This is a genomic window from Agarivorans sp. TSD2052, assembly GCF_023238625.1.
GTDB lineage: Bacteria > Pseudomonadota > Gammaproteobacteria > Enterobacterales > Celerinatantimonadaceae > Agarivorans.
In genome coordinates this window covers 2,046,959-2,162,301 of record NZ_CP096670.1, presented here as the reverse complement: position 1 = coordinate 2,162,301, position 115,343 = coordinate 2,046,959, and the positions used below count along the sequence as shown (strand labels likewise).

The window sequence follows — 115,343 nt, the reverse complement described above, 5'->3', positions numbered from 1 at the left end:
CTTCAATAGCTTAAGTTTTTTTGGCGCTAACACTCGTGGTAGCGAGCAAATTGAACCATAATTAATGGGTGGGCATATTGGAGTAGTTGTTATGAAAAGTTATGTCGAAAAAATGATCTCATGCCCTAGCTGTGGTCACCACACACCATTAATTATTGACGCGAGTAATGGCGACCAAGACTATTACGAAGATTGCCGCGTTTGCTGCAACCCTATTCATTGCCGTTTAAAGGTAGACGAAGCCAACGACAAAGTGTCAGCCTTTGTCGATGCCGACGACGAGCAGTATTTTTAGCTTAACCAGCGTTTAAGATCACCCGTTTTTGCCAAGTTTTTAATGGTATCAATGGCGGTTTGAGTCGCACTGTCTATCTCTATATTGACAAGGTCGTTGACTTGCTTGTCACCCAAGGTAGTGACTCTGAGGGTTTCTGGGATGATATGTAACCAAAATCCAGATTCACTAAGCTCGCCCACCGTTAAACTCGCTCCATCTACACAAATAAAACCTTTATAAACCACATATTCTAGCCACTGACTTGGCAACGATAGATGGATAGCTAAATTGTTTTCACTGCTGCAAAATTCAACGATTGTTGCAGTGCAATGAATATGCCCTGAGACTAGATGACCGCCAATCTCATCACCCACCTTAGCCGCGCGTTCAATATTTACAAAATCACCTTCATTAATCAGGTCTAAGTTTGTTAAACTCAAGGTCTCTTGTATCAAGTCGAATTGAACACCTTGCTCGCTAATGTCTACCGCGGTTAAACACGTCCCGTTTATCGCAACACTAGCACCTATGTTTAAGCCTTCGGTATCCGTTAAATAAACCCAGAGCTGCATTAAGCCTGGTGCCCTTTTGACTTTGATAACTTTACTTTTACTTTGAACTATTCCGGTGAACATGAAGTCTTTTTTCCTGGGTTTTAAACAACGTTTTTCAAAAGAATGCTTTGCCATACTGAGATTGGCAGGCCCGATTGTAGTGGCACAACTTACCATTACCGGCATGAGTTTTGTCGATACCATAATGGCGGGTTCGGTTAGCCCAACCGATTTAGCCGCAGTGGCCGTAGCGGCTAGTTTTTTTAACCCAATAATCTTGTTACTTCAAGGTATTTTGATGGCAGTAACACCTTTGGTGGCGTTTCAAATAGGTGCGCGCCAAGCCCACAAGGGTGGCATTATCTTCCGCCAAGCGTTGATCATATCCATGGTTTTAGCCGCCTTAGCGTGGGTGATCTTATGGTTTGCACCTAAGGTTTTTAATCTAATGGATGTTGAACCGCAACTGGTGGGATTAACCAAACAATACTTGTATTTTGTTAGTTTTGGCTTGCCCGCCTTTGCGTTGTACCAGGTACTGCGCGGGGTCAACGAGGCCTGTTCGAACATTAAAGCCATCATGATCATTGGGATCATCGGTTTAGCGATAAATATACCGGTTAACTATATTTTCATTAATGGTTTATTCGGCTTGCCCAAACTAGGCGGTGCTGGTTGTGGCGTAGCCACTGCCATGGTGAACTGGTTTATGGCGATTGCTATGTTAGTGTATGCGCTAAGAAGCAATACCCTTAAACCACTAAACTTGTTTGAAAGGCACAACGGTATCGACTGGTCGATTGTATCGCGCATTTTTAAATTGGGTTTGCCGATTGGTGGCGCAATATTTTTCGAAGTCACCTTGTTTTCGATGATAGCACTATTGCTGTCACCCTTGGGCGCAGACATTGTAGCCGCGCACCAAATCGCCCTTAACTTTACCTCAATGGTATTTATGTTGCCCTTGAGTATTGGGATAGCACTGACTATTCGAGTAGGTAACTACATGGGAGAGAAATCACATGATAAAGCGCAAATTAGTGCCTATAGCGGCTTAATATTGTCGATCATCGCCACCTTGTTTATCGCAAGTGCCACCATCTTGTTCCGTCACAACATTATTGCTTGGTATACCGAAAATGCCACTGTAGCCGCCATTGCCGCGCCGTTGTTTTTGCTCGCGGCCACCTATCAGCTGTCTGATTCTTTGCAGGTGTGTTGTGCCGGTGCTTTACGTGGTTACCAAGACACTCGGTTTATTCTAATCGTTACCTTGATTAGTTTTTGGCCTATTGGCTTAGGGGTTGGGTCGCTGCTTACGTTTACAGACACTCTCACAGCTGAACCCATGGGGGTTCAAGGCTTTTGGATTGCTATTGTATTAGCTTTAAGCGCCTGTGCAGTTGGTTTATTTTGGCGCTTAGTATGGGCAAGCAATAACCCAGATAAGCTGCATTTAATTAATAAGCAAGCATGAAGCTGCCGAACCTTACTAGCCTGCTAGTTGCCGGTTTAACGCTGGCTGCTAGCATTTACTTTGTCATCAATTGGTCTACTCCTCGCAGTGATAAGCTGTTTAACACCTACGTTGCACGACTTAACCGCGTGCTTGCCATAAATATTACGCCGCCCTCCCGTTTAGATGCCCTAGTAAACTTTGCTTGGCGAGATTACCAATTAGCTGAGCCAGCGGTAAGCTTATCGCTCATCGACACCATGGGCTTACGCCAATGTGGCTTAGACCAGCTGGTTTTTGAGAAAAATTCCAGCTTAGGTAAACATGCCAGTGCCGATAGGCAACTGCTTTGGCATAACCAAATAATCCTAAGCTTGCAGCACTGCTTGCAAAACCAAGCAATCAGCCCCGCATTAACAAACAGCCTAAACGCGATTCTCAGTGCAAAAACCCAAGCCATACATACCTACTGGAACAACTATTTGGTTAACGAGCCAAGCTTGCGCCATTTATGGACCACGCCACATACGCTTAACGCACACCCGGTGGGGGCTTACCGAAGCATGGCGGGTTACTTAAGCAGTTTACAAAACATCCACCAGCAATTTGTAAATCAGCAAGCGCTTGATAGTGCTATGTTGCTGGCTATAAGCCAACAATTGGCTAAAGGACCTAGCATATTGGCGCTCCTACAAGAGCTGCATAACGCCACGTTGTGGCTAAACACGGTAAGCAAAGCCTTAAAACAGCGTGCGTTTAGTTGCCGCAACAACCAACAAACCTTTACTATTTTGTCTAATGTTTTACACAAGGTGTATATGCCCAGCGTGCAGGAGTATTTAGCCCAGTTAGACCAAAGTGCCAATGTACTCATTGTTCAATTAGCGCCCTTACTTGAGGGGAAAACGGTGCAAACTTTGCTTGAGCAAACTCAACATGCACACCACGCCTTTCAGCAAGCGAACAAAGACCATGTGAAACAATGGCAGCGAATATTAAACAGCTGCCAAGGCTAAACCCATTACCTAACAGCAATATCGAAAAAAACACGCCTTTGGCAAACTGGTTATGCCAACGCTGATTAATCATTGAGCATACAGTTCGAATATGAGAGAACAGCGATTGACGCAAGCAAACACATACAGTATCTTTCACGCCGTAGGTTTATTCCTCGATAATACAACCGTAGCTCAGTTGGTTAGAGCACCACCTTGACATGGTGGGGGTCGGTGGTTCGAATCCACTCGGTTGTACCAAAATTTAAAACAATATTCGCGTAGCTCAGTTGGTTAGAGCACTACCTTGACATGGTAGGGGTCGGTGGTTCAAATCCACTCGCGAATACCAAATTTTTCAACAAAGCCCGCTACTTAGCGGGTTTTGTTGTTTTTAGGGTTTGATAAACATCGGCTTTATGCCTCTGTTGTTGCCTCGTTATCTCAAAACACGGGCCGTGTCGTTATTTCGACCGACAGTAAAAAAACACATTATTTTATTAATTTTTGTTACCGTTCGGTGACCATCAATTTGCGACCACGGTTTATTTTACTCTCTTTTAGCTTATGGTATTCGTTTGGCTGATTAGTGCGCTGCTTTATCTTAGGCTTATATTATTTTTAAGCACCCTTTCTCAAACATTTAGCCTTTTATTCTAATCAATAGCTTAGCTAGGCTAACCCTCTCTGACACTTAATCAGTCAAACAGAACCAAGCTTGTAGGCGATGTTTTGAGCCTAGCGGTTTACCCGCTGATAACACTTGGCTAAACGTTGCTTTAATTGGTTTAGCATAGTGGTTTCGATTTCTTACTCAATCTGATCGTTGTAGTTGTATACCAATAGGCTGTCGATTTGTTCGATTAGTGGGAGTATTAAGTGACCATTGTCGTTATCCCATTACCATTGATCGGCATTTTGCATTAAGCCAATTGAATGCTGCCGCTCACTAAGTTGTTGAGCTAACTTAAGTTGGCAACGGGTGTGGTAAGAGGCGCTGTTCTCTAGTTGCTCGGCCACATTTAACAACCAAGTCGCTGGCTGCTGTTGAAACATCTTAAAACAAGCATCCCAGAGGTCTTTGCTGTCTATAGCGGCTAATAAACACTGTAATGAAAAGGGCTGAGTGTTTTCTAAAATTTGTACTTGCACATGGCCAGCACCATCACTGTGATAAATAGCGTGTAAACACTGATACTGCTTTAGCAGCGATATAGGATCGTTTATGTCACTGTCATCGCTAAAAGGCGAGCTTATCGCTAGGCGATGTGCTTGCTTTAGTTGATCAACTAGCTGATTAATGCGTTGAAATAAGGGCGAACTTTGGTCAGTGCCAGCAAAACATATCTCGGCCTTAAGTGTGGGTAATAGCGTTATCAACGCTGCCATTTTCTCATCGATGCTAATTAGCTGAGGCGCTTGATCACTCATACATTTTTACCCTTAAAGTATATTCAGCAAAGGGATGAGCCGAGACCGCTATGCCGATCCAGGTGCGTTGCTGTTCTACCACCACAGCATTGGCGCTAACTTGATGGCCAATGTCGTTTATTGAATTTAACGCTTGATGTAGATACCCTTCACCAGTTAGTGAATAACTTGCTTCACCATCTATTGATTCGATGCTTACTACAAATTGATCTCCTTGAAAGCCGAGAATGAAATAGTGGTTTTCGTGCTCGCCTCCCACTATATCCGTACGTTCAAAAGGCTGGTTTGCTTGGTCAATGTTAAGGTAGTAGTAATCACGGCTTAACCCTTCAATATGGCGAATCAATTGAAGGCTAGCAGCCCTCACTGGGCTGGCTAGAATACTAACCAGTGCCACCAGCAAAACATTAATAACGGTGAATTTCATCACTTAACTCCCAAACAGTACATATTCGCTTAGTGTTTCAAAAAAAAGTAGAGGGCGTTCATTTTCGAGCTGCAGCTGAAGGGCATCCACAATCCACGCATCTATTGGCGGTAAGTAATCAGGCTTAATCGTCAGCTTTTGACCGTTTAACCAAATTCCTACATTGGGATCACTGCGATGTTTTAAGATATCGTCCAGTGCCACTGTTGTTTGCCGATGGGTTTCATCCTTTACGATGACATCGCTTATGGCTGTGTGACTATGCTCAGCTAAGACTGGAATAAACACATCAAGCATCAGCTGCTTTAGCGTATTGGGCTGTATCTGATGCCAATCTAGTTGTTCGCTATCTCGAAGATGGTGGCAAAATAGCAGTACAAAAGCGGCCAAGGGCTTCTTAGCTAAGACGGTGTTCAACAAGGCACTATTTGACACCAAGTTTGGCGCAAAGGTTTTATCAACGATATAGAAAAAAGGCTTAGCCGCTTCGCCGTATAAGGGGCGATAATCGAGCGTTTGGCTCTGAGCACTGGCCAAATTTAGTAAGATATTTTCACACAATTCGGGATTATCTTTTACTTGCTGCAAAGGTGAAAACCACCGTTTTCTGGCGTCAGGTTGTTCATCAATACCAAATAGTTGGTCGCTACTACCAAACAGATCGTCGGTATCGCTTAAGGTAGGCAGAGACTCACCAAAAGCCTGCAAGCTTGCTTCCTCTTCGCCGTTTATTAGCCATTTTAGCAAATGGCTAATCTCGGCCAGTTTTGAAGAATGCGGCGCAAGACCATGCAGCTCTGTTTTAATATCCTTGAGAAGATATTCTGCTTCTTTGAGAAGGCCTTGCTGGCTTGCTGTCAATGTAACTGCTCCCTGCGGGTGATACATCCTTACACAATGCTTGAGGAACATTGATGCCTCAATGGCTTATCATAAGAGGAGTTAACCAGCACTGCATTGACTTGAGCACATAGGCAGTAGGATTTTAACTAAGAGCATAACTGGAGGCGGCGTGGGTTGATACCTTAATCAAACAGCCTAGTACGAACTATGTGTTACAAAACCCTTTTAGGTTGAACAGACAAGGATTACTCGGCCCTAGCGTCAGCCCCATGCTCTGACAACTGAGCACCAAACCAGCGGTGGATAGCAGTTATCAGTGTAAGGTCAGTGGTTTTAAACTCAATGTTAGCGCCTTCAGGGGTAGCAGTGTACAAAACCCTTAGTTCGCTGGCTCGCTGTTGCAAGGTTTTCAGCCCGGGCATGGTATCGCCATGTAAGCTTGCAGGTGCTGAGTAGTCTCCCTGACTAAACAGCTTGGCTTGATGTGTTAGATGCCGCTGGATTAACGACACTTGATCACTAGCGCTAGCATCTTTTGCAATAACACTCATGACACCGCCTTGTTCTGTCATCGTAAAGACATGGGTAGTTTCAGACATGGCAAAGGGCATTACATGATGTGACATTTCATGAATATGTTGCTGGGTAGTTTCGGCAAATACTGAAGGTGATGCTAAGGCTACCAGTAGGCACAGCCATTTAGAAACCTTAGCAATAGGCGATATTGTTATTCTCATGGTCAGCCCTTAGATTGTCGTTCAATTAAAAAAGTACTCGCCATAGCTAATACTCATGGCGTTTATTGGGTCTTAGCTTTTTCTATTGCCGTTTTTTCTCGCTATTTTTGTTCTAAAAAAGCGAAGCGCAGACGCCCCCAATTCATACAGTAACACCAATACCCATAGCCCTGTGATTAGCAGCACAAATACGGTGAAATGTGATAGCAGGTTGCCCGTTTTACCTTGGTACTTGGGGTTGGGACTATTGAGCATGTCCTCACCAAATAAGCCTGAACAACATGGCTTACAGTAATTTTTAGTTTTAACCACATAAAGCTGATTACTGGCTACTTGGTTATCGCAGCAAAAACACTTCATTTAACTCTCTCTAGCTATGGGTGACACAGGCTCATCAATACTTACAAACTGTAATCGAACACAATTATATCTGCTAATAGCGGCCTAAATAGGTCTTTTAGTATCTCATGTTCAGGGTGAGGCAAATAGCGCTGTCGTGCATCTTCGTCCGCAAAGCTCATCAACACCGCATGGGTATAGCCTTGGTTTTTTTGTTCGGGGCTGTTGTTAAGCCCCCACTCTACGGAAACAACGCCTGCTATCTTGTCTGGCATTGATTCAAATAGCCGTTTGAGTTCTTCTATTTGTGATTCATTGGCTGAGGGCATTAACTGTATAAGTAGTATGTGTCTAATCATTGTCATCCCTGCGCTAGGCTGTTAATTAAGTGTTGGCTAATAGAGGGTGTATAGTATTTTAATGTCCAACCAGCCGCCTTACGAGCAGGTCTTAAGCAACGCCGAGGCCTGCAGTGTTCACCTCTGAACCATTCACATTGTATCAGCTGTTAGCGAGTAGCGTTGCTTAATAATTTTATAGCGGATTCGCTTTCTTATGGGCGCCAAAGCGGTCAGCATCGAGGCCTCGTTTCCAATAACCCACCGCCGAGACGTTTAGCCTATTGAAACCGATGTCTTGTTGAAGCTTTGGCCTAAGCGCACGGATGATGGTCGCTTCTAAGCCTAAAAATACTTGGGTATCCTTTGCCATGGTTTGCGCTGTTTGTAACACAATCTGCTCTAAGCTTAGCTTGTTTTCATCTTCAATAAACCATTGTGTATTTAAGGCGTCGTCATAATCCATGTCGATGATATCGTTACGGCTGGGTACGGATATGATGGCTTTTACACTGGCGCCGGGCTTAAACCTTGGTATGTAGCCGTTGATGGCATTAACAGATGTAAGATCACCGACTAACAAATAGCTGTGGTGGCTATAGTTGGTCAATTTTAAAGGGCCAGGACCTGCGATAGTCACATGGTCACCCACTGTTGCGCTTTTCGCCCAGTTGGTGGCTGGTCCCTTATGGCGATTAATTACAAAATCTAACGCAAGCTCTAGGGTATTGGGATTAAACGCGCGAATAGTATACGAACGCATAGTTTTTTCAGATTTGCCCGGTTCTTGAAAAACCACTTTTACATAGGACCCTTCAAGGCCTACCGGAAAGTCAGATAAACTGTCACCAGATAGAACAAAGCGGCGTAAATGAGGTGACAACTCGATGATCGAAGATATCTTTGTTAAACGCATAATGGGCTTTTTCGGCTTCACTGAGTCACTCCTATTGATCTTGATTAACGACACTTATGTTGATAAAGTCTACTATAATTCAACGTGGTTGACATTGTCAACCAACAAACATTGGTAAATTTATGGAACAAGATGATATTTCAGACATTGTTTTTGGTGTTGTGCATTCATACCGCTTAGCAATGCGCGCTACTCTAAAAGCCAGTGAACTTGGCTTAAATTCGATGCATGTTAGGTGTTTATCTTTCATCGAACGCAACCAACGTTGTACAGCCAACGACATCGTTCAGTTTCTTGCTAGAGATAAAGCACAAGTAGCCCGTTTAATTAAAGAGATGATAGATAAGGAGTGGTTAACTAAGAGCGCAAACCCAGAGGACCGACGAAGTCAGTTTCTCGCACTGACCACCGACGGAATTAAACTGGCCAGCCTTATCCGCGATACACAACTAGACATTCACAATACGATGCTAGAAAACCTTTCCACCGAACGGGTAAAAGCCTTTAAAACAGTCGCTGGCACCATGGCCGCTAACCTGCGCTCATACGGTAAAGATATTTGAGCTTAGTTAAGGCTTAGCGCCGTGATAATCGGGTTTATTTATGTGAAAAATTGCTGTATAAGCATGCGCTGTATTTCGTTTAATGAGGATCCGCATGTCTAAGTTTTTTTATAAAGGCCGTATTGAGAAAAAGCCTAAGCATGAGAGTTTCGGTTTTAACACTAAACGTGCTGTGAAACCTGGTTCAGCTGAACTGCCTCTGAAATTAACTGTAACCTCAGAGCAACGTAAACAAGAATTAGCATCGGTGGCGGCTGAGCATCAGCTAGTGGTTAACATTACCGTAGATGACACTGCTGAAGAAAATATTCAAGAGTTAGACGTCGTCATAAGCAAGCCAATCACGGCCACCTTTGACAAAAAACCGAACCGTAATGACCCCTGTAGTTGCGGTAGCGGTAAAAAATATAAAAAGTGTTGCGCATAGTAAAAGGAAGCGAAAGCTTCCCTTCTTGTTTCTACTTTAAGCTACGCCAATGCATCTCAACTTCATTGTCGCCTAAGGTCACATAGGCTGACTCTTCGGTAATGGTGACTGATAAGTCCATAGTACGCGTCACAAACGACGCTAAGGTGCTAATTTCTTGCCAGTCAAATTGCCAAACCTGGACATCTAACTGACTAATTTTGTTCGCTGTTTGCTGCCACCAAGTATCTGATTTGGCATTAAAGGTATATACCTTGGCCACTTTAGCCGACCGAGTCGCTTTTTTTATCCGCTCTGGAGTAGGCTCACCAACATCTATCCACAACTGGGTTTCGTTTGCCAAAGATTTAAGCCAGATATCGGGCTCTTCTATTTCACTAAGGCCTTTGGTAAATTCTAGATCTTGCTCGGCACTCAGGCAAAATGCCATGGTTCTGGCCATCATTCGCTCTAGGGTTTCAGAGGGGTGCTGGGCAATGGTTAAGCTTAAAGTGTCGTAGTAATTGCGATTGAGATCAGACAAAGAAATACGTAACTTATAGATGGTTGGTTTTAGCGCCACAAAAATGCCTTAAAAAAGAGTAAGCCCCGCACTTTACAATTTGGCGGGGAATAATGGCACAGAGCATGCGCTTTTTTTTATTGAAACTCAATACGACACTTCGCTAAGTGGCGTATTTTATCTAAGCATAATTAATCAGGGTAAGTGTCTCTAATTGCGAGAAATTCATCAAAATCGTTAACCAGCAAGTCAACCAAACTAGGATCGAAATGTTTGCCCTTTTGCTCAATGATAAATTCTTTAATTTGTTGGTTTGACCATGGCTCTTTGTAAGATCGCTTAGAGCCTAGTGCATCAAATACATCAGTAATAGCCATGATACGTCCCACTAGAGGGATATCTTCTCCAGCTAGTTGCCTTGGGTAGCCTGAACCGTCCCATTTTTCATGGTGACATAAGGATATTTCGGCCCCTAAACGCGCGATAATTTTGTTAGAGTCAGCCAACAAGTCATAACCTATTTGCGCATGGGTTTTCATTACTTCCCACTCTTCTGCGTCTAACTTGCCAGGTTTATGTAGTATTGATTCGGGGATCGCTATTTTACCTAAATCGTGTAAAGGCGCTGCGTGCTTGAAGACTTCAACAAACTCAGCATCAAAACCTAGTTTTTGGGCCATCAACTCACAAATTAAAGAAACCCGCTTAACATGCGATCCCGTTTCTTTGCTACGTTGTTCAATGGCATCGCCAATAATAAATATTAGCTCTTTTTGAGTATCTTGAATTTCTTCTTTGATGGTCAAATTTTCAAAGGTTAACGCGATGTTGGTAGCAAAAACTTCTAACAAGCCTTTCTCAATATCATCCAGTGGTTTTTCATGTTGAACATACAACAAACTGACGCTGCGATTATCGGTCGGGTAAAAACCGACATAACAGCTTTCGGTAACCAATGTTTTTCGTTCGTCTAATGCTCTCTTGAGTAAAGACTTAACGTTTTCTGGAATTTTACTTTGGTCAAAATTGTATTCGTTGTGTTCGTTGGTGACAAAATCACCGGTTGCTGCCAACACATTAAAAGACTGATGATGAAGTACGTCTTCGGTCAAAGTGGTGATATACATCGCTGATGTTTCTAACTGAAATAGCTCAACCAGTTGTTTAAGTACCGCTGAGCCGAAGTGATAAAGGGTTTTACTCTTGAGTACTAAAGAGGTTGATTCAATCACCTGCAACAAACCGGAGCGATGGCGTTCGATGAATTGAATATCGCGAAAAGAACGAATCGCGGAATAGGTAATGGTTTTTAACTTGGTCGCGGTAAGCTCTGTTTTACTTTTGTAGTCATTAATATCATAGTCTTTGATAACCGACTCTTCGGGCGCCTGCCCGGGCTGACCAGTACGCAAAATTAAGCGAGTGGCATGATTTTCTTTAGTTTCTCTGATCCATTTAACCAACTCTAGTCCGGCGTGATCAGTTTCCATCACCACATCAACCAAAGCTATTGCTATGTCGTTATGCTCGTCAAAAATCTTTTGTGCTTCTTCGGCACTATAAGCGGATAAAAATTCTAACTTGTAACCATCAATTTCTACGTCAGATAGAACCAAACGGGTGACCGAGTGAATCTCTGCCTCGTCATCAATCACCAATAGCTTCCAAGTTCCCTTAGAAGTTTCTTCTACTGGCTCTGCGAAATCATCGATGAAAAGAAAGTCGCTCATGCCCTGCTCCATATGTTTTTAGATACATTAAACCTAGATCAGCAACTGCATAATATCAAAGACTATTATCCACTAACTTTCAAAAATTTAGAGTTAACCCCCGCTATTGGGTAGTAAATCATTTAAAAGTAGCCGGGATTTAGCTAAAATCAACTGAAACTCAATAACTTGAAACTTATGGAAAGTCGCTTAACAAGCTATAACATACTGCCTTCTTTAGTTATCTTAGCAATGGCTGCCGGTATGTTAATGTGGTATTCCAGCTTATCCTCGAATACCCGAGATATTATTTATTGGCTGCCCTATGGCTTAGCGGCTATTACAGCGATACTCGCTTTACAGTTTAACCGTCGTCAATTAGTGGTTGTGGTTTTTGTTAACGCTTTCAGTTATTGGCTAATTTTTAGTTACCTACAACAACCGCTCGATGTAGCGCAAGCCCGAGTTGCCTACGCACTGGTGTGTGTATTTATTCCCATTAATTTGGTGGCTAACCAATTTATAAGAGAAAACGGCAGCAGGACTCGCAGAGCATGGATTTGCTATTGTATCTTGCTAATACAGGTGATCGCGATTGCAATTACCGTAGATTTTTTAAGCGATTCTATAGTTGCTCACATTGACAATTGGTTTACGCCCAGGCCCATCGATGGCTTTGTCATAAGCTTAAATGCCTTGGGCTTGTTAACGCTTTGCTCGGTATTGGCCTTTGTTCGTTTTATTAATCAACCAACCAGTATTTCTATCGGCTTATTTTTTAGCTTTGTTGCTAGCACCTTTCCGATAATCTTTTTAGATAGAGAAGCTATTTCGTCAGTTTTTTTTACCGCCTCTTTACTGATTATGTTATTTAGCGGATTTAGTGCCTCTCACGAATTGGCCTATCGTGATGAGCTAACCGGCTTATTAGGCAGGCGCATGTTATTTGAAAAACTAGCAGGCTTGTCCAAAAACTATACCTTGGCCATGGTAGATATAGACCACTTCAAGAAGTTTAACGACACCTATGGACACGATGTCGGCGACGACGTGTTAGCGATGGTGGCGGCTAAGTTAGACCAAATTGAAGGCGGTGGACAAGTGTTTCGCTACGGCGGTGAAGAATTCACGGTACTTTTTAAGGGGAAGAAGCTGAATCACGCTATTGCCTTTTTAGATGACACTCGAGAGATTATCTCGGAAACCCCCTTTGTCATACGAGACAAAAACAGCCGCGAAAAAAGTGATAAGTCTCGTCGTGATAACGAGGCTAAGCCTAAAGAGACGGTACAAATCACCGTGAGCATTGGGGTTGCTGAGAAATCCAGCCAACATTACGATGCCCAAGAAGTCATTAAAGACGCCGATAACGCCTTATACAAAGCCAAGAATAAGGGCAGAAATGTGGTGGTTGGTTAATGTAAATTAATCAGGGCATAAAAAAAGGGTTAAGCCTTAAAGCGCTTAACCCTTTTTGTTGATAGACATTAAACGACTGCAGCAATCGCCGTACACAGTGCTTGCATGTTGTTTTTAGTCATACCCGCTACGCTAATACGGCCAGAACCAACAATATAAACCCCATGTTGTTCTTTTAAGATAGTGACTTGCTCTTTGCTTAATCCAGAGAACGAGAACATGCCATTTTGGCGTTGAATGAAGCTGTAATCACCTGTGGCCCCTTTCTCGGCTAGAGTGGCAACAAATAAATCGCGCATTTCTTTAATACGAACACGCATTTCTGCCACTTCTGCATGCCACTGAGCTTTTAGCTCTGGGTTTTGCAAAATGGTCGTTACCACCGCAGCACCATGTGAAGGCGGGTTAGAGTAATTAGCACGAATGCCTGCTTTAACTTGACTGAATGCGACGGCACCCTGCTCTTTGTCTTCAGCAACTAAAGTGAATGCGCCAACACGTTCGTTATACAAACCGAAGTTTTTAGAGAACGAACTTGCGACTAACAGCTCTTTAATTTCTTTAGCAAAAATACGTAGGCCTGCTGCGTCTTCTTCTACGCCTTTAGCGAAACCTTGGTAGGCAAAGTCAAACAGTGGCAGAATTTTCTTAGTCGCTGACAATGCGGCTAATTGTTGCCATTGTTCAACCGTGGGATCAATGCCGGTAGGGTTGTGACAACACCCGTGGAACAACACTAAGTCGCCTTCTGATACTTGCTCTAAAGAGCTAAGCATGGCATCAAAATCTAAATCTTTGGTTTCAGCGTTGTAATAGTCATAAGCTTTAACTTCTAAGCCAAGCGCTTTGAAAATATTGCCGTGGTTAGCCCACGTTGGATTGCTTACCCAAACAGTACGAATACCTAAATGGTTGTAGGCAAATTCTGCAGCATTATGTAATGCGCCTGTACCACCAGGAGATTGAGCCGTAAATCCGCGTTGGCTATTAACTATTTCACTGTCTTCGCCAAACAATAACTTTTGAACTTCGGTGCCGTAAGCGGGATTACCTTCAATACTAAGGTAAGACTTGGTGGCTTCGTTTTCTAAAAGGTATTTTTCTGCAATTTTAACGGTGTCTAACACTGGCGTTTGGCCAGCTTCGTTTTTGTAGATACCTACACCGAGATTGATTTTGCTGGGACTTGGGTCAGCTTTAAAAGCTTCAGTTAATCCTAAGATAGGATCCGCTGGGGCTGCGGTTACGCGCTCAAACATATTTTCCTCACTGCTAGTTACTTACCTGTATTCTGCGAAAGATTACCCTAAGTTATTATGGCTGTCTTTAGGTGGACAAAAAAATATCGGGTAAATGTTGATTTAACGCATTAATTTGGATTAAGCAGCTATTTTTGTTAATTTTAAACCACAATTATGACACCATGTCATCGCTTACTATAAAAGTGTCTGTAGCGTTAACAAGAGACCCAGCTATATGGATTTAAGTTTAGGTTTTATCGTAAAAAAATGGTTAGGCTCTTTGTTGATGCCACTTAATATCGCCCTATTTTTTTTACTGCTATCTTTTTACTTTGGCTTAACCAAGCGCCCCTACCGAGCGGCAGCCACATTACTCCCGGCGCTGTTGATTTTAATTGTCACGAGTAACCCTTGGTGGGTAAACCAACAATTATTAACCAACGAGCGACAAGTAGACGTGCCAAGCAATGTCGTCGATAGCTTCGATTTTGTCGTGGTGTTAGGTGGCGGCCATATTAGTGACCCTTTATTATCCCCCACTGAGCAGTTAAGCCGCTCTTCACTGGCTAGGATTTTGAAAGGCATCGAACTTAGTCTAGTTAACCCACAAAGTCGCTTAATTGTTTCAGGGTATGGCGGTAGCGATCCTAATAGCAACGCTGAGTTAATGGAAAAGGTAGCAACACAAGCTAATATTCCCCCAGCCAATATAATTACTATTCCTAAAGCCAGAGATACCGAACAAGAAGCGGCGGTCATTTCTACCTACATAGGACAACGCCCCACGGCGTTAGTCACCAGTGCTACTCATATGCAGCGCGCTTTACAGCATTTTCAAAAATACTCTAGCAACATTAGCCCCGTTCCTACCGATTATTTAGGAAAAGAAGTTCAAGCAGAACAAAGACTTTACGAATATTTGCCTGATGCACGCTTTATGTACCGCTATGATGCACTGTGGCATGAGAAGTTAGGTGTGTGGTGGCAAAAAATTCGTGCTTATTTTTCTTAATCGTTTGTTTTAGATCAGCAATTTTCAGTTTTAGCTAAGTAATTTTCGCTAAACACTACGTTTTTGTAATTTATTCACTATAATCGAGCCAATTTATTTAAAGGAGAGAAACGCAATGAGAACACCTCTAGTAATGGGTAACTGGAAACTAAACGGTACTAAAGATTCGGTTACTGCATTAGTAAATGGTTTAATCGAGCCAGCTAAAGCTGCTACCAACGTGCAAGCAGCAATTTGCCCACCAGTAGTATTCTTGGGTCAAGTTGAAGCTTTAGTCGGTGATGCTCCAATCGCTTACGGTGCACAAGATGCAAGTGTTAACACTTCTGGTGCATTCACTGGTGAAAACTCTCCAGTTATGTTGAAAGAATTTGGTTGTACTTACAGCCTTGTAGGCCACAGTGAGCGTCGTCAGTACCACAACGAAACTGATGCGGTTGTTGCAGCAAAATTTAAAGCGATTCAAGAAAACCAATTAGTACCTGTACTATGTATTGGCGAAACTGACGAAGAAAACGAAGCCGGTAAAACTGAAGTTGTTGTTGAAACTCAACTTAAAGCGGTTATCGACCTTTGTGGTATCGATGCGTTAGCAAATGCAGTTATCGCATACGAGCCTGTTTGGGCTATCGGTACTGGTAAATCAGCGACTTCTGAGCAAGCTCAAGCTATTCACGCTCACATTCGTGGTTGGTTGGCTGCACAAAGTGCTACCGTTGCTGAAAAAGTACAAATCTTATACGGCGGCAGCGTTAAAGCAGCCACAGCTAAAGAATTGTTCTCTCAAGCAGACATCGACGGCGCTCTTGTTGGCGGCGCATCGCTAATGGCTGAAGAGTTTGGCGCAATTATTACTGCTGCAAACTAATTTAGTTATTACATTGAAAAAGCCGCTGTTATTACAGCGGCTTTTTTTTAGCTTAATTTTACTAATTGTTGCTGCATTTCGGCTATTTCATCCCGCACAGCGGCGGCTTGTTCAAACTCTAATTCTTTAGCATGGTTAATCATTTGTTTTTCAAGCTGTGCAATGCTCTTTAGCAAGGACTCTGGTGATAAAGCAATATATTTTGATTTAGGCTCGGCAGCCATAAGTGTTTTGCTTTTACCAAAGTTACTTATATCCACCACTTTTTTATTGAGTTTTTGTGGAACGATGCCATTTTCCAGATTGTAACTATGCTGAATTTCACGACGCCGCTTGGTTTCACTGATGGCTTTTTCCATAGAACCAGTGATTTTATCCCCGTACAAAATAGCTTTACCTTGCGGGTGGCGAGCAGCCCTACCAATAGTTTGTATTAATGAGCGTTCTGATCTCAAGAAACCCTCTTTGTCTGCATCAAGTATTGCCACTAAGGACACTTCTGGCATGTCTAAGCCTTCACGCAATAAGTTAATACCTACCAATACATCAAATACACCTAGGCGTAAGTCTCGGATAATTTCAACCCGCTCTACGGTGTCAATATCGGAATGTAAGTACCTTACTTTCACCTGATGCTCAGTGAGGTATTCACTCAAATCTTCAGCCATACGTTTGGTGAGTGTAGTGACCAGCACCCGCTCATTAATTGCAGTGCGAATACCAATTTCTGATAGCAAGTCATCCACTTGCGTATTCACTGGACGAACTTCAATTTCAGGATCCAATAGTCCGGTGGGCCTAACCACTTGCTCTACGAACTCTTGGTTGGTTTTATCTAGTTCAAATTTACTGGGTGTTGCCGACACAAATATAGTTTGTGGAGCAATAGCTTCAAACTCTTCAAATTTGAGGGGGCGATTATCCAAGGCCGAGGGCAACCTAAAACCGTAGTTAACTAAGTTTTCTTTACGTGATCGGTCACCTTTATACATCGCGCCTATCTGCGGAACAGTAACGTGAGACTCGTCTATCACCATCAGACCATCATTGGGTAGATAATCTAACAACGTTGGAGGTGGCTCGCCTGGTGCACGATTTGATAGGTATCTGGAGTAGTTTTCGATCCCCGAACAATAACCTAACTCGTTCATCATCTCGATATCAAATAATGTGCGTTGCGAGATCCTCTGTTCTTCTACCAATTTGTTGGCCGATAACAGCTGACTTTTTCGCTCGTTCAACTCTTCTTTGATAAACGAAATAGCATTAAGGATGGTTTCTCGCGGGGTAACGTAGTGAGTTTTAGGAAAGATAGTCGTTCTGGCCATTACGGCTTCTTCGGCACCAGTTAAGGGGTCAAAACTGGTTAAGCGTTCTACTTCACCGTCAAATAATTCAATCCTTACTGCATTTTTATCAGACTCAGCGGGAAATACATCAATCACATCCCCTCTTACTCTAAAAGTAGAGCGCTGAAAAGCAGCGTCATTTCGGGAGTATTGTAACTCGGCAAGTCGACGTAAAATTGCGCGCTGATCAATCAGATCGCCAACGCTAAGGTGAAGCATCATTTTCAAATATGATTGAGGATCACCCAAACCATAAATGGCAGACACAGACGCCACTAATATTACGTCTCTTCTCTCTAATAAGGCCTTGGTGGCGGATAGGCGCATTTGCTCGATATGAGAGTTTACTGATGCGTCTTTTTCTATAAAAGTATCGGTGGTTGGTACATAAGCTTCTGGCTGATAGTAATCGTAATATGAAACAAAAAACTCTACGGCGTTATTTGGGAAAAATTCTTTCATTTCACCATACAATTGCGCAGCCAAAGTTTTGTTCGGCGCTAACAAAATTGTTGGGCGATTTTGTTCAGCAATAACATTGGCAATAGTGAAGGTTTTACCAGAGCCTGTTACACCAAGTAAAGTCTGGTGAGCGAGGCCATCAACCAAACCTTCATTTAAACTGTCAATCGCTTTTGGCTGGTCTCCGGCGGGCTTGTAATCAGACACTAATTCAAAAGATTTTTTCATTGCATAGTAACCAGTCATCAAAAATCAATAAGTTTACATTCTACTTTAATAGACGCCAGATTAAACATCAGTATTGTATCTCACAATCATTTCCTAATGACTCAGAATACTATAGTGGCATTTGGCTTTTTGTAGCAGAAACGGCTATTTTGGGGACAGTAACGTTACTGTAATGAAAAGTAATGCACACTTTTTTTTACATGTACATAAAAAATTTTAGTCGCGTCTATTTTTTGAGCTTTTACTCCAAATATAATGTAAGCCATTGTTTTTAATAAGTAATCACAATAAACAGATTTAGATCAATTTTACGCTGATAGCCTATATTCATTGGGCTACAGAGAGATTGTTTAATTTGATGCACATAGTTATCCACAAAATCAGTGGATAACTATCGCAAAGGGGCAGCATCAAAGGCTTTTAGAAGTTGTGTATAAAAAAACTCAGTGTAAGCTGACTGAATGTTGCTTATGTTTTATCTTCATTTACACTGCTGACCAATTTTTGTACCAACAGATCGAGTTTTGATCAGCATTTGCTCATAACTGCATGTAGTTTGAGCAAACAGACACAAAATCTCATTTTTGATGTAGAAGTAGTTGACAGCTATAGGGGCAATTATTACTATGCGCCCCGCACTTAAGCAAAGCGATTCCCCAGTAGCTCAGTTGGTAGAGCGGTGGACTGTTAATCCATGTGTCGTTGGTTCAAACCCAACCTGGGGAGCCAAATCCTAGTTTAAGTACAAATCAAGATTCCCCAATAGCTCAGTTGGTAGAGCGGTGGACTGTTAATCCATGTGTCGTTGGTTCAAGCCCAACTTGGGGAGCCAATCTTGATTACAATAGGTTAGACCTTATATGATTCCCCAATAGCTCAGTTGGTAGAGCGGTGGACTGTTAATCCATGTGTCGTTGGTTCAAGCCCAACTTGGGGAGCCAATCATATAATTAGATAGATTTTAAGAATTCCCCAATAGCTCAGTTGGTAGAGCGGTGGACTGTTAATCCATGTGTCGTTGGTTCAAGCCCAACTTGGGGAGCCACTTAACTATCTAGATATACCTTATAATTCCCCAGTAGCTCAGTTGGTAGAGCGGTGGACTGTTAATCCATGTGTCGTTGGTTCAAACCCAACCTGGGGAGCCAAATTCCAGAAAAAGACGTCTTATGACGTCTTTTTTTGAATCTCCTCCTCGCCATTTCCTATTGATAAATGTGCTAACTTTAGACCTTTGAGCCTATAGATAAACAGCGACACTATCTCTGTGGTTTATCGAACAGTATCTCCATCGTGGCAAGCAACTACATCATCTACAGCCAAACCCAATCTGTTAGGCTAACTAAAAGAAAAGAGTTCGCGCTAACCGTAGACTTGAACCCTACCCGCCCCTTTGTTCATTAGGCAAATCCCACTACCCCCTCCCATTATACTCACATTATTTTCTGTCTTTCTTTTGCGGTTTTCGTAACCAATCAAGGAAGACTTAAGTCGAGAGGTCATCAAGTCACACACCAAGCGCGCTATAATATTTTGTTAAGGGGAATCAAACCATGAAACCAAAGCGATTCACTCAGCTATTTATTACACTTATTATAATTAGCAGTAGTACTTTCGCACTGGCCAAATCCATCGAAGAACGGCCTACCTTCCAACATGGCGAATATCGATTGCTGCTTGTTACAAAACATCAGCCAATACGGAATAGATAAAAGGTGTCGTTTTTTATAACGGGCGATGGCGAAATGCCCTATGACACTTATGGATACTAACGACGTTACTAGCAAGTGATACTCGACGCTGGCTTTGCTGTTTTTAGTTGGGATAAGCCCGGCCTTGGAGATGAAAGTGCTTATTCTCCTGCATTTTTGGCCACACTGCTGGAATGGCTAAAAGCACGTACAAATTAAACAATTAGTGTACTAATTCTCGTCTTTTCTTGCATTTCTTTAGCAAACCAACCATCTTAATATTATATTTAACTGCTAAACAGCTAACCATCTGATAGATAAGTCTATTGTTTGCATGTATCATAGGCGGTTACGGATGATGCTTTATTGTACAGGATGTATATGAAAGGTCTTAGAACATTCTTTGTTGTAAATGCTTTCTTATTTATCGCATTGTGGGTTGCGCTGGTTGGGGTACACGTACAGCTTTTTAAATTAGATTTAGCACGAGAAAACCAGCAAATAAACGCCCTACTCAGCTTACAGTTAAGCGAGGCAAGTCAACTTAATCAAGATTATCTATCAGAGCTTCGAGACCATCATAAGCTTAGCTTTATTTCTACTCAGTTAGCGATAGATAATACTTTGGCGCTGGTGGGACCAACTCAACACTGGCTAGTAGAGCTTGCCGAGCCCGCTAAAACACGCTTGCAGACCATTCAGGTTGGTAAATACCAAGTCAACTTCAAACCTTCCTTTGAGTTTGTTAGTGACGGGTATTTAAAGCTGTATTTAACCATCGCTAGTTTATGTGTTTTGGGTTACTTTTTGACAAGTATGCTGTATTTGCGTGCCATTTCTCGGGTCAAATCAAAACTCAAAAAATTAATTAGTGCCGAGCGTTTAGTTGATGAGAAACCTGTTTTGGGCGCTGTTGGTGAATTGATAAAAGAACAAAAGCTAGAATTAACTCAGCAGATTCGTCAACAAAAGCACGCCATAAAACAATTAGAAAAGCAGGTAGCTTTAGATCCTTTAACCGGCCAACTAAATCGACACGCTTTTCGCCAGCAGATGCAAGGGCTATTAAAAGAAAACGCTAAAGATACCGTTTTGTTTCTAGTGAGGGCCTCACAGCTTCAAGATATAAACAAAGCCCGCGGCCATCAAGCAGGTGATGACTACATAAAAGATGTGGCAAAGATCGTTGATTACTGCCGCAAAGAATACCACAGCAGCCTGTTATATCGCCTGCTCGGAGCAGAGTTTGCGCTAATTATACCTCACTTTCCTGCTAGCCGCGTGAGTCAAGTTGCCCAAGGTATTAAATCATCTCTCAACGACTACACCAACAATAAGCAAATGCAAAGTGCGGCATATACCGGTATCACCGAGATAAAACCTGGCGATAGTATTGAGAAGGTCATTGCCCGTGCAGACGCCGCTGTAGCGATAGCTCAGAGCTTATCGCCTAATGGGTGGGAGATAGTACTAGAAGACAGCCAAACGCTAGAGAACAGTGAATTACAATGGCACAGTACTATTAGTTCGCTAATTGCCAAGAAAAACTTCCGCTTAGCAGCTCAGCCGATACAATCCTTACACAGAACCATGCCCGCTTATCATGAAGTGTTCATCCGCTTCTTGTCTGATAGAGATCAACAGTTACCTACTGAAACCACTTTAGTCATGGCTCAGCGCCTAGATATGATAGTGGCATTAGAAAAAGCCACGATAGCCTTCATATTAAAAACCATTGCTAACCAAAAAGCAGAGTACCGTTGGGGTATTAACCTAAGCAAACTTATTTTGATCGACCCAGAGTTTTGCGAATGGCTAACGCAAACACTGCTGACCTACCCCACGTTAAAATCTCGAATCGTGTTTGAACTTGAAGAAGAAGTGTTAGACATGTATTTAAACAATGCCAAGAAGCTATTTGAAGTATTGCGCCGTAATAGTTGCCACACCGCAATCGCAGATTTCGGAAATGGCATTGGCTCATTTAAGTTATTTAAAGAGCTAAAACCCAATTACGTGAAAATTAGTAGCGATTTAGTTCATCAACTTGAACAAGATAAAACCAACCAACAGTTTGTCAGTATGCTGGTTGAAGTATCACATCGCTTAGGCTGTCAGGTTATCGCTCAGGGCGTTGAAACCCTTGAACAAAAGCAATTATTAGAATCTATGTATGTTGATAGCTTACAAGGCTACTTAATCGCTCGACCTGAGCTAATTAGCTAGTTGTGCAGAGGTTGTTGGTAAATGACTTGGTTACTACTTCCACGCCACTGCAATTTAGGATCGGCTAAGGCTTGCTCATATTTTCCGTCTATTAAGGTATCAACAAGCTTAACTACTGCTTGTTGTTTGGCGGTTAGATCTGCCAATAGATAACCCGTCCACAACCAAATATCTTTGCCTACACACTCGGTTTTTACCCGTTGAACTAAACGATGCACCGCTGCTACGTTGTTCGGATGTAAAGGGTCTCCGCCACTAAGGCTTAAACCTTTACGCCGAATACGAGGATCGTTTAGGTCATCAATAATTTGTTGTTCAAGTTGTTCGGTGTACAAGTGGCCTGAATTGCAACTCCAAGATTTTTGGTTGTAGCAGCCACGACACTGATGCTCGCATCCAGCAACGAACAAGGTACAACGGGTACCTTGTCCATTTACCACATCAACCGAATGATAACTTAGATAATTCATTTACAGGTGTTTGACTCGTCGTTTAACTTCTTCTTGCTTACCGTAGTTAAACGGGCGCGCATCGGGGCTGCCTAAATAGCCGCATACTCGTCGTGTCACTGACACCTTGCTAGCTTCTGAATTACCACATGATGGGCACTCAAAACCTTTACTGGTGCAGTTAAATTCGCCGGTATAGTCGCACTCATAACACTCATCAATTGGGGTGTTAGTGCCGTAATACGGCACTCGACTGTAGCTATAGTCCCATACGTCTTCCAGTGCTTCAGTATTATTTTGCATATTCGGGTATTCACCGTAGCAAATAAAGCCACCACTGGTTACCGACGGATATGGCAATTCGAAGTCAATTTTATCGAATGGGTTTACCTTTTTCTCTACGTCTAAATGAAAGCTATTGGTGTAGTAGCCTTTATCGGTAACATCTTGAATTACGCCAAACTTTTTGGCATCTAAACGACAAAAACGGTCACACAAGTTTTCACTTGGTGTACTGTAAAGGCTAAATGCATAGCCACTTTCTTTTTCCCAACGTAACGTGGCTTGTTTTAGAGCCGTAACAATACCTAAGGCTTTTTGTTGCAGCTGTTTGTTGTCATAAACGTGGTGGTCGTTACCATATAAGGCGTTAACCGTCTCATGAAGACCAATATACCCCAAGGAAATTGAAGCTCGACCATTTTCAAAGATTTTAGAGACGTCATCTTCAGCTTTTAGCCTCACACCACATGCCCCTTCCATGTAGAGAATTGGTGCAACTTTGGCTTTCACCCCTTTTAATCTCTCTATGCGAGTATCTAAGCCCATTTTGGCCACACTTAAACGCTGTTCTAATAGTTCAAAAAAGCGCTGTTCATCGCCCTTTGCTTCAATCGCTATACGAGGCAGGTTTAAACTAACCACGCCTAAGTTGTTACGCCCGTCATGTATGTCCTTGCCATCTTCTTGGTAGGGACCTAAGAAACTACGACAACCCATAGGGGTTTTAAATGAACCCGTTACTTCCACTACCTTTTCGTAATTAAGAATATCGGGATACATACGCTTAGACGCACATTCAAGGGCCAGTTGCTTAATATCGTAACTTGGATCGCCCTTCTTGTGATTTAAGCCATCTTTAATGGCAAACACCAGTTTAGGGAATACCGCTGTTTTGGCATTTTTGCCAAGCCCTGCAATACGGTTTTCTAGAATAGACCGTTGAATAAGGCGTGAAGCCCAACACGAACCTAAGCCAAATCCGAAGGTAACGAACGGTGTTTGACCGTTAGCGGTATGTAAGGTATTTACTTCATATTCTAGCGATTGGAATGCGTCGTGACATTCTTTTTCTGTTTGCGCCTTAGCGTAAGCATCTGCGTCAGCAATATTCCACTGTTTAGCTGTGGCTAAATGTTTTTCGTGACTCTTTAATACGTAAGGAGACAAAATTTCGTCAATACGATTGATGGTAGTGCCGCCATAGATATGGCTAGCTACCTGGGCAATAATTTGTGCCGTAACCGCGGTAGCCGTCGAAATCGACTTTGGCGTCTCGATTTCGGCATTGCCCATCTTAAATCCACCGGTGAGCATTCCTTCAAGATCGATCAACATACAATTGAACATAGGAAAGAATGGGGCGTAATCTAAATCGTGAAAATGAATTTCACCCGCTTCATGGGCTTTAACTACGTCTCTTGGAAGCAAGTGAGTTTTAGCATAGTGCTTAGCCACAATACCTGCTAACAGGTCGCGTTGAGTAGGAATGACCTTGCTGTCTTTATTGGCGTTTTCATTTAACAAAGCAGCATTGCTTTGTTCAACTAAACCTCTAATTTCACTATTAAGCACACTACGTTTGTCGCGAGCCACGTCTCTATCGTGGCGATATTCGATGTAAGCACGAGCCAAAGTTTTATTGTCGCTCTCCATCAAACAGTTTTCTACCGACGATTGAATATCGTTAATATCAACTTCTGTTTGAGTTAAAAACTGCTCGGTGACCTGTTGGGCAATTTGTAGTGCAACTAAGTTATCTTTGACACCTAGAGCTTCAGCAGCTTTCAGTACTGCGTCTACAATCCGCTTTGCGTCGTAAGGTACACGGCTTCCATCACGTTTTATCACGACTGTTTTCACGATTTATGCTCCAATTTATCTCACTCATTTAACTAAAAAAACACTGGACATCACGCTACTAAAGGGCTGGAAAGACAAAAGGTCTGAAAAAAGCCAAGCGGAGCGCTTATCCACATATTGTGGTGCTAAATTGTAGATCCCACTAGATATGGTAGTCGAGTGATTTAATCGTTAAAGCAAATTCAAATGATCAAGATCAATCGAAGCTAAATAACTTAATTTGTTTGCTCAGAAATGTATCATTTATCACGGCAAATTATTGGTTCCTTTCCCACATTGAACTGACGGTTGTTATACGGTGATTAAACGAGGATAATAGCCGCTGGTTTCGCTGCATCTTACTTAAATGACTGAATATTTGTTGTTATTGATTAGTACTGTACTGGTCAATAATTTTGTACTCGTTAAATTTTTGGGCTTATGCCCCTTCATGGGCGTTTCTAGTAAAGTAGAGACGGCTATTGGTATGGCCTTGGCTACAACCTTTGTACTGACTTTAGCCTCAATGAGCTCTTATTTAGTGGAGCAATATATATTAGCACCACTAGATATTATCTACCTGCGCACTATGAGCTTTATTCTGGTGATTGCGGTAGTCGTGCAATTCACCGAGATGTTTGTGCAAAAAGCCAGCCCTGCTTTACATAGAGTATTAGGTATCTATTTGCCATTAATAACCTCAAATTGTGCGGTTTTAGGGGTGGCCTTATTAAACATCAACGAACAGCATGATTTGTTTGAATCAATCATCTATGGTTTTGGTGCAGCTGCAGGCTTTTCTCTAGTGTTGATTCTTTTTTCCGCGATGCGAGAGCGCTTAGTTGTTGCAGATATCCCGGTTCCGTTTAAGGGTGCTGCGATCGCCATGATCACAGCCGGATTAATGTCTTTAGCCTTCGTCGGGTTTGCCGGCTTAATTAAGTAGTATTGGAATATGTTAGAAGCCCTAGTAGCAATCACCCTATTAGCTTTGATATTTGGCGCCATTTTAGGCTACGCCGCGATCAAATATAAAGTCGAAGGCAATCCGATTGCCGATCAAGTAGAAGCCTTACTACCACAAACTCAATGTGGGCAGTGTGGTCACCCCGGCTGCAAACCCTACGCTGAAGCCATTGCCAATGGCGAAGCCATCAATAAGTGTCCTCCTGGCGGAGAAGAAACAGTCGCTAAAATAGCCGAGTTATTAGGTGTTGAAGCCATTCCACTGGATGAATCAGCGGTTAAAGATGATGACCGAAAAAAAGTGGCCTTTATTATTGAAGATGCTTGCATAGGTTGTACAAAATGTATCCAAGCCTGTCCAGTAGACGCGATAATGGGCGCGAATAAACATATGCATACGGTAATTACTAAAGAGTGTACCGGTTGTGAGTTGTGTGTTGCTCCCTGCCCTACAGATTGTATTGAAATGCGTGCCTTGCCTACGACGACTAAAAACTGGGATTGGCAACTAAACCAAATTGACGTAGCAATCATTGAGGAACAAAAATAGATGGTTGCTTGGATAGAAAAAATTAAACAAGGTTTCACTTGGGGCTACCAAGGTGGTGTGCATCCTGAAACCAATAAGCAAAACATTAACTGTGATATACCAGAACGCATCGCTGACCCCGAAATATTGAGTATTCCTGTACAGCAGCATATTGGTAGTGCCGGAAAATTATTAGTGTCGATTGGCGAAAAAGTTTTGCGTGGTCAAGCATTGACACAATCGCAATTTTTCCAAGCTCCGCCAGTTCATGCTTCGTGCGCTGGCGAAGTGATTGCTATCGAACCAAGAGTGAGCGCTCATGCATCGGCAATACCAGAGCTGAGCGTAGTGATTAAGGTGGATTCAGAGCAACAAGATGCACAATGGCCGGCCCCTTTAACTGAAGAACAACAAACACCAGAGTTAATCTGCCAACGGGTTCACCAATCTGGCATTTCAGGCATGGGTGGAGCAGGTTTTCCTACTGCATTAAAGATCACTCCACATAAGCCACTAGACGTATTGATTATCAATGGCGCAGAGTGTGAACCTTATATCTCGGCCGATGATTGTTTAATGCAAAATTATGCTGAAGAGATTATCAAAGGTGTTCGATTACTACAGAAAGTACTTAAACCTCAACTCACTATAATCGCGGTTGAAGACGATAAGCCCGCGGCTATTCATGCGCTAGAGGCGAATACCGATGAAAGCATTGTTATTCGAAGTATACCGACTAAGTATCCCTCTGGTGGAGAAAAACAGTTAATCCAAGTGCTCACAGGTAAAGAAGTTGCTGCTCAGCAATTACCGCTAGACCTAGGAATGCTGGTTCAAAACGTAGGTACCGCTTATGCAATACATCGCGCGGTTGCACTTGGGGAGCCTCTGATATCTCGAGTTGTTACCTTAGCCGGTGATTTAGTTACCTCTCCGAGCAATTATTGGGTACCTATTGGCACCTCGGTGGCTGACGTGATAGCGAACAAATTACAAGCAGCCAGTACCACTCCAACAATTATGGGCGGCTCAATGATGGGCTTTATGCTACCAAGTAACTCGGCTCCGGTAGTAAAAACCACTAACTGCTTAATCGTTAATGACCCTCAAGCAGCCGCTAAAGAATCCCCATGCATTCGCTGTGGCGAATGCGCGCAAGCCTGTCCTATGGGTTTATTACCCCAGCAACTATATTGGTTCGCTCAAGGTAACGACTTATCAAAAGCACGTGATTTCAACATGATGGACTGTATCGAATGCGGTGCTTGCGCCTTCGTATGCCCTAGCCAAATTTCTTTAGTGCAACACTACCGAACATCTAAAGCCAAGATTAAAGCCGAAGACGTCGCTCAACAAGAGGCTGATATAGCCAAGCAACGCTTTGATGCTCGCCAAGCTCGTTTAGAGAAAGCCAAGCAAGAACGTAAAGCTAAACACCAACAAGCAGCATTGCGTAGACAGAGCCAAACAACTAGCGACACCAGTAGCTCGAAACCCGATCCGGTCGCTGCGGCTCTCGCTCGCGTTAAACAAAAAGGCACTGAAGCGCCAAACGCAATACAAACAGAAACTGGCGAATGGATCCCCGACAACCAAGATGCCATTGCTCAGCGAGAAGCCCGCAAGGCTAAACGCCGAGCAGAAAAACAAAATAATGCGGGCTCGTCTAACCCTGCAGTGGCGGCCGCGATTGCTCGTGCAAAGGCTAAAAAGAGTATTAACCAGACTGACGCTGACAGTACGACAGAAGATACCAACAGCCAATCGTCTAATCCCGCCGTTGCAGCGGCTATTGCGCGTGCCAAAGCTAAAAAGGCAGCGGGTAAACCGGTTGCGGAAGAAGCTAAGGAAGAGACCAGCGCTAAAGCGACAAACCCCGCTGTAGACGCTGCTATTGCAAGAGCTAAAGCGAAAAAACTCGACGCCAAGCATCTCTCTGAGCCTGCAGAAGCCAACCAACAAGCAGAGAAAAAGGTTAACCCTGCCGTAGCGGCTGCTGTCGCTCGAGCCAAAGCCAAAAAGTTAGCTGAAACAGCAGAGACTGCTGACGTATCTCAACAAGCAGAGAAAAAGGTTAACCCTGCCGTAGCGGCTGCTGTCGCTCGAGCCAAAGCCAAAAAGTCAGCTGAAACAGCAGAAACTGCAGACGTATCTCAACAAGCAGAGAAAAAAGTTAACCCTGCCGTAGCGGCTGCTGTCGCTCGAGCCAAAGCCAAAAAGTCAGCTGAAACAGCAGAAACCGCAGACGTATCTCAACAAGCAGAGAAAAAAGTTAACCCTGCCGTAGCGGCTGCTGTCGCTCGAGCCAAAGCCAAAAAGTCAGCTAAAACAGCAGAAACTGCAGCCGTATCTCAACAAGCAGAGAAAAAAGTTAACCCTGCCGTAGCGGCTGCTGTCGCTCGAGCCAAAGCCAAAAAACTCGCCAATCAACAAAACGAAGAGAAACTAAACGATGAGTAATAACAAAATTCAAAGCTCTCCGTTTGTCCGAACACCACTTAAAACCAACACCTTAATGTTTTGGGTTATTTTATGCTTGGTGCCGGGTTTATTGGTGCAAAGCTATTTTTTTGGCATAGGTACCTTAGTTCAAGTTTTATTGGCTAGCCTCATGGCAATATTCAGTGAAGCGCTTGTTATGATACTGCGTAAACGCCCTGTGTGGGCAACGCTCAGTGACAATAGCGCCCTAGTAACCGGTGTACTTATAGGTTTAGCCATGCCGGCTTACGCGCCTTGGTGGATAACCATTATAGGGAGTAGTTTTGCCATTTTAGTGGTTAAGCACCTATACGGCGGGTTAGGCCATAATATCTTTAACCCCGCCATGGCCGCCTACGTATTGTTATTAGTTTCTTTCCCAGTCACGATGACCAGCTGGATGCCTCCGCAAAGCTTACTGACGGAAAGCTTGAGTAGTGTAGATGGTATCTCACTTATTTTTAGTAGCTTTACACTAGATGGTTTTAGCATTAAACAAATCGCAAGCATTGATGGCCACACTATCGCAACACCTTTAGATGAAATGAAAACTCAGTTAACGTTGGGCTTTACTTCAACCGAAATTGCGAGTCATGCGGTATTTGGTCGCTTAGCTGGAATAGGTTGGCAATGGATTAACTTAGCCTATTTGTTAGGCGGTTTAGCGCTGGTTTATTTAAAAGTGATTCGTTGGCATATACCGGTAGGCTTTCTGGGCACTTTACTGCTACTCAGTTTATTATCGAGTGCGATAAATCCTGATCATTCGATCCCGACACTTATTCAGCTATTCTCGGGTGCAACTATGATTGGCGCATTCTTCATTCTTACCGATCCCGTCAGCGCTGCAACCAGTAATCGAGGACGCTTAATTTACGCCTCGCTGGTGGCATTACTGGTATTTGTCATCCGTAACTATGGTGGTTATCCCGATGCTATTGCCTTCGCGGTGTTACTCAGCAACATGGCGGTACCAATGATAGATCATTTCACCAAACCGAGGGTTTATGGTTACGGCGAAGGAAGTAAAAAATGACGACTAAACGTCAATCTGTAACGAAGAATGCTGGCATGTTGGCCCTGTTTGCTTTCGCTTGTACCCTGTTGGTTGTAATCGTCAATTACTTTACTGAACCGCGCATCGAAGAGCAGGTACAAAAGCAATTACTGAGGTCCACCAACGAAGTGCTATCAGCCTCATTAGCAGCGAGCCTCTATACTCAACGTTGTTACCAAGATATTAACCAGCAATATTTGGGCACTGATAAACCTCACTCAATTCGCTTAATCACCATGGATGATCAAACCAAGGCCTATGTTTATCAGGTTACCGCACCCGATGGCTATAGTGGAGCCATTCGACTATTGGTCGGAATCAATGTAAACGGAACGGTTAGCGGCGTAAGAGTAGTACAGCATAACGAGACGCCAGGTTTAGGTGATAAAATTGAAACCCGTAAATCGGATTGGATCTACCAGTTCGAGCAACAGCAGCTGTTAAGCGAAACGGATACACGATGGGCGGTGAAAAAAGATGGCGGACAATATGATGCATTTACCGGCGCAACCATTACGCCTAGAGCGGTGGTTAAAGCGGTGAAGAATGTGTTGGTTTACCATTCACGTAATCAACAAAAAATAGAACAGCTAGCCGAAGGGTGTTAAGGACTGCAATGACTGAATATAAAAAATTAGCGTGGCAAGGCCTTTGGAAAAACAATCCCGGCTTAGTGCAACTGCTTGGTTTATGCCCACTGCTTGCAGTCACCTCTACGTTAACCAACGCCCTGGGCTTAGGCCTAGCAACCATGTTGGTGTTGGTTGCCTCTAATACTACCGTTTCCCTGATTAGAAAATGGGTTGCTAAAGAAATTCGAATTCCTGTGTTTGTCATGGTGATAGCTTCATTTGTTACCTGTATTCAGTTACTCATGAATGCCTATACTTACGGCTTGTATCAAAACCTAGGAATTTTTATACCCTTAATCGTCACCAACTGCATAATTATTGGTCGGGCTGAAGCCTTTGCAGCGCGAAACCAAGTAAAAGCAGCCGCTTTTGACGGATTAATGATGGGTCTTGGTTTTGGTTTGGTTTTAGCGCTTGTAGGGGCAATAAGAGAGTTATTAGGCAATGGCAGTCTATTCTACGGGATTGAGTTACTACTAGGAGACTGGGCTTCATTTCTCTATGTTCAATTGATTGATTTTAATGAACACTTTTTAGTCGCAGTCTTACCACCCGGCGCATTTCTAGTGATGGGGTTCATCATTGCGCTTAAAAACATTATTGATAACCGTGTACAAGCCAAACAACAAACCGCAGTAACCACCACGGAAAGTACTCAGCAACTATGAACAAACAAAAGCGCTTAGAAATCCTCACTCGGCTTCGTGATAACAATCCTCACCCCACCACAGAGCTAAACTTTAGTAGCCCTTTTGAATTATTGGCTGCGGTACTATTATCAGCCCAGGCTACCGACGTGTCGGTAAACAAAGCTACCGACAAGCTTTACCCCGTAGCGAATACCCCTCAAGCTATTTATGATTTAGGCGTAGAGCAACTGAAGGGTTACATCAAAACCATTGGGCTATTTAACTCAAAAGCTGAAAACCTCATTAAGACCTGCAAAATTCTGCTTGAACAGCATAACGGCATCGTACCCGAGAATAGAGAAGCCCTAGAAGCCTTACCTGGCGTTGGTAGAAAAACCGCTAATGTTGTCCTTAACACTGCTTTTGGATGGCCAACAATAGCCGTAGACACCCATATCGACCGCGTGTCTAATCGTACAAAATTTGCTATGGGTAAAAACGTTAAAGAGGTTGAAGAGAAACTGATTAAAGTTGTTCCTGCCGAGTTTAAGGTTGATGTGCATCATTGGCTTATCTTACACGGGCGTTATACCTGCATAGCCCGCAAACCCCGTTGTGGTAGTTGTATTATTGAAGATTTGTGTGAGTTTAAAGATAAGGTGGAGCTGTAAGCTCCACAACATTATAGTAGGTCTTTTCCTAAAGATATCACTACCCTGCGGTTTCGATCCCGACCACGAATATTGCTATTAGTAGCAACGTGGCGTCGTTCACCATGGGCGGAAACTTCGATCACGCTTTCATCTAAACCACTCGACTTAAAGTAACTTTTCACCCAGTTAGCTCGTTTCTCGGAGAGTTCCTGATTGAGCCATTTTCCACCATAACTATCGGTGTAAGCATCAACCAATACCACGTCTATCTCAGGGTCATGTTTTACATAATTACCTATCAATTGAAGCCGTTTCTGAGAACGAGGAGTCAGTTCATCACTATTACTTTTATAGGTTAATACCGTGAAGGCGATGTCATCAAAGGAATACGGTAATAAGCGCCCTACGCACTTAAGGAAATCATTATATTGTTGTTTGAAGTTAATTGACGAAATACCGACAGCGGTTGTTTTATTATTCGCGTACCAATCGTCAAAGTAAAAAGTAGGCACGTTTCCATCTTCAAGTTCACTTAACATCTGCCAAGCCGGTTGTGCCGCGACATAACCGTCGAACTGCTGGTAAAAGGACAACTCACTAATTTGTCTTGAACTTGCACCTGGCTTCCACAATGGAGGAACACTACGGAGAGAGACTTGATGGGTTTCAGCCGAAATTTTGTACATGTCTAAATAGAAATCTAGATTAACGTCTTTAGAGGCTTTACTGACGAAGCTAGCGACACCAAAAGATGGAATAAAATGGTCCATACGGCATTCTATTGGCGTTTTATTTGAGATCACCCAAGTAGAATCATCCAGTGACGCAGAATAGTTGCGCACATAAGCATGTGACGAGGCCGCGTGTAGTGCCAGAGTTAACAACAAATAACGTTTCATTAGCAGAAATCCTCTCTTCTAGATAAATTATCGGCATTCAGCCAATTATCTTTAAAGCAAATTCGCGATTCTTTTCAGCTTTTGTAATAATGCGCGCCTATATGCACAGTTAGCCACATTATGACCATAACAGAACGTACTACCCAGCTTATGTCTAGCCGTTTTAGAGGCTATTACCCTGTCGTTATCGACATCGAAACCGCCGGCTTTAACGCAAACACCGATGCATTGTTAGAAATAGCAGCCTGTTTGCTCAGTTTTAATGATGCCGGAGAGCTTTATGTGGCTGAAAGCGTTCAGTTTAACGTTGAGCCTTTTGTTGGCGCTAATCTTGAGAAAGCAGCCTTAGAATTCACCGGGATCGATCCTGAAAACCCCTTACGGGGTGCGGTAACTGAAGATACCGCGCTAAAAGAAATGTTTAAACCCATCCGCAAGGCCTTAAAAGCCCATGGCTGTAACCGAGCGGTCATGGTGGCACATAACGCTGCGTTTGATATGGGCTTTTTTAATGCGGCAGTAGAACGCTGTAAAATAAAACGTAATCCTTTTCACCCATTTGTCAGTTTTGATACCACCAGTATTAGCGCTTTGGCGCTAGGACAAACAGTGTTAGCCAAAGCATCGCGTGCAGCTGGTTTAGAGTTTAATAACGATGAAGCGCATTCTGCCTTATATGACGCACAAAAAACGGCTGAGCTGTTTTGTTTAATCGTAAACAAATGGCAAGCTCTGGGGGGGTGGCCATTACCTGCTACAGACGCCAATAGTGACCTAGGAACAGACAATGTTTAACCCCGTTGTTTTATCCGTTTGTTTAATGTTGGTGTTAAGCCTTTTAAGGGTAAACGTTGTTTTAGCGTTATCTATTAGTGCCATCGTTGGAGGCTTAGTATCAGGTATGCCCTTGGCTGATACCATAGCCAGCTTTGAAGGTGGCCTAGGTGATGGCGCCAATATCGCCCTAAGCTATGCTTTGCTTGGGGCGTTTGCTGTGGCGATATCCCGTAGCGGCTTAACTGATTTAATCGCCCACAAAATTGTTAGTGCCGTGGATCAACATCGCGACAAACGCTTGGCCTTGGTTAAGTGGCTGATGCTATTGGCGATCATTCTGATGGCGGTATCTTCTCAAAACTTAGTGCCCGTACATATTGCTTTTATACCAATATTGATCCCACCTTTGTTAGCAGCATTTAACCAGCTCAATATTGACCGCCGTATCATTGCTTGTTGTATCACTTTTGGTCTCGTCACCACTTATATGTGGTTGCCCTATGGCTTCGGTAGTATTTTCTTAAATCAGTTGTTACACACCAATATCGAAAGTGCCGGCTTAGCCATAGATAAAGCGCAATTACCCATCGCCATGACAATTCCTGCTCTCGGTATGATTTGTGGGTTGTTTATCGCTGTGTTTGTATCCTACCGTAAACCGCGTGTTTATCAGTCCGTAGCGCTAAGCAAACATTCTCAAGGCTCAACAGAAGTCATCATCAGTGCTCCCCGTTTATGGCTTAACCTTGCCATCATCCTGATTGCTCTTGCTGTCAATGTGTACACCAGCTCGATTATTATGGGCGCTTTGTGCGGATTTTTATTGCTTACTACAGCCGCCGGTTTACGGCCGCAGAATAGCCAAGACCTATTTGTCGAAGGCGTAAAACTGATGGCGCTTATCGGCTTCATTATGATTGCAGCAAATGGTTTTGCCGGAGTGATGAAAGCAACGGGCGGCGTACCCGACCTAGTCGACAGCGTGGGGCAGATTTTGGGTAGCAACAAAATGTTTGCGGCCGCTGTATTACTAATAATGGGTTTACTGATTACGATGGGTATAGGGTCGTCATTTTCAACCATTCCGATCATAGCCGCTATCTACGTGCCACTGGCTTTGTCCTTAGGTTTCTCTGAATTAGCCACAGTAGCGCTTGTTGGTACGGCTGCAGCACTAGGGGATGCCGGTTCGCCAGCTTCCGACTCCACTTTAGGTCCAACTGCGGGCTTGAATAGTGACGGGCAACACGATCATATATGGGATACTGTGGTACCCACTTTTTTACACTTCAACCTCCCCTTATTGGTTTTTGGTTGGATTGCAGCTATTGTCTTATAAACAAGCGTTAACAAACTGTTTTAATGCGTTATTCAGGCATTCTGTTTAGCCCTACATATTTACTGGAAATCTAATTTGACTGACTTTTCGATACCAACTGAGCAACTAAGCCCTCACTTTGAATGTGATAATCTTGACGTGAACACTCAAGTGCAATGGGCAAACTTATTACCGGTGGCAAAAGCTAGCTTCGACTATTTTGCCTCGCAGAACTTTGTTCAGCCTTTTTTGGTATGCCAAGCTCCCAGTTTTTTACAACAAAAATCTATCATTAGCGCCTTAACGGCCAATCTGCCAGAGACTAAACCAGCTACCTACACAATGCTTTTTGATCCCAATCAGCCGACTCAGCCGTTGTTTTTCGAGCTGAAGGAGGATTGTTTATCACCATTTAATACGGCAATGTCTAAGCTAGCAGCCACCATTAGCAACGACAAGCTATCAGTAGAATTACTCGCTAACGAATTCATTGATGATGAAGCACTATTGAATGCTGCACATGTTCAAAATTTTAACGCGATGCTTGAACAAATCATCCTTTATCAAAAAGATCCAGGTTTAAGCGATGCGGTACATAATCTTTGCCAATACCTCGCCGCCGACACTAGCCAAAGTAAGGTGTGTATCGCTAAGTATTATAAAGCTTGGCAAGATTGCCCAGGGCTAAACGTATGCCAAGATTTTTCTAGAACCTCGTTGTTTGGGTCGCTTTTACCTTTCTCTAAACAGGGCTTTGATTTCGCCAGCATTAAGTTGGGTCTTTTACACCATTCAGTTGGCAGCATCTTAATGTTGAGTTGCGAAGATGTATTAGCAGATCCTCAACTTTGGTTTGACCTAAAGGCCTCTATCAACACACAACATTTGTCTTGGTCTAAGGCTACCAGCACTAAACAAGCAACCATGCCAAACCCAATGCCTTATCAGCAAAAAGTGATTTTTGTTGGTAACGGCAATGCAGTAGCAGACCTGTATGAGTTAGATCCAGACATCGTTCAGATGAGTTTAATCGAAACAGAATTGCCTCACGAAGTCGTTGCCAATAAAGAAAACCTAGGCTACTACTTAGGGCAACTGCACTGTCTTTCAACACAGCAAGCGCTAGGTTTTGGACCCAGCTTGTACCAAAGTGTATTAAAGCTCGCCACCAAGTTTTGTGAACACAACCAATTATTGAGTTTAGACTTTAACGCTGTTTTAAAACCATTACGTTTACTCGCACATTTAGGGCTTAACAGTGATAGCGCAGGCTTTAACCAAGCGTGTTATGCACTAGAACAAAACATAAACGCTCACCAAAAGTTTAGTGACCTTGCTTACAAAGACAAGCAAACAAAAATTGAAGTATCAGGTAAACAAGTAGGTCAAATTAACGGTTTATCGGTGATTGATTTCAGTGGCTTGGGCTTATCGTTCGGTGAACCGATCAGAATTACCGCCAGCGCCCACCAAGGGGATGGTGATTTTACCGATGTAGAACGTAAAGCTGAGTTAGCAGGCAACATCCACGCCAAATCAATGATGATTATTCAAGGTTACCTTACTAGCCTATTTGCACGTGATCATCACTTCCCTCTTTCCGGCAGCATCGTCTTTGAACAGTCTTACCAAGATATAGACGGTGACAGTGCCTCGCTAGCGAGTACCTTATGTATGTTAAGTGCCTTAAGCAATGAACCACTTCATCAACATATCGCCGTGACAGGCGCAATGGATCAAAAAGGAAACGTGCTAGCAGTCGGCGGTATTAATGAAAAAATCGAAGGATTCTACAGAATCGCAACCTTAGATGGCAACACCGAGAAACACGCGGTGTTATTACCTAAAGCCAACGTTAGCCAACTCAATTTAAGTGAACAGGTAATACAAGCTTGTGAAAAAGGGTTGTTTACTGTCTATGGGGTTGAACACATCGATCAAGCTATTGAAATCATGTTCGGGCTAAAAGCAGGCTCACTGTTTGAAGAACAGACTGTTTACGGCAAAATTAATAAGCTCGTTGGTGCGAATGAAGCAGAACCTAGTGCATTAACATGGTTACTAAAAAAATTGTTCGGCTAAATCAAACTCTGGCAAATAAATCGCTGATCGGACTTGTTTAGCGCACACGTGTTCGCTAAAGTATCGGCAAATTTTCTAAAGGTAAAATTCATGACTCAGGTTTCACAAAAAGAACTCGGTAAAACTAGCTACGATCGCCAAGAACTGCTTGATTGCAGCCAAGGTCTTTTATTTGGTGAAGGAAATAGCAAGCTTCCAGCACCAAATATGTTAATGATGGACCGCATCCTAAAAATTACCCACGAAGGTGGTGAATTTGGTAACGGCGAAATTATTGCTGAGTTAGATATCACACCTGATCTATGGTTTTTTGATTGTCACTTCCCTGGCGACCCAGTGATGCCTGGCTGTCTTGGACTAGACGCAATGTGGCAATTAGTTGGATTCTTCTTAGGTTGGAGTGGTGGCCCCGGTAAAGGTCGTGCATTAGGCGTAGGCGAAGTTAAGTTTACCGGGCAAGTTTTACCTACCGCTAAGAAAGTCACTTACAAAATACAAATGAAGCGTGTAATCATGCGTAAGCTAGTGATGGGCATAGCCAATGGTGTTGTAGAAGTCGACGGAAGAGAAATTTACTCTGCGAATGATTTGAAAGTGGGTTTATTTACTGATACTTCAACTTTTTAAATTTCGATTCTATTTAGCATTAAAAAGCCCTGTCATCAGGGCTTTTTTGTATCTTCTTTTAATTTGCATCTAATCCTGAAACGCGTTCTTCAACAGCCTCTCGCCACCCACCGTACCAATAACCTCTTGCGTCTGCTCCACCATACGGACAGGTTTCTTTCGACCTACCTGACAAACCTGCTTGATAACCTTTGGCATGCGCTCTTTCTAAACGATCGCGTTTTTGTCTTTTCATAGACTATTCCTCATCAAGATCAGAAAAAAAATCAGAAGCCACTAAGGACTCCTGATCTACTATCGCTTATCGTTTTACAAAGATCAAAAACTATATTTTTTAGTTCTCGCTAACTAATTGATCTTTTTGTTGCATAAAAAAGACAATTTAGCTTTTTTTGAAGCGCCTCACAAAAACCAGAGGGAGCAATAACAGCAACCACAGTGAACTACTGGCGCCTTTGCGCTCATATTTAACTTCTTCTACATTAGGACATGCCGCAACGTCATCAATATCGGTAACATTAGGGTTACGTGTTAGCTTAAGTAATACCGCTCGAGGGTTAATCCCATAAATAAAATCATTGGCAGACTCATAATGAAAGCCACTAGCAAAAATATCGCCTTCTTCAGTAATATGAGTCGCATGTTCAATTCGATAATAAGGTATCTCTGCTTCACCATCTTGTTCATAACAAGTTAAGTAATTTAAACGCCAAAAATAAGAACTATCACCTTCCTTATAACGATTAATATCTAGCAAGATAGCTGACTGCCGCCTAGTTGTGCCGTTGTATGAAGGTTGATCTTCACCAAGACCATCCACCCAACCGACGAGTAAACCGTCATTATTTATACTGCTAAATTCACTGTTTGCGCCAGAAAACGGTTTATTTCTTAAGGGCCAAACTACACTTTCGTAGTCATCGGAATTTTCATCATTATCGTAAATAAAACCTTCGACTGCCCTATTTCTAGACTTAACTTCAACAAAACGTAAGTTTCCGATAACTAACGAAGAATCATTAATATCGTTAGCCCATGTATGGGATACAGCATCTTCGAAGTTACTATTATCGCCATCAATTTTTATATTAGGAATTTTGTTGACGGTATAAGTGCCGTCTTCATTCTCAGTATAAAAGGCAGCACGACCGCGAGAGCCGTTGGTGCTGTTGTATACATCGTCTGATGATGTACCTACAAAAACACTGCCATTACCATTTTTCAATAAGTTGTAACTCGCCGCTTCTCCATAACGAGAGCGCACATACCCGTCCACCAACTGAGTACCTTCGACTTGAGCACCATCATCAGCATCTGTAATATCCCACACCCAAGCTTGGGTATGAAAACCTGAACAACGGTAGTAATTTTCTCTGTTGCCAGTTTGGCATTCATTAAAGCTGTCGGTACTCCCCCCCGCATAACCAGTACTCGCCATACCTATAACTAGAGTTTTCCCATCTTTTTCAATAACTTGCAATCCTGATGACACGCCACCATTTTCATCGCTTAACTCGCCGCTAGTACTAAAGGCTGTGGGCAGCAGTGTCACTTTTGCTTGGTCACTTAATCTATACGCAAAGCCGCGCTGGATAAAATCTCTAGTATAACTGGTGCCTGAATCGTCAATAAAAGGGGCTGAATCATAACCTACCGCCCAGCCAAGGGTATTATTGATACTATTAACTCGAGTGTCAGTGGTATAAATCTCATTACTAATGTCATCGAAAACATACAATTTTTCTTTTACCGTATCCCAAGTGGGTAAAGGCTGGATGTTTTTACCGTCGGTGTGGTTGCCACTAACACTATTTTCGGCGACAAAAGACAAAACATTAGACAGATACTGAACCGACTTCTGTTCTCTTAGCCTGTCGCGGTAAGTTTCATAAAAGCTATTATCACCATATAAAAATAAACGACATACTTCGCTGGCATACTGACAGCCATAGTCATAAGTGGTGCGGTCAGAAAAGTCGTAAAAACGAAATGACGTGCGAAAGGTAAGTACATTACCTGCTACATACTCACCTTCTTCGCTGACGGCGGTAATACTAAGGTTACTATTAGCTTCTGCCAGCCCTGTTTCTGAGTCAGCAGAAAGTGGGATTTCTTCAATAAGGTAATAAGATTCGGTTTGTGCAGCATGCGCTAAACTGGCTGACAAAACTAAAGGCGCGAATACTAAGCTCATAGAGCAATTTAAAATAGACTTCTTCATGAATTTTTAAGTTCTTCCAATTCTTCCCAGCGTGAGTAGAGGTTTTCTAATTCCTCTTCTGCTTGAGCTAGATTACTTAATGCCGTTTGAACCAAGTTCTGTTCTAAATTAAAAAACTCGGGTTCATTTACTTGTAATTGTAGTTGCTCTACTAAATTTTCTGCAGCTTCCAATTTTTGTGGTAACTGGTCAAGCTCAAGCTTCAATTTATATGACAACTTCTTAGTTTGTTTTGTTGAACGTGGCGCGGCATCTACTTTTTCAGCCACTTTAACCGCATCAAATTGAGATTGCTTAGCAAGATAGCTTTCTACTTCTGAATACCCGCCAACGTGAGTACTAATGTTACCTTGGCCATCAAAATGCCAAACGTGGCTAGCCGTATTATCGATAAAACTTCGATCATGACTCACCAACAACACGGTACCTGGATATTGGCTTACTAACTCTTCAAGCAACTCCAGCGTTTCGACATCCAAATCGTTGGTTGGTTCATCAAGTACTAACAAATTTGCCGGTTTTAAGAAAAGCTTGGCGAGCATCAAGCGATTTTTTTCACCTCCAGACAAGGCTTTTACCGGTGTAAATGCGCGTTTAGGATGGAATAAAAAGTCCTGTAAGTAGCCCATAACATGCCGTTTATTGCCGTTTATTTCTACTTCTTGTTTACCGCCGGCGAGGTTATCTAACAAGGTTTTCTCTGGGTCAATATCTTGTCGATACTGATCGAAATAGGCAACGTTGAGTTTGGTACCTATTTTTAGGCTACCGCCACTGGCTTTCAGTTGCTCAAGCAAAATTTTAATTAGCGTTGATTTACCGCAACCGTTTGCCCCGACTAAGGCAATTTTATCGCCACGTAACACCAATAAATCAACTGGCGAGATGATAGGATGTTGGTCATTCGCGTAACTGAAACTAAGGTTTTCTGCTTCAAAAACAATTTTCCCAGAGCGTAAACCATCATCAATCTTCATATTGGTGGTGCCCTGACGATTGACGCGTTCGCTTCGCTCATTTCGCATCGCTTTAAGGGCCCTGACTCTGCCTTCATTGCGGGTGCGACGAGCTTTGATGCCTTGGCGAATCCATGTTTCTTCTTCAGCTAGGCGTTTATCGAAAAGCGCGTTTTGCTCTTCTTCAACACGTAACCATTCGGCTTTACCCTCTAGATAGGTGTCATAATTACCTGGCCAAGAGGTTAGTACTCCACGATCAATATCTACAATACGGGTAGCTATTTTTCGAATGAATTCTCTGTCGTGGCTGATAAAGACGATAGTGCCTTTAAAGTTAAGCAAAAATTCTTCTAACCATTGTATGGTTTTAATATCCAAGTGGTTAGTAGGTTCATCAAGTAACAATATATCGGGCTCGCCAGCTAAGGCTTTGGCTAAAGCGACTTTCCGCAGCCAGCCACCAGACAAGCCCTTCAGCGTTGCGTTGCCATCGAGCTTAATGGTGGTGAGTACTTTTTGAATATCACTATCAAACTTCCAGCCATCGACGACGTCGAGCTCGTGTTGAATATGCTGTAAACGCTTCAACTCGTTATCACTGGTGTCTTCAGTAATATCTGCGGTGAGTTGATAGAACTCCGTTAATAGCTTACCTATATGTGGCTTACCTTCAGCTACATAATCAAAGATACGTTGTTCACTGGCTTCTGGTGGGTCTTGTTGAAGTCTGGTGATTACGACATCGTTAACCAGCTGACGCTGCCCAGAATCGAGTAATACAGCACCTTCTATAACTTGTAACAAGGTACTTTTACCGGCCCCATTACGCCCCACTAAACACACCCTTTCAGCTTTATTAATTTGTAGGTTGGCTTTATTAAGGAGTGGTGTATCTCCATAAGCCAATAATGCATCTTGTAAATTAACTAACACGTACAACTCTCTATAAACTGTTCTAGTTGGCTAGAATCAAAAGGCCAATTTAATCGTTGTTGACTAGGTATATGGCAAAGTACTGGAATGCTATACCGATATTGTTCAACCAAAGACTCGTCGTCGATGATATCTTGCTCGCTTAACTCAATAATATTAGGGCTAGCCAAAATGAGTGCTTTTGCATCTTCACATAAATGGCAACCATCGGTACTGTATAACACCCAAGTCATAACACTAATCCTTGTGAATCATCCAACAATTATGGATTTGTTTATTTCTTTCAAAATCTGGAGACAACGACTGGCTAGAGACATTTTCTATTCTTAAACCGTGGCGTGCTAAAGCTTCTGCATCGATCTTAAATTGTCGCTTATTATTGGAAAATATCAGCTGCCCACCCGGATTCAACAGGCGTGAAACTGACAACAATAAATCTACGTGATCTTTTTGAACATCAAACACTTCATCCATTTTCTTTGAATTAGAAAAAGTAGGTGGATCAAGGAAAATCAAATCCCAACGTTGCGAGATTTGAGTTTTCAACCAGGCCATACAGTCAGCACGAATAAATTCATGTTTGTTCAAAGACAATTGATTCAATCTAAAATTGTCTTTTGCCCAATTTAAGTAAGTATTAGACATATCTACCGTGGTGACTTTTGAAGCCCCCCCTATGGCAGCATGAACACTGGCAGACCCCGTGTATGCAAATAGATTCAACACCGATTTTTTGTCACTATGCTGTTGAATATAATGGCGCATATTACGATGATCTAAAAACAATCCCGTATCGAGATAGTCGGTCAAATTGACATAAAATTGAGCGCCGTATTCCTTAACAACAAAGCGTTCTTTCTCGTCGCTGTTTCGCTCGTACTGTTGTTTGCCCTTCTGTTGAGCACGCTGCTTGATCACCAGTTTATCGTTATCAACCAAACCGCTTTGCAGTAAACCGGTTAATAAATCTAATAAACGGCGTCTTGCTTTGTTAGGGTCAATGGTTTTAGGTGCGCGATACTCCTGAACAATCACGTAGTCTTCATAGCAATCTACCGCAACGTTATACTCGGGCAAATCTGCGTCATACAGCCGGTAGCAAGTGATGTTGTCACGTTTGATCCACTTCTGTAATTTCTTTTTGTTTTTCAACAAGCGATTTACAAAATCTTGAGCATATTGGCGTTGTTCCGAGTTACCGGCTTCACCAATTTGGTAAATTTTGAGCACACAAGCTAATGCGCCGTTAAAAAATTTATATTGTTTATCACTACGCAGGCGTAAATAGTCGAGTAGTTCAGGCGCCGCGGTGAATAGTGATAAACGCCACCCCGCATAATTTTCTCTAACACTCGCCCCAAATGATAGAAAGAGCCCTATCAGTTTAGTTAACTCACCTAACCGCTCACCGTAAGGCGGATTAGATAGAATTAAACCCGGTTCGTTGGGCGCACTGGGTAAGTTAGCGGCATCGTGGACATGCACTGATATCAAATCGCTTAAACCCGCTCTCTCAATATTGGCCTTGGCAATGGAGACCATTCGTTTATCTACATCATATCCGATTAAACGTTGAGTACATTCTGCCTTGCCTTTTATAGCTCGTGCTTCTGCTTCTGCTTGAATTTCTTGCCAAGCACTAGCGGCAAAGTTGCTTAATCGTTCAAAGCCGAAACGACGTTGTATACCTGGGGCAATATCAGCGGCTTGCATGGCGGCTTCAATCAGTATGGTTCCCGAGCCACACATCGGGTCTACGAGGTATTTTTCTTGCCAAGCACTTCTGGTAACTAATGCTGCAGCTAAGTTTTCTCGGACTGGTGCTTCCCCCTGCTCGGTTCTGTATCCTCTTCTATGTAATGAGGTTCCCGATAAGTCGAGAGATATCGCTAAGTGCTTACCGGCAATACGCACAACTATACGTGCATCTTCATCCGTTTTAGCTACGTTTGGTCTAGAGCCAACATTGTTTTTAAATTGATCAACAATTGCATCTTTTACTTTTAAAGCACCAAATTGGCTGTTGTCGATAAAGTGGTTAGTGCCAGTACAGTGAACCGAGAAAGTCTGGTCAACGTTGAAGTACTTACCCCAGTTAATGGTAAGGGCACTATTGTAGAGATCATCCACATTGTCAGCCTGCGTCTCAACAAGACGTAATAATATTCGGGATGCAAATCGGGTCCACAAACAAATTTTATAAGCCGTTGGCCAATCACAACTAAAACTAACACCTGCAATTGTTTGTTTGCACTCTTCAGCGCCCAATGCTTTCAATTCATCTAAACACAAGCTTTCTAAACCTTTAGCGGTCGAAGCGAAAAAATCAGCCATTTTTATACTCAATTAGTTTAACCCGTCGATTATACCTTTTTTGGTAAGGATCAGTAGTAAAAGCCTCATACGGACAAATAATCGGCAACCAATAACATTAAGCAAATAATCTCTTGTAATATTGGTGTTCTCTGCGTACTATCCGCTCCGCATTAAACGGACGCGGGATGGAGCAGTCTGGTAGCTCGTCGGGCTCATAACCCGAAGGTCGTTGGTTCAAATCCGGCTCCCGCAACCAATTCTTACTTTGGTATGAATTGCCTAGCTCGAATAACTAGGCCGAACAACTATTCAAATCACTTAACTGATTCAGTTAAGACCGGACGCGGGATGGAGCAGTCTGGTAGCTCGTCGGGCTCATAACCCGAAGGTCGTTGGTTCAAATCCGGCTCCCGCAACCAATTCTTACTTCGGTACGAATTTCCTAGCTCGAATAACTAGGCCGAATAACTATTCAAATCACTTAACTGATTCAGTTAAGACCGGACGCGGGATGGAGCAGTCTGGTAGCTCGTCGGGCTCATAACCCGAAGGTCGTTGGTTCAAATCCGGCTCCCGCAACCAATTCTTACTTCGGTATGAATTGCCTAGCTCGAATAACTAGGCCAAATAACTATTCAAATCACTTAGCTAAATCAGCTAAGACCGGACGCGGGATGGAGCAGTCTGGTAGCTCGTCGGGCTCATAACCCGAAGGTCGTTGGTTCAAATCCGGCTCCCGCAACCAATTCTTACTTCGGTATGAATTACCTAGCTCGAATAACTAGGCCAAATAACTATTCAAATCACTTAGCTAAATCAGCTAAGACCGGACGCGGGATGGAGCAGTCTGGTAGCTCGTCGGGCTCATAACCCGAAGGTCGTTGGTTCAAATCCGGCTCCCGCAACCAATTCTTACTTTAGTACGAATTACCTAGCTCGAATAACTAGGCCAAACAACTATTCAAATCACTTAGCTAAATCAGCTAAGACCGGACGCGGGATGGAGCAGTCTGGTAGCTCGTCGGGCTCATAACCCGAAGGTCGTTGGTTCAAATCCGGCTCCCGCAACCAATTCTTACTTTAGTATGAATTACCTAGCGCGAATAACTAGGCCAAACAACTATTCAATTCACTTAGCTAAATCAGCTAAGACCGGACGCGGGATGGAGCAGTCTGGTAGCTCGTCGGGCTCATAACCCGAAGGTCGTTGGTTCAAATCCGGCTCCCGCAACCAACTCTTAGTTTTTCTATACCTTCTTTCAGTTTATTATTCAAAACAGCCACCTTTTGCAGCTGCTTTTCATTGATAATCTCTAAAATCCATACAAACCGATATTTTCTAGCTGCACACGTTTAGGCTGTCTAAGCACAAACAACGCTGATTCAGCAAGATCTTCAACCTGCAACCAACCTGGTTTTATTTCACTTTCGCTCGTCGGCGCTGGTACTTGAACCAAGCCAGGACACAAACTATGTACCTTGATACCGTATTCTCTTACTTCTTCTTGTAGAGCTGCAGCTAAACCCAGTACCGCAAACTTTGCCGCGCAATATGGACCTGCATTGGCGTAACCATTTTTTGCTGCTTGCGATGCAATGTTTAGAATATGACCGCTTTTTTGCTCTCGCATAGGGGGTAATACAGCCTGGCTAGTTAAGAAGGTGCCTTTTGTGCACGTGTCTACCACCAAATCCCAATCATCTTCACTGCAGTTTTCAATGGTATCGCCAACACCCAAGCCACTATTGTTAACAAGTATGTCTATTTTTCCAAAGCGGCTTAAGGCGAAGTTTTTAAGATCGTGTACTTGTTGCTTACTGCGTATATCAGCAGCAAAAGGGAGTACCTTCGCTCCTGTCTGTTTACTTAGGCATTCCGCTGATTGTTTTAGCTTGGCAAAATCTCTTGAGCTAATCACTACACCTACGCCCTGCTCTGCCAAAGCTCTTGCTATTGCCAATCCAATACCACTTCCACCGCCGGTGACAATCGCGACTTTTCCACTCAAGTTTTCCATTTATTGCTCCTTATGGGTAAATTTACAGCTGGTATTTTGCTCCTTATAATCCTAGAATCAACACTATAAGGCTAATTACCTCGAACTATAGTACTACTATTCGAGTTTCAACCAATGAGTCACAATGAGTCAGTTTTCCGAAAGATTACAAGAGTTGATGGGTGAGCAAAGTGTCAGTGGTTTTGCCCGTAAAGTAGAGCTTAATGAAAGCCTAATTAGAAAATATTTAAAGGGTTCCGAACCTAGTTTATCTAAGGCAAACCAGATAGCACAGAAGGCTAACTGCTCGTTAGAATGGTTAGCGACTGGAGAAGGTTACCAATACCGAAAAGCTGAAGTTGTAGACATGGAAGCCCTTGAAAAAGCAGTCGAGCTCACTTTAGCTGCAGCCGAACAACATGACTTAAGTGTTGAGAACGAGAAAGTTATGAAGGTGATTGTCGCGACTTACCAGTATTTAAGAACTACCCGCAAAAAAGACGGATATTTTGATCTACAAGAAGCAAGACCTTTTGTTCGATATGTCATGGGGTTATGCGGCTAATAAAAAGGCCGAGTTTATACTCGGCCTTTGTTACTGACTATTATCCAATGCCTAGAACTGCTTGTAATCTCGATAGCTTATTTTAAAGAAAATCACGTACAACACAGGAACAATCAACAAGGTTAGTACCGTAGCGACACCTAAACCAAACATTACCACTGCAGCCATTGACTCAAAGAATACATCTGAAATTAGCGGCGCAACGCCAAGAATAGTAGTAACAGCAGCCATACAAACAGGGCGTACTCGGCTAACCGCAGAATCGAATACCGCTTGATACGTCTCTTTACCCGATGCAATGTCAGAATTTATTTGGTCTAGTAACACGATACCGTTTTTAAGTAGCATACCCGATAAACTGAGCATACCTAGTAAGGCCATAAAGCCAAACGGCTTACCTAAAAACAGTAAACCTGACGTGATACCTATCATAGCCAACGGTACGCAACACCATATAACCAAGGGTTTCTTTACCGAATTAAACAAGAACACCGTGATCATAAACATGATCAAATAGCCCATTGGCAACGAAGCAAATAGCGCTTCTTGTGCGTCCCCTGATGACTCATATTCCCCGCCCCACTGCAACTCGTAGCCTGACGGTAATTCTAAAGCATCAATTTGAGGTTTGATCTTTGCAAACAATTCAGCCGGCAATATATCATATTCAAAATCGGCATCTGCGAATACTGTTAAGGTTCGCTTCTTGTCGCGACGTTGAATAATGGGATCTTCAAATCTTACATTAAAGCCATTCACTACTTGTTGAATCGGAATGTAAGTTTTTAAACTTGGGCTCCAAATTCGTAACCCTTCTAGGGAGTCGATATCGATACGCTCGGCTTCCGGTAAACGGCCGACAATAGGCAGCAAAGTGGTGCCTTCGCGATACAAACCAAAACTTGTGCCGGCAAAAGCAAACTCAAATGTTTGGTCTATATCCGCCTTATTTATACCTAAACGCCTAGCTTGGGTTTCATTAAACTTTGGTTCGATGTATTTAACTCTATCACGCCAATCATGGCGCACGTTTACTGTTCCAGGAGTGTTATCAAATATAGCTTTGATATCACCAGCTATCGAGCGCAATACATCTGGATTAGAGCCTGAAATACGGGCTTCGATCTTGGCGTCAGTAGATGGACCAATTTCAAGGTTTTTAAATTTGAACTGTGCTTGAGGAAATTGCTGTTCGACCTGCTTACGCAGTGAGGACATCGCTGCCGCTGCAGTTTCAGCATCACTGGTTCTAACTGCAATTTGTGCATAAGAGCCATAACTCTTCTCCGGAGCATAAGTTAGCATAAAGCGCTGAAAACCTTTACCCACCGACGATGAAACAAATTCAACGGCATCTATCTGTCGGGCCATGTTTTCTATGCTAGATACTGACTGATGAGTCTCACGTATATCAGTACCTTCTGGCATCCATACGTCAACTAGAAATATCGGGGTTGATGAAGGTGGGAAGAAAGATTGCTTCACATAGCCAAAGCCGAACACAGACACTACAAACAAACTAACCACTACGATAAGGGTTGGCCATTTAAAACGTAAGCAGAAGTCTAACAGCGCTTTATAGGCATTAAAAAAGGCACCTTTATACGGGTCGTTATCATCTCCTTCGGTTTGCGCATCTCCTTCTTTGCCAAAAAACAACTGCGCAAAGAACGGCGTAATTGTGATAGCCGTAATCCAAGATAGAAACAGTGAAAACAACAGAACCCAAAATAACGAACCGGCAAATTCGCCGGTGGAATCAGGTGACAAGCCAATCGGAGCAAAAGCGGTAATGGCGATAATAGTCGCCGCTAATAAAGGCCACATCGTTTGGCCAACAATTTCTTGGGCCGCATCAAGGGTACTTAAGCCCTTTTTTCGTCCCATTAAAATCCCTTCTACGACGACAATGGCGTTATCGACTAGCATCCCGAGAGCAATAATGAGCGCCCCAAGTGATATGCGTTGCAGTTCAATCTCGGCTTGTTTCATCAGTATGAATGTACCTAAACATGTTAGGAACAAAATCAGACCGATCAAAATGCCACTTTTCAAGCCCATGAACACCAATAACACCACGATGACAATCACCACCGCTAAGATTAAATTCCAAACAAATGAGCTGACCGACTTATCAACTTCTTGCGGCTGGTTATACATAGACTCAATGGTCATACCCGCGGGTCTTGCGTGATCAATGTCGTTTAGTTTGGTTTCAATATTTTTACCTATTTCCACCACATTGACACCGCTGGTAAACGACACACCAATATTTATCGCTTGCTGCTGATTAAAACTTACCAAGTTGCTTGGGATCTCCTGATAACCTCGGCTTACTGTGGCGACGTCTTTGAGGTAAATCAGCTTATCACCGGTTGTGCCAGGAATAATCAGGTCACCGAGCTCCTCAACTGATTTAAAGATACCTGTGGGTCTAATAGTCAACTGATCGCCGGCTATCTTTATATTACCAGCTGATGTCACCATGTTTTGAGAGTTAAGCAAACTAGTAATAAGCGCTGGGTCAAGATTAAAGGTGGCGAGCTTTTGAATCGAAATTTCTATAAAAACTTGTTCAGTCTGTGCACCTGCTAAAGTTACCTTACCCACACCAGGTACTAATTCGATTTCACGTTTAACGTAATCTACATAATCTTGTAGATCTCTATAATCGTAGTTTTCCCCAGACACCATATACATGATGCCGTAAACATCCCCAAAGTCATCATTAACTAATGGTGTAGACACACCTGGCGGCAATTGAGAGGTCATATCACCGACTTTACGGCGTAGTTCATCCCAAATCTGCGGCAACTCGTCAGGACCGTAAGTGTTTTTCATGGTCACGGTAATTTGCGACATGCCGGGGGTACTAAGTGAGACTATATAGTCTACATAAGGCAGTGCTTGTATCGCTTTTTCAATAGGGTAAGTGACTTCTTCTTCAACTTCTGTAGAAGTGGCACCGGGGTACATGGTAACCACTACTGCATCTTTAATCGTAAAAGGGGGATCTTCCAATTGCCCTAAACCACTAAATGACAAGACCCCTCCTATCAATAAAATTAGGGTGAACATCCAACTTATGATTGAGTTTTTTACAAAATAGCCTGCGATGTTCATTGCTTATCCTTCTTTAAAACCACTTTTTGACCGTCAACCAGTCGATTACCGCCAAGTGACACAATAACGTCACCATTTTGAAGACCCTGATTAATTTCTACCATGTTGCCGGTAAGGGTTCCTAGCGCCACTTCTTGTTGCTCTACGGTGTGATCTTCTTTATAACGCCAAACGATGGGTCGTTGATTACCTATCGAAGACCCATCAGGCATAACCACCGAAGCAATAGGAACTAAAAAGTCTCGGTCATAGGTATAGGTCAAATCTGATAGGTCGATTGAGACTTTAGCCGGCATTCCTTCTAACACCCCAAACTCTTTATCAAAAGGCACTAAGAACGTAGCAATATAACTACGAGTACTTGGGTTTTTCTCTAGATTCAGTTCGTAAGGCACGGCTTTAAATACTTTGTCAGGAAAAGCTTCATAGACAACTTCAACCTCTAAGCTTCTAATTCTATCTGCTCCTAATTTAGCGACAGCGAGAATCATGTCGGGTAGTTGCACGTCAATTTCTACGTAATCCACTTTATGCATGCTCAATACCGCTAAACCAGGTTGAACATTGACAAAAGGATCGGCAAACACGTCTCCAATAATGCCATCAAAGGGGGCTCTCAGTTCGGTATAGTCAAACATTAACAAAGCATTCTTATACTCTGCAGAAGCGACTAAATACTCTGCACGCATTTTGTCATATTCGCTTTGTGATAATAGCGCTTTGTCGAGTAACGCTTTGGCACGTTTAAACTGCTGCTCAGTGAGGGTTAAACGGGCTTTTCGGTCATCGACTACAATTTGGTAATCGCGTTTATCAAGCGACGCTAGCAGCTCTCCCTTTTTAACTTTTTGGCCCTTATTGATGTTTATTGATTTAATTTCGCCTTCAACACGAAAAGAAAGTTCAGCTAAATCATGTGCTCGGGTAATACCATTAAAGTCTCTTTCTACCGCATTGGTGGTGTCGGGTAAGCTGTATACCTCGACTGTTTGAATGGGTAAATCAATATCTTGTTCACCACCACAGGCAGTTAACAGAGTGGCAAATGCGCAGCTAGCTATTATAAGTTTATTTTGCATGTTAAAGCCCTCTCTCTTTAATCCACTGCACGGCGGCTTGGCCGTCGCTAAGTTCTTGAGCCCCAGCTTGCACTAACCAATCACCATCATTTAGCCCACCAGTAACAATTCCCTTTTCTAGAGTAATCGCCTTTTTGTTTACAATGTTTTTTTCAGGATCCCAAATGAACACGAAGTTCTGTCCGGATTCTTCAACGAGCCCGCCAGCCGGCACTAGCAATTTATTTCCGCTAACTGCACTAGAGGATTCTATTTGCACTAAAGTAGCCATTCCCGGAAATATGTTAAGTTCTTCAGGTATTGGCATAGTTAAAACAATGGTGTAACTAGCAGTAGATGGATCTGCGACGGTACTCAATTCTTTAAGCGCAGCGGTGTACCATTGCTCTCTACCCTGAAACTGTACCGCCAAATTAGGCGCTAACTGTCCATTTCTTCGAGCATCTTGAAAGATACCAATTAAGCGTTCAGGCAATTGAAAGTTTACATCAATGGTTGATTCTGTTTGTAGGCTAAGCACTTGTTGTTTTTCGTACACAAATTCAAATTGCTCGGCATATTTACTGGCGATAAGCCCATCGTAAGGCGCCAGCAAAGTAGTATACGTTAAGTTGACTTCGGCTTTATCTAACGCGGCCTTGCTGATTGCATACTCGCTTTTTGATTTATCATAATCGCTACGAGAAATAACACCTTTATCAACTAACTGTTTCGAGCGGTCAAATAACACTTTGGCTAATTGATAATTTGCTTTGGCTACTTCATGCTCTTGGTTGTACATTGCTGGGTCCAAATTTGCCAGCGTTTGCCCTGCTTTTACAAATTGTCCGGGTTTCACTAAGATTTCGTCTAAGCGCCCCGCTACTTGAAAAGACAGAATAGCGGTATCAGAAGCAAATGTTTCACCGGGTAGGGTTCTTATGCGAGTCCCTTTACCAATCTCCACTTGTTCTACTTTAACCGGTCGTGGAAAGTTATTGACGGACTCTACGGAGTCGTTGTTACAAGCGAGCAGCAACAGGCTACTGGCAAAAACAGCTAGACCGCGATATGCACGAAATGTCATAGGGATCCCTAAGTTGATTGCAGAATACTTATTCAAAGTTAGTCGCTAAGTGCCTAATCTTCAAAATAATTGTGTGTATCTTAGACGCCGCATACAACAAAAGTTCAATAAATCGGAAAATATTGAATTGTTAGGGAAAAAGTTAGCGCTGTAACGGGTACAACGCTGAGTAGACAGCCGGATGCCTTAAGTTACTTTGGCTTCACCATCACCGTTAATCGTGAACTACACACTAAATCATTGGCTTGATGAATATCGATTTGCCAAACTTGCATGGTTTTAGCGATTTTAATGGGTTTTGCAGTAGCCACCACTTCACCACTACGTACCGCTTTTAGATGATTAGCATTGACCTCTACGCCTACGACAAAAGCACTGCTACCGGCAACACAATAAGCCGCGCAACTGCCTAAGCTTTCAGCTAGCACTACACTAGCGCCCCCGTGCAACAAGCCCATTGGTTGCTTAACCCGATCTGTAACGGGCATAGTAGCGACTAAATAATTGTCGCCCACCTCGGTAAACTTAATATCCAGAAAAGCGAGCATATTGCCCTCGCCCATCTGGTTTAAGCTCGCCAAGTTCATTGGCAAATTCCAAATACTCAAGGCAGTAAGCTCAACAATATTTGTAGTGGATGTTTAGGCTTTGTCCCCTCTAGCCGTTTTACCTGGCTACGGCACGAGTAACCAGTCACCATGCAACGCTCTGGCGGTAAGCTGGCCATTTTCTGCTTCCAACTCAAGTCGTAGATAGCCTTAGACGTTTCATATTGTTTTGCGTCATGCCCGTAAGTTCCAGCCATACCACAACACCCCACGGCGACATCTTCGAGTTTAGCTCCAAAGCGGCTGAAAACATGTTGCCATTGTTTGAAGGCGTCTGCTTTTAAGGCTTTCTCAGTACAGTGACCAAATAAATACCAGGCCTCTGTATCACTCACTTGTTGTGATTCAACATGCTGAGGGGTGAGTGAATCTAGCCACTCTTGAACTACTTGTACTTCGAAGTCACCACGTTTATCACCTAAGGCATGGTTGTACTCGTCGCGGTAACACAGCACTAAGGCGGGCTCAACCCCAACCATTTTTATCCCTAGTTCTGCGACTTGATTTAAAAATGCGGCACTGGTTTGTGCAGACTTATTAAATTTACTCAGGAAGCCTTTAATGTGTTGTGGCTTGCCATTGGGCTTAAATGGCAACAGTACTGGTGTAATGCCCAATTTCTTCGCTAAATCAATGAAGTCTGCGACTAACTCAGCTTCGTAAAATGTTGTGAAAGGGTCTTGAACGATGAGTACCGTATTTTGTTTCTGTTCATCGCTTAAAGCTTGTAAGGCTTTATAGTCATATTTAGAGCTTAAACTTTCAGGTACTCGTTGCGCTAAAGTAGGAAAACTCAAAGCTGGTATATCGACCATGCCAATGGTTTTTGTCACTAAACCATTTACCCATTGTGGGGCCATTAAGGTATTAAATAGGCGTGGTGCTTTTGCCATTAGTGGAGCGTAACTTTCAACATAAGCAACAAAATAGTCTTTTAAGGGACGCAAATATCTGCCGTGGTAAATATTTAGAAAGCGCGAGCGAAAAGTCGGGACATCCACTTTAATCGGACATCCTGTAGTACATGCCTTACAGGCCAAACAGGTCTGCATCGCATCGTAAACTTCATGGCTGTAATCGTACTCGCCTTTAGACTTAGCAATACTATTACGTATTTTTAGTAAGAAGCTTTCAGGAGAAATAAAGCTTGAATTGATTTTTTGCTCTTGAGCTAAGGGGTCTATTTTAAGCGCCGCCAATTGCCTCAGCCATTCGCGCATTAAGCCTGCACGACCTTTAGGAGAATAGCGTCGATCACCGGTTGCTTTAAAAGAAGGGCACATCGGACTGCTAGTATCGTAGTTAAAACATAAGCCGTTACCGTTACATTCCATTGCATTTTTGTAGCTATCTCGCACTTCAATGGCAATTGCTCGGTCATACTCACCACGTTTTGTACCGTCTACAGAGACTAATAATTCTTTACTATGTAACGGGGTACATATTTTTCCCGGATTAATTTGATTGTGAGGATCAAATGCCGCTTTAATTTTCCTTAGCTCGGCGAATAACTCATCGCCAAAAAACGCTGGGCTATATTCAGAGCGGAAGCCCTTACCGTGTTCACCCCACATAAGGCCTTTATATTTTGCTGTGAGTGCAACCACTTGGTCTGATATCTCACGCATCAGTATTTCTTGTTCAGGGTCGCACAAGTCAAGTGCCGGTCTTACATGTAGTACACCAGAATCAACATGGCCAAACATCCCATACTGCAGTGCATTTGAATCGAGTAATTCCCGGAATTCTACTATGTAGTCGGCTAAGTTCTCAGGTGGTACACAAGTATCTTCAGCAAAGGCCACCGGTTTTGCACTACCTTCGGTATTACCCAAAAGGCCAACCGCTTTTTTGCGCATGTTGTAAATAGCGTTGATACTCGCTAGGTCATCACAATGCTGAAAGCCGATGACGCCTAACTGCAAAATATTGCTATCAGACAATGTGTTTAATAAAGACGAGACTTTTTCATTCTGGAGGACTTCATCATTTTCAGCGAACTCGACAATATTAATCCCCTGTAAATCATGCTCAGCAACATCGCTTATTAGATTGCTGACACTATCCCAAACAACATCTTTGCGGGCTAAGTTAAGTACTTTAGAATCGATAGTTTCTACTGAAAGAGCGCGAGCGTTAACCAAACTGGGTGCATGACGTAAAGCCGAATTAAATGAATCGTACTTTACCGTTACTAAGGTTCGAAACTTAGGGATCTCTGTGAGGTCCAGCTTAGCTTCGGTGATGAAGGCAAGCGAACCTTCTGAGCCACACAAAATGCGGGTTAAATCAATACTGTCTTTGTCTGGGTTATAGGCATTTTTCAGGTCATAACCTGTCAAAAATCGATTCAATTTTGGAAATTTCTGTTCCACTAAATCACGTTGATTTACACAGGCATGTTTAACTGCTGCATAGATACCCCCTAAGGAATGGCGCTGCTGATCTATTTGATCAAGAGCCAACTCACCGGTATCCAATTCTTCGCCACTCGCCAACACCGCTTTTAAGGACAACACATGATCACTGGTTTTACCATAAACCAATGAGCCTTGTCCGGAAGCATCGGTATTAATCATACCACCCAATGTTGCTCGGTTACTGGTTGATAGTTCAGGTGAGAAAAATAGCCCATGTTGTTTAAGAGCGGCATTTAGCTGGTCTTTAACAATGCCTGTTTCAACTCGAACCCAACGCTCTTCTACATTAAGCTCTAATACTCTGTGCATAAACTTTGACAGATCTACGACAATACCTTCAGTTAAAGATTGTCCATTAGTACCCGTGCCGCCGCCGCGAGGAGTCAATTTAATAGACTCAAATGCTGAAGCTGATGCTAATCTACAAAGCTGTTTGATATCAGCGCTGCTTTTAGGAAAAACGACAGCTTGTGGTAAATATTGATATACCGAATTGTCTGTAGCTACCGCTAGGCGACTAGCGTAAGTGGTACTAATTTCACCGGTGAAAGGAGATTGCTCAAGCTTATTTAGGTAATCAACATACAGTGATTCTAGAGAATTCTGAGGGTTTAACTTCGGGATCATAAATCCATTGTCCCACTCTAAGGTGTTAAAATTGGGACGATTATATCACGTGAAATCCTGCTGCTACATGATTTTAATGCTAACGAATGGTTGTACTAGAATTTGGTGTTTTGACAGTATTTAGCCTTGAACAACAAGGATGAAGTTAACATTAATCGCTAAAGGGCTGTGATTAATAGCACAGCCCTTGTTGTACTTGCCTAGAGAATTTAAACGAGTTGTTGACTGCTTACTGCGAGTTCAATTTCCTTAGCCGTCATTTTTTTCACTAATAGCACCGCACGTTGCCCCAAGGCTACCTTTTCATTTGGGAAAACAATTGCTTTAGGCCCATCTTTAACGTAAATCTCGTTACAGCCATCTTGCGCTAATCGATAATTACTGGGGTATTCGCTAAAGTTGGCCTGTTGCTGGCTAAAACTAAATGAAAAGTCGGGATCTGTTTTGTTAATAACATCGCTGACTTGATACAACTTGGCCTGTTCGGCCTTAAAGGCAAACTCATGTAAATCCTTTTCCGCCAGCAAGGTGTCGAAAACCCTGTTTAGCTCACTAAATTTTGCCAGATTATTTTCACCAAATGGCTGTACTTTGCCCAATTCAACTGTAAATGCCACTGCATTATGATTAAAGCTAGAATGGTAACTAAAGGTGGGAGCGGGTTCGTTTGAAAATAACACACAGTCAACGCCACAAGCTTGTAACAAAGCTAAACTCGTACGTTTCCAAGGTTGGCCGTGCGTAAACGGATAAATAGCAAACTTTTCATGTTGAGAAGCACGAATAGCAGTATGTAAATCAAGATGGAAGGCTGGTAGGCCAAGATAACGCTGATAAAACAACAGCAGTATCTGTTCTAGCTCTTGGGCTCTTGCCACTTCGTAACAAGCTGCATATTTTTTATGCTGGCCGATAAACAAACGATTGAGGTTTAGCCTTAGCTCTCGGCTTCCTTTTATCATGGCTGGAGGGTTGCCAAGAATAATGAGTAATGGCTGACACAATCTTACTTGTTGCTTAAGTATTTTTGTAACCCATTGATCGAGTAATTCTATCGGACCCGTTTCATTGCCATGAATACCCGCTGAAAGCACAACCGCCCTGCTCGCTTCCTTTAAGGGTTCGAATAACATCACCCCTGTCGCCAATAAACTGACCTGAATATCCGTGCCAAGGCTAAAACTAAATGGCTTAGCGTGTTCGGGTGCATTTAGGGTGAATTGCAGAAGACCCTGTTGGATTAGCGTTGCTTGTGACACATCTTGCCCTTCGATGTATAAATTTTAAGGACTAGTATGCTGGTTTTTAAGCAATAAAAAAAGGGAGACAGAGTCTCCCTTTTTATCGCGAACTAATCGTTAAAAACGCTTAGTTTGGCACTACTTTTTCAAGATGCCAGATGCGCTCTACGTAATCTTCAATTGAGCGGTCAGAGTTAAATTTACCTACTGATGCTGAGTTGATGATAGCCATCTTAGCCCACTTCTTCTGATCACGGTAAGTCGCGTCAACTGCTGCGTACTCAGTAGTGAAAGATTCGAAGTCCGCCAATACTAGGTAAGGGTCACCGCCTTCTAGCAAGCTGTGCTTGATTGAAGCTAGCTCACCAGGAGCACCAGGCGTGAAGAAGTCTGTTTCTAACCAATCTAGAACAGCTTTAAGCTCTGGGTTACCGTAGTAGTAATCCCATGGGTTGTAACCAGCAGCTTTAAGCGCTTTAACTTCGTCACAGTTTAGACCGAAGATGAAGATGTTGTCGTCGCCAACTTCTTCTGCGATTTCAACGTTCGCACCATCAAGAGTACCAAGAGTTAGGGCACCGTTTAGGGCAAACTTCATGTTACCAGTACCTGATGCTTCGTAACCTGCGGTAGAAATTTGCAGAGATACATCACCTGCTGGGAATAGTTTCTCAGCAAGCGTTACACGGTAGTTAGGCATGAAAACAACTTTTAGCTTGTCTTTAATGCGTGGATCGTTGTTAACTTTATCTGCAACCTTGTTGATCGCGTAGATAATGTCTTTAGCTAGCTTGTAACCAGGCGCAGCTTTAGAACCGAAGATAAATACTTGTGGGCCCATATCATAATCTGGGTTTTCTAGTAGACGACGGTAAAGTGCAAGGATATGTAGCAATGCAAGGTGCTGACGCTTGTACTCGTGTAGACGCTTAATAAGAACATTGAACATTGCATCAGGGCTTACTTTGATGCCACATAGCTCTTCAATTTTGTCAGCTAGTTCTACTTTCTTCTCGCGTTTAATCGCCATGAAGTTTTTCTGGAACTCAGCGTCATCTGCAAACTTAGCAGCGCCTTTTAGCTCGTCTAATTTACGCGGCCAGTCAGTACCAACAGTATTGTCGTACATCTTAGCTAGCTGTTCGTTACATGCAAGCAACCAACGGCGAGGAGTTACACCGTTTGTTACATTTACGAAGCGCTCAGGCCATAGTTCGTAAAACTCTGGGAAAAGATCTTCTTTAACCAACTCTGAGTGCATTGCTGCAACACCGTTAGTTTTGAAACAAGTCACAACACATAGGTACGCCATGCGAACCATGCGAGTTTCACCTTCTTCAATGATAGAAAGGTGACGTTTCATTTTATCGTTGCCAGGCCATTTAGCTTCAACTTGGTCTTCTAAGAAGCGACGGTTGATTTCGTAAATGATTTCTAGGTGACGAGGAAGTACTTTTTCGAACAAGTACACAGCCCATTTCTCTAATGCTTCTGGCAATAGAGTGTGGTTAGTGTAGGCGAAAGTTTCTGTACAGATTTTCCAAGCGTCGTCCCAAACTAGACCTTCTTCGTCGATAAGAATACGCATCAACTCAGGAATAGCGACAGTTGGGTGAGTATCGTTCAACTGGATTACAGCTTGCTTAGAGAACTGAGAGAAATCGCTGTGGTTACGTTTGTAACGACGAATGATGTCTTTTAGTGAACAAGCACAGAAGAAGTACTGTTGGATAAGGCGAAGTTCTTTACCCTGTTCGCTTTCGTCGTTCGGGTAAAGTACTTTAGATACTGCTTCAGCTTGTGATTTCTCAGCTTGAGAATCAACATAACCACCGGCGTTAAATACGTCCCAGTCAAAGAAGTCAGCCGCTTTAGATTCCCACAAACGTAATACGTTTACCGTTTTGGCTTCGTAGCCTACTACTGGGATATCCCATGGCACACCTTTAATTTGGCGACCCGCGTGCCAAACTTTACGCATTTTGCCATCTTCACCAAATACAGTTTCTACATAACCGTAAAGTGGTACTTCTTGAATTGATTCTGGACGGCAAATTTCCCAAGGGTTGCCGTATTCGCGCCAGCTATCAGGGCGTTCGATTTGACGGCCGCCTTGAATTTCTTGACGGAATAAACCGTGCTCGTAGTGGATACCGTAACCTACCGCAGGGTAGTTAAGAGTGGCTAAAGAATCGATGAAACAAGCAGCTAGACGACCTAGACCACCGTTACCAAGAGCCATATCTGGTTCTTCGTCACAGATGTCGTTAATGTCTTTACCTAAATCGGTAAGTGCATCACGAGCGGCATCAAAAACACCAACGTTGTGAAGGTTGTTTATAGTTAAACGACCCATCAAGAACTCTAAAGAAAAGTAATGTACAGCACGAGAATCGTTTTCTGCATTTGCTTTAGAGGTTTCAGTTAAACGATCAAACACTAATTCGTTTACTGCAGAACACGTTGCTTTCCACCAAGCTTGGTTGTTAGCACGTCCTTCATCAGTACCGTGAGTACTGCGCAAGTGTTTAATAATTGAATCTTTAAACTCAACTTTCGATAACGCTAGTGCGTTTTTTGCTTTTGCCTTTTTAGCGGCCATGTCAATTTCCTTTGTATCTAACCTTTGTGGTGACATCTTCAAACGTAGTATTTGTTGGTTAACCGATCAGCAAATACTACTAAAGATCGTATGTGCTCAAAAATCCGAGCTCATGTTACCGATGCGGAACGACATTATATACGTTCTACATCACATTTAGGTAAAAAAGCCTCTCTCAAGACTAAATTTTTATGCATTTTCATAAGAAAATACAATTTCACTCAAAGAACTGAAACGAAGTGTAAAGAAAACCCATCAAAAGCCCAGCCCTTGAAAATGCTTTCATGGAAAAACCGCCACCATTATTGATCACAATCAATTAAAACGGGGCTTTTACGCCATTCGATACAAAAACTGAACAACTACCAAATTAAAGTCAATTTGTAACAAAATTATTACAGAACTTGCAATTTAAAGCAGTTGGCATACGTTTTCAGGAGTTATCTATGCACAAAAAAAGGGTATTTATTCAATACCCTTAACTTGTCCGTTTAAATTATAGTCCAGCTTTTGCTAAAGCTGCAGAAACAATTGTTTGCGCTTCTTGTTCTATCTGAACTAAATGCTCTTCACCCTTAAAGCTTTCCATATAAATTTTATAAATCGCTTCAGTACCTGAAGGCCTAGCGGCAAACCAGCCGTTTTCAGTCACCACTTTTAAGCCACCAATTGCAGCGCCATTGCCTGGCGCAGAAGTGAGTTTAGCGATGATCTTTTCACCCGCTAAGCTTTCAGCTTCAACCATCGCAGGATCTAAGGCGCTTAATACCGCTTTTTGTTCAATCGTTGCCGGAGCATCGATACGTTTATAGCAAGGCTCTCCAAATTGACTAACAAAACCTTGATAATGTTGGCCTGGATCTTTTCCGGTTACGGCAATAATCTCAGCGGCTAATAGCGCCAAAATGATCCCATCTTTATCGGTACTCCAAACACCACCATCTTTTCGTAAAAAAGAGGCTCCGGCACTTTCTTCACCACCAAAGGCGATGCTACCGTCAAACAGACCATCGACAAACCACTTGAAGCCAACTGGAACTTCTTTAAGTTCACGGCCTAAGCTACCCGCTACTCTGTCGATCATTGAGCTAGATACTAAGGTTTTGCCAATTGCGGCCTCTGCTGGCCAGCCCTTACGGTGAGAATACAAATAGTTAATAGCAACCGCTAAGTAGTGGTTTGGATTGAGTAATCCACTACTGCGAGTCACGATACCATGACGATCATAATCGGGGTCATTAGCGACAGCGACATCGAACTTGTCTTTCAACGCAATCAAACTCGCCATGGCATAAGGTGATGAACAATCCATGCGGATCTTGCCATCTTTATCTAGCGTCATGAATGAAAAAGTCGGGTCAACACGATCGTTGACAACTTCAATGTCTAAGCCATAGGTTTCAGCAATCACTGGCCAGTATGCAATACCGCTTCCGCCTAGTGGGTCAACGCCAATTTTGACTTTAGCTTTAGCGATCGCGTCCATATCCAATACGTTAGCTAAATCATCTACGTAAGGTTTAATGTAATCAATAGCTACAATAGAAGGCAGTTTAATCGCTTGGTCGTAACTTAAACGTTTAACCTCTTTTAACCCATTAGCAAGAATTTCGTTGGCACGGTCTTGTACAACTTTGGTGACATCACTGTCAGCTGGACCACCGTTTGGCGGGTTGTATTTAAAGCCACCATCTTCAGGTGGATTATGAGAAGGAGTAATCACTACACCATCGGCTTGTTCTTTACCTAAGCGGTTGTAAGCCAAAATAGCATGGGAAATAACCGGTGTAGGGGTATATCCCAAACCTTCTTGATAGCGAACTTCAACGCCATTTGCTGCAAATACTTCTATCGCAGAACAAAAAGCAGGTTCTGATAAGGCGTGAGTATCTTTACCAATATAAAGAGGACCAGTGGTACCTTGTGCTAAACGATACTCTGCAATTGCCTGACTCACTGCCAAAATATGGTTTTCGTTGAATGCACGTTGGCTTGAACTGCCGCGGTGGCCTGAAGTACCAAATGCTACCTGTTGCTCACGTATGCTTACGTCAGGGCTTAATAAATAATAGTCCGCGACTAAACGAGGAATATTGGCAAGTTGCTCAGCCTGAGCTGGCTTTCCTGCTAGGGGATGAATAGCCATTTATAGCTTCTCCGATGCTTAAGTTAAAGTTAAATAAAATTTATTACACTGCTTCACAAAGACGGTCTATGTGCGACTGTTCTAGACCCATTTCACTGGCTACGTGTTGAAGAATGTAGCGCTTACGGGCGGTATTAGTATTAGTGATAACCCAGAAAGGTGTTTCTGGAATAGCCTGGGGTTTAGTTGTTTTTCCGGACGCAAGTAAAGCCTCTTTGCTTTGAGAGAAATACTCTCGTTTGCTGCCTTTAATGACACACGCTTTGATAAACCGCTGACTGTCGACATGATAAAGTTGCGATAAGATAACTAAAAAACGTTTGGTCGAGCTTGATTCAACCGCTATTTTATCAAAATCAAATTTATTCAATAAATTAGCAAAATCAGTAGGTACTGAAGTCATGGTCGACTCCAGTTTAACCGTTTCGTCTTCTTGTTCTTGCTGTTCTATAAGCGGAGGAACTAAAGGCTCATCGAGTGTTTGTATACCATCAACGTTGAGCAAGCGGCGCAAAATGTCCGATGCATTTTCACCTATATGCTTAGTTTGTCCAGCAATGTATAAATACAAGTCTTCTTCAATCTCTATCGTTTTCATCGTCACTTTTCGTATTGCGCCCTAACTAATATAACCAAATATTATACATAGCAACGTTGATAACTCACCAACAATCATGAACAAGCTCACTAAAAGCTGCTTTTTTGCACGTAATTATTGCTTATCAAGCTTGTGAAACAGATTGATGAAATGCAAACTAGCCAACACATTTCACTCGGAGACCGAGCATTGAATCTGCATTTCAAACAACATGGTAACGGTTACCCTGTTTTGTTAATTCACGGCCTTTTCGGCAGCTTATCCAATTTAGGCCTGCTGGCTAAACATTTAGAACAACTTGGCTATCGGGTCATTAGTATAGATGCGTTAAATCATGGCCTATCCCCCCGCTCTAACTCTATGTCTTACCGAACGCAGGCCGCCGCCGTCAAAGCCGTATGTGAAGAATTAGCTATAGATCAATGCGCCGTGGTCGGTCACTCTATGGGGGGGAAAATTGCCATGGCTTTAGCCCAGCAATACCCCGGTTTAATCAGCACCTTAGTGGTGGCAGACATAGCACCAGTCAGTTACCAGCACAACCATACAGCCGTGTTCTCGGGGTTGATGAGCTTTCAGCCGAGCACTATTAGCAGTCGGCTTGAAGCGGACAAATGTTTGGCAAAACACATTGTAGAACCCGGCGTTCGCCAATTTTTATTAAAGTCGTTAACTAAAGTCGACGGGCAATGGCGCTGGCTTTTTGACGTAGAAAAACTTTACGCCTGTTATTCAAGTATCATTGACTGGTCTGCAGGAGAGTCTTTTAGCAAGCCTTGTTTGTTCATAAAAGGTGAACTGTCAGATTATATTGTGGCAGATTACCAAACCCAAGTTGCCCAGCAATTTCCGAATGCCAGCTTAAAAGTCATCGCTGGCACAGGACATTGGCTACATGCTGAAAAACCGGCACTTTTCAATCGTTTGACTGAGCAGTTTTTAGCCGCCCATATTTAACAACTGTCGATGCTTTATGGTATAGTGCGCGACGAATTTTTCTCTCAAGGATAGTGATGTTCGCTAAGCATATTGATTTAATAGAAAGCCTTGCCCTTAATATCGGCTTTGTGGTTCTGTTTTTCTTTATCGGCATGGCTATTCAAGACGTACTAAAAAAAGGCAATGTCCCCGCTTTTGGCCGAGCTATCGTTTGGCTAGTACTATTTTTGGGATGTGCAGGCTTTATTGCAAAAGGTCTAATTCAATTGTCTTGGGAAGGCAATGGTTTAGGCTAAACGGTTGTTTCAGAATTAATGGCAAAACAAAATACAGATCGAACTACTATTGATCTATTCGCAAGTGAAAAAAGAGTTGGTAGACCTAGAACCAATCCTTTGGAGCGTAAAGATCAACTAAAAGCCAATAAACGAAATCAACTTAAACGAGATCGTGCGAATGGGCTTAAAAGAATCGAGTTAAAAGTTGAACAGCAGCTTTTCGAAACACTCAATCAGTTAGCAACAGCATCGGGCATCAGCCGAAGTGAGCTGATTGAAAAGATGTTACATGAACAAGTTACTCAATTTTCAACAAATCAATAGTTTGTAATACAGGTGAATTTTATGGCGAGCGTAGGAATATTTTTTGGTAGCGATACTGGCAACACAGAAGCCGTAGCCCAAATGATCCAGAAAGAACTGGGAAAAAAACTGGTAGAAGTGAAAGATATTGCCAAGTCATCAAAAGAAGATATTGATGAATTTTCATTGATATTGTTGGGTATTCCTACTTGGTATTACGGTGAAGCTCAATGTGATTGGGACGACTTTTTCCCAGATCTTGAGCAAATCGATTTCTCAGAAAAATTGGTAGCCATCTTTGGCTGTGGCGATCAAGAAGATTACGCTGAATACTTCTTAGATGCGATGGGTACGATAAATGACATAGTCGTTAATAAAGGCGCGACAGTGGTCGGTCACTGGCCAATCGAAGGTTACGACTTCGAAGAGTCAAAGGCCTTAGCTGACGATGCGCACTTCGTTGGTCTAGGTATAGATGAAGACCGACAGCCAGAGTTAACCCAAGAGCGAGTAAAAGATTGGTGTAAGCAAGTTTATGAAGAAATGTGTTTAGCTGAACTGGCTGACTAAAAAATTGGGCGTGAGCCCAATTTTTTTGTCTACTGCTAGCGAAGTTGGCCGCGTATATGCTTAACTTAGCTTAGAGGTTACAAATATTGCATAAGTTTATATTGCTAGTTCTGTTAAGCATTGCAGGCAACAGTTACGCCGACGTATGGTTCTATCAGGATCAACACGGCGTAATGCATTTTGCTCAAGAAAAAAAAGGCGCTAAATGGAGCCTTTTGATGCGGACACCAAAATCTCTAAACGAACCTAAAGCGTCAAAAAAATCACAACGTTTGCCTAGCGACCGTCCCTACCACCAAATGATCAATGACATCGCTAAACGCCACAAGCTCGACCCCGCTCTTATCCATGCAGTTATTGCCACGGAATCAAACTATAAAAAAAATGCTGTATCCAAAGCTGGCGCTATGGGTTTAATGCAACTAATGCCAGCGACAGCAGAGCGCTTTTCTGTCAGCGACCCATTTATTCCTGAACAAAACATCGAAGCAGGAAGTCGCTATTTGAGATGGCTATTAGATGAATTTGAATCCTTACAGCTAGCCTTAGCGGCCTACAACTCTGGCGAAAATACCGTTAAGCGATACGGGTTTCAAATCCCCCCCTACCCCGAAACACAAAACTACGTGATTAAAGTCATCGAACGCTACAAGCAAAACTTGTCACTTATCCAGTAAGTTAAGCGACATTGTCTAAAACGGGTCGGTACTGCCTTTTTAGGCGAATATATAATGTTCGCTCAACGACAGCGATCAGTTTTCCATGTTCATCAACTACTTCTACCGATACTTTTGGTTGATATTTACTTCCTTGGGCGGTTTGAGCTTTAACATTTTCTACGAACTGCTTGCTTAGGGTAAACCTGCCATACACCTTACCCCTACCGGGGCTAATAAACTTAATAGCCGCTTCGCTATCCCATACATGATACTGCTTACCTAAAATCGCCATTAGTTGCAGCGGGTAAATAGGATCGGTCATCGAAAATATCGCCCCACCAAATTGAGAGCGATTAGCGTTTTTGTTCCACCATCTAAATGCCAGCCTTACCTCACAATAATCAAAGTTAGGCGATAATTTGGTCATCTTAATACCCGCCCCCCAAAATGGAGGCCAGAGATTAAGTACCGTTTTAGTGACTCTTGCGTGCTTTAGATAGAAATCCATAATACCAACTGGTCCGATTTGTTAAATATAGGTTAATAAAAAATCGCTTAAGCTACAAGTTTTCTGTTGAGGCTTTGAGTTTGCAAGCTAAGTCCGTATACTATCGGGCAGTTATGGAATCAATAACAGCAAGGGATAAATAGTCACCTATGTCTGATAATAATCAAGCACTAAAGAAAGCGGGTTTGAAAGTAACCTTACCTAGAATGAAAATTCTAGAGCTACTACAGACCCCAAATAATCAACACATCAGTGCTGAAGATTTGTATAAGCTTCTCATAGAACAAGGTGAAGAAATTGGTTTAGCGACAGTCTATCGAGTTCTGAACCAATTTGACGATGCTGGCATTGTTACTCGACACCACTTTGAAGGTGGGAAGTCGGTATTTGAATTAAATAGTCAGCACCATCATGATCATTTGGTGTGTCTGGATTGCGGTAAGGTGATCGAATTTAATGATGAGACCATCGAGCAGAAACAAAAAGATATTGCTGCTCGAAACAACATAAAACTCACCAACCATAGCTTATACCTCTATGGCACCTGCGTTAAAGAACAGTGCCCTAACAAAGAAGATTAGCCACAAAACAGGTGGGTATAAATCCACCTGTCTTTTAGTTTGCCGCGTAGCCCCACCGATTGACCAAATCATTTTCGACTCCGATATGATCTAGAATCCTCGAGGTCACATGCGAGACCAATTCATCTATAGTCGTAGGCTTGTGGTAAAAGCCAGGGCACGCAGGGAGAATATCTACCCCTAGCTTGGCTAATTTCAACATGTTTTCTAAATGAATCGCTGAAAATGGCATTTCTCGAGGAACGAGCACTAAGTGCCCTTTCTCTTTTATAACCACATCTGCAGCCCGTTCAATTAAATTATCAGACAAGCCCATGGCTATAGATGCCAGAGTTCCCATGCTACATGGGCATATCACCATAAATTTGGGAGCCGCTGAGCCAGAAGCAACCGGAGAAAACCAATCGTTCTTTCCTGGCACCAAGATTTGTCCAGCTTGAGCATTAAAACGCTCCTTCAGAAATGGTTCAGCCTGACTCCCCCCTGGCCACTGCTCTCCTAACTCCGTGGCAATGACAACTTTTGCCGCGCTAGAAATTAATAAATGTATTTTATAATTGGCTTTAACTAATTGCTCCAATAAACACACCGCGTAAGGCGCACCTGAAGCTCCTGTTATTGCTAAAGTAATCTCTCTATTTTTCATTTTTTGTGCGTTATATTTTTGAACACGCTAATGAGAGGCGCGTATTTAGTGATGTAGCTAAATTGTAACGCTAATAAGTGAGGTAAGCGACTTGTTCTAGAAAAAGAATATTGTATATAGACCAAGTAATTAACTACACTTATCAAAAGGAATTTACTAATTTGGCTTATGTCTAAAATCGAAATCCCCATCAATGCGCTAAAAGTAGGCCACTACATTTGTTTACCTATTGGCTGGACAGCTCATCCGTTCATGCGCAATAGCTTCAAGATAAAAAACACTGAACAACTCACCGTTATTAGATCTTTGGGCTTAGAGTCGATAACCGTTGTGCCGAATAAATCCAGTGTTGAGGTAGAACAGGTCGACACGACGAGCGTAGATAAAGCCCCCGAGATTGAAGTGCCGGTAGATAACGAGCAAGCTTGGTTAGATGAATTAAGACATAGCCAAAAACGCGCCAATAAAGGCTATTTACAAAGTGCCGACAAATTTAGAGAAGCCCTAGCCAAATTCACTAGTAAACCAGAAGAAGCTTACTATAGTATTTTTGAACAGGTAAATCACACGGTCCAATTAATGTTCAAATCTACCTCTGCTCACAGTGTCTTCCTCAGTCTTGAACCGAGTAGTAACGAAGATATTTTTTTCCACAGCATCAATGTAGCTGTACTGGCGGTGTTAGTGGCGAAAAGTAGTGGTTTTACAGAAAAGGAATGCCAATATCTATGTATAGCGGCAATGGTGCATGATATCGGTGAGCTTAAGGTTCCTCAGCAGATTAGAAGAAAGCCAAGCGCTTGGACCAAAGCAGAAGAAAACTTTTATCAAACACATCCAAACTTTAGTATCGATTTGATAAAAAAAGCGGGTTCTTTTCCAGATGAAATAATACCAATGGTAATGAACCACCATGAACGTTTAGATGGTAGTGGCTTCCCCAAAGGCTTGAAGGCCAACGCACTAGACAAATCAACGCAATTACTTTCTGTTGTAGACACTTTTGAACACCTTTGCTCCCCCTTACCCTCGCAAAAAAGTATGACGCCACAAGAAGCGTTCGCATTTTTGTATAAAAGCGCCACGACCAAATTTAATAAAATGTATTTGGAGCAACTAATGAAAACCCTTGGTATATACCCACCAGGATCATTAGTTAGCTTATCCAACAAAACGTACGGCATGGTGATGTCCAGCAACCCCAAAGAAAAACTAAAACCCAGAGTTTTACTGCTAGAAAACGGTAAAAGTTTTGATAATTCTAACTTGCTAGATCTGAGCAAGGTTGATACAAGCATAACTAAGACTGTCAGGTGGGAGGATATTCCTAGTTCCTTGACCAAAAACTTCGATGCTAAACTTCGTTGCTGTTACTTCTTTGACCCCGAGCAATAAACTAAAGGTTTGTTTGCCCATAAAAAAAGCCCGATAAATCGGGCTTTTTACATTTTATACCGATGGCAAATTACTTATCTTCAGCATCTTTAATGCCTTTAGCTTTTTCTCGTAAGCCCTGAAGCATGACATAAAATACCGGAACCAAACAGGTGCCCACAATGGTTGCAGCGATCATCCCGCCCATCACTGCGTAACCCAAGGATATGCGGCTCGCGGCACCAGCACCTGTAGCAATAACTAAAGGAATTACGCCTAAAATAAACGAAAATGCCGTCATTAATACCGCTCGGAAACGCAAACGAGCCGCTTTAACAGCAGCGTCACGAATACTCAATCCGCCTTCACGTAATTGTTTAGCGAACTCAACAATAAGAATCGCGTTTTTACAGGCTAAACCTATCAGTAACACCAGTCCAATTTGAGTATACAAATTGACATCTGAGCCCATTATCCAAATGTAGATAAATGCGCCTAATATCGCAATGGGTACGGCAAGCATAACCGAAATAGGCACTGTCCAGCTTTCATACTGGGCGACTAGGAATAGGTAAGTGAAGATAAGCGCTAAGCTAAAGATTAATGGCGCTAAGTTACCGGCTTTCAACTCTTGATAGGTTTGACCTGACCATTCATAGGTATACCCTGCTGGAAAAGTTGTTTCCGCTATGCGTTTTACCGCGTCAATCGCCTGCCCAGAACTAAAACCTGGTGCTGGGAACGCATTCATCTTAACCGCACCGTACAGGTTGAATTGGTTGATGTATTCAGGGCCCAGTTTAGGCTCTACCGTTACGAGGGTATTTAATGGCACCATCTCATCAAACTTATTACGAATATAGAAACGAGCAATATCTTGTTCTGAGTTTCTAAATTCAGTTTCAGCTTGCATATTCACACGGAACACTTTACCAAAACGGTTAAAGTCATTGACATACATTGACCCAAGCATGGTCTGCAAGGTCGTAAATATACTGCTAAGCTGTACCCCTTGTACTTTCGCTTTTTGGCGGTCTACATCAACGAATAACTGTGGTACATCAGCGCGGTAAGTACTAAACGCAGCGGCTAATTCAGGAGCTCCACCCGCTTCAACGGCAGTCGCTCTCATCACACCTGCCAAATCGGCTGGTGAGCGGCCTAAAGTATCTTGAATAAAGAACTCAACCCCAGACACTGTACCAACACCAGGTAAAGCCGGTAACGAGAAGCCTACTGCTTGGGCATCACCATAACTTGCTAACAAACCATTAGCGCGAAGTAATATCTGATCTTCTACCAGCGCTGGATCGGTACGTTCATCCCAATGAGACAAAATAACAACCATTAAGCCAGCATTAGATGAAACGGCTCCAGAAATAATCGAATAACCACTGGCCGAAATAACATTAGTTACCCCATCGAGTTTATTCAGATCATCTACCATTCGTGCGACAACATCTTTGGTACGGTTAATCGAAGCACCATTGGGAAGTTGAACATCGATGAAAAAGGCTTTTTTGTCTTCGGTAGGTACAAAGCCAGATGGCAATGAGGTTGCCAAGTAACCGGTCGCGCCAATCAATAAGACATAAACAACCCCAACTATCGACAGTTTTCTCACCATACCGGAAACGAAACCAGTGTATTTATTCGTTACCTTATCGAAGTTTTTATTGAAAAGTGCATGAAAACCTTTTTCATGCACTTTTGGAGTCTTAAGTAATGACGCACACAAGGCTGGGCTTAGAGTTAAGGCGTTTACCGACGAAATTAGTACCGAGATACAAATGGTAATTGAAAACTGCGCGTACATTTGGCCGGTAATACCGGGCATTACCGCGGTGGGTGCAAACACAGCTAACAATACCAACGTAGTAGCAACTACGGGTCCAGTAACCTCTTGCATTGATTTGGTGGTAGCGTCTACGGCATTCAAACCTTCGTCTTGCATTAATCGTGTGGTGTTTTCAACCACCACAATGGCGTCATCAACCACAATACCGATCGCAAGGATCAAGGCGAATAACGACACCGTATTAATGCTCATGCCAGTAGCAAGTAAGAATGCAAAGGTACCAATTAGAGAAACCGGTATAGCAATTGCTGGCACCAGAGTTTGTCTAAAATCTTGTAAAAAGATATAAACAACAAAAATAACCAGAGCTACTGCTATCAATAAAGTTTCAAGCATTTCGTCGATTGAAGTTTCTACAAATTCCGTAGTATCGTAGAGAATTTTGTAGTCCATATCTTCGGGAAACTGCTCACCTAAGCGGGTTATTTCATCACGAACCCCTTTCGCTACTTCGAGTGCATTTGCTCCACTAGCTTGATATATGAACAATAAAGCAGACGCTTTGTTGTCTAACATCGCTTCTGCATCGTAACTTGCAGCGCCTAACTCTACTCTTGATATATCCTTAAGGTAAACCGCGCTACCATCTGGGTTAGAGCGAATAATTATCTCTTCAAACTCTTCGGGATGACTCAATCGACCTTTAGTTGATAAGGTATATTGAAATTGTTGATCTCTCGGTACCGGCGCGGCACCAATACGACCAGCAGCTACTTGAATGTTTTGTTCCTGAATAGCCCCAATAGCATCATCAACAGTCACCCCTAAACTGGTCATTCGATCGGGATTTAGCCAGATCCGCATAGAGTAATCCATGCCACCAATAATACTCACTTTAGAGACGCCATTAACGCGCGCTAAGTTATCCTTAATGTTAATCCCCATGTAGTTATTGAGGAATAAGTTATCTAAGCTTTCATTAGGTGATACGAGGTTAAGCATCATCAAGATATTAGGATCTTGTTTTTCGACCTTGACCCCATTACGTTGTACTTCTGTAGGTAAACGCGGCATAGCCTGTTGCACACGGTTTTGCACGTTTACCTGAGCCATATCTACATTACTTCCCACTTCAAAAGTCACGTTGAGGGTATAACTACCATCGTTCGCGCCCTTTGACTCCATGTAGATCATGTTTTCAACGCCGTTTACTTCGGCTTCAATCACCTTTGCAACAGTATCGGCAACCACTTCAGCGCTAGCGCCGGGGTAGCTTGTCGTTACTGAAACCATTGGTGGAGATATATTGGGAAACTCCGCGACCGGCAGCACCGGGATCGACAAAAAACCAGCCAGTGTTATTACTATTGCAATAACAAAGGCAAACTTAGGTCGATGAATAAAAAACTTACTAATCATCACCGACTCCTTAAGATTGCGTATCAGAGAATGGTTGTATCGTATCCATTTCGTGTTCTACTTCAGCCCCTAAACGGGCTTTTTGTAGACCTTCAGTAATGATCAAGTCGCCTTTTTCAAGCCCTTTCTTCACTTCCCAGTCAATGCCATAGCGTTGGCCTAGTTCAACATTTTTACGTTTAACCATGTCGTCTTCCACAGTTAACACATAGCGACCTTGTTGGTCTTCTTGAACGGCTCGCTGAGGAATGAGCATTACTTCTTGTTTGTCTGGCGATTCAATAATCACTGTGACATATAAGCCCGGTACAATAATATGTTCTTTATTTGGAAACTCTGCTCGAATAGCTAAGGTACCAGTGGTGGCATCAACTCGGTTATCTACAAAGTCCATTCTCCCCGTTTCATCAAATATACTGCCATCAGGGAAGCGAATTTTGACCGGAAAATCGGCTAATTTAAATGGTGTAGTCACTGATTTATGCGCTCGCTGAGCTTCAATGATCACTTTTTCTGGTAGTTGGAAGTTAATCCACACTGGTTCCATTTGGACCAAGTTAGCTAATACTGTTTGTTCTGGCGTAATCAGGTCGCCAGTAAACACTGAAGCTCGGCTAATACGTCCGGTGAAAGGAGCGTAAATTTTTGTATAACCTAACTCTAATTTTGCATTGTCTAATTCAGCATTAGCGCTCTGCAAAGCAGCTTTAGTTTGCAACTGTTTTGACAGTAAATTGTCGTAGTCTGATTGACTAATAAAGTTGTCTTTAATGAGGCCTTCACCTCGTTTAAAGTTAAGAACTGCAGTGTCGTAGGCTGCTTTAGCTTGTGCAACAAAAGCCTGAGAAGAACGCACTGCTGCCTTGTATTGCTCAGGGTCCACTTCAAAGAGAAGATCGCCTTTTTCTACAATGCTACCCTCTTCTGCATTCATTGTAGACAGATTGCCTCTAATTCGAGATTTTAAAGCAATATCTTGGGTGGCTTGGCTACGGCCGACAAATTCGTTACTTGGAGTAACTTCTTCCATCGCCACTTCAAGTACTTTAACTTTAGCTTTAACTTCGGGAGCGGGAGGTGGTGCATTATCACAACCGCTTAACAACAATAGTGGAAGCAGTGTTATCCCTAATACTTTTGTTACGCGACTAACTGCTAATGTGCGTCTCATATACGATCCTTGTGTAAATTTTGAATACAGCAACTGTTGATAAGCATAGACGGTAACGCCCTACATGAAAACAGAAGGTTTCATTTTTGACTTTAATTTTTTGTATTTTTATGAAGACTAAACAATAGCTTACTCTTAACAAATATAGCATACAGAACAGTCACCAAATTTGGTACAATTAAGGCTTGTTTTTCAGGTTAAATACTATGCAGATTAAAACGATTGATAAACAGATTTACCAGACACGTTCTAGAAAAAGTTATCTAGGGATATCCGCAATATTGATTATTTCAAGCTTATTGTGGTCAACTATATTTATTGCACTGTTTTCGACTTCAGATGATAACTTTCGTTACAACTTATTGGGTGTAGTCACTGCGGTGATATGTTTAATTCCAATCATTACTTACTGTAAATCTAAGACGTGGTTTGCTGAAGTGATGTATGTTTGGCACTTAAAGCAAGAGCTCAACAAAATAAACAGAAAAATGGTTAAACTGCAAAAGGCTGCAAGCAAGGGTGAGGTTGAAGCACTAACAGCTATCAAGTTTAGTTATATCGGTAGCCGCCAAATATGGGAGCTAGACGACAACACATTGATGTTAAGTGAATTAAGCCTCGCAGAGCAAAAACTAGATGTCCTCATTGACAAGTTCAATGTCAGTATTGAACCCGCTCAATACCAATCAAACGACTTAATGAAATACTAAACGTTTAAATGTAAGCAAGTATGACCATCAATAAGAATCGGTGAAATAAGTCGGTCGTCAGAAAATGCTTTTTTTAATGCCCCCTCAACGACCAGTTTATCGCCTAACTCCGCCTGCTTAGCGACCAACTCAGCGGGATAAGCCCACAAATTACAGTTAACCAAATGCTGAGCATCGTTACTATCGGTGATTAACTGCAACTTTAGGTAGCTCTGATTATTAACGCTTTTTCTAAGCGAAGATTTGTTCGCTATTTCACCCACTAAGGTCACCTTATTCCAATACAAGACTGAAGGTGCCCCAACAAAGCTGAGTTGCTCTGCTTCTATAGCGCTGACTATTTTCCCGTTTGAGTCTTTTTGATTTTTCAAACGCCCCTTAAGCACAACACCATCACCTGCTTTTGCATAAGATTTTAAGCGTTCAGCTTGCTCACCACGAGCTGTAATCTGAAAGACTTCCACTTGCTCTTTACCGGTTGATTTAGTTTTCTTTTTAACCAACATTTCAAATTGAGTAATCGCTGTACCATCACTAAAATAGCGTAGGGTAATGTCTTTGGTCACTAGATTACCAAGTAACTCAATATTTGAACGACAAATTGCTTGCAAAAAACACTCTCCATATAGGCTTATAAAGGATTTGTTGTAGTTAGCTGTTAGCGTTATGATCAGCTTTTACTTCAAACTCTGGGCTATTATGAAATACCCATGTCGATTAGACAAATACCTTTCCAAAGCAAAATTAATTTCTCGTAGCGATGCCAAAAAGACCATCAAAAACAAAAGGGTCATGGTAAACCAAAAATCCGTAACGAGCACTCAGTTCGCGATACAAGAAATAGATAAAGTGTATTTGGACGAACAATTGCTGGACCTTCATGAACATGCTTATTATATGCTGCATAAACCCGCTGGATACTTAAGCACTGAAGAAGAAGCGGGTCACCCCAGTGCCTTATCATTGATTTTAGATGAAACACCAAAGCTTCATTCAGCTGGTCGTCTGGATATCGATACTACCGGATTATTGCTATTAACAAGCGACGGGCAATGGTCTCACAGAGTAAGCAGCCCCAACGCCAATAAATTTAAACAATATCGAGTTGAGCTCGCCGATGCTATTGATGACAGCGATTTAGCAAAACTACGTGAAGGTATTCTACTACGAGGCGAAGATAAACCCACTAAACCGGCAATAGTTAGGCGCGTAAATGAAACCCTCATCGATATTGAAATCAGTGAAGGTCGTTATCATCAAGTCAAACGCATGCTAGCAGCCGTGGGCAATAGAGTAGTCAGCTTACATCGCCAAATGATTGGTGAAATAACTTTAGATGAATCGTTACAACCAGGAGAATACCGACGGCTTTCAGCGCTAGAGGTCAGCTATTTTTAAGTTCAGAGCTATACAGTACAACCTGGTTTCGCCCACGCGCTTTAGCAGCATAAAGCGCGTCATCGGCCTGCTTGTATAGATTGGCAAAACTTTGCTCTTTATGGCTTTCAGTCACCCCAAAACTGCAGGTAAAACTCGGCTCTTTGCTAGTTGCCACAAATGCTAAGCGTAAACGTTCGGCCAAATTAAGCGCTTGCTGAGCATCGGTTTCTGGCAATAACATAATAAACTCTTCGCCGCCCCAACGCGCCAGCAAATCTGTATCTCGCTTTAAGTGATTAACTGTTTCGACTAAACGAATTAAACACTCGTCGCCCACATCGTGACCGTATTGGTCATTAAGCTGCTTAAAATGATCAACATCTAACATCAATATTGAAAACAGTGAGCCATTTCGTTCGCTCCTGCTTTGCTCCAAGTGAGTTGAATCTTCGAAATGCCGGCGATTTGCAGCCTTCGTTAAGGGGTCGGTGTTGGCTAATTTTTTTAGTTCATTCTCTAGGGATTTTTGTGCGCTGATATCAACGCTAGAACAAACAAAATTGTGTAATTGGTTTTGCCAATAAACTGCTGTTACCGTCAATTGCTGAATAGATGTTTTACCTTTTAATCCTTCTACTTTAATTTCGCCAGACCAACTACCTTGCTCGCTAGCCAGCAACATAATTTGCTTAAAATCGGGTTCGCTATGGCCAAAATCGGTTAAATATTTCCCTAGCATTTGCGTTTTTGGTACGCCAACTAATTGCGAAAAATAACGATTAGTTTGTAACACGATACCTTCAGTGTTTGTAATGACTTGGGAAAACTCCCCCTCAAAGGCTGCTTCTCTTAGGGCATTCAATTCTTCAATTATCGCCTTCTCTCGGCGAATAACATCCGTTAAATACGCCCCAATAAAACAACTGAGTATTGCTACACAAAATACAATCGCGATAAATACCAACCAATAGCGATTGCTTTCTGCCAAATCTTCATAGGATATGTACAAGTATGTAAGATTGGGTTGCTTATCTGCTGATTGAATACGCTTAACAAACATCAGCCCCGTTCCCACATCAAAAGGAGCTTGCTCACCGTCAAACATATCACTGGCAAAAAATCGTTGAATAGAAAAATAGTTAAAACGCCCCACTAAGGCCATGAGTTTTTGCCTAGTGTCTTGACTATAATCACCTTCAACAATGACGCCTTCGTCGGTAAGAATAATTGCTCGTTCCACTAAGCGAGGCCTGCCCACAAAGTGAACAGTTTCATTAATAGAGGCTTGATCATATTCATTGACCATCCAGCCGGTCAGTTTCGACCATTTATCAAAAACAGGGGTGTAGATTAAATAAAGTTGATTTTCACTGAAATAGTCATTGATGACTTTACTAGAAATTTGGCCTTCGTTACGCCAACCGACACCTTTAAAGTAACTAATCACCGCAGGGTTTACTTTCGCTCCCCACTTCACTTTATGTCCCGAGTTATATTGATTCAGGGCTAAATCTACCCGTCCATCCCGATGGATATAATAGAAGTTCCCTTCCAAGTTAATATCTTTAGCTATGCGCTGCCATTCGGTTGCCAATGTCACTAAGGTTAACTCAGACTCATTGTTGACGTAATTGAGTAAACCTAAGGTTCGAGTCAACAAAGAAAGCCGCTGAGATAAGAGGCTAACAAGGTGTTTGTTGGCGGTACTAAAGCCGGTAAAAGATAGCTCAATTTCTTCTACTATTTGCTGCTTTACGGTTTGGAATCGATGATAAACTACGGCAGAAAACAGCAAAACCACCAATAGCGTCCATATCGATGCTCTTTGTTTCCAAGATATAGTTTTTTTAAAAAATCGTGATTTCAAATGATCTCTTTTATAGATTATTTTTATTACTGGTTATTATTAAACATTTACGCGTGTTTTTCTCTACTTAAGTGATAAAGCCCCACGAGCAAATCTATAATGGCAATTTCTCTTTTCATACTTGAAAGCATAACAGCAGAAAAGGATACTAGAGAAAAAACTATAAGGTAAATAAATGACTGATTTTCGCTTCCACCCTCAAAGTCAGCTTATTCAGCAGCAAGACAGCTATCAAGTCACCCTTTACACCGCGATAAACCATCCTTATCAAAAAATATTTGTTCGGGTGGAACCCGATCACGAAGAGTGGCTTATCGAGCTTAAAAAACCCATAGTTGAAGGGAATTGGTTAAAGTGGCAAGCAACGATCCCAATCAGCCCTCACAGTCCATTAACCCTTTACTGCTTCAAGTTTCTACTGAACGACAGACAAATCTATTTACATGCAGCGGGAGAATCATCTCGTCTTCCGCAAAAGCACTATCACTTTCGCATCAATACTCTTGATAAACCGCCAGCCTGGGTGAAACAACAAGTTTTTTATCAAATATTCCCTGAGCGCTTTGCAAACGGTGACCCAAGCTTAACTCCCAATGACCAAAGCTATAGCTATCACCGGGATGGCAGGAAAGTACTGCAAAAACAATGGGGGGAGCCAGTTGCTCAATCGCACTCAGGAACCGGTGCCACCGAGTTTTATGGTGGTGACTTAATCGGCATCGAACAAAAGCTTGATTACTTAGAGCAGCTCGGCATTACCGCCTTGTATCTAAATCCGATTTTCTGTTCGCCTAGCAATCACAAATATGACTGCAGCAACTACTTCAAAGTAGAGCCCCACTTTGGAGGAGACCAAGCCTTAATTAGCTTATCCAGTAAGATGAAACAACGTGGTATGAAGCTAATGTTAGACGCCGTGGTTAACCACACGTCCAACCAACACCATTGGATGGATTTCTACCAGCAAGGCAAAGGTGGTGCCTACCATAATCAAGATTCTTTGTTTCGAGATTGGTATCATTTTGACAATCACGGAAACTACTGGTCTTGGAAAGGTGTAGAAACCTTACCTAAACTCAATTTTGCCAATACCGAAGTACAACAAGCTATATACTCTGGCCCACAATCGGTATTGAAATATTGGCTTAAGCCGCCCTTCTCTATTGATGCATGGCGTTTTGATGTTATTCACATGCTTGGTGAGCATAACAGCGCTCAACATAATGCCCATTACGTTGCAGAATTTAGAAAATCGATTAAAGAAGTGAATACAGAAGCCTATATGATTGGCGAACACTTTGCCGAAGCTAGCCAATGGTTGCAAGGCGATCAAGAAGACGCGGCCATGAACTACTATGGCTTTAATCAGCCGGTGGTGGCTTTTTTGGCTAAGGTAGACGTTCCCCGTTACGTTCCAGTAAAACTGAACGCCAGTGACTTTGCTAACTGGTTGGCCGAAGCACGTGGCTCAATCCCCTTTGCGAATCAACTTGCCCAATACAACTTACTTGATAGCCACGATACGCCTAGATTCACCCACTTGGTCCAAGAGAATCAACAGCTGGCGATGGTGGCCGCGACTCTGTTGTTAACTTATATTGGCGTGCCGTCTATTTACTATGGTGACGAAGTGGGCTTAACAGGCGCTAACGACCCGGATTGTCGCCGTTGTTTCCCATGGGATGAGCAGCAATGGGACCAGCAGGTATTGCAACACTATCAAGCGTTAATCAAACTGCGCAAACAACGTAAAGAACTACAAGAAGGCGATCTTATTAGTTTACTTGAGCTTGAAGATGTTTGGGTGTTTCAACGCTGGTTGCCCGAGCAAAACAGCCTGGTAGTGATTAACCGAGGCGAGGCGCAAAGCATCTCTATAGACCTGAGTGCCGCGCAGTATTCACATCGTTATACTCAGCTCCACACTGGCAAGCAAATAACAGTAGAGCAGCAACAGCTTATACTCTCGTTGCCCGCCCATTCATCAATGGTACTAAGCAGTCATTAAGCACTAGTCTTGCTGCTGGCTATCGGCTAGCAGCTTGGCTTCCAATGATTTGCTTGAACTGACTTGTAAATCCTTTAACAACTGTGCTTGCCTAACTAAATTACCTTTACCGGTACTTAGTTTGCTCATGGCATGTTGATAACTGTCGTTAGAACGCTGTAATTGCTGGCCGTGGTTTTGGAGATCTTCAGTGAAAGCTACAAACTTATCAAATAACTTACCAGCGCGTTGGGCGATCACCTGAGCATTTTGTTGTTGATGTTCGCTGCGCCAGAGGTTTTGAATAGTACGTAACGCCACCATTAGGCTGCTAGGGCTTACCAGCAAAATATTCAATTCAACCGCAAATTTCACTAAGCTAGGATCTTGTTCCAAGGCACTTAGATATGCACCTTCTATAGGCACAAACAACAATACATAATCCAAAGATTGTAGCTGATAAAGCGTATGGTAATCTTTTTTACTCAAACCAATGATCTGACTTCTTAAGCTTTTTGCATGTTCTTTTAAAGCACTTTGTTGGACCTCTTGCTGATCACTATTGTAATAGCGTTCATAGGCAACCAGATTGACTTTAGAATCAACAATGACAGCTCTGTCGTCGGGTAATTTCACCACCACATCAGGCTTAATGGTTTTACCATGCTGATTGACACCAACTACTTGAGTTTGATATTCGTGCCCCTCTCTCAAGCCTGAAGATTGAAGGATTTGCTCAAGAATTAACTCTCCCCAGTCTCCCTGCTGCTTGTTATCGCCTTTTAACGCTTTAGTTAACTTTACAGCATCATCGCTCATTTGTTGATTGAGTTGTTGTAATGTGACTATCTGATCTTTCAGTGAATGGCGTTGCTTAGCCTCATTCTCGTAACTGTTCTGAATCTGTTGCTTAAAGCCATCCAACTGTTGCTTTAAAGGCTGTAACACTGATTCGATACTCAGCTTACTTTGTTGCTGAAGCTCTACCCCCTTCTCCGAGAAAATACGATTAGCTAACAGTTCAAATTGAGCATTTACCCGCTCTTCACTTTTTTCCAGATAAGTAATGCGCTCTTGCAAAGTGAGGTCCTTTTGCTGCAATAAGGCGCAGCGCTGTTGCTCACGTTGTAACAGCTGTTGGCTAGTATCGAACTGTTCCTTCACTGTGGTTAAATTCTCGAGTTCGTTGCGTAATTCAGCATTACTAATGAGCTGATCTTGTAAACGTTGCTGCAGCGCATCAGCGTTTAATTTCAACTGTTCTTGCTCAAGGAGTTGTTGTTCAATATTTTGCTTTAACAAGTCAGTTTGTTTACTGGTAGTGCCAGTGTTTATACGATTTACCACTAACAATAATAAAACAAGAAACAATAAAAATAAGGTAACCAAAAGGCTAATTTGACTAAATTGAGAAGAAATAATCTCTAAGTTCACAGTAATACCATTGCGGTTGTGGTGATTTGCTCGTTATGATGCATCATACCGTAAACAGCCGACTAAGCGCGTAGCTGTTTAGCATGTTTTAGCTTAATTTTAGGAAAATCATCAACATGAGTATCTTTTCAGCTTTTAAGAAATTATTTGAATCAGAGCCAGCTAAAGCCAAAAGCTACCCTGAAGAACAATATAGCGACTTTACTATTGCGCCTAGCCCTCAATCAGCAAATGGCCAGTACCGAGTAGCGGCAGTAATCAGTAAAACTATCGATGGCGAGTTGAGAGAACATACGTTTATTCGTTCAGACACCTGCGCTAGCTCAGACGATGCCGCCGAGCTAGCGTTGCATAAGTGTAAAACCTTTATCGATCAGATGGGTGATCAAATATTTGAGTAAACCCAGGCTATTTTTCGACTTCAAATAACCGCGTAAGCACCTGTTTTACTGCGTCAATATCAAAAGGCTTGTCTACCAAAGCGGAAACACCGCTTTGCCGAACCCCATCTAATTTGGCGCAGTTATTTTCTGAAGTTACCATTAAGGCTGGAATGTCACAAAACTTAGGATGTTGCCTCAGTGCTTCGATTAAAGCGGCCCCATCCATCACCGGCATATTGTAATCAGTGATCACCAAGTCAACCTGATTGCTTTCTAATATCGTTAAGGCTTCTTGCCCATGTTCGGCCACTAATAAGTTAATCAGTCCGATATTTTCCAAGACCTTCGAAATATGGCGACGAGCAGTTTGGCTATCGTCTACCACGAGTATGGTTTTGTCGGAGATATCAATATTATTGATCACTTCACTATCAGGTTCGATATAACTAATCGTTGCCTGTAATGCGGCTAACAAATGGGTGAATTCAAAGGGCTTGGGTAACATCGCAATCACCCCCGCTTGCTTAATTGCATCTAAAGTATGGTGGCATGCTTCGCTAGAGATCAACATAAAGGCAACATCGCGGCTAAGATTATTGGCACGTAGTTGTTGAACCAGATCGGTGGCTGTACCGTCCGAAAAATACATTGAACTAACCACTAAGTCAGGGGCAGTTTTTAACGCTATTTCTAGCGCTTGTTGGCAATTTTCTGCCAACAAAAAGTTATCAACACCCGCTTCGTGTAAACGCGTTCGAATGATGTTGCGCTGCATATTTGAGGGTTCGACCAACAAAATGGTTAAATCAGCTAAGGATAAAGAGTCCATAAAATCCAATTAAAGCTAGCAATAATTCGCCTTATATTACCCCTTTAAACTCACCTTTTTTACCGCTATTTTGTTAATCTTCGACATTGACTTGAAAAACATGCATTTAGTCACCAAATTAAGACTAAACAATATAATGGAAAACACTATGCAGCCCACTACATCTGTTATCGATATTAGCTTTGAAAATGCCCAACAGGTATTAATTGAAGGCTCATTTAATCAACCTGTAGTCGTACAGTTTTGGTCACCCGCTAGCCCCCAGTGTGAGCCTTTATTTGGACTGTTACAGCAAATCCACCAGCAAACCGGTGAAAGCTTTGTCTTGGCTAAGCTTAATATGGATGAGTTGGCCCAACTTGCACAGCAACTAGGAGTAGCACAGGCTCCTGCGGTAGTCATTCTAAAGGAAGGCAGACCTGTAGATGGGTTTACCGACATCCCCTCTCCAGAAGTGATTGCAGAAACCATCGTTCGTCATTTACCCGCTCCAGAAGAACAATTGCTAGCCAAAGCTAAAGCTTTACTTGAGGCCGACCAGTCAGCAGAAGCGCTTAGCGTCATAAGAGAAGCGCACCAATTGGCTCCGCAACGCAACGATATCATTTTGGTGCTTATTCAAGCTTTATTAAATAATCAACATGCCGAAGAAGCAGAAACACTGCTAAATGCCTTACCTTTAGAAGACCAACAAGCTGATTTTCACGAACTAAAAAGCCAGTTAGAACTCTTAAAGGCTGCCGCAGAAAGCCCAGAGATACAAGCCTTAGAAGCCAGGTTAGCCACCAGTGAAGACTCTGCTGAGCTACGCTTAAATTTAGCCATTCAATATTCTCAAGCAGGTAGAAACCAAGAGGCTTTAGAGTTGTTGTTCGCTATCCTACAAAAAGACCTTGAATCAGTAGACGGGAAAATTAAGAAAAACTTCCTCGATATACTTGCTACCTTGAATGGTGACCCGCTTTCATCACAATTTAGACGAAAGTACTTTAGTTTGCTTTATTAGGCCTGTAAGGGGTGAGAGCAAGCCAATATCAGACGATACTGGCTTGTTTTGCATGACTTAAACCGCTTCAGCAACGAGCTCGCTATCGGTTTTATTTGATGTTGTTTTTATCAGTTTTAGTTTATCTGCATCTAAACGGTAATAGTGCATAATAAACACCAACGAAACAAAAAATAGCCCAGGCAGTAATGTATACAACATGTTTATCCACGTTATTGCTTGGCTAGACTGTGACTCTGCTCCACCAACATATCCTGCACCAGCAAGACTCCAACCGACCAAAGCGCCACCAATAGCAATACCCGCTTTTATTGCAAACAAGTTAGTTGAAAAAACCATGCCACTTAAAGAGCGACCACTGCGCGATTTTTCATAATCAACCACATCACTCATCATGCTCCACAATATCGGTGTTGTGCTCATTTGCACCACACTCAACACGATCATCACAGTAAATATCAGTAAAATATTGCTAGGCTCTATGAAAAACATCAAGCCAGAAAGAAGCCCTGACACGCCAATCAAGACTTTGTAAGTCTTAGCTTTATCAAAACGACCTATCACCGGCGCTGAGGCCATAGCACCCACAATGTTGGCTAGCATACCAGCTACCATCATCCAGGTCGCTAAATCGGGACGGCCCATTACACTATTTACGTAGTACATGGTGGACGCAGCTTTTAACACAACCCCGGTCAACAACACGATATTAAGTATAAACAGCACTCGCCATTGGGTATTTTCCCATAATAGTTTTATGTCACCAAATGCAGAATTTTTTTGGCTTTGATTAACTTCGGTTGTGATGTGCTCTTTGGTATTAGCAAAACAATAGAAGAATAACACCATTGCTCCGATGCCCATTATTACCATTGCGCCCAAGTAGCCTTTTTGTTCATCACCTTGGCCAATATATTTCACTAAAGGTAGAGCGACGAGTGCCACTACCAATCCGCCCGCAGTGCTTAAGGCAAAACGATAAGATTGCAGAGAAACACGTTGTTTTGGGTCATCGGTCATAGCATTCGCCATGGCGCAATAAGGAACGTTTATTGCGGTATACATTAAAGTGAGCAAAATGTATGAGCAGTAAGCATATATAATTTTCCCCGTCGTTCCCAAGTCAGGGGTATAGAAAGTAATCATACACGCGACGCCAAAGGGGACTGCCATCCACAGTATATAAGGGCGAAATTGTCCGTGTTTGGTTCTCGTTCTATCAACTAACGACCCCATTAACGGATCGGTAATCGCATCAATAAACCTTACCAAGAGAAACATGGTTCCCATGTGAACCGGTGATAAACCATATACATCAGTGTAGTAATACGCTAAAAAAAGCATGACCGTTTGCCATACAAAATTACACCCTGTATCTCCTAATCCGTATGCTACTTTTTCTTTAACCGTTAAATGAACATTGCCCATGAAACTCTCCGCTGCAATTAGTATTTTATCTATTCGCATTGTTAATTACGCTTCACCAGCAAACCATTATGTTATAAAAATGAGTCTTTGCGTTATTTTATAAGTGATAGGTCGATCTATGCATTGCATTTATTCTTTTAGCAAGTTGCGCAATGTTTAATCGAAAATCATTTGTAAAGGCTAAGGCGCATCGGCCTTTTTGGGTTTGAGAAGAGCAGCAATCTGTACTTATAGGGTCAGTGAACAACGTGCGTAAGGCTGACAAGCGTCATCATTGGCTGGTGCACTATTCTATGGCGGTTGTTTGAATGAGGCCGGTGATGGTGACAACAAAATTTAGAACACGCTGCATGTAACACCGTTGACTCGCAGCTTTAAAGCCACGAAACCACGAAGCGACGAAGCGACGAAGCGACGAAGCGACGAAGCGACGAAGCGACGAAGCGACGAAGCGACGAAGCCACTTCAGTCTAGATAAAACTCGTAGTAAACATCTAATGCGCTATTTATACCAGAGAACGCTTCGATAAATAGCTTTGGTAATATCTCATATTTCACGGTTAGCTCATTGACTGGGTCAAACACCCCCATTCCGTAACGAACTTCAACCCCAGGCAATACATAAGCGCTCACCTCTACTTGGGTAGAGCTACCTGAGCCAGCCGTACTCAATGCCAAGTCACTTAGCCCCAAGCTACTTCCCACGTTGCCGACAATGCCGCCTGCGCGATTTATTCCAGCGCTGAGTAGCATTGATGAAAGCGCGTTATTGTCTTGCTCGGTGTCGCTCAACGCTCGGCCTCTTAGTAAATAGGATAACATTTCGTTTTGCGACATAGAGGGATCGGAAAATAAGGTTACTTGTGGAGCATCGGCTAAACCAATCACTTTTACCCCAACAGTAACGCTGTCAGAAATGGTGTTCGGATTACGAATCGCTTCAAAGTCTAAATAGGGCTGTTCTAGAGGACCGGTAAACATTATCCAGCCTTTTTCAATCACCAAATTTTGGCCGTAAGCATTAAATTCACCGTCTATGAGCTCAATTCGACCGTTCGCCCGCAATGGTTCTAACGGTTGTTGTTTTAGGTTTAATTCTCCTTTTAACTTGGTATCTAAACCTAATGCTTCTAGAGTGATAACTTCAGCAAGGGTGACGGTTAAATCTATTTTGGTGCGCTGTAGCGATACGGTTTCCGTTTGTTCTTCAATCACAATCGCATCTGCAGACTCTGAGATGGCAGATTCTGGTAAGGATTTAACTTTTATAGCGCCCTCTTCAACGGCGATAATGCCGCTGACATCGATAAGCCTATCAGAAAAGACTACGGTTACATCGGGTGATACCGCCAAACTTGCATAGGGATCGACGCTAATCGGTAACAGTTTGGCATTGATATTTAACTCGCCAAGTAGTTGGTTATCTGGCCAGCTGAATTCACCCTTCCAATATGCTGATTTACCTTCACTATTAAACCCACCGTTTAAACTCGCTACTTGGTTATCAAAATTAAGCTCGGTGTGCAGCTGATCGATGCTAAGAGGCACATCGGGGCCCGATACTCGCCCATCAGTAAGCTTTATCTCTCCACGTAATTGCGGCGCTTGTAGTTTACCGTTAACTATAACCGTTCCGTCTATTTCACCGCTTAAGTCATCTAAGGCATTGATAAAGGGTAATAACGGCGATAGCTGAAGCTTATCCAGTTGTAACTGACCACTAATGCCCCCACTTTTATCTAAGGATGCTTTACCAGCAGAACGTAAGGCGCCAAGTTGTTCCGATTCAAATAATGCTTGCCAGTGGATATTCTCTTGCTTAATTTGAGCGTTTAACTCTACGGTTTGATAGTTGAGAGTGAGAGCGTTAGTTTCCGTCTTTTGGGATATTGAGCCAGGTGTGAGGCTAAGTTGCAGATTGCCCGTTTGTGGTAACCAATTCTTCAATTTCGCATTAATTACCGCTGAAGCTTGTCCTTCAACAGTATATTCAGTGGGCATAAAGGTATTAAAAATGGCAAAATCGAACCGCTCAACCTTAAGCGCCACTTTACTCTCCCCATCACTAGAGAACGGCGACAGTAAACAAATTTTACTGTTATCTCTTGACCAACAATGGCTGCCAATAGTGGCCACAGAGTTGGCATACTGTAAATCGATAGGGTTAGATAAATAATAGGTACCCAATTCAGCAGTGAGCTCCGCATTTGCGAGTTGCCCTTGCCATTGAGAAAGGTTCCCCTCGCCTTTCAATGAAAGCTCTGCCTCGCGTTGATCTTGTTCTGCTTTAAGACGTAAACCTTGTTGGTTATTGTTACTTGTATAAGCAAGGCTCGCGGCATTTATCGTTTCACCAGCCACAGCCAAACGTTCAAGAGCTAGATCTATGTCTCCGCTAAAGCCTTCGTCTAGCGTTAACTGCCCTTTTGTCATGAGCTTAGCAAGCGATAACTGTTGATTGACAACATTTTCGCTATTAATTTCCCAAGAAAACACTGGCATAGCGAGTGGGCCGGATATTTCAATATCAGCAGCAACCGTGCCCTCTGTCAGCCAAGGCAATTCTGCTAGATTGTCGGCTTGTAAGCGCGCACTAAGCGCTAACTGGTCTTCATTCACAGCGGCTTCTGCCATCAGCATGGTGTTAGCGAGTTTAAGCTTAACTTTTGCATTATTGGTTTGTTGGTCAATATTACCTTGACCAGTAATATCAGCTGTTAAGGGAAGTCCTAACCATTCGCCGGTTAAATCTGCTTTATGCAAATGCCATAGCTTTTCATCGAGAGCAGCCTGAATGACACCATCTAGATTAGGTAATGCGTTTTCCTTACCTAAATCAACCCAATGGCTAAGCTGTAGGTTATCTAAATCAATCGATAACTCTGCTTTTAAGCTTGGTTGCCATTGAGCGCTCCCCTTAATATTGAAGCCGCCTACAGCTTCTTGAGTATCTGCGTATTGGTTAGATGGCGGCTCGCTTTCCTCTAGGGTTTCTGATTGTGGGCTTATAAGCTTATTTTTTAATAGTTCTCCTTGGATAGCTAGCTGGCTAAGCTGAGATAGATCACCACTCAACTGGGCGTTTAACCACAGGTCTTGTAAGCCAGCTAAATCACTATATAGCTGTAATTGGTAACCCGACAAATCGCCGTTAGCATCCATGGTCAGCGAGTCGATTGATAATTGTTCGGGTAATAACTCAAAACTTTGCGTGAGTTCTGCACTAAAATCAAAAGGAAGGTTGGTTTCCATCCAAGCGGCATTTAGTGCTACCTGACTAGCTAGCAAACCTTCACTACTCAGCTCTGCAGACAAGCCTTCGCCATCGCCAGAAAGTTGAAAACTTAAGGCCAACGGCTGCTGCTCTACTTGCATTTCCCATCGCCCCTTTAACTGAGACGGATATAGCTTTTGAAAACCTTGAGTGCCTGCTAACTGTAAATATCCCCAGGGTGTGCTTGCCTCAAGCTTGCGCAACTCTAGATAAGAGAAATCCAATTTTCCGCGTAGGTTTATTGAAGGAAAATTTAACACTTGCGTAGTCAGATCAACAGCGCCTTTTTGTAGTTGCAAATCATCGACGATGACTTGATAAGGCATGCTTACGTCGGGTAGTTCAACAACAAAAGGCAATATGCTTTGAGCTGAGCTGGCTTGTTTTTGCGGCTGTGAAGTCGAGTCCTCTATGGGTGGCATGGTGAAAAGCCAATCATCGAGATGTAGGTAATCAACTGAAATAGTCGATTTTTGCCAGTTAGCTTGAGCTTGTATGGCCTGCCAAGAAATTAGCATACCATCAACATTAATTTTGGCCGAGCTCACCGCTAATCGGTTTACAACAAATGGGAACGGTGGTGTCCAAGGGCTGTCGTTTGATTCAGTGCTCTCTGCTTGTTCAGGCTCAGTTGATGCTGCGCTCATTGCCGCTGTATCCACCTTCACGATCAGTGCACTACTTAGCAATTTATCGACACAGAGCTTCGTTTGGCTGATACATAACCAGTCTAGCGCGAATTCTAGCTTGTTTAGCTCTACATATAGCCCTGCTTGCTGCCAAATTACTTGTTGAGCACTGATCCCTTGGTACAGATTACCGTCAGCTTCGCTAATGGTTAAGCCATCAACCAAAGTGCTAGCTTTAGCTAAAATCCATTGGGTCGCGCCGCTAGATGATAAGGCCAGCACTAAACAAAATAACAAAGCACTTACCAACAGTAATAAGTACTTGATGGTTTTAAACATCATAAATCTGGCCCCAATGAAAAATGCACTCGCCAGGGATCGGATTCATTTTGGAATCCTTTTGCTACATCTATTCTTAACGGACCAATTAAAGTAAGCCAACGGATCCCCATGCCAGCCCCGATCGATACCGGTTCAGAGAAATCATTAGTAGCCGTACCCGCATCAACAAATGTTGCCCAACGCCACTTTTCGGCAAACTGGTAATTGTATTCAATACTGCCCACCGTCATGTATTTACCACCAATTAGCTGCCCATCGTCGTTTGTGGGACTGATAGTTTTATAATCGTAGCCTCGTATGCTTTGGTCACCACCGGCAAAGAAACGCATTGACGCAGGTACATCGGTAATTTCATCAACTATTATCGCTCCGACATCAGCGCGAAGCAGCACCCTGTGGTTCTGGTAAGAGCGTAACCATTTACCCAACGTGGCTAGACGCAACATTTCTACATCAGAGCCCCAATAGGGATGGCCAACTTCTACGCTTGCCTGAAGGTTATCTCCCCAATAGGGGTCTAAGCCCCCCCGGCTTCGAAGACGCGCAAAGTTTGCCCCCGGTAAAACTAAATCGGTAATAGAATACTGATCTGCTTGGCGGTATTTCTCATGCTGCCACTTTAAAAAGAGTGAAGGCTTCCAATCATTAGGTAGTAACCATTGCCGCGTGGTAGAGAGTACGGTTTTTTCACTTTCGGTATCGTTATTATCTTCTCGAATATAACCCGCTTGTACATCGACATAATCATCTACCGGGTTATCCATAGGAATTCGATAAACAAATAGCGCACTTTGTTTGGGTTCTGCGGCTTCTATTTCAAAGCTTACACTATGGCCGCTATCATTTACCCAGGGTCTATTCCACTTTAACCGGACACGGGGGCCTATATCAGTGGTTACCCCTCCACCCACTTCAAAGGTATCCCTTGGTTTTAATTGCAGCCCGACCAGCAAATCGATTTGACCATCGTGGCGATTTTCTAAGTCGGGTCGCACCGAAATAGCTTTAAAATAATCGGTTTCACCTAGGCGTTGGTTAAATTCGCCGACGTCTTGAGAATCGTACCGATCGTTTGTATTGAATTCGGCCAAATTGGCAAATATATCTCGTGGAAGATTAGGGTTAGTGAAAACAATATCGCCAAAACGATAACGTTTACCAGAATCATAATGTAGATAAACATCTGCTGTATTGGTCTTGATACTGATTTTCACTTCGGCTTGTTGGTAACTCGCATCAAAGTAACCATAGCGAGCGGCTAAGCGATTAAATTCAGATTTTAAACCATCATAAGCAGCGTGAGAAAAGGGTTTCCCTTCTGCTAAGCCACTTTTTGTGACCGCGCTGTTGAAACGAGTATCTCTGGTGGCTTCACCAGAAAACTGAAACTCTATCTTGCCAACATTGAGTCGTTCACCAAGCTCAACATTCACCAAGTAGCCCTTTTTGTCTTGTTCAGTAATGGTGATCTTGCTTTGATAGTAACCAAGCGCACGTAAAGCCTTTTTTGTTTGCTCGCTACTGGCACTAATAATTCGTCTAGCACTGCTATTTTCAGGAAAAGTTTGCGCTTCTAAATAAACCTTTACATTGTCTTTGGTTTCACCCGATAAGCCCTGGTAATCAAAGTCTATGGCAATTACCGAAGTGGTAAATAAAACAAGCAACATCGGCCAAAAGCGTAAAAACAATGGTTACTTTCCCAATCAAAATTCCGTTAATAGCTAAGTTTAAAGCTTTTTTTGCAGTTTAAAACTACTTATCTAGGTAAGCTGGACTAAATTAGTCGAAAAAAACTAACAGAGTAATCAAATGGATAAAAAATGGCCAAAACCGGTGCTAGGTATTGCCGGTTTTAGTGGGAGTGGGAAAACACGTTTACTGAGTGAAATACTCCCCTTGTTGATAGAAAAAAAACTAAGGGTGACGGTCATTAAGCATAGTCATCACACCATTAATTTGGATGATCCCACAAAAGATAGCCATAAGCTTACAGCAGCCGGAGCATCTGAAGTGATATTGTCTTGTCCCAACAAACGTTACCACTTTAGTCAGCAACACAATCACGATAGCGTCGAAGAACAACTGAATTGGGTGAACTGGGCTGCCTGTGACCTGGTATTGGTTGAAGGGTATCGTCACAGTGATATACCAAAGATTGAAGTTTATCGTGAACAATTAGGCAAACCGTTACTCAGCGCCAATGACGAATCAATTATCGCCGTGGCTAGCCCTAATAAACTGGAGTCATCGCTTACGATTTTGGATCTAAACAAGCCTAACTTAATCAGCGAATTCATAGTGAACTATACTAACAACGAAAATTTGTGAAATAGAATCATAAACTTAAAGGTCTATACATTGTCACTACTGTTTAGAGAATAAAATATGAAAGCGAATAAACAGATTGTTGTAGCGGTACTTGTCGTTATTATCGGTCTTACATGGTGGTTCGATTTGGGCCAATGGTTAAATTTTGACACCATCAAACAGAGCCAATCGGACTTGCAATCTAGCGTAGAGCAACATTACTTTGTATCTATTGTTGGTTACTTTTTCCTATATATATTTGTCACCGCTTTTTCAATACCGGGAGCCGCATTGCTGACCCTGCTAGCGGGAGCTCTATTTGGCGTGGTGAATGGGGTCATAATGGTGTCTTTTGCCAGTAGTATTGGAGCAACCTGTGCATTTTTTGTGGCGAGATACTTATTAAGAGATAGCCTAGAGAAGCGTTATGCAGACAAACTACAAAGCATCAATCAAGGCATTGAAAAAGAAGGTGCATTTTATCTGTTTAGCTTACGTCTAATCCCTATTTTCCCTTTCTTTCTTATTAACCTTGTGATGGCGTTGACTAAACTGCCGCTCAAAACCTTCTATTGGGTAAGTCAGTTGGGGATGATTCCAGCGACTATCGTCTACGTTAATGCAGGTACAGAATTAGCAAAGCTCGACAGCTTATCAGGAATACTGTCCCCTTCGTTACTCATCGCTTTTACGCTTTTAGGTGTGCTTCCTTACATTAGCAAAGCAATTTTAAACAAAATTAAGCAAGGTCGGGTGTACGCGCCTTACAAAAAACCCACATCTTTTGACAATAATTTATTGGTGATTGGCGCGGGCGCAGGCGGTTTAGTGAGCTCGTATATAGCTGCAGCGGTAAAAGCTAAAGTAACACTAGTTGAAAAACACTTAATGGGTGGCGACTGCTTAAACACTGGTTGCGTGCCATCTAAGGCGCTAATTCGTAGCGCTAAGTTTGCTTATGAAGCCAACAATGCTGAAAATTTTGGTTACGAAAAAGTGGCGGCTAAAGCCAATTTTGCGAAGGTGATGGAACGCGTTCATCAAGTTATAAAGCAAGTTGAGCCCCATGATTCAGTGGAACGTTACACCCGCTTAGGCGTGAATTGCGTTCAAGGCACTGCGCATATTCGTAGCCCTTGGGAAGTTGAAATTGACGGCAAACTGGTTACTACTCAAAACATCGTGATTGCTACTGGCGCTCGGCCACTGGTTCCGGCTATTCCAGGCTTGCAAGATGTTGATTTTCTAACCTCAGATAGCTTATGGCAGCTAACAGAGTTACCTCAAAAGCTATTAGTATTAGGCGGCGGTCCTATCGGCTGTGAACTCACCCAAAGTTTCGCTCGTTTAGGTTCTCAGGTCACTCAAGTTGAAATGGCCGATCACTTGCTTATTCGCGAAGATATAGAGGTTAGTCAGTTATTAGAAGAACAATTTACCAAAGAAGGCATAGATCTTAAGTTGGGGTGGAAAGCAATAAGCTTTCACAACCATGAAGGTAAACAAAGTGTCATTCTCACCCAAGGCGAACAGCAGCAACAAGTAGAATTTGACAAAGTTATACTTGCGCTTGGAAGAGTGGCAAATACTAAAGGTTTTGGTTTAGAAGAATTAGGGATTGAGAATTCCGAACGAGGCACTGTGGCTGTTAATGCACACCTTCAAACTAACTTTCCCAATATTTATGCTGTGGGTGATGTAGCAGGCCCTTACCAGTTTACCCACTTTGCAGCCCACCAAGCTTGGTACGCAGCAGTGAACGCACTGTTTGGCCGATTTAAGAAATTTAAAGCTGATTATTCGGTCATTCCAGCGGCAACTTATACTTACCCAGAGGTCGCACGAGTAGGACTGAACGAACAAGATGCGAAACAGCAAGAGATTGCCTACGAAGTGACCGAGTTTCAATTAGAAGAACTCGACCGAGCAATCGCAGAAGGCGCCACCAATGGCTTCATTAAGGTACTTACTGTGCCAGGTAAAGATAAAATTTTAGGTGCGACTATAGTAGGTGAACATGCGGGCGAATTGCTTGCTGAGTTTACCCTAGCGATGAAACACGGACTAGGTTTGAATAAGATATTGGGAACAATTCATGCTTACCCAACCATGATGGAAGCAAACAAATATGTAGCCGGAGAGTGGAAACGTAATCATGCTCCACAGAAGGTCCTGTCATACTTAGAAAAGTTTCATACTTGGACAAGAAAGGGTTAAGCAAGCGGCCTAGCTGACTGCTTTGGCAATACCTTGCGACCTTTAATCTAAAATAAATAGGGCCTAGTAACTAGGCCCTATTTGTTATTTAAGTGCTAAACATTAAAGTTACTTAATGAGTTGAGGCAAATATCTATTTTACCACTGAATAGCAAGCAAACCTTCTACCCACGAAAATGCTAATAAACTTTACGCCTTTGATGGCTAGGCAACAAAGGCCTCAAAAAGTGTGTTAATGACGGTTTTGATATGCCCAATAACTTTCAACCTTGAATACAAACTTACTTGTTCTTTAGGCTATCTCTGCCTGACCGATAAATAAGCGATCTTCAAATATTTCTGGCTCTAAAGCTTCGCTAAAGTAGAAACCTTGATAAACCGTACAACGACGATATTTTAAAAACTCTAGCTGATACTCTGTCTCTACCCCTTCGGCAATAACTTCTAGGTCTAGGTTTTCCGCCATAGAAATAATAGTCGTGATAATGGCACACTCACTGCCACCGCTTTGCAATTCGCTAACAAACGATTTATCAATTTTTAAGCAATTAATGGGGAGTTTGTTTAAATACGCTAATGAAGAGTAGCCAGTACCAAAGTCATCAACGGAGAAGCGAACGCCAATGTCACGGAGGGCTTGAATTTTTTCAACCGTATCCTGAACGTTATCGACTAATACGCCTTCGGTAATTTCAAGCTCTATAAGTTTTGGGTCACAACCTGTCGCTTGAATAATATTAATAGTTTCTTGGACAAAAGTGTCTCGGTGAAACTGGTTAGGACTAACGTTAATTGACAAGGTTTTAAAGTTATCGGGAAGCCCTCGGTCTTGCCATACTTTTAAGGTTTCACAGGCACTTCGCATAACCCATTGTCCTAGCAACAGGATGAGTCCATTTTCTTCTGCGAGAGGAATAAAACGACCAGGAGATATCCAACCCATTTTACTGTCAAACCAACGTAATAAGGTCTCGGCTCCCACCATTTCAAAATTTGCGTTATAACGAGGCTGAAAATAGGCAACCATGTCTTCGTTTTCTAGGGCTTCTCGCATCATTTTTGTTAGCAAGTGGCGTTCTTGAATTTCGTCGGCCATTTTATCCGAGAAAACATGAACACTAGAACGCGCTAAATCTTTGCCATGATAAAGCGCGATATCGGCTTGGCGCAAAATCTCAGTAGCATTACTTTCAAGGTTCGGGAACAAGGCAACACCGGTGGTTAAATTAAGGGTGATCTGGTTGCCTTTGATAATAAATTCTTTATGAATAATTCGGCTTAATTCAACCGCCATCTCAGTCGCTAAATTTTTCGCTTCTTCGCGATCATTGGATAAGTTAGGAACCAACAACGCAAACTCATCGCCACCTAACCGTGCTACAGTTTCGGCGCTACTGCGGCCCTCTCGAAGACGGTGAGCAATTAAGCGTAACAACAGGTCTCCGGCTGCATGTCCCAGCATATCGTTAACGTTTTTAAAATGGTCAATGTCCAAATAAATCAGCGCGCCGACTTTTTTGCTACGTTTGCTCCTGTCGATCTCGAGGTCTAAGTTTTCTAATAGCTTACGACGATTCGACAAACGCGTAATATCATCGTGAGACGACTGGAAACGCACCAATTCTTGAGCCGAGCGGACTTCTGAAATATTGGTTTGCGTACTAATAACACGCGAAGGCAAACCACGCTCGCTACGTTCTACAACCATCCCTCTTGATAAGACCCATAGATAATGACCATCTTTATGCCTTACGCGATGCATACTCTCGTAGACCTTATTTTTCTTTTTAAGGTGCTTACGAAGCTCATTGAGAGTTTTGTCTAAGTCGTCCGGGTGAATTCTTGATTCCCACTCTTCAATTTTTTCTCCTACCTCTGAATCTTGAAATCCCAGCATTGATTTCCATTGAGGTGAATAATAAACCGTGTTGGTCAGTAGGTTCCAATCCCAGATCCCATCCCCCGATCCACTTAATGCGAATTGCCAACGTTGTTCGCTTCGTTGCAACTGGGCAAAACTGCTATGAATGCCAGATGCCATTTTTGATATAGCATGTTCTAAAGCACCTATTTCACCCTGACTTTTCGCTTGAATTTGTAAATGATTATGCGTTTGAATTTGCTTAGTGCGACTCACTAGTTTGTTGACTGGTTTTACTAAAATGCGATTTAACATCCACACTAAAATCAACATAGCGATCGACATGTAAATAAAACTTTTTATTGCTTCACTAAAAATTTCTTGGCGCTTTACCAACCAAGCATTTTCAAGGTTGTAACTGACAAATATTGCTCCATGTTCTGCACGTCTTAAACTATCTTCACGCGGCCCCATATCGAGAGGCAAATACAAATTCACTTGCCATTTTTGGGGGAGTATTTGTGTCAATGGCGCCCGCTGGTTTTTGACTTTGGTAAATAAGTCACCATTAAAATAGTTGCTACTATCGGCGGCAAACAAGCTCTTTTCAGCACGATGATTAGATAACTGAACCAAGCCTTGAGGGTCGATAACTTGCAGCGAGTCTAAGCCTTGATTTAACGCCACTAAGGTAATTTGTCGTTCAGCGATATCCCATTGATGACGCGACAAGCTATCAGACAAACTTTGCTGAAGCTGGTACCCGGTATTCAACAGATTAATAGCGGCATCTTCCGCTATTTTGTCTTGTTGTTCGTTCAATGTACCCAACAGCAGTAGCCCTTGTGTAACTAGCAACAACACCAGAGCCAATACAGGAATAACTATGCTTAGCGAAATCCGTTTTATCTTAAACACCTGTTAACTCCATTAACCACTCACTACTGAAGTTTCTCGATAAATCCGGCGCACGGCGGATCAATTCTAAATCTGCCATGCGCTGCGCTTTTTGTTGGGCATGCCCTGAGATAAAATTGCTAGAAAATAGCGAAATACTTTGCTGTGCATTTAGAACCTGTATTTTGGTATAGGCTTGTTTAACCTCTTTACTATATAACTGAGTTCGCTTGGCTATCAGCTTGAAGCCTTCTCTAGAATGTTCCTCTAACCAACTACTGGCAGAGTAAAAATTATTCAATAGCTTAAGCACATTTTGTTTTTGGTCATGTAAAGCCTTAGTGCGCACCACCAATACACGATAATACGGTTCACTTTGCACAGCACTTTGATATAAAACATTCCCTGACAAGTTATCAACTAAACGGCTCTGGATTGGGCCCGAAGTGAGAACTGCACTAATATCACCTTTGCGAAACAAGCCAAGTTGTTCATCTAATTTTGCTTCTACCAACACAAAATCATCCGCTTGCAACTCACTGTCTTGAAGCCAATCGTCGATCACTAGCGACGCAACGGATAAACTTTCATAACCTATCCGTTTACCTTTTAACGAACTAATATCGCCAATAGCCTGCTGCGATACCAAAGCATCACCACCGACGCTGCGGTCAATAACCGCAACGACGGTCAGTTCTACGCGCTCTGATAATAATGTAATCACTTCTGTTAGGCTGAGAAAGGCAGCGTCTACTTGGTTGCTCTTAATAGCATGCATGACATGACTAGGGGTTGTAAGCTCACTAACCTTGTAACTGGCAGAGCCTTCGTAAGCGAGTTGTTTAGCGAGAAATATTGGCTCAAAACCAAGCCATGGAGAGACAGCAACGCGAAGATTTTGAGTTTGATTTTGGCAAGCAGCTATCAAGCCAGCCAACAACATGACAGTGATCTGTTTGAAACACTTTAAAGACGGCACAATAAAATTCATATCCCTACGTTGTTCTCAACTCATCCTGAGCCTTTAACAATTATTAGGTCATTCTGCTTGCCATTAGCACAAAAAGAAAGTGTCGATGTAAAAAAATTATGACGATGTTACATACTTAAAGGTTTACGCCCAAAATTTGAGCACTAGATCAAAGAGAGCCGCAAAAACGGCCCTCTTTTTAAAAATTGAAATAGAAGTGATTCTTGGTTAATTCGCTCTTAGTGCTGCTATGCGTTTTTCTAAAGGCGGATGACTTAACAGTAATTCGTTGATTGAGCGTTTTCCGTTAATGCCAAAAGCCATCAATGAACCTTCCATTTCCGGTTCACGGCTACCACTTAGGCGTTGTAAAGCGTTGATCATTTTTTGTTTGCCAACCAACTTAGCCGACCCTGCGTCTGCGCGGAATTCACGTTGGCGAGAGAACCAACTAACGATGATGCTCGCTAAAATGCCAAATACCATTTCCAATACAAAAACTGTTGCTATGTATGCGAGGGTCCCCATACCTTGGCCGTTTTCATTGTTGTTGCTCATAGAAGAACTAATCAGGTTGGCAATAATACGTGCTAAGAACATCACAAAAGTATTAACTACTCCCTGAATTAGAGTCAAAGTGACCATATCACCATTAGCAACATGGCTAATTTCATGAGCAAGTACCGCTTCGACTTCATCACGAGTCATGTTTTCCAATAAACCTGTACTCACCGCTACCAAGGCGTCATTACGCTTTGCTCCAGTAGCAAAAGCGTTCATATCTGGCGCAGCATAGATTGCGACTTCAGGCATCCCGATACCGGCGGCTTTAGCTTGGCGCGCGACCGTTTCTAGCAACCAAGCTTCAGTTTGGTTTTTCGGAGTAGTAATCACTTGAGCCCCAGTAGATCGCTTAGCCATCCACTTAGATATCAGCAGCGATATTATGGAACCACCAAAACCAAAGATTGCACAAAATACTAATAGTCCGCCAATACTTTGAGTCGATATCCCCAAAGCAGAGAACACAATGTTCATGACGATGCCAAGTACTAATACAACCGCTAAGTTAGTGGCTAAAAACAAAAATATGCGTTTCATCATCTTCCTCGAAATAGGTCTAAATAACCCAACACCTATAATATATTGGGCATAGCTCACATTTTTCAATGCCTCGAGATTAAATTATTAACTTACATTTTACAAACTAGCTCATTCAAACTGAAGTGATTGGCGATGGATTGCGGGTTTAGCTGAGCTTGATAAGGGATTTTGGCGATACACGGTGCTTCAAAGGTGTCGCGTAGATACTGAATATTCAAATCTGATATTTGACGATCGTTATTTAGTACATTGGCTACCCAGCCGATTAAACGGGCTCCACTAGCCTTGATAGCCTCGGCCGTTAACAATGCATGATTCAAACAACCAAGCTTTACTCCAACCACTAACAATACGGGTAGCTGTTGCTCTACGACCCATTGCGACATCGTGATGTGATGTTCCCCCAATGGTACGTGCCATCCCCCGGCGCCTTCAACAACAACAAAGTCTGACTTCGCTTTTAGCTGCTGTAAACCCTTAGTCATCAAGCTGATATCTACCGGTGTTTTTTCTAGCCGTGCCGCAATATGAGGAGCAATGGCTTGCTCTAATACCACCGGGTTAATTTCAGAATAACCCAGTTTACCGCTACTAACGGCATGAATAGCGATACCATCCTCATTAACTAAATGGTCACCGCTTTGCTCAGCGCCTGCTGCAATAGGCTTATAGCCATTGACGCGACGGCCTGCCATCTGTAGCTGTAATGCTTTAATGAGGCCACAACTGATGACCGTTTTACCAACTTCGGTATCGGTACCTGTAATGAAAATAGACTTAGTCATTTATTAACACTCCATAACAGACTTTATAGCTGGCACTCATGCGGTTATCCATCTCTGATTTGGCAAACTTTTGTTTATAAACACCCGCCATCTTCTTTAACTGCGTTGGATTGGCCAAGCCGTGTTGACCTTCTACTACGTAATTGGCGCCTATCCCCTTTAACTCCGCGAGTAACATAAAGGCATGCTCATACCACAGCGTTTGATCTTCAATAGTGATGTCTCGTTGATTAAAACCCGAATTTTCAATGGCTTTTTCGATATCAGATTGATTAAGAAAGCTATTCACGTGGCTATGTTGGTCAATTTCAGCCCAGGCTTGTTTTAACTCACATAAACTTCCGTCAACTAAAGTAGAAAAAATCGCCACACCGTTAGGCTTTAATATTCGCTTTATCTCAGCTAAGGCCTGCGGTAAGTCATTACACCACTGCAAGGCCAAATTTGAGAAAACCAGATCAACAGAATGATTGGCTAAACCTAAGTGTTCTGCATCACTCACTACACTAGATAAACCATGATGGGTTTGCATAGTTTGACGAGCCATAGCGTGGGATAAGTCAACAGATATTAGATAATCAGCTCTGGCCTGCAACTCAGCAGAGAAATATCCGGTACCACAACCTAAATCAATAGCTAATGGAAACCGCTGGCTTGGCAGAAAAGTCAATAAACGGTGTCCAATATCTCGTTGTAATCCAGCGAAATCATTATAAGTGGTAACAGCTTTTGAGAAAAACTGCGCCACTAAGCGTTTGTCAATATTCATATTTTGTTACTTAATAACTCAGCCAGCACCGACAACAACTGGCTAATATCTTGTTGTTGGTGGTGGCTACTTAAGGTGATACGCAAGCGCGCAGTATTTGAGGGTACTGTTGGGGGCCGGATAGCGGAGACCCAATAGCCTCGCTGTTGTAACTGTTGGCTGATAGCTAAGGCCCGCTCGCTAGATCCCAACAAAATTGGCTGTATAGCGGTGTCTGATCCACCTAATGTAATCCCCAGTTCTAATGCTTGTTTTTTAAAAAAGGTAATATTTGCTAGTAGCTGGGCTTGAAATTGTGGTTCATTTTTGACCACCTCAATTGCAGCACTGATCGCGCAGGCTTGGGCAGCCGGCATAGCGGTTGAATAAACATAACTTTTATCAAAGTTAACTAAATAGTCTTTCAGCTCTTGGTTACAAAGGATGGTCGCCCCTGATACACCTAGCGCCTTACCAAATGTAAGCATGTGTATTTGTACATCATTGACTGGCAAATGGGCATGTTCGATACTTCCCCGACCTTGATCACCAAGGCAGCCAACACCATGAGCGTCATCTACCATTAGCCAGCTATCATGCTGCTTACATAACTGACTGATTGGGCTTAATGGAGCTTGATCACCATCCATGCTGAAAACACCTTCGGTGATCACGAGGCGGTTTGCATTGCTAGCATTGACAAGATGTTGCTCTAGATGTTGAACAGAATTATGTTTAAAACGTTTGAAGCTTGCCTCACTCTGCACCCCTGCTTCCATTAAAGAGGCGTGATTAAGTTTATCTTGTAATAACACATCGTGTTTTGTTAACAGTGCTTTTATCAATCCTTGATTAGCTGAAAAGCCACTATTAAACAACAAGGCCCCCTCACGCCCCTGCCATTCGCAGAGTTGCAGCTCTAATTGATAATGTGGCCTTTGAAATCCGCTAACCAAAGGTGAGCCACCACTACCCACACCAAAATCTCGAGCCCCCTTAATCCACGCTTCAATCACACTTGGGTGGTGAGATAAACCAAGGTAGTCATTACTAGAAAAATTAAGGTAGCGTTGGCGATCAAATTCTATCCATCGCCCTTGAGCGGAAAATTGGCAGCGTCGTTGGCGAAACAATTGCTGCTGTTTACGCTGCTCAATGGCTTGAGTGACAATCTCAAAGGCCATTTTAAGAAGCGTCGTAGAATTGCGAGTCGCTGTCTTTTTGTTGCTGCTTAACCAAAGTTTGGTAGAGCACTTCTTCTTGCTCTTCGGTGCCATTTTTAAGCGCCGCCGTCTCAGGACGGATACCTAATTTTTTGAACAACTGCATATCTTGGTTTTCATCTGGATTAGGGGTGGTTAATAGCTTACAACCATAAAAGATTGAATTGGCACCGGCCATAAAACATAAAGCCTGCACTTGTTCGTTCATCTCTTCACGCCCGGCTGATAAACGTACGTGAGAACGTGGCATCATGATCCGTGCAACAGCAATACAACGAATAAACTCAAACTGGTCCATATCATCAACATCCTCAAGCAAGGTTCCCTTAACCTTGACCAGCATATTAATAGGCACGCTCTCAGGATGGCGAGGCAAATTTGCCAACTGCACTAACAAACCACTTCTATCACTGGCGGTTTCTCCCATCCCCATTATTCCGCCAGAGCACACTTTCATCCCAGCAGAGCGCACGTTATCAAGGGTATCCAGGCGTTGATCATAAGTTCGAGTGGTAATGATTTCTTGGTAAAACTCGCGAGAAGTATCAAGGTTATGGTTATAGTAATCTAAACCCGCATCTGCCAGTTGTTCGGCTTGCTGTTTCTCCAGCATACCTAAGGTCATACAGGTTTCCATGCCCATGTCTTTCACCCCTTCCACCATTTTCAGTAGATAAGGCATGTCTCTCTGCTTCGGATTTTTCCATGCCGCCCCCATACAAAAGCGGGTTGAGCCGTTTGCTTTGGCTTTTTCAGCCTCTTTGAGAACATGTTCGACTTCTAATAAACGCTCAGTTTTTAAGTCTGTTTTGTGATGAGCACTTTGTGGACAATATTTACAATCTTCAGGGCAAGCGCCAGTTTTAATTGAGAGCAAAGTAGACACTTGTACCTGATTAGGGTCAAAGTTAGCGCGATGAGCGCACTGAGCCTGAAATAGTAAGTCATTAAATGGCAAAGCAAACAGATCGTTTACTTCCTGTACGGTCCAATCGTGGCGGAGTGCTTGAGTCATTTGTGCGCTTTCTTTAGCAATAATATTCGGCTAGTCTATCTACAGCAAAGCAGCTGTCAACTTTTATAAGCCAACAACTTTACAAGCGGTTAAAAAATGAGCATTGATTTAAACTACGACCAACAACATATTTGGCATCCTTATACTTCTTCGATTACACCTCTGCCTTGTTTTCCAGTAGCCGCCGCCCAAGGATGTGAAATTATACTCGAAGATGGCCGTCATTTAATCGATGGTATGGCGTCTTGGTGGGCATGTATTCATGGCTATAAGGTCAAAGAGCTCGACCAAGCTGCCGCTGATCAGCTATCGAAAATGTCACATGTGATGTTCGGCGGCCTAACCCACCAACCCGCTGTTGAACTCGCCAAAAAACTGGTAGAGATCACCCCTAACAATCTTGAGCAGGTTTTTATTAGTGACTCGGGATCGGTCGCGGTAGAGGTAGCCTTAAAGATGGCACTTCAATATTGGCACGCCAAAGGTGAAAAACGCACTAAGTTTGCCACGATACGCAACGGCTACCATGGCGATACCTTTGGTGCGATGTCGGTATGCGACCCTAACGGCGGAATGCATCAGCTTTATCAAGGTTTCCTACCTGAGCATTTCTTCTGTGCCGCCCCACAAACTGGCTTTGATGAACAGTGGGATCCCGCAGATATTGAACCGATGAAAACCCTGCTCGAACACAATCATCAGCAGATAGCCGCGGTTATCGTTGAACCCATTGTACAAGGTGCGGGCGGTATGCGAATTTATCACCCACAGTATCTGCGTGAACTAAGAAAGCTGTGTGATCATTATCAAGTACTGCTAATTGCCGACGAGATCGCCACCGGCTTTGGTCGAACAGGTAAACTGTTTGCCTGCGAGCATGCCGACATTTCGCCTGATATTCTTTGTTTAGGAAAAGGTTTAACCGGCGGTTATATGAGCCTTGCAGCCACGCTTACCTCAAAAAGAATCGCTGATACTATTTGTAGCGGCGAGGCAGGTGTATTTATGCATGGGCCGACATTTATGGGAAATCCTTTGGCTTGTTCAGTAGCAGTAGCCAGTATTAATTTGTTACTCAGTTCGGGTTGGCAGCAACGAGTCCGTAACATAGAGAAGCAATTAAAGCAGCAATTGGCCCCTTGTGCAGGTCTGCAAGCGGTGCATGATGTCAGAATATTAGGTGCCATCGGCGTGGTCGAAACGAAAACGCCGGTCAATGTTGCACAAATACAACAAACATTTGTAGAGCAAGGAGTATGGATTAGGCCCTTTGGTAAACTGGTATATATCATGCCTCCTTACGTTATTACACCGAGTCAGTTAACTCAGCTATGTAGCGCTATTTACGGTGCTTTAGCGGAGTAAGCCACTAATCAAACAAGTTTAAGTAATAGCCTAGCAACGCGGCAATCACAATCAGCGCTAACAAGCCCGTATTTATTTTAGAATAATCGGTTTGACGGCGTGAACGACTCCAGTTTAGCGCGATGCTGGTTAAGGTAATGCCACAACATCCCCACAATAAATAAACGTAAAGCTGACGCAAATCTTCTTGCCAATGGTCGCGGTATCCTTGCCCGTCTGATGGTTGAAAAGCACTATATGCAATTTCGGGACGTGCATAGTGATAAACAATCAGCGAGGCTAAGAATGCACTCCACCCTATCAAAGAAAATACAAAGAACAAACGTTGGAGGCCATCTGGACCTTTTCTTCTTTCTTTACGGTTATGGGGCATCGCTAACCTTTTTTGCTGGTATAAATTTGTTTTTATAAGGATAACTTATCGAATTACATTGTTTTAGCATATTTTACTTGAGTCTTTAGCCTCAGGAAGTAACATTGGTTCCCTTATAATATTAGCACTATCAGATTGGAGCAGTTGTTTGCTATGACGCATTCTTCAGTGGCAGACGTTTTGAGCGGTAAGTTCAACGTTGGTCAACAAGTTACATTAAAGGGTTGGATCCGTACTCGTCGCGATTCAAAAGCCGGACTTTCTTTCTTAGCTATTCATGACGGTTCATGTTTTGATGCCGTACAAGCCGTAGCACCTAATACCCTGTCCAATTACGATAATGATGTGTTAAAGCTGACTGCCGGTTGTTCTGTTGTAGTAACGGGCGACGTGGTTGAATCCCCAGGCAAAGGCCAATCATTTGAAATTCAAGCGACTGAAGTTGAAGTGGTAGGTTGGGTAGAAAATCCCGACAGCTACCCCATGTCGGCTAAACGCCACAGTATAGAGTATCTCCGAGAGCATGCTCACCTGCGCCCTCGTACTAACGTAATGGGTGCGGTTATGCGTGTGCGTAATTGCTTATCTCAAGCCATCCATCGTTTTTACCACGAACAAGGTTACCTTTGGGTAAGTACCCCAATCATCACCGGTAGTGATACTGAGGGTGCTGGCGAGATGTTTAGGGTTTCTACTCTAGATATGAATAACTTGCCACTGAGTGATAAAGGCGAAGTAGATTACCAACAAGACTTTTTTGGTAAGGAAACCTTTTTAACGGTTTCAGGCCAATTAAACGCCGAGACTTACGCGTGTGCGCTATCGAAGGTTTACACCTTTGGGCCAACCTTCCGTGCAGAAAACTCTAATACTAGCCGTCACCTAGCTGAATTCTGGATGGTAGAACCGGAAGTTGCATTTGCAGATTTAGAAGACGTGGCAAAACTTGCAGAAGATATGCTGAAATACGTATTTAAAGCCGTGTTAGATGAGCGTATGGACGATATGAACTTCTTTGCACAGCGAATCAACAAAGAAGCGGTAAGCCGCCTCGAAAACTTTGTTAGTGCTGATTTTGCCCAAGTAGATTACACCGACGCGATTCAAATTTTAAAAGATTCAGGACGAGACTTTGAATACGACGTTGAATGGGGCATTGATATGTCTTCAGAACACGAACGTTATTTGGCAGAAGAGCATTTTAAAGCGCCAGTGGTAGTGAAAAACTACCCGAAAGACATTAAAGCTTTTTACATGCGCCAAAATGAAGACGGTAAAACAGTAGCAGCAATGGATGTTCTGGCGCCTGGTATCGGTGAAATCATCGGTGGTAGCCAACGTGAAGAGCGACTCGATGTACTAGACGCGCGCTTACTTGAGCTAAACCTAGATAAAGACGATTACTCTTGGTACCGCGATTTACGCCGCTATGGTACCGTTCCGCATTCAGGTTTTGGTTTAGGTTTTGAGCGTTTAGTGTCATACGTAACCGGTATGACTAACATCCGCGATGTCATCCCGTTCCCACGGGCACCTAAAAATGCAGAGTATTAATTAACAGCGTTTATAAACCTTTAATGATTAAAGCCTCAATTTTGTTGAGGCTTTTTTATTTGCTGATCACCCTCACACTCAAGCTAATTGCCGCTTAAGCCATATCAATCAAAGCTATACAGCATTGGGATCATCATCCATACTTGTTTTCATTGAAAGTGCAAAATTATCATGAGCGTAACAAGGATCTGCATGAAAAAATTGAAAGTGGTTACTACCGAAGACGTACTACTCACCCTGTGTAATTCAGTCACCAATGTATTGAACAAAGCAACCAGTAGTGAAATTAGATACTCGGCGATGGTTCAGAAAATCAACAAAACTTGCCTTAAACCAGATATAGGCTGTTTTGTACTTTTCGATGGCGGTTTTTCAGGTTTGGTCGTGATTAACTTCACCGCCGATGCTGCAATGGAAATCTACCGCAATTACATGTTGCACATGGGCATACCTGAATCGGAACTCGCCCAACAACACACTGCTGATGAGGTCGGCAACGTGATGGGTGAACTAATGAATCAAATGGTAGGTTACTTCACCGGTGTGATTGGAAAAGAGTTACAAACCTCTCTTACCCAAAACCAGCCGAAAATGCTTGCACTAAATAAACAAGTTCTCATTTCGATTGATACTAATCTAGATCGACCTCAAGCGCGCCGAGTGACCTTTACTACCGCTAAAAATAATATCTTCTATCTAGAATTGGCGATGGATAAAACAGAGTTCATAAAACTTCATGAATTTGAAACCGAAGAAGATGTTGATCCCGATGATCTTATTGAACAAGCTGCAGCACAGAACAAAGCATCCAAAAAGCCTGCCGAATCAAGCCAAACCATTGATCAAGATTTACTTGACGAATTGGGCATCTAATTAAGCAACTGCTGTATATGCTCAAGGCTAACTTGAGCATTTTTATAATCTAAGCCCACTGGATGATAAGCACCTGAGACTTCTAACACCAAGGAAGGAAAGCCCTGAATAGGTAAACTACGAGCAAAATGAATCTGCTCTAGTAGCTGTCTATTCAACTCTTCACTCGTCAAGTCACGAGAAAACTGCTGACTATCCAAGCCCAAATTTTGAGACAGCGTAATCAGTTGATGATCATCTGAGGGATTGATTGCCTGCAAATAATAGGCATGCTGAATTGCGCTAATCATCGCTTTTCCTGCGTGCTGCTTAGCAGCAGCAAGTACTGCGCGGTTTGCTGGATAGGTGGAACGCCGAGGTATGTTTAGTCGCCAGAAATCAAAATTAAATTCAGTGCCTAACTGGTCGGAAATTTTATGCCACGTTTGCTGTAAAAATTGTTGCATATCTTCAGGCATCACCACCGAAGAGTCAGCGGCCAAGCCCCCTAATAAGTACTTTAGTTGAACATTCTTAGGCAATTTTTTTTCCAGTGAGCTCAAGGTTGGTTGGTAACCCCAACACCATGAGCACATTGGATCATGCACGTAATATAAGCAGCCTTTAAAATCACTCACTCTACAACCAACTTACGTAGTCTTTAAAGTCTAATTCACGTGGCTTATTGGCTTTGGTTTGAGCACTACCTAAATAGAGATAACCAACAATAGACTCAGTCTCAGATAAACCTAATTGTTGGTTAACTACCGGGCTATAAGCCATGGGACCTGTACGCCAAATACCATTATACCCTTGAGCAAATGCTGCCATCTGCATCGCATGAACCGCACAGCCTGCAGACAATACTTGTTCAATTTCAGGAACTTTAGAATGTACTTTAGGTGAAGCGATAACGATGGTAATAAGTGGAGCACGAAACGGCATAGCTTTAGCTTTCTCGTGGTCGCCCTCTTCAGCTTCAGCCGCCTTCGCAAAAATGCTCGATAGACTACTTAACCCCTCACCGCTAACATGAATAAAACGCCAAGGGGTTAAGCCTCCGTGGTCAGGAGCCCGCAGGCCTGCTTTCCAGATCACTTCTAGCTCTGCTCCTTCGGGAGCGGGTGCCGCTAAGCGCGCGCATGAGTAACGATTTAGCAATAAATCTAAGGCTTTCATTATTATCCTTAACAGCCTGAATATAGCGCCATTGTGCGCGAATTATGCCAAAAGTAAAGTAAGCTAGATCGCTGTTTTACAGCTAAGCAATATGTGTATTGAAACGAGAGAAGCTAGCTAATCAACCAGTGTAAAGTGTGGCTGTTGCAGTCTTGGCTAAAATGAGTCTACTAGACTGCAACGGTCAAATTAACAATACACAACGCTAACCCTAGATAACAGCTGCCAGCTCAGCGCCTTGGCGAATAGCTCTTTTAGCATCCAGCTCGGCCGCGACGTAAGCTCCGCCTATGAGGTGGGAGCTTACGCCTAAAGCACTTAAATCGTCATGTAAGCCGCGCATAGGCTCTTGTCCAGCACATACGACCACATGATCGACATCGAGAATTGTTTTCTCTCCATTAACCAAAATATGCAAACCTTGATCATCAACTTTTTGATATTCAACACCAGCAAGCATTTCTACCTGGTTTTTCTTTAAGGTTTCACGATGGATCCAGCCGGTTGTTTTACCTAAATTCTTACCTACTTTACTGGCTTTACGTTGACATAAGTAGACTTTACGTAAGGCCTTATGCTGCTGCTGCTCTTTTAGGCCACCCGCTTGTGACATTGTATTATCAATTCCCCAATTGTCTAACCAACGGCCTACATGAGTAGATAAAGAAGGCTGTTTTTCAACCAAATATTCTGCAACGTCAAAGCCGATACCGCCAGCACCGATAATCGCGACTTTATCGCCAACCTCCTTGTGGTCTCGTAGCACATCCAAATAGTTATAAACTTTAGGATGATTGATGCCTTCAATGGGGGGAGTACGGGGTGATATACCACTCGCGACGACAATTTCGTCCACATTTAGCGCCGCTAACATGGGCGCGTCAACACGAGTATTGAGCTCAAGGTTTATATTGAGTTGCTTGATACGATTGGCAAAGTAACGCAGCGTTTCATAAAACTCTTCTTTGCCAGGGATCTGCTTCGCATAGTTAAACTGGCCACCTAGTTGCGCGCTAGCATCATAAATTGTCACTTTATGTCCACGTTCTGCGGCGTAACATGAAAATGCCAAGCCGGCAGGACCGGCGCCAACTACTGCAATATTCTTACTATGTTTACTGGTTTCAAAAGTAAGCTCGGTTTCATAACAAGCTTGCGGATTAACGAGACAGCTAGCACGTTGCTGTTTAAATACATGATCTAAACAAGCTTGGTTACAACCAATACAGGTATTGATGAGGGCGGCTTGGTTGGTTCGCGCTTTTTCGACAAACATCGGGTCTGCTAATAAGGGGCGCGCCATTGACACCATATCGGCCTGACCTGAGCGTAAAATATTCTCTGCTACATCAGGCGTATTAATGCGGTTTACTGCTACCATTGGAATACTAACGTGTTGCTTTATTTTTTCAGTAACCCAAGCAAATGCTCCTCGGGGAACACTGGTTGCGATAGTAGGAACTCGCGCTTCATGCCAGCCAATACCAGTATTCAATATTGTGACACCGGCTTGCTCAAGTGCTTTTGCAAGGATCACGACTTCGTCATAGGTGCTACCTTTTTCAACTAAATCTAACATCGATAAACGGAACACTATGATAAATTTTTCGCCAACCAAAGCTCGGGTTTGTTTAACAATTTCTAAAGCAATTTTTATTCGATTTTGATAACTGCCACCCCAGCCATCGTTACGTTGGTTGGTTCGCGCGCAAATAAACTGATTAATCAGGTAGCCTTCTGAGCCCATAATTTCAACACCATCATAACCCGCTTTTTTGGCCAGTTTGGCGCTGTTGGCAAAATCTTTAATGGTGGCGCGTATTTGACGATCACTCATTGCCTTTGGTTTAAATGGCGAGATAGGCGCTTTTATTTTGCTCGCGCTTACATTAAATGGGTGATATCCATAACGACCGGCATGTAAAATCTGTAGCGCAATTTTGCCACCTTCTTGGTGTACAGCATTGGTGATTATTCGGTGTTTTTTAACTTGCCAAGGAAAACTAAGCTGACATCCATTAGGCGCTAACCGTCCTCGAAAGTTAGGCGCAATACCGCCAGTAACAATTAGACCAACCCCACCCTTTGCGCGTAAGGCATAAAATGCGGCTAACTTTTCAAACCCACCTTTTTCTTCTTCTAAACCGGTGTGCATAGAGCCCATTAAGACTCGACTTTGTAACTGAGTAAAACCTAAATCAAGTGGTGCTAACAAGTTGGGGTACTTGGTCATCTTTGTAACCTCAATCCTTTGGAATGTTATTAAACTGTTAACAGAGTATACAAAGCAAACCCACGTTTCAAACAATTGTTTTAATATTTGCAGGTGCCTGATAATTATGACTATGGTAACGTTTAACTCTATTTGACATTAATAAGTAGATCGCAGTGTTTAAATTCATCAAAAACATATTCCGCTTGTTTTGGAAAACCCTTAACTTTATTCGTGCGTTAATCGTTAACTTATTTCTACTATTGCTGGTAGTAATGGTAATAATCGCCGTTAACGATGTCAGCGACGAACCAGCAGCCCCACCGGTTGCCGGCGCATTACAGCTTGTTCTTGACGGGCAAATTGTTGAACAACGCCAACGAATAAACCCGATGGCTGAATTGTCCAATGAATTACTGGGAAATACCGTAGAAAAAGAGTTTGATTTACACGACATAGTCGCAGCCATTGAGCAAGCCCGTACAGACAGTAATATCACCGGTATTGTGCTTCAGTTAGGTAGTTTACCGAACACTAGCCAAACAAAATTGGCCACCATCGGACAGGCATTGCTGCGGTTTAAAGACAGTGGAAAACCTATTGTGGCTTATTCCGATTATTACGACCAACACCAATACTATCTCGCAAGTTACGCAGACCAGCTATTGCTTAACCCTAAGGGAGCGGTATTAATACGAGGGATGAACTCCCGTCGCTTGTTCTACAAAGATGCTATCGATAAACTTGACGTCACTACCCATATTTTCCGAGTAGGAACACATAAATCGTTTGTAGAACCTTACATTCGTAATGATATGTCCGACGAGGCAAAACAAGATTTAGCTCATTGGATGGATCAGCTTTGGCAGGCTTATTTAACAACGGTATCAGCAAATAGGAAGCTCGATGCCGAGCATCTTATGCCTGAACCCTCAGAGTTACTTGCACGTCTAAAATCAGTAGACGGTGATGGCGCACGTTACGCCGAAAAGTTTGGTTTAATCGATCAGCTCACTACTCGCAGCCAAGCTAAACAGGTGCTAGTCGATACCTTTGGTGAATCAGAAGATGGTGAAAGCTATAAAAAACACAGTTACCTCGATTACCTACAAACCGTGTCTGACAAGCAGACCAGTAGTAACAAGATTGCTTTAATTGTTGCTCAAGGGGCAATTGTTGGCGGGCGCGGACAAGAAAATGTGATCGCTGCGGATACTGTATTGTCGCAGCTGAATCGAGCCTTGAATAATGAGCAAGTTAAAGCCTTGGTAGTTCGCGTTGACAGCCCTGGAGGTAGCGCCTTCGCCTCAGAATTAATTCGTGAGAAATTCCAACAATTTCAAGATAAAGGCATCCCGGTCATCGTATCAATGGGTAGCGTGGCAGCAAGCGGTGGATATTGGATTTCTTCCACCGCCGATCAAATCTTTGCCAGCCCCACCACGATTACTGGTTCTATTGGTATTTTTGGCATGTTTGCGACTTTAGAGAACGCCTTAGCGAAAATTGGCGTGACTAGCGACGGCTATGCAACTAGCACCTTAGCTGAAGTAAGCCCTATCCAAACCCTACCTGAAGAAGTTAGGCAGATCATTCAGTTGAATGTGGAGCATGGTTACCACGATTTCCTATCGTTAGTTTCTTCTGGTAGAGGTATCGACTTAGGCGATATGGATAAGATAGCTGAAGGCAGAATTTGGACTGGTCAAGATGCATTAAATAATGGACTGGTCGATCAACTCGGTGATTTACATGATGCGATAGATTACGCTGCTGCTCTCACTGAGTTAGAAAACTATCAAGTAGTAAAACTAAGGCCTGAGCTAAATTCTCGTGAACGTTTTATTGCCCAGCTATTTGACTCTCATATAGCCCAAGCCTTAGAAACGGCTATCCCCAATTGGACGCTATTGCATTCTCTTGCAGAACAGGCCCCGAATATTGAACAATTCAATGACCCGCTAGGTCAATATAGTTTTTGCGCTGTATGCGAACAATTCTAAAACGATGGCATTTATTTAGAATCGCTTAATTACTTTAGCTTTGCATCAGACTATAATTTCAAAAAATTATTGAATTATAGTCTGATGAATCAAAAATCTATTTATATAGCCTACACTGGCGGCACTATCGGTATGCAACGTAGTGAAAGAGGCTATGTACCTGTCGCTGGGTTTATGCGTGATTGTCTTAAAGCAATGCCAGAGTTTCAACGCGACGAAATGCCAGACTTTACCGTTCATGAATTTTCTCCACTTATAGATTCAGCTGACATGGATCCTCAGCATTGGCAGTTGATCGCTGAAGATATCCAAGCTAACTACGAAAAGTATGATGGTTTTGTCGTTTTGCACGGTACCGATACCATGGCTTACACCGCTTCAGCACTATCATTCATGCTTGAGAATCTAACTAAACCCGTCATTGTTACAGGCTCGCAAATTCCACTGAGCGAGTTACGCTCTGATGGTCAAACAAACTTACTGAATGCGCTTTACCTTGCCGCTTATTATCCAGTTCACGAAGTATGCCTATTTTTCAACAACCAGTTACTACGCGGAAATCGCAGTACCAAAGCCCATGCAGACGGCTTTGATGCATTTATGTCACCTAACTTCCCCCCTTTACTAAAAGCCGGCATAGATATCGAAGTTATCGCTGGTGAAATAAGGCCAACCGGAATTAGCGCCCTGCAGATTAGTCCTATAGTGCCCCAACCTATTGGCGTGGTGAGTTTATATCCGGGGATTTCAGTTGAAGTAATCGCTAATCTGCTATTACAGCCAGTTAAGGCGGTCATTTTGCTTAGTTATGGCGTGGGTAATGCTCCGCAACATGAAAGGATGACGGAGCTGCTAGAACAAGCCAGTGAACGCGGAATTATCGTGCTCAACTTGAGCCAATGTTTAACAGGAAAGGTAAATATGGACGGTTATGCAACGGGCAATGCATTAGCCAAAGCTGGTGTTGTAAGTGGCAGTGACATGACCACCGAAGCAGCCTTAGCTAAATTACACTACTTGCTAAGCAAAGATTTACCTAGCAAGCGGATTAGAGAATTGTTAAGCCAAGATATTAGAGGTGAAATCACCCTCTAACTATCGTGCTGAGCTACTTTAATAATCGTTTGCTCCTCGCGGTACTGACGCTTTAGCTCTTGCTTTGACTTCATGACCAATTCGCCGTCGGTTCCTACGGTGAAATGTTGGGGCTGATGGTTATGTTTAGCCTGATACAAAATCACCATTTGCTGGGTATGGTCACGCTGTTCTTTAGTGACTTTTTTACCATCAGGCCAACGTCCAGTTTCTACTGCTGTTAGCATGTTTTGATAAATCTCGGGGCTCATCGCCGCCAACAACTTCTCTACATCCATTTATCACTCCTATAATGTTATGGAAACACTAACAAACCAATTGAGCACTGCCAAGTTATAAACTGAGCAGTTGAGCAAAATGCCGGGGTTTAGATTGACCTAAATAGAAAAAAACTATGCTAGTCTTACACTTATAAAAAATTGCCACTAAACCTTTATCAGGGAAATGATTTGTCTCTATTTAAACCATTTAGCCTTAGCTTATGCTTAGTTGTTCCGCTTACTCTTAGTGGATGTGATACTCGATTTAATTTCTTCGGCTTTGGCAGCCCTACAATAAAAAGCATTTGCAAAAACAACCCCGAGCTTTGTGATGATCTAAACCGAGATGGCTGGTGTAAAAATGAACGCTCAGCAGTCATATTTAGCCGCTTAGACGAGCGACAAGAACCCAGTGAACCCAACAAATACGCCTTGATAAGAGACTATAGCGCTTACAATTTCTGTATAGAGCTAGCCGCCAGTATTGAGCCCAAATATGACAAATCACGTAAAACACAACGGGTAATAGGTATGTTGACTTCTCTTGAAGAACTGCAACGCTTAGAGCAGGAAACTAAAGAATCTGATTACCCCTTCCTATCCAAATACCACTGGACTCAATTACGCAATGAACAAGCGGGTAAACGCTTTTTAGCACTAGAAGGTACAGAGGCCTTAAACCATCCTGAACTGCAGTGGACATTAGCTATTTACTACAGTGGAAAGGATGCAAATAAAGCCATCAGCATTTTACAAAATATCTTTAAACTTTACTCTACAGAAGCGTCGATCCCAGCGAAATATGCTGAAGCAATCACTTCACAGTATATGAGTATAAAAGATTACCCAAATGCCTACTTATGGGCTCGGGTTTCTGCAAAATTCAGCGATCATAGCACCCAAGATTATGCGGGACTAAATCATCTATTGAAAATGGATGAACAACAAAAACAAGCGCTAGACAACACCGCTGACAAAATTTTTGAACAAATAGAGAAAAGGCAATACCAGCCGTAAATCAAGTCTAATTATCAGCAGAAAAATCAAGCGCCACTGAATTGATACAGTAGCGGTCCCCTGTTTCAGTAGGGCCATCATTAAACAGGTGGCCCAAATGGGCGTCGCAGCGACTACATCTCACTTCTATTCTATCCATGCCATGACTTTTATCGGCCACAAACCGAATAACGTGCTCACTGGAGATACGATCAAAACTTGGCCAGCCACATCCGGCATCAAACTTAGCGCCTGACTGGAACAAGGCTTGGTTACAGCATACACAGCTATAAACACCTTGCTGTTTATTATGTAATAACTTCCCAGTGAAAGGATGCTCAGTCGCACCGTTACGAGTGACTTGAAAAGCGAGTTCGTCTAACAATTCACGCCACTCTTGCTCATCTTTAACTACTTTAGTCATGGCTTACTTGTTCTAATAATAACATGGAACTTTTACTCAATTTAATGGATGGTTTTCGCCGCTGTTTAGGGTAAATAGCTTGTTCACTAGAAGTATCTAACTGTTGCACCCAACGATGGTTATTTTCTGCGGCGGGAATAGCAAACTCTATGGAATGGTCGCAAGCATTAATAATCCATAACCAGCGTTCCTTGGCATCTCGTAAACTACGCATTTCAACAGCCACCGCCCAACCATGGGACTGGTGCCAATCCTCTTGATGCATATGTTTTCCATCAGGCCTGAACCAACGCACGCTATGATGCTTATGATGACACTTCTCATAGCTGTCGTTTTCTAACTGCAAATAATGAAATAAGCGAGAACGTTTACGCAACGCTATAAGCTGCTGAGTAAACGCCAAAAATTGTTGCTGTTCACTATCTAACTGCCAATTAAACCAACTCAGTTTGTTGTTTTGGCAGTAGGCATTGTTATTGCCTTGCTGGCTTCGGCTTAACTCATCGCCGCCTAGAAAATGAGGGATTCCTTGCGATAACATAAGAGTAGACAATAAATTACGTTTTAGTTTTCTGCGCCGAGCCAATACTTTCTTGTCTTTGGTAGCTCCTTCAACGCCGCAATTGACCGAAATATTATGTCCGTGCCCATCCCGATTATCTTCCCCATTGGCATGGTTGTGTCGCTGTTCATAGCTGACGATATCTTCGAGGGTAAATCCATCGTGATAACAGATATAATTAACGCTAGTATGAATACTTCTGCGACTGGATAGGAATACGTCGCGAGACCCCATGATTCGAGTCGCCATTTCACCTAAAAGGCCGTGCTCTCCTTTCCAAAAGCCTCTGCTAGTATCACGGAAGCGATCATTACACTCCATCCAACGCTCTGGAAAATGCCCCAATTGATAACCGTTAGGGCCGATATCCCATGGCTCGGCAATCATTTTGGCACGCGATAGGATGGGATCTTGGGCAATAGCTTTAAAAAATGCGGCTTGGTTATTATAGTGATTTCGTTCTCGGCCTAAACTTACCGCAAGGTCAAACCTAAAGCCGTCAACTTGCATTTCATCAACCCAGTAGCGCAGGCTATCTAATACCAGCCTCAAACCGATTGGATGATCTAAGCTAACACTGTTTCCACACCCGGTATTATTCACATACTGGCTATAATCAGGGCTGTCGCCAATGTGTTCAAATAAGTAGTAGTTTTTGTTATCTAGGCCTCTGTAACACAACGAGGGCCCGTCTGAACCCGATTCAGCGGTATGGTTAAAAACCACATCAAGGATAACTTCAATGCCATGCCTATGGAATTCGCGAACCATGGTTTTAAATTCAGTCAACGCATCATTTTGAGCATAACGAGGTTCAGGAGCCATAAACAATATTGGGTTATAACCCCAATAATTACTCAAACCTAAAGATTTTAGCCGCGGTTCTGACATGAATGTAGCTATTGGTAGCAGCTGCACAGAACTAACACCTAAGCTTTTAATATGCTCAATACTAGACGGCTCAACCAAACCCAAATAAGTGCCACGTTTGGCAATCTCGACATCTTCTTTTTGCTGACTAAAACCGCGAACATGGGTTTCGTAAAGAATGGTATCTTGCCTAGCAATATTGGGTTTGCTTACACCTTGCCAATCAAAAGCATCGTCACAAACAATGCATTTAGGCACCATTTGAGAGTCGTCATCCTGATAGGCTTTAGCATCCCAAATAATCGGCCGAGTGACCGCTTTGGCATAGGGATCTAAGATCAGTTTTCTTGGGTCGTAACACAGACCATGTTCTGGCTGGTAAGCGCCAAAAACACGGTACGCATAAAGTTGACCCGCTTTAATGCCGGCGATATGACCAAAACGGATGCCGCCCTGCTTTCCGGGTAATACAACCCGAGCGAGTTCATTTTCATTGTGATCAAATAAGCAAAGCTCGATGTGCTTGGCATCACCAGCATGTATCGCAAAGTTACACCCATCATCATCTAATGAGGCGCCAAGCGGATAGTCATTCCCGGTTGATGCCTGATACTGAACCAGGCTAATCGGCAGTGGATTTAATTGACTTTTTGTAGACATGTACACCCTTGAGCCTCTGCTAAGGCAGAGGCTAAACATCAAAAATCTAATCTACTTTGATTAAATACAATGTTGACAGTGGTGGCAAGTTTAAAATAATGGAATTTTCATATCCCTTCGCACTAATCGCTTCACTTTGGAACTCGATACCGGCGTCATAATTGCCCCCCCAATACATCTCAGAGTCGGTATTCAATATGATTTTATAACGCCCTTCTTCGGGAACAGCTAAGCGGTAAGCATCTCGAGGAACCGGTGTAAAGTTACTAATAACAATCACTTTTTCGTTATTGCTAATGGCATTTCTCTGGAACACTACGATGCTATTTTCCCAGTCATCATGATCTACCCACGTAAAGCCATTGGTATCATAATCACCTTCATACATTGCCGCATGACTGCGATAAACTTTGTTAAGTTGTTTAACCAGCTCTTGTTGCCCTTTATGTTTTGGATAATCCAAAACATTCCACTCTAGGCTTGTATCATGGTTCCACTCACTGGCTTGGGCAATTTCATTACCCATGAAATTCAGTTTTTTACCTGGGTGAGCAAACATGAA

General features: G+C 42.7%; 97 protein-coding genes and 14 tRNA genes (1 of these 111 cut by a window edge). 55 read left to right on the top strand and 56 right to left on the bottom strand.

From position 1 onward, the window contains the following. Positions 1-91: 91 nt before the first annotated feature. Positions 92-295, top strand: coding sequence for a CPXCG motif-containing cysteine-rich protein (locus M0C34_RS09815; RefSeq protein ID WP_248715435.1), 204 nt, complete (start codon positions 92-94; stop codon positions 293-295). Here the strand turns inward: M0C34_RS09815 and M0C34_RS09810 are convergent. Then, positions 292-912, bottom strand: a complete 621-nt coding sequence (locus M0C34_RS09810; RefSeq protein ID WP_248715434.1) for a riboflavin synthase subunit alpha — start codon at positions 910-912, stop codon at positions 292-294. The genes M0C34_RS09815 and M0C34_RS09810 overlap by 4 nt on opposite strands. Between M0C34_RS09810 and M0C34_RS09805 the strand changes: the two genes are divergently transcribed. The 4 genes from M0C34_RS09805 (at position 911) to M0C34_RS09790 (ending at position 3,634) form a co-directional block, all read left to right on the top strand. Further along, positions 911-2,308: an MATE family efflux transporter gene (locus tag M0C34_RS09805; protein ID WP_248715433.1), complete on the top strand. Its 1,398-nt coding sequence runs from the start codon at positions 911-913 to the stop codon at positions 2,306-2,308. The two genes, M0C34_RS09810 and M0C34_RS09805, sit on opposite strands and share 2 nt — an antisense overlap. Next, positions 2,305-3,303 (top strand): DUF3080 family protein, encoded by a 999-nt coding sequence (locus M0C34_RS09800; RefSeq protein WP_248715432.1) that lies wholly within the window; start codon positions 2,305-2,307, stop codon positions 3,301-3,303. Before M0C34_RS09805 ends, M0C34_RS09800 begins: the two co-directional genes overlap by 4 nt. 163 nt (positions 3,304-3,466) lie before the next feature. After that, a tRNA-Val gene (locus tag M0C34_RS09795) sits at positions 3,467-3,543 on the top strand. 14 nt (positions 3,544-3,557) lie between these two features. Beyond that, positions 3,558-3,634 (top strand) — tRNA-Val (locus M0C34_RS09790). Positions 3,635-4,182: 548 nt separating this feature from the next. Here M0C34_RS09790 and M0C34_RS09785 read toward each other — a convergent pair. The 7 genes from M0C34_RS09785 to M0C34_RS09755 form a co-directional block, all read right to left on the bottom strand. Continuing rightward, positions 4,183-4,713: a hypothetical protein gene (locus tag M0C34_RS09785; RefSeq protein ID WP_248715431.1), complete on the bottom strand. Its 531-nt coding sequence runs from the start codon at positions 4,711-4,713 to the stop codon at positions 4,183-4,185. After that, entirely contained in the window at positions 4,706-5,140 is a 435-nt protein-coding gene (locus M0C34_RS09780; protein ID WP_248715430.1) for a hypothetical protein, read from the bottom strand. The genes M0C34_RS09785 and M0C34_RS09780 overlap by 8 nt, the downstream gene beginning before the upstream one ends. Positions 5,141-5,143: 3 nt before the next feature. After that, on the bottom strand, positions 5,144-6,001 hold the full coding sequence (locus M0C34_RS09775) for a hypothetical protein (protein WP_248715429.1): 858 nt from the start codon (positions 5,999-6,001) through the stop codon (positions 5,144-5,146). A gap of 227 nt (positions 6,002-6,228) precedes the next feature. Next, a complete protein-coding gene (locus M0C34_RS09770) occupies positions 6,229-6,720 on the bottom strand; it encodes a hypothetical protein (protein ID WP_248715428.1) in 492 nt (163 codons plus the stop codon). 72 nt (positions 6,721-6,792) lie between these two features. Then, positions 6,793-7,080, bottom strand: coding sequence for a hypothetical protein (locus M0C34_RS09765; protein WP_248715427.1), 288 nt, complete (start codon positions 7,078-7,080; stop codon positions 6,793-6,795). A gap of 41 nt (positions 7,081-7,121) precedes the next feature. After that, complete coding sequence (locus tag M0C34_RS09760) at positions 7,122-7,418, bottom strand: Dabb family protein (protein WP_248715426.1); 297 nt, start codon at positions 7,416-7,418, stop codon at positions 7,122-7,124. Positions 7,419-7,593: 175 nt separating this feature from the next. Beyond that, positions 7,594-8,334 carry a siderophore-interacting protein gene (locus M0C34_RS09755; protein ID WP_248715425.1) on the bottom strand — a complete coding sequence of 247 codons (741 nt, stop codon included), beginning with the start codon at positions 8,332-8,334 and terminating at the stop codon, positions 7,594-7,596. 101 nt (positions 8,335-8,435) lie between these two features. Here M0C34_RS09755 and M0C34_RS09750 point away from each other — a divergent pair, with 101 nt between their 5' ends. After that, positions 8,436-8,876, top strand: coding sequence for a MarR family winged helix-turn-helix transcriptional regulator (locus tag M0C34_RS09750; RefSeq protein ID WP_248715424.1), 441 nt, complete (start codon positions 8,436-8,438; stop codon positions 8,874-8,876). A 94-nt stretch (positions 8,877-8,970) separates the two neighbouring features. Continuing rightward, entirely contained in the window at positions 8,971-9,303 is a 333-nt protein-coding gene (locus M0C34_RS09745) for a PBPRA1643 family SWIM/SEC-C metal-binding motif protein (protein ID WP_248715423.1), read from the top strand. A 31-nt stretch (positions 9,304-9,334) separates the two neighbouring features. Here M0C34_RS09745 and M0C34_RS09740 read toward each other — a convergent pair whose 3' ends face one another. Beyond that, complete coding sequence (locus tag M0C34_RS09740) at positions 9,335-9,865, bottom strand: YaeQ family protein (protein ID WP_248715422.1); 531 nt, start codon at positions 9,863-9,865, stop codon at positions 9,335-9,337. Positions 9,866-9,996: 131 nt separating this feature from the next. Further along, a complete protein-coding gene (locus tag M0C34_RS09735) occupies positions 9,997-11,535 on the bottom strand; it encodes a DUF3369 domain-containing protein (protein WP_248715421.1) in 1,539 nt (512 codons plus the stop codon). Positions 11,536-11,712: 177 nt separating this feature from the next. On the opposite strand from M0C34_RS09735, the gene M0C34_RS09730 reads away from it, so the two are divergent. Next, positions 11,713-12,933, top strand: a complete 1,221-nt coding sequence (locus M0C34_RS09730) for a GGDEF domain-containing protein (protein WP_248715420.1) — start codon at positions 11,713-11,715, stop codon at positions 12,931-12,933. Positions 12,934-13,001: 68 nt separating this feature from the next. On the opposite strand, the gene M0C34_RS09725 is transcribed toward M0C34_RS09730, so the two are convergent. Continuing rightward, complete coding sequence (locus M0C34_RS09725; protein ID WP_248715419.1) at positions 13,002-14,192, bottom strand: amino acid aminotransferase; 1,191 nt, start codon at positions 14,190-14,192, stop codon at positions 13,002-13,004. Between the two features lie 217 nt (positions 14,193-14,409). Here M0C34_RS09725 and M0C34_RS09720 point away from each other — a divergent pair, with 217 nt between their 5' ends. Beyond that, positions 14,410-15,186 carry a YdcF family protein gene (locus tag M0C34_RS09720; protein ID WP_248715418.1) on the top strand — a complete coding sequence of 259 codons (777 nt, stop codon included), beginning with the start codon at positions 14,410-14,412 and terminating at the stop codon, positions 15,184-15,186. A 115-nt stretch (positions 15,187-15,301) separates the two neighbouring features. Then, on the top strand, positions 15,302-16,054 hold the full coding sequence (tpiA, locus tag M0C34_RS09715; RefSeq protein ID WP_248715417.1) for a triose-phosphate isomerase: 753 nt from the start codon (positions 15,302-15,304) through the stop codon (positions 16,052-16,054). Positions 16,055-16,101: 47 nt separating this feature from the next. Here the strand turns inward: tpiA and uvrB are convergent, their stop codons facing one another. After that, a complete protein-coding gene (uvrB, locus tag M0C34_RS09710; protein WP_248715416.1) occupies positions 16,102-18,093 on the bottom strand; it encodes an excinuclease ABC subunit UvrB in 1,992 nt (663 codons plus the stop codon). Positions 18,094-18,746: 653 nt separating this feature from the next. Between uvrB and M0C34_RS09705 the strand changes: the two genes are divergently transcribed. The 6 genes from M0C34_RS09705 to M0C34_RS09680 all read left to right on the top strand — a co-directional run bounded on the left by M0C34_RS09705 (position 18,747) and on the right by M0C34_RS09680 (position 22,010). After that, positions 18,747-18,822: transfer RNA gene (locus M0C34_RS09705), tRNA-Asn, on the top strand. Between the two features lie 27 nt (positions 18,823-18,849). Beyond that, positions 18,850-18,925 (top strand) — tRNA-Asn (locus tag M0C34_RS09700). Between the two features lie 33 nt (positions 18,926-18,958). Then, positions 18,959-19,034 (top strand) — tRNA-Asn (locus M0C34_RS09695). Positions 19,035-19,062: 28 nt separating this feature from the next. Next, positions 19,063-19,138, top strand: a tRNA-Asn gene (locus tag M0C34_RS09690). 27 nt (positions 19,139-19,165) lie between these two features. Beyond that, positions 19,166-19,241 (top strand) — tRNA-Asn (locus M0C34_RS09685). Positions 19,242-20,165: 924 nt separating this feature from the next. After that, the gene (locus M0C34_RS09680) at positions 20,166-22,010 is read left to right on the top strand and encodes an EAL domain-containing protein (protein ID WP_248715415.1); all 1,845 of its coding nucleotides are present in this window, start codon (positions 20,166-20,168) and stop codon (positions 22,008-22,010) included. Here the strand turns inward: M0C34_RS09680 and nrdG are convergent. Continuing rightward, a complete protein-coding gene (gene nrdG, locus M0C34_RS09675) occupies positions 22,007-22,480 on the bottom strand; it encodes an anaerobic ribonucleoside-triphosphate reductase-activating protein (RefSeq protein WP_248715414.1) in 474 nt (157 codons plus the stop codon). The genes M0C34_RS09680 and nrdG overlap by 4 nt on opposite strands. Then, positions 22,481-24,601 (bottom strand): anaerobic ribonucleoside-triphosphate reductase, encoded by a 2,121-nt coding sequence (gene nrdD / locus M0C34_RS09670; RefSeq protein WP_248715413.1) that lies wholly within the window; start codon positions 24,599-24,601, stop codon positions 22,481-22,483. 346 nt (positions 24,602-24,947) lie between these two features. Between nrdD and rsxA the strand changes: the two genes are divergently transcribed. From rsxA to nth, 7 genes are read left to right on the top strand one after another with little or no spacing between them, the layout of a single operon-like run. Further along, positions 24,948-25,526: an electron transport complex subunit RsxA gene (gene rsxA / locus M0C34_RS09665; protein ID WP_248715412.1), complete on the top strand. Its 579-nt coding sequence runs from the start codon at positions 24,948-24,950 to the stop codon at positions 25,524-25,526. A gap of 9 nt (positions 25,527-25,535) precedes the next feature. Continuing rightward, positions 25,536-26,096 (top strand): electron transport complex subunit RsxB, encoded by a 561-nt coding sequence (rsxB, locus tag M0C34_RS09660; RefSeq protein WP_248715411.1) that lies wholly within the window; start codon positions 25,536-25,538, stop codon positions 26,094-26,096. Continuing rightward, entirely contained in the window at positions 26,097-28,535 is a 2,439-nt protein-coding gene (gene rsxC / locus M0C34_RS09655; protein ID WP_248715410.1) for an electron transport complex subunit RsxC, read from the top strand. Beyond that, positions 28,528-29,592: an electron transport complex subunit RsxD gene (gene rsxD, locus M0C34_RS09650; protein ID WP_248715409.1), complete on the top strand. Its 1,065-nt coding sequence runs from the start codon at positions 28,528-28,530 to the stop codon at positions 29,590-29,592. Before rsxC ends, rsxD begins: the two co-directional genes overlap by 8 nt. Next, positions 29,589-30,221, top strand: a complete 633-nt coding sequence (rsxG, locus tag M0C34_RS09645) for an electron transport complex subunit RsxG (protein ID WP_248715408.1) — start codon at positions 29,589-29,591, stop codon at positions 30,219-30,221. The genes rsxD and rsxG overlap by 4 nt, the downstream gene beginning before the upstream one ends. Before the next feature lie 8 nt (positions 30,222-30,229). Then, positions 30,230-30,913 carry an electron transport complex subunit E gene (locus tag M0C34_RS09640; RefSeq protein WP_248715407.1) on the top strand — a complete coding sequence of 228 codons (684 nt, stop codon included), beginning with the start codon at positions 30,230-30,232 and terminating at the stop codon, positions 30,911-30,913. After that, positions 30,910-31,545, top strand: coding sequence for an endonuclease III (nth, locus tag M0C34_RS09635; RefSeq protein WP_248715406.1), 636 nt, complete (start codon positions 30,910-30,912; stop codon positions 31,543-31,545). Before M0C34_RS09640 ends, nth begins: the two co-directional genes overlap by 4 nt. Positions 31,546-31,556: 11 nt before the next feature. On the opposite strand, the gene M0C34_RS09630 is transcribed toward nth, so the two are convergent. Beyond that, positions 31,557-32,426, bottom strand: a complete 870-nt coding sequence (locus M0C34_RS09630; RefSeq protein WP_248715405.1) for a flagellar protein MotY — start codon at positions 32,424-32,426, stop codon at positions 31,557-31,559. A gap of 120 nt (positions 32,427-32,546) precedes the next feature. Here M0C34_RS09630 and rnt point away from each other — a divergent pair, with 120 nt between their 5' ends. The 4 genes from rnt (at position 32,547) to fabA (ending at position 37,230) form a co-directional block, all read left to right on the top strand. Continuing rightward, the gene (rnt, locus tag M0C34_RS09625; RefSeq protein WP_248715404.1) at positions 32,547-33,221 is read left to right on the top strand and encodes a ribonuclease T; all 675 of its coding nucleotides are present in this window, start codon (positions 32,547-32,549) and stop codon (positions 33,219-33,221) included. Beyond that, the gene (locus M0C34_RS09620) at positions 33,214-34,542 is read left to right on the top strand and encodes a Na+/H+ antiporter family protein (protein WP_248715403.1); all 1,329 of its coding nucleotides are present in this window, start codon (positions 33,214-33,216) and stop codon (positions 34,540-34,542) included. The genes rnt and M0C34_RS09620 overlap by 8 nt, the downstream gene beginning before the upstream one ends. A 75-nt stretch (positions 34,543-34,617) precedes the next feature. Then, positions 34,618-36,603, top strand: coding sequence for an AAA family ATPase (locus tag M0C34_RS09615; RefSeq protein ID WP_248715402.1), 1,986 nt, complete (start codon positions 34,618-34,620; stop codon positions 36,601-36,603). 90 nt (positions 36,604-36,693) lie between these two features. After that, entirely contained in the window at positions 36,694-37,230 is a 537-nt protein-coding gene (gene fabA / locus M0C34_RS09610; protein WP_248715401.1) for a bifunctional 3-hydroxydecanoyl-ACP dehydratase/trans-2-decenoyl-ACP isomerase, read from the top strand. 58 nt (positions 37,231-37,288) lie between these two features. Here fabA and rmf read toward each other — a convergent pair whose 3' ends face one another. The 5 genes from rmf to rlmKL form a co-directional block, all read right to left on the bottom strand. Further along, positions 37,289-37,465 carry a ribosome modulation factor gene (gene rmf, locus M0C34_RS09605; RefSeq protein ID WP_248715400.1) on the bottom strand — a complete coding sequence of 59 codons (177 nt, stop codon included), beginning with the start codon at positions 37,463-37,465 and terminating at the stop codon, positions 37,289-37,291. Between the two features lie 147 nt (positions 37,466-37,612). Beyond that, the gene (locus M0C34_RS09600; RefSeq protein WP_248715399.1) at positions 37,613-39,451 is read right to left on the bottom strand and encodes a DUF3466 family protein; all 1,839 of its coding nucleotides are present in this window, start codon (positions 39,449-39,451) and stop codon (positions 37,613-37,615) included. After that, the gene (gene uup, locus M0C34_RS09595; protein WP_248715398.1) at positions 39,448-41,343 is read right to left on the bottom strand and encodes an ATP-binding cassette ATPase Uup; all 1,896 of its coding nucleotides are present in this window, start codon (positions 41,341-41,343) and stop codon (positions 39,448-39,450) included. Before uup ends, M0C34_RS09600 begins: the two co-directional genes overlap by 4 nt. Then, on the bottom strand, positions 41,337-41,576 hold the full coding sequence (locus tag M0C34_RS09590) for a glutaredoxin family protein (protein ID WP_248715397.1): 240 nt from the start codon (positions 41,574-41,576) through the stop codon (positions 41,337-41,339). Before M0C34_RS09590 ends, uup begins: the two co-directional genes overlap by 7 nt. A gap of 4 nt (positions 41,577-41,580) precedes the next feature. Beyond that, on the bottom strand, positions 41,581-43,677 hold the full coding sequence (rlmKL, locus tag M0C34_RS09585; protein ID WP_248715396.1) for a bifunctional 23S rRNA (guanine(2069)-N(7))-methyltransferase RlmK/23S rRNA (guanine(2445)-N(2))-methyltransferase RlmL: 2,097 nt from the start codon (positions 43,675-43,677) through the stop codon (positions 41,581-41,583). A gap of 161 nt (positions 43,678-43,838) precedes the next feature. Here rlmKL and M0C34_RS09580 point away from each other — a divergent pair. From M0C34_RS09580 to M0C34_RS09550, 7 genes are all read left to right on the top strand, one after another. After that, a tRNA-Met gene (locus tag M0C34_RS09580) sits at positions 43,839-43,915 on the top strand. 86 nt (positions 43,916-44,001) lie between these two features. Further along, a tRNA-Met gene (locus M0C34_RS09575) sits at positions 44,002-44,078 on the top strand. An 86-nt stretch (positions 44,079-44,164) separates the two neighbouring features. Continuing rightward, positions 44,165-44,241, top strand: a tRNA-Met gene (locus tag M0C34_RS09570). An 86-nt stretch (positions 44,242-44,327) separates the two neighbouring features. Next, a tRNA-Met gene (locus M0C34_RS09565) sits at positions 44,328-44,404 on the top strand. Between the two features lie 86 nt (positions 44,405-44,490). Then, positions 44,491-44,567: transfer RNA gene (locus M0C34_RS09560), tRNA-Met, on the top strand. A gap of 86 nt (positions 44,568-44,653) precedes the next feature. After that, a tRNA-Met gene (locus M0C34_RS09555) sits at positions 44,654-44,730 on the top strand. An 86-nt stretch (positions 44,731-44,816) separates the two neighbouring features. Next, a tRNA-Met gene (locus M0C34_RS09550) sits at positions 44,817-44,893 on the top strand. Between the two features lie 79 nt (positions 44,894-44,972). Here the strand turns inward: M0C34_RS09550 and M0C34_RS09545 are convergent. Further along, positions 44,973-45,677, bottom strand: coding sequence for an SDR family oxidoreductase (locus M0C34_RS09545; protein WP_248715395.1), 705 nt, complete (start codon positions 45,675-45,677; stop codon positions 44,973-44,975). A 124-nt stretch (positions 45,678-45,801) separates the two neighbouring features. Between M0C34_RS09545 and M0C34_RS09540 the strand changes: the two genes are divergently transcribed. Then, on the top strand, positions 45,802-46,221 hold the full coding sequence (locus M0C34_RS09540) for a helix-turn-helix domain-containing protein (RefSeq protein WP_248715394.1): 420 nt from the start codon (positions 45,802-45,804) through the stop codon (positions 46,219-46,221). A 51-nt stretch (positions 46,222-46,272) separates the two neighbouring features. Here the strand turns inward: M0C34_RS09540 and M0C34_RS09535 are convergent, their stop codons facing one another. The 9 genes from M0C34_RS09535 to seqA all read right to left on the bottom strand — a co-directional run bounded on the left by M0C34_RS09535 (position 46,273) and on the right by seqA (position 61,731). Continuing rightward, positions 46,273-49,344 carry an efflux RND transporter permease subunit gene (locus M0C34_RS09535; protein WP_248715393.1) on the bottom strand — a complete coding sequence of 1,024 codons (3,072 nt, stop codon included), beginning with the start codon at positions 49,342-49,344 and terminating at the stop codon, positions 46,273-46,275. Then, positions 49,341-50,423 carry an efflux RND transporter periplasmic adaptor subunit gene (locus M0C34_RS09530; RefSeq protein ID WP_248715392.1) on the bottom strand — a complete coding sequence of 361 codons (1,083 nt, stop codon included), beginning with the start codon at positions 50,421-50,423 and terminating at the stop codon, positions 49,341-49,343. The genes M0C34_RS09535 and M0C34_RS09530 overlap by 4 nt, the downstream gene beginning before the upstream one ends. 1 nt (position 50,424) lies before the next feature. Further along, a complete protein-coding gene (locus M0C34_RS09525) occupies positions 50,425-51,489 on the bottom strand; it encodes an efflux RND transporter periplasmic adaptor subunit (protein WP_248715391.1) in 1,065 nt (354 codons plus the stop codon). A gap of 191 nt (positions 51,490-51,680) precedes the next feature. Beyond that, positions 51,681-52,076: a hotdog fold thioesterase gene (locus M0C34_RS09520; protein ID WP_248715390.1), complete on the bottom strand. Its 396-nt coding sequence runs from the start codon at positions 52,074-52,076 to the stop codon at positions 51,681-51,683. A gap of 17 nt (positions 52,077-52,093) precedes the next feature. Next, positions 52,094-55,144, bottom strand: a complete 3,051-nt coding sequence (gene ydiJ / locus M0C34_RS09515) for a D-2-hydroxyglutarate dehydrogenase YdiJ (protein WP_248715389.1) — start codon at positions 55,142-55,144, stop codon at positions 52,094-52,096. A gap of 209 nt (positions 55,145-55,353) precedes the next feature. Further along, complete coding sequence (astE, locus tag M0C34_RS09510) at positions 55,354-56,403, bottom strand: succinylglutamate desuccinylase (protein ID WP_248715388.1); 1,050 nt, start codon at positions 56,401-56,403, stop codon at positions 55,354-55,356. A gap of 109 nt (positions 56,404-56,512) precedes the next feature. After that, positions 56,513-58,987 (bottom strand): glycogen/starch/alpha-glucan phosphorylase, encoded by a 2,475-nt coding sequence (locus M0C34_RS09505; RefSeq protein ID WP_248715387.1) that lies wholly within the window; start codon positions 58,985-58,987, stop codon positions 56,513-56,515. Between the two features lie 496 nt (positions 58,988-59,483). Beyond that, the gene (gene pgm / locus M0C34_RS09500; protein WP_248715386.1) at positions 59,484-61,133 is read right to left on the bottom strand and encodes a phosphoglucomutase (alpha-D-glucose-1,6-bisphosphate-dependent); all 1,650 of its coding nucleotides are present in this window, start codon (positions 61,131-61,133) and stop codon (positions 59,484-59,486) included. A gap of 43 nt (positions 61,134-61,176) precedes the next feature. Beyond that, entirely contained in the window at positions 61,177-61,731 is a 555-nt protein-coding gene (seqA, locus tag M0C34_RS09495) for a replication initiation negative regulator SeqA (RefSeq protein WP_248715385.1), read from the bottom strand. 132 nt (positions 61,732-61,863) lie between these two features. Here seqA and M0C34_RS09490 point away from each other — a divergent pair, with 132 nt between their 5' ends. From M0C34_RS09490 to M0C34_RS09470, 5 genes are all read left to right on the top strand, one after another. Beyond that, on the top strand, positions 61,864-62,688 hold the full coding sequence (locus M0C34_RS09490) for an alpha/beta fold hydrolase (protein ID WP_248715384.1): 825 nt from the start codon (positions 61,864-61,866) through the stop codon (positions 62,686-62,688). A gap of 56 nt (positions 62,689-62,744) precedes the next feature. Further along, entirely contained in the window at positions 62,745-62,966 is a 222-nt protein-coding gene (locus M0C34_RS09485) for a DUF2788 domain-containing protein (protein ID WP_248715383.1), read from the top strand. Positions 62,967-62,984: 18 nt separating this feature from the next. Then, positions 62,985-63,272 carry a LexA regulated protein gene (ybfE, locus tag M0C34_RS09480; RefSeq protein ID WP_248715382.1) on the top strand — a complete coding sequence of 96 codons (288 nt, stop codon included), beginning with the start codon at positions 62,985-62,987 and terminating at the stop codon, positions 63,270-63,272. A gap of 21 nt (positions 63,273-63,293) precedes the next feature. Continuing rightward, complete coding sequence (gene fldA / locus M0C34_RS09475; RefSeq protein WP_248715381.1) at positions 63,294-63,821, top strand: flavodoxin FldA; 528 nt, start codon at positions 63,294-63,296, stop codon at positions 63,819-63,821. 86 nt (positions 63,822-63,907) lie between these two features. Beyond that, entirely contained in the window at positions 63,908-64,498 is a 591-nt protein-coding gene (locus M0C34_RS09470; RefSeq protein ID WP_248715380.1) for a lytic transglycosylase domain-containing protein, read from the top strand. A gap of 1 nt (position 64,499) precedes the next feature. Here M0C34_RS09470 and M0C34_RS09465 read toward each other — a convergent pair whose 3' ends face one another. Then, positions 64,500-64,988, bottom strand: coding sequence for a DUF4442 domain-containing protein (locus M0C34_RS09465; RefSeq protein WP_248715379.1), 489 nt, complete (start codon positions 64,986-64,988; stop codon positions 64,500-64,502). A gap of 149 nt (positions 64,989-65,137) precedes the next feature. On the opposite strand from M0C34_RS09465, the gene fur reads away from it, so the two are divergent. Further along, on the top strand, positions 65,138-65,569 hold the full coding sequence (gene fur, locus M0C34_RS09460) for a ferric iron uptake transcriptional regulator (protein WP_248715378.1): 432 nt from the start codon (positions 65,138-65,140) through the stop codon (positions 65,567-65,569). 34 nt (positions 65,570-65,603) lie between these two features. On the opposite strand, the gene M0C34_RS09455 is transcribed toward fur, so the two are convergent. Next, the gene (locus M0C34_RS09455) at positions 65,604-66,215 is read right to left on the bottom strand and encodes a flavin prenyltransferase UbiX (protein ID WP_248715377.1); all 612 of its coding nucleotides are present in this window, start codon (positions 66,213-66,215) and stop codon (positions 65,604-65,606) included. 168 nt (positions 66,216-66,383) lie between these two features. On the opposite strand from M0C34_RS09455, the gene M0C34_RS09450 reads away from it, so the two are divergent. Next, positions 66,384-67,610, top strand: a complete 1,227-nt coding sequence (locus M0C34_RS09450) for a cyclic di-GMP phosphodiesterase (protein WP_248715376.1) — start codon at positions 66,384-66,386, stop codon at positions 67,608-67,610. Positions 67,611-67,680: 70 nt separating this feature from the next. On the opposite strand, the gene M0C34_RS09445 is transcribed toward M0C34_RS09450, so the two are convergent. Next, the gene (locus M0C34_RS09445) at positions 67,681-70,806 is read right to left on the bottom strand and encodes an efflux RND transporter permease subunit (protein WP_248715375.1); all 3,126 of its coding nucleotides are present in this window, start codon (positions 70,804-70,806) and stop codon (positions 67,681-67,683) included. Between the two features lie 10 nt (positions 70,807-70,816). After that, positions 70,817-71,977 (bottom strand): efflux RND transporter periplasmic adaptor subunit, encoded by a 1,161-nt coding sequence (locus M0C34_RS09440; RefSeq protein WP_248715374.1) that lies wholly within the window; start codon positions 71,975-71,977, stop codon positions 70,817-70,819. A 206-nt stretch (positions 71,978-72,183) separates the two neighbouring features. Here M0C34_RS09440 and M0C34_RS09435 point away from each other — a divergent pair, with 206 nt between their 5' ends. Continuing rightward, a complete protein-coding gene (locus M0C34_RS09435; RefSeq protein WP_248715373.1) occupies positions 72,184-72,687 on the top strand; it encodes a DUF3087 family protein in 504 nt (167 codons plus the stop codon). Here M0C34_RS09435 and M0C34_RS09430 read toward each other — a convergent pair. Next, the gene (locus tag M0C34_RS09430; protein ID WP_248715372.1) at positions 72,684-73,298 is read right to left on the bottom strand and encodes a single-stranded DNA-binding protein; all 615 of its coding nucleotides are present in this window, start codon (positions 73,296-73,298) and stop codon (positions 72,684-72,686) included. The two genes, M0C34_RS09435 and M0C34_RS09430, sit on opposite strands and share 4 nt — an antisense overlap. Positions 73,299-73,353: 55 nt before the next feature. On the opposite strand from M0C34_RS09430, the gene M0C34_RS09425 reads away from it, so the two are divergent. Continuing rightward, positions 73,354-74,085, top strand: a complete 732-nt coding sequence (locus tag M0C34_RS09425; protein ID WP_371923122.1) for a pseudouridine synthase — start codon at positions 73,354-73,356, stop codon at positions 74,083-74,085. On the opposite strand, the gene M0C34_RS09420 is transcribed toward M0C34_RS09425, so the two are convergent. Next, positions 74,072-75,934: a sensor domain-containing diguanylate cyclase gene (locus M0C34_RS09420; protein ID WP_248715370.1), complete on the bottom strand. Its 1,863-nt coding sequence runs from the start codon at positions 75,932-75,934 to the stop codon at positions 74,072-74,074. The two genes, M0C34_RS09425 and M0C34_RS09420, sit on opposite strands and share 14 nt — an antisense overlap. Positions 75,935-76,109: 175 nt before the next feature. On the opposite strand from M0C34_RS09420, the gene malZ reads away from it, so the two are divergent. Then, positions 76,110-77,942 (top strand): maltodextrin glucosidase, encoded by a 1,833-nt coding sequence (gene malZ / locus M0C34_RS09415; protein WP_248715369.1) that lies wholly within the window; start codon positions 76,110-76,112, stop codon positions 77,940-77,942. 3 nt (positions 77,943-77,945) lie between these two features. On the opposite strand, the gene M0C34_RS09410 is transcribed toward malZ, so the two are convergent. Further along, on the bottom strand, positions 77,946-79,355 hold the full coding sequence (locus M0C34_RS09410) for a DNA recombination protein RmuC (RefSeq protein ID WP_248715368.1): 1,410 nt from the start codon (positions 79,353-79,355) through the stop codon (positions 77,946-77,948). A gap of 116 nt (positions 79,356-79,471) precedes the next feature. Here M0C34_RS09410 and M0C34_RS09405 point away from each other — a divergent pair, with 116 nt between their 5' ends. Next, entirely contained in the window at positions 79,472-79,756 is a 285-nt protein-coding gene (locus M0C34_RS09405; protein WP_248715367.1) for an HlyU family transcriptional regulator, read from the top strand. A 7-nt stretch (positions 79,757-79,763) separates the two neighbouring features. Here the strand turns inward: M0C34_RS09405 and M0C34_RS09400 are convergent, their stop codons facing one another. Continuing rightward, the gene (locus tag M0C34_RS09400) at positions 79,764-80,567 is read right to left on the bottom strand and encodes a response regulator (protein WP_248715366.1); all 804 of its coding nucleotides are present in this window, start codon (positions 80,565-80,567) and stop codon (positions 79,764-79,766) included. 148 nt (positions 80,568-80,715) lie between these two features. On the opposite strand from M0C34_RS09400, the gene M0C34_RS09395 reads away from it, so the two are divergent. Continuing rightward, positions 80,716-81,573 carry a tetratricopeptide repeat protein gene (locus M0C34_RS09395; RefSeq protein WP_248715365.1) on the top strand — a complete coding sequence of 286 codons (858 nt, stop codon included), beginning with the start codon at positions 80,716-80,718 and terminating at the stop codon, positions 81,571-81,573. 57 nt (positions 81,574-81,630) lie between these two features. On the opposite strand, the gene M0C34_RS09390 is transcribed toward M0C34_RS09395, so the two are convergent. From M0C34_RS09390 to tamA, 3 genes are all read right to left on the bottom strand, one after another. After that, complete coding sequence (locus M0C34_RS09390; protein ID WP_248715364.1) at positions 81,631-83,001, bottom strand: glycoside-pentoside-hexuronide (GPH):cation symporter; 1,371 nt, start codon at positions 82,999-83,001, stop codon at positions 81,631-81,633. A 465-nt stretch (positions 83,002-83,466) separates the two neighbouring features. Next, positions 83,467-87,246 carry an autotransporter assembly complex protein TamB gene (tamB, locus tag M0C34_RS09385; protein WP_248715363.1) on the bottom strand — a complete coding sequence of 1,260 codons (3,780 nt, stop codon included), beginning with the start codon at positions 87,244-87,246 and terminating at the stop codon, positions 83,467-83,469. Further along, positions 87,243-88,937, bottom strand: a complete 1,695-nt coding sequence (gene tamA / locus M0C34_RS09380) for an autotransporter assembly complex protein TamA (RefSeq protein ID WP_248715362.1) — start codon at positions 88,935-88,937, stop codon at positions 87,243-87,245. Before tamA ends, tamB begins: the two co-directional genes overlap by 4 nt. A gap of 121 nt (positions 88,938-89,058) precedes the next feature. Between tamA and mobB the strand changes: the two genes are divergently transcribed. Both mobB and M0C34_RS09370 read left to right on the top strand, forming a co-directional pair. Then, complete coding sequence (gene mobB, locus M0C34_RS09375) at positions 89,059-89,577, top strand: molybdopterin-guanine dinucleotide biosynthesis protein B (RefSeq protein WP_248715361.1); 519 nt, start codon at positions 89,059-89,061, stop codon at positions 89,575-89,577. Positions 89,578-89,634: 57 nt separating this feature from the next. After that, positions 89,635-91,773, top strand: a complete 2,139-nt coding sequence (locus M0C34_RS09370) for an FAD-dependent oxidoreductase (protein WP_248715360.1) — start codon at positions 89,635-89,637, stop codon at positions 91,771-91,773. A 292-nt stretch (positions 91,774-92,065) separates the two neighbouring features. Here the strand turns inward: M0C34_RS09370 and M0C34_RS09365 are convergent, their stop codons facing one another. The 7 genes from M0C34_RS09365 to bioB form a co-directional block, all read right to left on the bottom strand. Further along, entirely contained in the window at positions 92,066-94,552 is a 2,487-nt protein-coding gene (locus tag M0C34_RS09365) for an EAL domain-containing protein (protein WP_248715359.1), read from the bottom strand. Continuing rightward, on the bottom strand, positions 94,545-95,522 hold the full coding sequence (locus M0C34_RS09360; protein WP_248715358.1) for an ABC transporter substrate-binding protein: 978 nt from the start codon (positions 95,520-95,522) through the stop codon (positions 94,545-94,547). The genes M0C34_RS09365 and M0C34_RS09360 overlap by 8 nt, the downstream gene beginning before the upstream one ends. Before the next feature lie 207 nt (positions 95,523-95,729). Further along, entirely contained in the window at positions 95,730-96,602 is an 873-nt protein-coding gene (htpX, locus tag M0C34_RS09355) for a protease HtpX (RefSeq protein ID WP_248715623.1), read from the bottom strand. 92 nt (positions 96,603-96,694) lie between these two features. Continuing rightward, entirely contained in the window at positions 96,695-97,390 is a 696-nt protein-coding gene (gene bioD, locus M0C34_RS09350) for a dethiobiotin synthase (RefSeq protein WP_248715357.1), read from the bottom strand. Further along, a complete protein-coding gene (bioC, locus tag M0C34_RS09345; protein ID WP_248715356.1) occupies positions 97,383-98,159 on the bottom strand; it encodes a malonyl-ACP O-methyltransferase BioC in 777 nt (258 codons plus the stop codon). The genes bioD and bioC overlap by 8 nt, the downstream gene beginning before the upstream one ends. Continuing rightward, positions 98,156-99,322, bottom strand: a complete 1,167-nt coding sequence (gene bioF / locus M0C34_RS09340) for an 8-amino-7-oxononanoate synthase (protein ID WP_248715355.1) — start codon at positions 99,320-99,322, stop codon at positions 98,156-98,158. Before bioF ends, bioC begins: the two co-directional genes overlap by 4 nt. A gap of 1 nt (position 99,323) precedes the next feature. After that, entirely contained in the window at positions 99,324-100,376 is a 1,053-nt protein-coding gene (gene bioB / locus M0C34_RS09335) for a biotin synthase BioB (RefSeq protein WP_248715354.1), read from the bottom strand. A 96-nt stretch (positions 100,377-100,472) separates the two neighbouring features. Between bioB and bioA the strand changes: the two genes are divergently transcribed. After that, complete coding sequence (gene bioA / locus M0C34_RS09330) at positions 100,473-101,741, top strand: adenosylmethionine--8-amino-7-oxononanoate transaminase (protein ID WP_248715353.1); 1,269 nt, start codon at positions 100,473-100,475, stop codon at positions 101,739-101,741. A 4-nt stretch (positions 101,742-101,745) separates the two neighbouring features. Here bioA and M0C34_RS09325 read toward each other — a convergent pair whose 3' ends face one another. Next, positions 101,746-102,114 (bottom strand): hypothetical protein, encoded by a 369-nt coding sequence (locus M0C34_RS09325; RefSeq protein ID WP_248715352.1) that lies wholly within the window; start codon positions 102,112-102,114, stop codon positions 101,746-101,748. Between the two features lie 153 nt (positions 102,115-102,267). Between M0C34_RS09325 and asnS the strand changes: the two genes are divergently transcribed. Both asnS and M0C34_RS09315 read left to right on the top strand, forming a co-directional pair. Then, a complete protein-coding gene (gene asnS, locus M0C34_RS09320; protein WP_248715351.1) occupies positions 102,268-103,668 on the top strand; it encodes an asparagine--tRNA ligase in 1,401 nt (466 codons plus the stop codon). Between the two features lie 192 nt (positions 103,669-103,860). Next, positions 103,861-104,541: a DUF3334 family protein gene (locus tag M0C34_RS09315; protein ID WP_248715350.1), complete on the top strand. Its 681-nt coding sequence runs from the start codon at positions 103,861-103,863 to the stop codon at positions 104,539-104,541. Here M0C34_RS09315 and M0C34_RS09310 read toward each other — a convergent pair. From M0C34_RS09310 to M0C34_RS09300, 3 genes are all read right to left on the bottom strand, one after another. Further along, positions 104,538-105,128, bottom strand: a complete 591-nt coding sequence (locus M0C34_RS09310; RefSeq protein WP_473964560.1) for a DsbA family protein — start codon at positions 105,126-105,128, stop codon at positions 104,538-104,540. The genes M0C34_RS09315 and M0C34_RS09310 overlap by 4 nt on opposite strands. A gap of 31 nt (positions 105,129-105,159) precedes the next feature. Further along, positions 105,160-105,699, bottom strand: a complete 540-nt coding sequence (locus M0C34_RS09305) for an NAD(P)H nitroreductase (RefSeq protein WP_248715349.1) — start codon at positions 105,697-105,699, stop codon at positions 105,160-105,162. A gap of 211 nt (positions 105,700-105,910) precedes the next feature. After that, the gene (locus M0C34_RS09300; RefSeq protein WP_248715348.1) at positions 105,911-107,932 is read right to left on the bottom strand and encodes an oxidoreductase; all 2,022 of its coding nucleotides are present in this window, start codon (positions 107,930-107,932) and stop codon (positions 105,911-105,913) included. Between the two features lie 155 nt (positions 107,933-108,087). Between M0C34_RS09300 and sppA the strand changes: the two genes are divergently transcribed. Both sppA and ansA read left to right on the top strand, forming a co-directional pair. Beyond that, positions 108,088-109,914 carry a signal peptide peptidase SppA gene (gene sppA / locus M0C34_RS09295; RefSeq protein ID WP_248715347.1) on the top strand — a complete coding sequence of 609 codons (1,827 nt, stop codon included), beginning with the start codon at positions 108,088-108,090 and terminating at the stop codon, positions 109,912-109,914. 84 nt (positions 109,915-109,998) lie between these two features. Further along, positions 109,999-111,009, top strand: a complete 1,011-nt coding sequence (ansA, locus tag M0C34_RS09290) for an asparaginase (protein WP_248715346.1) — start codon at positions 109,999-110,001, stop codon at positions 111,007-111,009. On the opposite strand, the gene M0C34_RS09285 is transcribed toward ansA, so the two are convergent. After that, positions 111,006-111,287 (bottom strand): YeaC family protein, encoded by a 282-nt coding sequence (locus tag M0C34_RS09285; protein WP_248715345.1) that lies wholly within the window; start codon positions 111,285-111,287, stop codon positions 111,006-111,008. The two genes, ansA and M0C34_RS09285, sit on opposite strands and share 4 nt — an antisense overlap. Before the next feature lie 171 nt (positions 111,288-111,458). Between M0C34_RS09285 and M0C34_RS09280 the strand changes: the two genes are divergently transcribed. Beyond that, positions 111,459-112,286, top strand: coding sequence for a DUF2989 domain-containing protein (locus tag M0C34_RS09280; protein WP_248715344.1), 828 nt, complete (start codon positions 111,459-111,461; stop codon positions 112,284-112,286). Between the two features lie 7 nt (positions 112,287-112,293). Here M0C34_RS09280 and msrB read toward each other — a convergent pair whose 3' ends face one another. The 3 genes in view from msrB to glgB are tightly spaced (at most 46 nt apart) and all read right to left on the bottom strand, a layout consistent with a single transcriptional unit that may run on beyond the window. Next, positions 112,294-112,689 (bottom strand): peptide-methionine (R)-S-oxide reductase MsrB, encoded by a 396-nt coding sequence (msrB, locus tag M0C34_RS09275; RefSeq protein WP_248715343.1) that lies wholly within the window; start codon positions 112,687-112,689, stop codon positions 112,294-112,296. Further along, entirely contained in the window at positions 112,682-114,781 is a 2,100-nt protein-coding gene (glgX, locus tag M0C34_RS09270) for a glycogen debranching protein GlgX (RefSeq protein WP_248715342.1), read from the bottom strand. The genes msrB and glgX overlap by 8 nt, the downstream gene beginning before the upstream one ends. A gap of 46 nt (positions 114,782-114,827) precedes the next feature. Beyond that, positions 114,828-115,343, bottom strand: partial view of a 1,4-alpha-glucan branching protein GlgB gene (glgB, locus tag M0C34_RS09265; RefSeq protein WP_248715341.1) — the 3' end only. The gene runs 1,695 nt beyond the window's last position; the window shows 516 of its 2,211 coding nt (coding positions 1,696-2,211); the start codon falls outside the window, past its right edge; the stop codon is at positions 114,828-114,830.

Bases quoted from the DNA above. Each gene is read 5' to 3' on its own strand.
- M0C34_RS09815 (WP_248715435.1), top strand. From the start codon at position 92: ATGAAAAGTTATGTCGAAAAAATGATCTCATGCCCTAGCTGTGGTCAC.
- M0C34_RS09805 (WP_248715433.1), top strand. From the start codon at position 911: ATGAAGTCTTTTTTCCTGGGTTTTAAACAACGTTTTTCAAAAGAATGC.
- M0C34_RS09810 (WP_248715434.1), bottom strand. From the start codon at position 912: ATGTTCACCGGAATAGTTCAAAGTAAAAGTAAAGTTATCAAAGTCAAA.
- M0C34_RS09800 (WP_248715432.1), top strand. From the start codon at position 2,305: ATGAAGCTGCCGAACCTTACTAGCCTGCTAGTTGCCGGTTTAACGCTG.
- M0C34_RS09785 (WP_248715431.1), bottom strand. From the start codon at position 4,713: ATGAGTGATCAAGCGCCTCAGCTAATTAGCATCGATGAGAAAATGGCA.
- M0C34_RS09780 (WP_248715430.1), bottom strand. From the start codon at position 5,140: ATGAAATTCACCGTTATTAATGTTTTGCTGGTGGCACTGGTTAGTATT.
- M0C34_RS09770 (WP_248715428.1), bottom strand. From the start codon at position 6,720: ATGAGAATAACAATATCGCCTATTGCTAAGGTTTCTAAATGGCTGTGC.
- M0C34_RS09765 (WP_248715427.1), bottom strand. From the start codon at position 7,080: ATGAAGTGTTTTTGCTGCGATAACCAAGTAGCCAGTAATCAGCTTTAT.
- M0C34_RS09760 (WP_248715426.1), bottom strand. From the start codon at position 7,418: ATGATTAGACACATACTACTTATACAGTTAATGCCCTCAGCCAATGAA.
- M0C34_RS09750 (WP_248715424.1), top strand. From the start codon at position 8,436: ATGGAACAAGATGATATTTCAGACATTGTTTTTGGTGTTGTGCATTCA.
- M0C34_RS09745 (WP_248715423.1), top strand. From the start codon at position 8,971: ATGTCTAAGTTTTTTTATAAAGGCCGTATTGAGAAAAAGCCTAAGCAT.
- M0C34_RS09735 (WP_248715421.1), bottom strand. From the start codon at position 11,535: ATGAGCGACTTTCTTTTCATCGATGATTTCGCAGAGCCAGTAGAAGAA.
- M0C34_RS09730 (WP_248715420.1), top strand. From the start codon at position 11,713: ATGGAAAGTCGCTTAACAAGCTATAACATACTGCCTTCTTTAGTTATC.
- M0C34_RS09725 (WP_248715419.1), bottom strand. From the start codon at position 14,192: ATGTTTGAGCGCGTAACCGCAGCCCCAGCGGATCCTATCTTAGGATTA.
- M0C34_RS09720 (WP_248715418.1), top strand. From the start codon at position 14,410: ATGGATTTAAGTTTAGGTTTTATCGTAAAAAAATGGTTAGGCTCTTTG.
- tpiA (WP_248715417.1), top strand. From the start codon at position 15,302: ATGAGAACACCTCTAGTAATGGGTAACTGGAAACTAAACGGTACTAAA.
- uvrB (WP_248715416.1), bottom strand. From the start codon at position 18,093: ATGAAAAAATCTTTTGAATTAGTGTCTGATTACAAGCCCGCCGGAGAC.
- M0C34_RS09680 (WP_248715415.1), top strand. From the start codon at position 20,166: ATGAAAGGTCTTAGAACATTCTTTGTTGTAAATGCTTTCTTATTTATC.
- nrdG (WP_248715414.1), bottom strand. From the start codon at position 22,480: ATGAATTATCTAAGTTATCATTCGGTTGATGTGGTAAATGGACAAGGT.
- rsxA (WP_248715412.1), top strand. From the start codon at position 24,948: ATGACTGAATATTTGTTGTTATTGATTAGTACTGTACTGGTCAATAAT.
- rsxB (WP_248715411.1), top strand. From the start codon at position 25,536: ATGTTAGAAGCCCTAGTAGCAATCACCCTATTAGCTTTGATATTTGGC.
- rsxC (WP_248715410.1), top strand. From the start codon at position 26,097: ATGGTTGCTTGGATAGAAAAAATTAAACAAGGTTTCACTTGGGGCTAC.
- rsxD (WP_248715409.1), top strand. From the start codon at position 28,528: ATGAGTAATAACAAAATTCAAAGCTCTCCGTTTGTCCGAACACCACTT.
- rsxG (WP_248715408.1), top strand. From the start codon at position 29,589: ATGACGACTAAACGTCAATCTGTAACGAAGAATGCTGGCATGTTGGCC.
- M0C34_RS09640 (WP_248715407.1), top strand. From the start codon at position 30,230: ATGACTGAATATAAAAAATTAGCGTGGCAAGGCCTTTGGAAAAACAAT.
- nth (WP_248715406.1), top strand. From the start codon at position 30,910: ATGAACAAACAAAAGCGCTTAGAAATCCTCACTCGGCTTCGTGATAAC.
- M0C34_RS09630 (WP_248715405.1), bottom strand. From the start codon at position 32,426: ATGAAACGTTATTTGTTGTTAACTCTGGCACTACACGCGGCCTCGTCA.
- rnt (WP_248715404.1), top strand. From the start codon at position 32,547: ATGACCATAACAGAACGTACTACCCAGCTTATGTCTAGCCGTTTTAGA.
- M0C34_RS09620 (WP_248715403.1), top strand. From the start codon at position 33,214: ATGTTTAACCCCGTTGTTTTATCCGTTTGTTTAATGTTGGTGTTAAGC.
- fabA (WP_248715401.1), top strand. From the start codon at position 36,694: ATGACTCAGGTTTCACAAAAAGAACTCGGTAAAACTAGCTACGATCGC.
- rmf (WP_248715400.1), bottom strand. From the start codon at position 37,465: ATGAAAAGACAAAAACGCGATCGTTTAGAAAGAGCGCATGCCAAAGGT.
- M0C34_RS09600 (WP_248715399.1), bottom strand. From the start codon at position 39,451: ATGAAGAAGTCTATTTTAAATTGCTCTATGAGCTTAGTATTCGCGCCT.
- M0C34_RS09590 (WP_248715397.1), bottom strand. From the start codon at position 41,576: ATGACTTGGGTGTTATACAGTACCGATGGTTGCCATTTATGTGAAGAT.
- rlmKL (WP_248715396.1), bottom strand. From the start codon at position 43,677: ATGGCTGATTTTTTCGCTTCGACCGCTAAAGGTTTAGAAAGCTTGTGT.
- M0C34_RS09545 (WP_248715395.1), bottom strand. From the start codon at position 45,677: ATGGAAAACTTGAGTGGAAAAGTCGCGATTGTCACCGGCGGTGGAAGT.
- M0C34_RS09540 (WP_248715394.1), top strand. From the start codon at position 45,802: ATGAGTCAGTTTTCCGAAAGATTACAAGAGTTGATGGGTGAGCAAAGT.
- M0C34_RS09535 (WP_248715393.1), bottom strand. From the start codon at position 49,344: ATGAACATCGCAGGCTATTTTGTAAAAAACTCAATCATAAGTTGGATG.
- M0C34_RS09530 (WP_248715392.1), bottom strand. From the start codon at position 50,423: ATGCAAAATAAACTTATAATAGCTAGCTGCGCATTTGCCACTCTGTTA.
- M0C34_RS09525 (WP_248715391.1), bottom strand. From the start codon at position 51,489: ATGACATTTCGTGCATATCGCGGTCTAGCTGTTTTTGCCAGTAGCCTG.
- M0C34_RS09520 (WP_248715390.1), bottom strand. From the start codon at position 52,076: ATGAACTTGGCGAGCTTAAACCAGATGGGCGAGGGCAATATGCTCGCT.
- ydiJ (WP_248715389.1), bottom strand. From the start codon at position 55,144: ATGATCCCGAAGTTAAACCCTCAGAATTCTCTAGAATCACTGTATGTT.
- M0C34_RS09505 (WP_248715387.1), bottom strand. From the start codon at position 58,987: ATGGCCGCTAAAAAGGCAAAAGCAAAAAACGCACTAGCGTTATCGAAA.
- pgm (WP_248715386.1), bottom strand. From the start codon at position 61,133: ATGGCTATTCATCCCCTAGCAGGAAAGCCAGCTCAGGCTGAGCAACTT.
- seqA (WP_248715385.1), bottom strand. From the start codon at position 61,731: ATGAAAACGATAGAGATTGAAGAAGACTTGTATTTATACATTGCTGGA.
- M0C34_RS09485 (WP_248715383.1), top strand. From the start codon at position 62,745: ATGTTCGCTAAGCATATTGATTTAATAGAAAGCCTTGCCCTTAATATC.
- ybfE (WP_248715382.1), top strand. From the start codon at position 62,985: ATGGCAAAACAAAATACAGATCGAACTACTATTGATCTATTCGCAAGT.
- fldA (WP_248715381.1), top strand. From the start codon at position 63,294: ATGGCGAGCGTAGGAATATTTTTTGGTAGCGATACTGGCAACACAGAA.
- M0C34_RS09465 (WP_248715379.1), bottom strand. From the start codon at position 64,988: ATGGATTTCTATCTAAAGCACGCAAGAGTCACTAAAACGGTACTTAAT.
- fur (WP_248715378.1), top strand. From the start codon at position 65,138: ATGTCTGATAATAATCAAGCACTAAAGAAAGCGGGTTTGAAAGTAACC.
- M0C34_RS09455 (WP_248715377.1), bottom strand. From the start codon at position 66,215: ATGAAAAATAGAGAGATTACTTTAGCAATAACAGGAGCTTCAGGTGCG.
- M0C34_RS09450 (WP_248715376.1), top strand. From the start codon at position 66,384: ATGTCTAAAATCGAAATCCCCATCAATGCGCTAAAAGTAGGCCACTAC.
- M0C34_RS09445 (WP_248715375.1), bottom strand. From the start codon at position 70,806: ATGATTAGTAAGTTTTTTATTCATCGACCTAAGTTTGCCTTTGTTATT.
- M0C34_RS09440 (WP_248715374.1), bottom strand. From the start codon at position 71,977: ATGAGACGCACATTAGCAGTTAGTCGCGTAACAAAAGTATTAGGGATA.
- M0C34_RS09435 (WP_248715373.1), top strand. From the start codon at position 72,184: ATGCAGATTAAAACGATTGATAAACAGATTTACCAGACACGTTCTAGA.
- M0C34_RS09425 (WP_371923122.1), top strand. From the start codon at position 73,354: ATGATCAGCTTTTACTTCAAACTCTGGGCTATTATGAAATACCCATGT.
- malZ (WP_248715369.1), top strand. From the start codon at position 76,110: ATGACTGATTTTCGCTTCCACCCTCAAAGTCAGCTTATTCAGCAGCAA.
- M0C34_RS09405 (WP_248715367.1), top strand. From the start codon at position 79,472: ATGAGTATCTTTTCAGCTTTTAAGAAATTATTTGAATCAGAGCCAGCT.
- M0C34_RS09400 (WP_248715366.1), bottom strand. From the start codon at position 80,567: ATGGACTCTTTATCCTTAGCTGATTTAACCATTTTGTTGGTCGAACCC.
- M0C34_RS09395 (WP_248715365.1), top strand. From the start codon at position 80,716: ATGCAGCCCACTACATCTGTTATCGATATTAGCTTTGAAAATGCCCAA.
- M0C34_RS09390 (WP_248715364.1), bottom strand. From the start codon at position 83,001: ATGGGCAATGTTCATTTAACGGTTAAAGAAAAAGTAGCATACGGATTA.
- tamB (WP_248715363.1), bottom strand. From the start codon at position 87,246: ATGATGTTTAAAACCATCAAGTACTTATTACTGTTGGTAAGTGCTTTG.
- mobB (WP_248715361.1), top strand. From the start codon at position 89,059: ATGGATAAAAAATGGCCAAAACCGGTGCTAGGTATTGCCGGTTTTAGT.
- M0C34_RS09370 (WP_248715360.1), top strand. From the start codon at position 89,635: ATGAAAGCGAATAAACAGATTGTTGTAGCGGTACTTGTCGTTATTATC.
- M0C34_RS09360 (WP_248715358.1), bottom strand. From the start codon at position 95,522: ATGAATTTTATTGTGCCGTCTTTAAAGTGTTTCAAACAGATCACTGTC.
- htpX (WP_248715623.1), bottom strand. From the start codon at position 96,602: ATGAAACGCATATTTTTGTTTTTAGCCACTAACTTAGCGGTTGTATTA.
- bioD (WP_248715357.1), bottom strand. From the start codon at position 97,390: ATGACTAAGTCTATTTTCATTACAGGTACCGATACCGAAGTTGGTAAA.
- bioC (WP_248715356.1), bottom strand. From the start codon at position 98,159: ATGAATATTGACAAACGCTTAGTGGCGCAGTTTTTCTCAAAAGCTGTT.
- bioF (WP_248715355.1), bottom strand. From the start codon at position 99,322: ATGGCCTTTGAGATTGTCACTCAAGCCATTGAGCAGCGTAAACAGCAG.
- bioB (WP_248715354.1), bottom strand. From the start codon at position 100,376: ATGACTCAAGCACTCCGCCACGATTGGACCGTACAGGAAGTAAACGAT.
- bioA (WP_248715353.1), top strand. From the start codon at position 100,473: ATGAGCATTGATTTAAACTACGACCAACAACATATTTGGCATCCTTAT.
- M0C34_RS09325 (WP_248715352.1), bottom strand. From the start codon at position 102,114: ATGCCCCATAACCGTAAAGAAAGAAGAAAAGGTCCAGATGGCCTCCAA.
- asnS (WP_248715351.1), top strand. From the start codon at position 102,268: ATGACGCATTCTTCAGTGGCAGACGTTTTGAGCGGTAAGTTCAACGTT.
- M0C34_RS09315 (WP_248715350.1), top strand. From the start codon at position 103,861: ATGAAAAAATTGAAAGTGGTTACTACCGAAGACGTACTACTCACCCTG.
- M0C34_RS09305 (WP_248715349.1), bottom strand. From the start codon at position 105,699: ATGAAAGCCTTAGATTTATTGCTAAATCGTTACTCATGCGCGCGCTTA.
- M0C34_RS09300 (WP_248715348.1), bottom strand. From the start codon at position 107,932: ATGACCAAGTACCCCAACTTGTTAGCACCACTTGATTTAGGTTTTACT.
- ansA (WP_248715346.1), top strand. From the start codon at position 109,999: ATGAATCAAAAATCTATTTATATAGCCTACACTGGCGGCACTATCGGT.
- M0C34_RS09285 (WP_248715345.1), bottom strand. From the start codon at position 111,287: ATGGATGTAGAGAAGTTGTTGGCGGCGATGAGCCCCGAGATTTATCAA.
- msrB (WP_248715343.1), bottom strand. From the start codon at position 112,689: ATGACTAAAGTAGTTAAAGATGAGCAAGAGTGGCGTGAATTGTTAGAC.
- glgX (WP_248715342.1), bottom strand. From the start codon at position 114,781: ATGTCTACAAAAAGTCAATTAAATCCACTGCCGATTAGCCTGGTTCAG.